This is a genomic window from Leclercia pneumoniae, from assembly GCF_017348915.1.
Lineage (GTDB): Bacteria > Pseudomonadota > Gammaproteobacteria > Enterobacterales > Enterobacteriaceae > Enterobacter > Enterobacter pneumoniae.
Genome location: NZ_CP071383.1, coordinates 1,379,553 through 1,494,895 on the forward strand (window position 1 = coordinate 1,379,553; position 115,343 = coordinate 1,494,895).

General features: G+C 56.3%; 103 protein-coding genes and 2 pseudogenes (2 of these 105 cut by a window edge). 64 read left to right on the top strand and 41 right to left on the bottom strand.

What is annotated here, in order from left to right:
* Positions 1 to 594, bottom strand: the 5' portion of a protein-coding gene (gene moeB / locus JZ655_RS06455; RefSeq protein ID WP_207293304.1) for a molybdopterin-synthase adenylyltransferase MoeB. The gene continues 159 nt to the left of window position 1, outside the view; only the first 594 of its 753 coding nucleotides appear in the window; it begins with the start codon at positions 592 to 594; its stop codon lies off the left edge, out of view.
* 1 nt (position 595) lies between these two features.
* The gene (gene moeA, locus JZ655_RS06460; protein WP_207293305.1) at positions 596 to 1,828 is read right to left on the bottom strand and encodes a molybdopterin molybdotransferase MoeA; all 1,233 of its coding nucleotides are present in this window, start codon (positions 1,826 to 1,828) and stop codon (positions 596 to 598) included.
* Between the two features lie 180 nt (positions 1,829 to 2,008).
* On the opposite strand from moeA, the gene iaaA reads away from it, so the two are divergent.
* The 5 genes from iaaA to gsiD are packed head-to-tail and all read left to right on the top strand — an operon-like array spanning position 2,009 to position 8,290.
* Positions 2,009 to 2,950: a beta-aspartyl-peptidase gene (gene iaaA / locus JZ655_RS06465; RefSeq protein ID WP_046886902.1), complete on the top strand. Its 942-nt coding sequence runs from the start codon at positions 2,009 to 2,011 to the stop codon at positions 2,948 to 2,950.
* 11 nt (positions 2,951 to 2,961) lie between these two features.
* Positions 2,962 to 4,833: a glutathione ABC transporter ATP-binding protein GsiA gene (gene gsiA, locus JZ655_RS06470; RefSeq protein WP_207293306.1), complete on the top strand. Its 1,872-nt coding sequence runs from the start codon at positions 2,962 to 2,964 to the stop codon at positions 4,831 to 4,833.
* A 36-nt stretch (positions 4,834 to 4,869) separates the two neighbouring features.
* Complete coding sequence (gene gsiB / locus JZ655_RS06475) at positions 4,870 to 6,408, top strand: glutathione ABC transporter substrate-binding protein GsiB (protein ID WP_207293307.1); 1,539 nt, start codon at positions 4,870 to 4,872, stop codon at positions 6,406 to 6,408.
* Positions 6,409 to 6,456: 48 nt separating this feature from the next.
* The gene (gene gsiC / locus JZ655_RS06480) at positions 6,457 to 7,377 is read left to right on the top strand and encodes a glutathione ABC transporter permease GsiC (RefSeq protein ID WP_207293308.1); all 921 of its coding nucleotides are present in this window, start codon (positions 6,457 to 6,459) and stop codon (positions 7,375 to 7,377) included.
* Position 7,378: 1 nt separating this feature from the next.
* A complete protein-coding gene (gsiD, locus tag JZ655_RS06485; protein ID WP_040076423.1) occupies positions 7,379 to 8,290 on the top strand; it encodes a glutathione ABC transporter permease GsiD in 912 nt (303 codons plus the stop codon).
* A gap of 243 nt (positions 8,291 to 8,533) precedes the next feature.
* Here the strand turns inward: gsiD and JZ655_RS06490 are convergent, their stop codons facing one another.
* Together JZ655_RS06490 and JZ655_RS06495 are read right to left on the bottom strand one after the other, a co-directional pair.
* Complete coding sequence (locus JZ655_RS06490; protein WP_207293309.1) at positions 8,534 to 9,274, bottom strand: nitroreductase family protein; 741 nt, start codon at positions 9,272 to 9,274, stop codon at positions 8,534 to 8,536.
* A gap of 112 nt (positions 9,275 to 9,386) precedes the next feature.
* Positions 9,387 to 11,815, bottom strand: a pseudogene (locus JZ655_RS06495) (membrane-bound PQQ-dependent dehydrogenase, glucose/quinate/shikimate family).
* A gap of 241 nt (positions 11,816 to 12,056) precedes the next feature.
* Between JZ655_RS06495 and JZ655_RS06500 the strand changes: the two are divergent.
* On the top strand, positions 12,057 to 12,494 hold the full coding sequence (locus JZ655_RS06500; RefSeq protein ID WP_207293820.1) for a GNAT family N-acetyltransferase: 438 nt from the start codon (positions 12,057 to 12,059) through the stop codon (positions 12,492 to 12,494).
* 46 nt (positions 12,495 to 12,540) lie between these two features.
* On the opposite strand, the gene rimO is transcribed toward JZ655_RS06500, so the two are convergent.
* Positions 12,541 to 13,866: a 30S ribosomal protein S12 methylthiotransferase RimO gene (gene rimO, locus JZ655_RS06505; protein ID WP_207293310.1), complete on the bottom strand. Its 1,326-nt coding sequence runs from the start codon at positions 13,864 to 13,866 to the stop codon at positions 12,541 to 12,543.
* Positions 13,867 to 14,079: 213 nt separating this feature from the next.
* On the opposite strand from rimO, the gene bssR reads away from it, so the two are divergent.
* Positions 14,080 to 14,463, top strand: coding sequence for a biofilm formation regulator BssR (bssR, locus tag JZ655_RS06510; protein ID WP_207293311.1), 384 nt, complete (start codon positions 14,080 to 14,082; stop codon positions 14,461 to 14,463).
* Positions 14,464 to 14,569: 106 nt separating this feature from the next.
* The gene (locus JZ655_RS06515) at positions 14,570 to 15,688 is read left to right on the top strand and encodes a PQQ-dependent sugar dehydrogenase (protein WP_207293312.1); all 1,119 of its coding nucleotides are present in this window, start codon (positions 14,570 to 14,572) and stop codon (positions 15,686 to 15,688) included.
* Here the strand turns inward: JZ655_RS06515 and JZ655_RS06520 are convergent, their stop codons facing one another.
* Complete coding sequence (locus JZ655_RS06520) at positions 15,689 to 16,315, bottom strand: glutathione S-transferase family protein (protein ID WP_207293313.1); 627 nt, start codon at positions 16,313 to 16,315, stop codon at positions 15,689 to 15,691.
* Positions 16,316 to 16,570: 255 nt separating this feature from the next.
* Between JZ655_RS06520 and dacC the strand changes: the two genes are divergently transcribed.
* Entirely contained in the window at positions 16,571 to 17,776 is a 1,206-nt protein-coding gene (dacC, locus tag JZ655_RS06525; protein WP_046886894.1) for a serine-type D-Ala-D-Ala carboxypeptidase, read from the top strand.
* 65 nt (positions 17,777 to 17,841) lie between these two features.
* Here dacC and deoR read toward each other — a convergent pair whose 3' ends face one another.
* The 3 genes from deoR to JZ655_RS06540 all read right to left on the bottom strand — a co-directional run bounded on the left by deoR (position 17,842) and on the right by JZ655_RS06540 (position 20,010).
* A complete protein-coding gene (gene deoR, locus JZ655_RS06530; protein ID WP_040076415.1) occupies positions 17,842 to 18,600 on the bottom strand; it encodes a DNA-binding transcriptional repressor DeoR in 759 nt (252 codons plus the stop codon).
* A 65-nt stretch (positions 18,601 to 18,665) separates the two neighbouring features.
* Positions 18,666 to 19,274: an undecaprenyl-diphosphate phosphatase gene (gene ybjG / locus JZ655_RS06535; protein WP_207293314.1), complete on the bottom strand. Its 609-nt coding sequence runs from the start codon at positions 19,272 to 19,274 to the stop codon at positions 18,666 to 18,668.
* Positions 19,275 to 19,281: 7 nt separating this feature from the next.
* Positions 19,282 to 20,010, bottom strand: a complete 729-nt coding sequence (locus tag JZ655_RS06540) for a phosphatase PAP2 family protein (protein WP_207293315.1) — start codon at positions 20,008 to 20,010, stop codon at positions 19,282 to 19,284.
* A 166-nt stretch (positions 20,011 to 20,176) separates the two neighbouring features.
* On the opposite strand from JZ655_RS06540, the gene JZ655_RS06545 reads away from it, so the two are divergent.
* A complete protein-coding gene (locus JZ655_RS06545) occupies positions 20,177 to 21,412 on the top strand; it encodes an MFS transporter (protein WP_046886892.1) in 1,236 nt (411 codons plus the stop codon).
* Positions 21,413 to 21,447: 35 nt separating this feature from the next.
* Here the strand turns inward: JZ655_RS06545 and JZ655_RS06550 are convergent, their stop codons facing one another.
* Positions 21,448 to 22,260: a Cof-type HAD-IIB family hydrolase gene (locus JZ655_RS06550; protein ID WP_207293316.1), complete on the bottom strand. Its 813-nt coding sequence runs from the start codon at positions 22,258 to 22,260 to the stop codon at positions 21,448 to 21,450.
* Positions 22,260 to 23,468: an MFS transporter gene (locus JZ655_RS06555; protein WP_040076411.1), complete on the bottom strand. Its 1,209-nt coding sequence runs from the start codon at positions 23,466 to 23,468 to the stop codon at positions 22,260 to 22,262. The genes JZ655_RS06550 and JZ655_RS06555 overlap by 1 nt, the downstream gene beginning before the upstream one ends.
* A gap of 81 nt (positions 23,469 to 23,549) precedes the next feature.
* Here JZ655_RS06555 and JZ655_RS06560 point away from each other — a divergent pair, with 81 nt between their 5' ends.
* From JZ655_RS06560 to crtB, 8 genes are all read left to right on the top strand, one after another.
* On the top strand, positions 23,550 to 24,101 hold the full coding sequence (locus JZ655_RS06560; RefSeq protein ID WP_207293317.1) for a TetR/AcrR family transcriptional regulator: 552 nt from the start codon (positions 23,550 to 23,552) through the stop codon (positions 24,099 to 24,101).
* Between the two features lie 167 nt (positions 24,102 to 24,268).
* A protein-coding gene (locus JZ655_RS06565) for an IS1-like element IS1A family transposase (protein ID WP_242637262.1) occupies positions 24,269 to 24,966 on the top strand; the annotation gives its coding sequence in 2 pieces (ribosomal slippage) (positions 24,269 to 24,518 and positions 24,518 to 24,966; 699 coding nt in all).
* A 135-nt stretch (positions 24,967 to 25,101) separates the two neighbouring features.
* Entirely contained in the window at positions 25,102 to 25,680 is a 579-nt protein-coding gene (locus JZ655_RS06570; protein ID WP_046886889.1) for a YrbL family protein, read from the top strand.
* Positions 25,681 to 25,940: 260 nt separating this feature from the next.
* Positions 25,941 to 26,855 (top strand): polyprenyl synthetase family protein, encoded by a 915-nt coding sequence (locus tag JZ655_RS06575; RefSeq protein ID WP_207293318.1) that lies wholly within the window; start codon positions 25,941 to 25,943, stop codon positions 26,853 to 26,855.
* Entirely contained in the window at positions 26,852 to 27,883 is a 1,032-nt protein-coding gene (gene fni, locus JZ655_RS06580; RefSeq protein WP_207293319.1) for a type 2 isopentenyl-diphosphate Delta-isomerase, read from the top strand. Before JZ655_RS06575 ends, fni begins: the two co-directional genes overlap by 4 nt.
* Entirely contained in the window at positions 27,880 to 29,058 is a 1,179-nt protein-coding gene (gene crtY / locus JZ655_RS06585) for a lycopene beta-cyclase CrtY (protein ID WP_207293320.1), read from the top strand. The genes fni and crtY overlap by 4 nt, the downstream gene beginning before the upstream one ends.
* Positions 29,051 to 30,529, top strand: a complete 1,479-nt coding sequence (locus JZ655_RS06590) for a phytoene desaturase (RefSeq protein ID WP_207293321.1) — start codon at positions 29,051 to 29,053, stop codon at positions 30,527 to 30,529. The genes crtY and JZ655_RS06590 overlap by 8 nt, the downstream gene beginning before the upstream one ends.
* The gene (gene crtB, locus JZ655_RS06595) at positions 30,526 to 31,464 is read left to right on the top strand and encodes a 15-cis-phytoene synthase CrtB (protein WP_040076405.1); all 939 of its coding nucleotides are present in this window, start codon (positions 30,526 to 30,528) and stop codon (positions 31,462 to 31,464) included. The genes JZ655_RS06590 and crtB overlap by 4 nt, the downstream gene beginning before the upstream one ends.
* On the opposite strand, the gene JZ655_RS06600 is transcribed toward crtB, so the two are convergent.
* Both JZ655_RS06600 and JZ655_RS06605 read right to left on the bottom strand, forming a co-directional pair.
* Positions 31,391 to 31,939 (bottom strand): sterol desaturase family protein, encoded by a 549-nt coding sequence (locus JZ655_RS06600; protein WP_207293322.1) that lies wholly within the window; start codon positions 31,937 to 31,939, stop codon positions 31,391 to 31,393. The genes crtB and JZ655_RS06600 overlap by 74 nt on opposite strands.
* A 250-nt stretch (positions 31,940 to 32,189) precedes the next feature.
* A complete protein-coding gene (locus JZ655_RS06605) occupies positions 32,190 to 33,875 on the bottom strand; it encodes an aspartate:alanine antiporter (protein WP_040076401.1) in 1,686 nt (561 codons plus the stop codon).
* 278 nt (positions 33,876 to 34,153) lie between these two features.
* Between JZ655_RS06605 and JZ655_RS06610 the strand changes: the two genes are divergently transcribed.
* Positions 34,154 to 34,543, top strand: coding sequence for an inner membrane protein YbjM (locus tag JZ655_RS06610; RefSeq protein ID WP_207293323.1), 390 nt, complete (start codon positions 34,154 to 34,156; stop codon positions 34,541 to 34,543).
* 13 nt (positions 34,544 to 34,556) lie between these two features.
* Here the strand turns inward: JZ655_RS06610 and JZ655_RS06615 are convergent, their stop codons facing one another.
* Positions 34,557 to 34,826: a GrxA family glutaredoxin gene (locus JZ655_RS06615; RefSeq protein WP_207293324.1), complete on the bottom strand. Its 270-nt coding sequence runs from the start codon at positions 34,824 to 34,826 to the stop codon at positions 34,557 to 34,559.
* Positions 34,827 to 35,009: 183 nt separating this feature from the next.
* Between JZ655_RS06615 and nfsA the strand changes: the two genes are divergently transcribed.
* From nfsA to JZ655_RS06670, 11 genes are all read left to right on the top strand, one after another.
* Entirely contained in the window at positions 35,010 to 35,732 is a 723-nt protein-coding gene (gene nfsA, locus JZ655_RS06620) for an oxygen-insensitive NADPH nitroreductase (protein WP_046886879.1), read from the top strand.
* Between the two features lie 72 nt (positions 35,733 to 35,804).
* The gene (gene rimK, locus JZ655_RS06625) at positions 35,805 to 36,707 is read left to right on the top strand and encodes a 30S ribosomal protein S6--L-glutamate ligase (RefSeq protein ID WP_207293325.1); all 903 of its coding nucleotides are present in this window, start codon (positions 35,805 to 35,807) and stop codon (positions 36,705 to 36,707) included.
* 61 nt (positions 36,708 to 36,768) lie between these two features.
* Positions 36,769 to 37,245: a YbjN domain-containing protein gene (locus JZ655_RS06630; protein WP_040076396.1), complete on the top strand. Its 477-nt coding sequence runs from the start codon at positions 36,769 to 36,771 to the stop codon at positions 37,243 to 37,245.
* 345 nt (positions 37,246 to 37,590) lie between these two features.
* Entirely contained in the window at positions 37,591 to 38,703 is a 1,113-nt protein-coding gene (gene potF / locus JZ655_RS06635; protein ID WP_040076395.1) for a spermidine/putrescine ABC transporter substrate-binding protein PotF, read from the top strand.
* 94 nt (positions 38,704 to 38,797) lie between these two features.
* Positions 38,798 to 39,931: a putrescine ABC transporter ATP-binding subunit PotG gene (potG, locus tag JZ655_RS06640; protein WP_207293326.1), complete on the top strand. Its 1,134-nt coding sequence runs from the start codon at positions 38,798 to 38,800 to the stop codon at positions 39,929 to 39,931.
* Between the two features lie 9 nt (positions 39,932 to 39,940).
* Entirely contained in the window at positions 39,941 to 40,891 is a 951-nt protein-coding gene (gene potH, locus JZ655_RS06645) for a putrescine ABC transporter permease PotH (protein WP_040076393.1), read from the top strand.
* Positions 40,888 to 41,733, top strand: a complete 846-nt coding sequence (gene potI / locus JZ655_RS06650) for a putrescine ABC transporter permease PotI (protein ID WP_040076392.1) — start codon at positions 40,888 to 40,890, stop codon at positions 41,731 to 41,733. The genes potH and potI overlap by 4 nt, the downstream gene beginning before the upstream one ends.
* Before the next feature lie 57 nt (positions 41,734 to 41,790).
* The gene (locus tag JZ655_RS06655) at positions 41,791 to 42,279 is read left to right on the top strand and encodes a YbjO family protein (protein WP_046886875.1); all 489 of its coding nucleotides are present in this window, start codon (positions 41,791 to 41,793) and stop codon (positions 42,277 to 42,279) included.
* A 40-nt stretch (positions 42,280 to 42,319) separates the two neighbouring features.
* Positions 42,320 to 43,450, top strand: a complete 1,131-nt coding sequence (rlmC, locus tag JZ655_RS06660; RefSeq protein WP_207293327.1) for a 23S rRNA (uracil(747)-C(5))-methyltransferase RlmC — start codon at positions 42,320 to 42,322, stop codon at positions 43,448 to 43,450.
* A 70-nt stretch (positions 43,451 to 43,520) separates the two neighbouring features.
* Entirely contained in the window at positions 43,521 to 44,213 is a 693-nt protein-coding gene (locus JZ655_RS06665; protein ID WP_207293328.1) for a response regulator transcription factor, read from the top strand.
* Entirely contained in the window at positions 44,210 to 45,667 is a 1,458-nt protein-coding gene (locus tag JZ655_RS06670; protein WP_046886873.1) for a sensor histidine kinase, read from the top strand. Before JZ655_RS06665 ends, JZ655_RS06670 begins: the two co-directional genes overlap by 4 nt.
* A gap of 32 nt (positions 45,668 to 45,699) precedes the next feature.
* Here the strand turns inward: JZ655_RS06670 and artJ are convergent, their stop codons facing one another.
* From artJ to JZ655_RS06700, 6 genes are all read right to left on the bottom strand, one after another.
* Positions 45,700 to 46,431: an arginine ABC transporter substrate-binding protein ArtJ gene (artJ, locus tag JZ655_RS06675; RefSeq protein ID WP_040076387.1), complete on the bottom strand. Its 732-nt coding sequence runs from the start codon at positions 46,429 to 46,431 to the stop codon at positions 45,700 to 45,702.
* Positions 46,432 to 46,602: 171 nt separating this feature from the next.
* Positions 46,603 to 47,271, bottom strand: a complete 669-nt coding sequence (gene artM, locus JZ655_RS06680) for an arginine ABC transporter permease ArtM (RefSeq protein WP_207293329.1) — start codon at positions 47,269 to 47,271, stop codon at positions 46,603 to 46,605.
* Complete coding sequence (gene artQ / locus JZ655_RS06685; protein WP_040076385.1) at positions 47,271 to 47,987, bottom strand: arginine ABC transporter permease ArtQ; 717 nt, start codon at positions 47,985 to 47,987, stop codon at positions 47,271 to 47,273. Before artQ ends, artM begins: the two co-directional genes overlap by 1 nt.
* A gap of 6 nt (positions 47,988 to 47,993) precedes the next feature.
* Positions 47,994 to 48,725: an arginine ABC transporter substrate-binding protein ArtI gene (gene artI, locus JZ655_RS06690; RefSeq protein WP_040076384.1), complete on the bottom strand. Its 732-nt coding sequence runs from the start codon at positions 48,723 to 48,725 to the stop codon at positions 47,994 to 47,996.
* A 16-nt stretch (positions 48,726 to 48,741) separates the two neighbouring features.
* Positions 48,742 to 49,470, bottom strand: coding sequence for an arginine ABC transporter ATP-binding protein ArtP (artP, locus tag JZ655_RS06695; protein WP_040076383.1), 729 nt, complete (start codon positions 49,468 to 49,470; stop codon positions 48,742 to 48,744).
* 239 nt (positions 49,471 to 49,709) lie between these two features.
* Positions 49,710 to 50,228, bottom strand: coding sequence for a lipoprotein (locus JZ655_RS06700; protein ID WP_207293330.1), 519 nt, complete (start codon positions 50,226 to 50,228; stop codon positions 49,710 to 49,712).
* 111 nt (positions 50,229 to 50,339) lie between these two features.
* Here JZ655_RS06700 and JZ655_RS06705 point away from each other — a divergent pair, with 111 nt between their 5' ends.
* From JZ655_RS06705 to JZ655_RS06715, 3 genes are all read left to right on the top strand, one after another.
* Positions 50,340 to 50,660, top strand: coding sequence for a heavy metal-binding domain-containing protein (locus JZ655_RS06705; protein ID WP_040078541.1), 321 nt, complete (start codon positions 50,340 to 50,342; stop codon positions 50,658 to 50,660).
* Positions 50,660 to 51,508: an N-acetylmuramoyl-L-alanine amidase gene (locus JZ655_RS06710; RefSeq protein ID WP_207293331.1), complete on the top strand. Its 849-nt coding sequence runs from the start codon at positions 50,660 to 50,662 to the stop codon at positions 51,506 to 51,508. The genes JZ655_RS06705 and JZ655_RS06710 overlap by 1 nt, the downstream gene beginning before the upstream one ends.
* Positions 51,509 to 51,967: 459 nt before the next feature.
* The gene (locus tag JZ655_RS06715; RefSeq protein ID WP_342592081.1) at positions 51,968 to 52,405 is read left to right on the top strand and encodes a helix-turn-helix domain-containing protein; all 438 of its coding nucleotides are present in this window, start codon (positions 51,968 to 51,970) and stop codon (positions 52,403 to 52,405) included.
* Here JZ655_RS06715 and JZ655_RS06720 read toward each other — a convergent pair.
* A complete protein-coding gene (locus JZ655_RS06720; RefSeq protein ID WP_207293332.1) occupies positions 52,399 to 52,920 on the bottom strand; it encodes a hypothetical protein in 522 nt (173 codons plus the stop codon). The genes JZ655_RS06715 and JZ655_RS06720 overlap by 7 nt on opposite strands.
* A gap of 1 nt (position 52,921) precedes the next feature.
* Positions 52,922 to 54,484, bottom strand: a complete 1,563-nt coding sequence (locus tag JZ655_RS06725; protein WP_207293333.1) for a peptidoglycan-binding protein — start codon at positions 54,482 to 54,484, stop codon at positions 52,922 to 52,924.
* Between the two features lie 255 nt (positions 54,485 to 54,739).
* Here JZ655_RS06725 and gspC point away from each other — a divergent pair, with 255 nt between their 5' ends.
* The 14 genes and pseudogenes from gspC (at position 54,740) to iagB (ending at position 69,075) form a co-directional block, all read left to right on the top strand.
* Positions 54,740 to 55,513: a type II secretion system protein GspC gene (gene gspC, locus JZ655_RS06730; protein WP_233801372.1), complete on the top strand. Its 774-nt coding sequence runs from the start codon at positions 54,740 to 54,742 to the stop codon at positions 55,511 to 55,513.
* 13 nt (positions 55,514 to 55,526) lie between these two features.
* Positions 55,527 to 57,458 (top strand): type II secretion system secretin GspD, encoded by a 1,932-nt coding sequence (gene gspD / locus JZ655_RS06735; RefSeq protein WP_207293334.1) that lies wholly within the window; start codon positions 55,527 to 55,529, stop codon positions 57,456 to 57,458.
* An 8-nt stretch (positions 57,459 to 57,466) separates the two neighbouring features.
* Positions 57,467 to 58,945 (top strand): type II secretion system ATPase GspE, encoded by a 1,479-nt coding sequence (gspE, locus tag JZ655_RS06740; protein ID WP_207293335.1) that lies wholly within the window; start codon positions 57,467 to 57,469, stop codon positions 58,943 to 58,945.
* Positions 58,945 to 60,153: a type II secretion system inner membrane protein GspF gene (gene gspF, locus JZ655_RS06745; protein WP_207293336.1), complete on the top strand. Its 1,209-nt coding sequence runs from the start codon at positions 58,945 to 58,947 to the stop codon at positions 60,151 to 60,153. Before gspE ends, gspF begins: the two co-directional genes overlap by 1 nt.
* A gap of 3 nt (positions 60,154 to 60,156) precedes the next feature.
* Positions 60,157 to 60,606 carry a type II secretion system major pseudopilin GspG gene (gspG, locus tag JZ655_RS06750; protein ID WP_046886865.1) on the top strand — a complete coding sequence of 150 codons (450 nt, stop codon included), beginning with the start codon at positions 60,157 to 60,159 and terminating at the stop codon, positions 60,604 to 60,606.
* Positions 60,606 to 61,091: a type II secretion system minor pseudopilin GspH gene (gene gspH, locus JZ655_RS06755; RefSeq protein WP_207293337.1), complete on the top strand. Its 486-nt coding sequence runs from the start codon at positions 60,606 to 60,608 to the stop codon at positions 61,089 to 61,091. The genes gspG and gspH overlap by 1 nt, the downstream gene beginning before the upstream one ends.
* Entirely contained in the window at positions 61,084 to 61,464 is a 381-nt protein-coding gene (gene gspI / locus JZ655_RS06760; RefSeq protein WP_207293338.1) for a type II secretion system minor pseudopilin GspI, read from the top strand. Before gspH ends, gspI begins: the two co-directional genes overlap by 8 nt.
* Positions 61,461 to 62,123, top strand: coding sequence for a type II secretion system minor pseudopilin GspJ (gene gspJ / locus JZ655_RS06765; RefSeq protein ID WP_207293339.1), 663 nt, complete (start codon positions 61,461 to 61,463; stop codon positions 62,121 to 62,123). The genes gspI and gspJ overlap by 4 nt, the downstream gene beginning before the upstream one ends.
* On the top strand, positions 62,120 to 63,127 hold the full coding sequence (gene gspK, locus JZ655_RS06770) for a type II secretion system minor pseudopilin GspK (protein ID WP_207293340.1): 1,008 nt from the start codon (positions 62,120 to 62,122) through the stop codon (positions 63,125 to 63,127). The genes gspJ and gspK overlap by 4 nt, the downstream gene beginning before the upstream one ends.
* A gap of 15 nt (positions 63,128 to 63,142) precedes the next feature.
* Positions 63,143 to 64,288: a type II secretion system protein GspL gene (gspL, locus tag JZ655_RS06775; RefSeq protein ID WP_207293341.1), complete on the top strand. Its 1,146-nt coding sequence runs from the start codon at positions 63,143 to 63,145 to the stop codon at positions 64,286 to 64,288.
* Positions 64,285 to 64,770, top strand: coding sequence for a type II secretion system protein GspM (gene gspM, locus JZ655_RS06780; protein ID WP_046886859.1), 486 nt, complete (start codon positions 64,285 to 64,287; stop codon positions 64,768 to 64,770). Before gspL ends, gspM begins: the two co-directional genes overlap by 4 nt.
* Positions 64,767 to 65,549 (top strand): annotated as a pseudogene (locus JZ655_RS21490) (prepilin peptidase). The gene gspM and the pseudogene JZ655_RS21490 overlap by 4 nt, the downstream one beginning before the upstream one ends.
* A gap of 249 nt (positions 65,550 to 65,798) precedes the next feature.
* Positions 65,799 to 68,498, top strand: coding sequence for a glycosyl hydrolase family 18 protein (locus tag JZ655_RS06795; protein WP_207293343.1), 2,700 nt, complete (start codon positions 65,799 to 65,801; stop codon positions 68,496 to 68,498).
* Positions 68,499 to 68,586: 88 nt separating this feature from the next.
* Positions 68,587 to 69,075 carry a type III secretion system invasion protein IagB gene (gene iagB / locus JZ655_RS06800; RefSeq protein ID WP_207293344.1) on the top strand — a complete coding sequence of 163 codons (489 nt, stop codon included), beginning with the start codon at positions 68,587 to 68,589 and terminating at the stop codon, positions 69,073 to 69,075.
* Here the strand turns inward: iagB and JZ655_RS06805 are convergent.
* From JZ655_RS06805 to poxB, 4 genes are all read right to left on the bottom strand, one after another.
* Entirely contained in the window at positions 69,054 to 70,067 is a 1,014-nt protein-coding gene (locus tag JZ655_RS06805) for an NAD-dependent epimerase/dehydratase family protein (RefSeq protein ID WP_046886977.1), read from the bottom strand. The genes iagB and JZ655_RS06805 overlap by 22 nt on opposite strands.
* A 179-nt stretch (positions 70,068 to 70,246) precedes the next feature.
* Positions 70,247 to 71,677: an SDR family oxidoreductase gene (locus tag JZ655_RS06810; protein WP_207293345.1), complete on the bottom strand. Its 1,431-nt coding sequence runs from the start codon at positions 71,675 to 71,677 to the stop codon at positions 70,247 to 70,249.
* 10 nt (positions 71,678 to 71,687) lie between these two features.
* A complete protein-coding gene (gene ltaE / locus JZ655_RS06815; protein ID WP_207293346.1) occupies positions 71,688 to 72,689 on the bottom strand; it encodes a low-specificity L-threonine aldolase in 1,002 nt (333 codons plus the stop codon).
* Positions 72,690 to 72,728: 39 nt separating this feature from the next.
* On the bottom strand, positions 72,729 to 74,447 hold the full coding sequence (poxB, locus tag JZ655_RS06820; protein WP_040076362.1) for a ubiquinone-dependent pyruvate dehydrogenase: 1,719 nt from the start codon (positions 74,445 to 74,447) through the stop codon (positions 72,729 to 72,731).
* Positions 74,448 to 74,588: 141 nt separating this feature from the next.
* Here poxB and JZ655_RS06825 point away from each other — a divergent pair, with 141 nt between their 5' ends.
* Positions 74,589 to 75,023 (top strand): DoxX family protein, encoded by a 435-nt coding sequence (locus JZ655_RS06825; protein ID WP_040076361.1) that lies wholly within the window; start codon positions 74,589 to 74,591, stop codon positions 75,021 to 75,023.
* A gap of 37 nt (positions 75,024 to 75,060) precedes the next feature.
* Here JZ655_RS06825 and hcr read toward each other — a convergent pair whose 3' ends face one another.
* The 4 genes from hcr to aqpZ form a co-directional block, all read right to left on the bottom strand.
* The gene (hcr, locus tag JZ655_RS06830) at positions 75,061 to 76,029 is read right to left on the bottom strand and encodes an NADH oxidoreductase (RefSeq protein ID WP_207293347.1); all 969 of its coding nucleotides are present in this window, start codon (positions 76,027 to 76,029) and stop codon (positions 75,061 to 75,063) included.
* Between the two features lie 10 nt (positions 76,030 to 76,039).
* The gene (gene hcp, locus JZ655_RS06835; RefSeq protein WP_207293348.1) at positions 76,040 to 77,692 is read right to left on the bottom strand and encodes a hydroxylamine reductase; all 1,653 of its coding nucleotides are present in this window, start codon (positions 77,690 to 77,692) and stop codon (positions 76,040 to 76,042) included.
* A gap of 143 nt (positions 77,693 to 77,835) precedes the next feature.
* Positions 77,836 to 78,735, bottom strand: coding sequence for a LysO family transporter (locus tag JZ655_RS06840; protein ID WP_040076358.1), 900 nt, complete (start codon positions 78,733 to 78,735; stop codon positions 77,836 to 77,838).
* A 116-nt stretch (positions 78,736 to 78,851) separates the two neighbouring features.
* Positions 78,852 to 79,547, bottom strand: coding sequence for an aquaporin Z (gene aqpZ, locus JZ655_RS06845; protein WP_207293349.1), 696 nt, complete (start codon positions 79,545 to 79,547; stop codon positions 78,852 to 78,854).
* A 356-nt stretch (positions 79,548 to 79,903) separates the two neighbouring features.
* Between aqpZ and JZ655_RS06850 the strand changes: the two genes are divergently transcribed.
* On the top strand, positions 79,904 to 81,562 hold the full coding sequence (locus tag JZ655_RS06850; RefSeq protein WP_207293350.1) for an ATP-dependent endonuclease: 1,659 nt from the start codon (positions 79,904 to 79,906) through the stop codon (positions 81,560 to 81,562).
* Here the strand turns inward: JZ655_RS06850 and JZ655_RS06855 are convergent.
* On the bottom strand, positions 81,559 to 82,506 hold the full coding sequence (locus JZ655_RS06855; protein ID WP_207293351.1) for a VirK/YbjX family protein: 948 nt from the start codon (positions 82,504 to 82,506) through the stop codon (positions 81,559 to 81,561). The genes JZ655_RS06850 and JZ655_RS06855 overlap by 4 nt on opposite strands.
* Positions 82,507 to 82,667: 161 nt before the next feature.
* Here JZ655_RS06855 and macA point away from each other — a divergent pair, with 161 nt between their 5' ends.
* Together macA and macB are read left to right on the top strand one after the other, a co-directional pair.
* The gene (macA, locus tag JZ655_RS06860) at positions 82,668 to 83,783 is read left to right on the top strand and encodes a macrolide transporter subunit MacA (protein ID WP_207293352.1); all 1,116 of its coding nucleotides are present in this window, start codon (positions 82,668 to 82,670) and stop codon (positions 83,781 to 83,783) included.
* Positions 83,780 to 85,720: a macrolide ABC transporter ATP-binding protein/permease MacB gene (gene macB, locus JZ655_RS06865; protein ID WP_207293353.1), complete on the top strand. Its 1,941-nt coding sequence runs from the start codon at positions 83,780 to 83,782 to the stop codon at positions 85,718 to 85,720. Before macA ends, macB begins: the two co-directional genes overlap by 4 nt.
* 68 nt (positions 85,721 to 85,788) lie before the next feature.
* Here the strand turns inward: macB and cspD are convergent, their stop codons facing one another.
* Complete coding sequence (cspD, locus tag JZ655_RS06870) at positions 85,789 to 86,010, bottom strand: cold shock-like protein CspD (RefSeq protein WP_040076353.1); 222 nt, start codon at positions 86,008 to 86,010, stop codon at positions 85,789 to 85,791.
* A gap of 305 nt (positions 86,011 to 86,315) precedes the next feature.
* Between cspD and clpS the strand changes: the two genes are divergently transcribed.
* From clpS to JZ655_RS06885, 3 genes are all read left to right on the top strand, one after another.
* Complete coding sequence (gene clpS, locus JZ655_RS06875; RefSeq protein WP_046886849.1) at positions 86,316 to 86,636, top strand: ATP-dependent Clp protease adapter ClpS; 321 nt, start codon at positions 86,316 to 86,318, stop codon at positions 86,634 to 86,636.
* A 29-nt stretch (positions 86,637 to 86,665) separates the two neighbouring features.
* Positions 86,666 to 88,942, top strand: coding sequence for an ATP-dependent Clp protease ATP-binding subunit ClpA (gene clpA / locus JZ655_RS06880; protein ID WP_040076351.1), 2,277 nt, complete (start codon positions 86,666 to 86,668; stop codon positions 88,940 to 88,942).
* Positions 88,943 to 89,138: 196 nt separating this feature from the next.
* Complete coding sequence (locus JZ655_RS06885; RefSeq protein WP_207293354.1) at positions 89,139 to 89,579, top strand: hypothetical protein; 441 nt, start codon at positions 89,139 to 89,141, stop codon at positions 89,577 to 89,579.
* Between the two features lie 252 nt (positions 89,580 to 89,831).
* Here JZ655_RS06885 and infA read toward each other — a convergent pair whose 3' ends face one another.
* From infA to trxB, 5 genes are all read right to left on the bottom strand, one after another.
* Positions 89,832 to 90,050 carry a translation initiation factor IF-1 gene (gene infA, locus JZ655_RS06890; protein ID WP_002211347.1) on the bottom strand — a complete coding sequence of 73 codons (219 nt, stop codon included), beginning with the start codon at positions 90,048 to 90,050 and terminating at the stop codon, positions 89,832 to 89,834.
* Positions 90,051 to 90,337: 287 nt separating this feature from the next.
* Positions 90,338 to 91,042, bottom strand: coding sequence for a leucyl/phenylalanyl-tRNA--protein transferase (gene aat, locus JZ655_RS06895; protein WP_040076349.1), 705 nt, complete (start codon positions 91,040 to 91,042; stop codon positions 90,338 to 90,340).
* 243 nt (positions 91,043 to 91,285) lie between these two features.
* Positions 91,286 to 93,007, bottom strand: a complete 1,722-nt coding sequence (cydC, locus tag JZ655_RS06900; RefSeq protein ID WP_207293355.1) for a heme ABC transporter ATP-binding protein/permease CydC — start codon at positions 93,005 to 93,007, stop codon at positions 91,286 to 91,288.
* A complete protein-coding gene (gene cydD, locus JZ655_RS06905; protein WP_207293356.1) occupies positions 93,007 to 94,773 on the bottom strand; it encodes a heme ABC transporter permease/ATP-binding protein CydD in 1,767 nt (588 codons plus the stop codon). The genes cydC and cydD overlap by 1 nt, the downstream gene beginning before the upstream one ends.
* 114 nt (positions 94,774 to 94,887) lie before the next feature.
* Positions 94,888 to 95,856, bottom strand: a complete 969-nt coding sequence (gene trxB / locus JZ655_RS06910; RefSeq protein WP_072039526.1) for a thioredoxin-disulfide reductase — start codon at positions 95,854 to 95,856, stop codon at positions 94,888 to 94,890.
* Positions 95,857 to 96,406: 550 nt separating this feature from the next.
* Here trxB and lrp point away from each other — a divergent pair.
* The 10 genes from lrp (at position 96,407) to JZ655_RS06960 (ending at position 110,562) form a co-directional block, all read left to right on the top strand.
* Positions 96,407 to 96,901 carry a leucine-responsive transcriptional regulator Lrp gene (lrp, locus tag JZ655_RS06915; RefSeq protein ID WP_000228469.1) on the top strand — a complete coding sequence of 165 codons (495 nt, stop codon included), beginning with the start codon at positions 96,407 to 96,409 and terminating at the stop codon, positions 96,899 to 96,901.
* A 133-nt stretch (positions 96,902 to 97,034) separates the two neighbouring features.
* Positions 97,035 to 100,796 carry a DNA translocase FtsK 4TM domain-containing protein gene (locus JZ655_RS06920; RefSeq protein WP_207293357.1) on the top strand — a complete coding sequence of 1,254 codons (3,762 nt, stop codon included), beginning with the start codon at positions 97,035 to 97,037 and terminating at the stop codon, positions 100,794 to 100,796.
* Between the two features lie 132 nt (positions 100,797 to 100,928).
* Positions 100,929 to 101,543, top strand: a complete 615-nt coding sequence (gene lolA / locus JZ655_RS06925) for an outer membrane lipoprotein periplasmic chaperone LolA (RefSeq protein ID WP_207293358.1) — start codon at positions 100,929 to 100,931, stop codon at positions 101,541 to 101,543.
* 9 nt (positions 101,544 to 101,552) lie between these two features.
* The gene (gene rarA, locus JZ655_RS06930) at positions 101,553 to 102,896 is read left to right on the top strand and encodes a replication-associated recombination protein A (protein ID WP_207293359.1); all 1,344 of its coding nucleotides are present in this window, start codon (positions 101,553 to 101,555) and stop codon (positions 102,894 to 102,896) included.
* A 172-nt stretch (positions 102,897 to 103,068) separates the two neighbouring features.
* Positions 103,069 to 104,361 carry a serine--tRNA ligase gene (gene serS / locus JZ655_RS06935; RefSeq protein ID WP_046886841.1) on the top strand — a complete coding sequence of 431 codons (1,293 nt, stop codon included), beginning with the start codon at positions 103,069 to 103,071 and terminating at the stop codon, positions 104,359 to 104,361.
* A gap of 210 nt (positions 104,362 to 104,571) precedes the next feature.
* Positions 104,572 to 107,016 (top strand): dimethylsulfoxide reductase subunit A, encoded by a 2,445-nt coding sequence (dmsA, locus tag JZ655_RS06940; protein ID WP_207293360.1) that lies wholly within the window; start codon positions 104,572 to 104,574, stop codon positions 107,014 to 107,016.
* Positions 107,017 to 107,026: 10 nt separating this feature from the next.
* Positions 107,027 to 107,644 carry a DMSO/selenate family reductase complex B subunit gene (locus JZ655_RS06945; protein WP_040075798.1) on the top strand — a complete coding sequence of 206 codons (618 nt, stop codon included), beginning with the start codon at positions 107,027 to 107,029 and terminating at the stop codon, positions 107,642 to 107,644.
* A 1-nt stretch (position 107,645) separates the two neighbouring features.
* Positions 107,646 to 108,509, top strand: coding sequence for a dimethyl sulfoxide reductase anchor subunit family protein (locus tag JZ655_RS06950; protein WP_207293361.1), 864 nt, complete (start codon positions 107,646 to 107,648; stop codon positions 108,507 to 108,509).
* Between the two features lie 274 nt (positions 108,510 to 108,783).
* Positions 108,784 to 109,932 carry an MFS transporter gene (locus JZ655_RS06955; RefSeq protein ID WP_046887192.1) on the top strand — a complete coding sequence of 383 codons (1,149 nt, stop codon included), beginning with the start codon at positions 108,784 to 108,786 and terminating at the stop codon, positions 109,930 to 109,932.
* Between the two features lie 123 nt (positions 109,933 to 110,055).
* Positions 110,056 to 110,562 (top strand): anti-virulence regulator CigR family protein, encoded by a 507-nt coding sequence (locus JZ655_RS06960; protein ID WP_207293362.1) that lies wholly within the window; start codon positions 110,056 to 110,058, stop codon positions 110,560 to 110,562.
* Between the two features lie 35 nt (positions 110,563 to 110,597).
* Here the strand turns inward: JZ655_RS06960 and pflA are convergent, their stop codons facing one another.
* The 4 genes from pflA to ycaO form a co-directional block, all read right to left on the bottom strand.
* Entirely contained in the window at positions 110,598 to 111,338 is a 741-nt protein-coding gene (pflA, locus tag JZ655_RS06965) for a pyruvate formate lyase 1-activating protein (RefSeq protein WP_040076337.1), read from the bottom strand.
* Between the two features lie 202 nt (positions 111,339 to 111,540).
* The gene (pflB, locus tag JZ655_RS06970; protein WP_046887190.1) at positions 111,541 to 113,823 is read right to left on the bottom strand and encodes a formate C-acetyltransferase; all 2,283 of its coding nucleotides are present in this window, start codon (positions 113,821 to 113,823) and stop codon (positions 111,541 to 111,543) included.
* A gap of 50 nt (positions 113,824 to 113,873) precedes the next feature.
* On the bottom strand, positions 113,874 to 114,731 hold the full coding sequence (gene focA, locus JZ655_RS06975) for a formate transporter FocA (protein WP_046887189.1): 858 nt from the start codon (positions 114,729 to 114,731) through the stop codon (positions 113,874 to 113,876).
* Between the two features lie 405 nt (positions 114,732 to 115,136).
* On the bottom strand, positions 115,137 to 115,343 hold the 3' portion of the coding sequence (gene ycaO, locus JZ655_RS06980) for a 30S ribosomal protein S12 methylthiotransferase accessory factor YcaO (RefSeq protein ID WP_046887188.1). It continues 1,554 nt past the right edge of the window; only the last 207 of its 1,761 coding nucleotides appear in the window; the start codon falls outside the window, past its right edge; it ends in the stop codon at positions 115,137 to 115,139.

The window sequence follows — 115,343 nt, forward strand, 5'->3', positions numbered from 1 at the left end:
GACCAGGGGGGCCATCACCCCCGCCTCCACGCAGGTGAGCGCGTTTTCACCGAACAGACGGCTCAGGCAGCGATAGCAGGGCTCACCCTCGGCCCAGGTGAAAACGCTGATTTGCCCTTCCATGCGAATGGCCGCCCCGGAGACCAGCGGCGTTTTGTGGGCGAAGCAGCCGGCGTTTAGCTGGTGGCGAATGGCGACGTTATCGGTGCAGTCGAGCACCAGATCGTGCCGGGCAATCAGGGCAGAGAGCGCTTCGTCATCCAGCATCGCGTCAAGGAGGGTGAACTGAACGTTGGGATTAATACGTGCCAGCGCCGCGTGGGCAGAGGCCACTTTGGGCTTGCCGAGCGTGGCGTCGCTGTGCAGCGTCTGGCGCTGCAGGTTTGAAACCGAGACAGTATCGAAGTCCAGCAGCGTCATCTGGCCAACCCCCGCCGCGGCCAGGTATTGCGCCGCCGCGCAGCCCAGGCCACCGAGTCCGACCACCAGCACGCTGGCCGCTTTCAGCGCTTCCTGACCCTCAAAGTCAAAACCGCGCAGCACAATCTGGCGGTTATAACGCATCATCTCCTGGTCGCTCAGCTCAGCCGTCATATCAGCCTCCGAACAGGTGGTTAAAGCGTTCGACCTCAACCCATTCGCCCGCCTCTACGTTGCCGCGCTCACGCTCAAGCACGATAAAGCAGTTGCCCTGGCTGAAGGAGCTAAAGATATGCGACCCCTGATGCCCGGTGGAACTCACTTCCAGCTCGCCGTTGGCGTTGTGCGCCAGGATGCCGCGCTGGAAATCGAGGCGACCAGGGGATTTCTTGAGCCGCGTTGCGGTGCGTACCCGCTGGCGAACCGGCAGAGGACTGGCATTGCTGCCGGAGAGTTTCGCCAACAGCGGGATCACCAGCTGATAGAAGGTGAGGGCGGCCGAAACCGGGTTGCCCGGCAGCCCGCAGAACCAGCTCTGTTGCAGTTTGCCGAAGGCGAAAGGTTTGCCCGGCTTGATCGCCAGCTTCCAGAAGGCAATCTCCCCCAGCTCGTCGAGTATGGTTTTGGTGTAATCCGCTTCGCCTACCGATACGCCGCCGGAGCTGATCACCACGTCTGCAACGCGGTCTGCTTCCATAAAGGTGGCGCGCAGTTTTTCCGGATCGTCCGGAATAATGCCGAGATTTATGACGTCACACCCGAGCTGCTCCAGCATCAGATGGACCGCCAGCCGGTTGGTGTCATAGATTTGACCCTCCTGCAGCGGCTGGCCCGGAAGCTGTAATTCATCGCCGGTGGAGAAGAGCGCCACGCGCACTTTGCGTACTACCGCCACCTCGACGATACCGAGAGAGGCCAGCACCGGCAGCTCAGCCACCGTCAGCGTCGTCCCGGCGGCAAACACCGTTGCCCCGAGGGCGATATCTTCTCCGCTGCGGCGAATGTTCTGACCCGCTTTTACCGGCGCGGTAAAACGTACGCCGCTCTCCGTCTGCTCGGTCTCTTCCTGCATGACCACCGCGTCGCAGCCTTCCGGTACCGGCGCGCCGGTCATGATGCGAATACAGCTTCCCACTGGCCACTCGCCATGGAAAGGCTGCCCGGCAAAGGCTTTCCCGGCAACCGGAAGAGCGGTGCCAGCGGCCAGATCCGCCAGACGAACGGCGTAACCGTCCATCGCCGAGTTGTCAAAACCCGGTACGTTCAGCGGCGAGACGATATCGGCTGCCGTTACGCGACCAAAACACTGCAACAGAGGCAGGGTTTCGGACGCCGTTAGCGGCGTCAAACGTTCAAGCATCTGCGTAAGTGCCGTCTCAAGCGGCATCAGTCCGGCGGTAAAATCCATAGGTAACTCCAGCGGGATGACAACGAAAGCGCCCATTATGGCAGAAAAGTGCCGCTAACTGTATGACACCATGGGCTTAGGCTTTACATCACTGTATCGTCTTTCTATATTCAAAAATTATCTGAAGCTCCATCAACGATAATGATATTTATAAAAAAAGCCGCGAACAGGTGATGTGAAATGAGCAAGGCAGTCATCGCAATTCATGGAGGCGCCGGGGCAATTACCCGATCGCAGCTAAGTATGGAGCAGGAGAGGTGCTATATCGAGGCGCTCTCCTCTATTGTGGAAACCGGCCAGCGGATGCTGGAAGCGGGAGAAAGCGCACTGGACGTGGTAACCGAAGCCGTGCGCCTGCTGGAGGAGTGCCCACTGTTCAACGCCGGGATCGGGTCGGTTTTTACCCGCGATGAAACCCATGAGCTGGACGCCTGCGTGATGGATGGCGTCACCCTGAAAGCGGGGGCAGTGGCCGGCGTGAGCCGTCTGCGTAATCCGGTGCTGGCCGCACGGCTGGTAATGGAGCAAAGCCCGCATGTCTTACTGGTGGGGGAAGGGGCGGAGAATTTTGCCTTTGCGCAGGGGATGGCGCCGGTTTCGCCCGAGCTCTTTTCAACGCCGGCGCGTTTCGAGCAGCTGCTGGCCGCGCGTGCCGAAGGTGAAACCCGTCTCGATCACCACGGCGCCCCGCTGGATGAGTCCACCAAAATGGGTACCGTCGGCGCCGTAGCGCTGGATAAAGCCGGCAACCTGGCGGCGGCCACCTCCACCGGGGGCATGACCAATAAACTGCCCGGTCGGGTGGGCGACAGCCCGCTGCCTGGCGCAGGGTGCTATGCCAATAACGCCAGCGTCGCCGTCTCCTGCACCGGTACGGGCGAAGTATTTATCCGCACGCTGGCGGCCTATGACATCGCGGCCTTAATGGATTACGGCGGCTTAAGCCTCGCAGAAGCCTGCGAACGGGTAGTGATGGAAAAACTGCCGGCGCTGGAGGGCAGCGGCGGGCTGATTGCGGTCGATCGTGAAGGTAACGTGGCGTTGCCGTTTAACAGCGAAGGCATGTACCGCGCCTGGGGCTACGCTGGCGATGCGCCATCGACCGGTATTTATCGTGAATAAGGGGGTATCAGGTGCCGCACAGTGATGAACTGGATCAGCAGCAGGTGCTGTCCGTTCGCAACCTGAATGTCGCGTTTCCTGAAGAGCGGCAGCTGATCCCGGCAGTTAAAAACCTCTCGTTAACGCTGAAACGCGGCGAGACGCTGGCCATTGTAGGGGAGTCGGGCTCGGGAAAATCGGTTTCCGCCCTCTCGTTAATGCGCCTGATTGAGCAGGCCGGCGGCGTGCTGACCTGCGACCAACTGCTGCTTCGCCGCCGTAATGGCCTGGTGAGCGATCTCGCCGGGCTGAGCCAGTCGCAGATGCGCGACGTGCGCGGTGCGGATATGGCCATGATTTTTCAGGAACCAATGACCTCTCTCAATCCGGTGTTCCCGGTCGGGGAACAGATTGCCGAGTCCATTCGCCTGCACCAGGGGCTGAATGGCGAGCAGGCGCTGGAAGAGGCCAGACGGATGTTAGAACAGGTGCGTATTCCGCAGGCGCAGACTATTCTCTCCCGCTATCCGCATCAGCTCTCTGGCGGTATGCGCCAGCGCGTGATGATCGCGATGGCCCTCTCGTGTCGCCCGGCGGTGCTCATTGCCGACGAGCCGACCACGGCGCTGGATGTCACCATTCAGGCACAAATTCTGCAGCTGATTAAAGTGTTGCAGCAAGAGATGGCGATGGGGGTGATCTTCATCACCCACGATATGGGCGTGGTGGCCGATATTGCCGATCGCGTGCTGGTGATGTATCAGGGCGAGGCGGTGGAGACCGGCAGCGTAGAGCAAATTTTTCATGATCCTCAGCACCCTTATACCCGTGCCCTGCTGACAGCGGTACCGCGCCTTGGGGCGATGAACGGCAGCAATCTGCCACGCCGTTTTCCGCTGATTTCCCTGAAAAACGGAGGCCAGCAGGAGGCTGAAACCGAGCAGGACACCGTGATGCCCGGGGATCCCATTCTGCAGGTGCGCGATCTGATAACCCGCTTCCCCCTGCGCGGGGGGCTCTTCAACCGCGTCAAACGCGAAGTGCACGCGGTCGAAAACGTGAGCTTCGATCTCTGGCCTGGCGAAACCTTATCGCTGGTGGGAGAGTCCGGCAGCGGCAAATCAACCACTGGCCGGGCATTGCTGCGGCTGGTGGAGGCGCAGGAGGGGACCATCACCTTCAACGGTGAGCGAATCGATACCCTGGAAGCGAGCAGGCTGCAGCCGCTGCGCCGGGATATTCAGTATATTTTTCAGGATCCCTACGCCTCGCTCGATCCCCGCCAGACGGTGGGCTATTCGATCATGGAGCCGCTGCGGGTGCATAAGATGCTTGAGGGGGAGGCCGCGCAGCGACGGGTGGCCTGGCTGCTGGAGCGGGTGGGTCTTAAGCCCGAACATGCCTGGCGGTACCCACATGAGTTTTCAGGCGGACAGCGACAGCGAATCTGCATCGCGCGTGCGCTGGCGCTCAACCCGAAGGTAGTGATTGCCGACGAGGCGGTTTCGGCGCTGGATGTCTCTATTCGGGCGCAGATTATTAACCTGCTGCTCGACCTGCAGCGAGAGATGGGCATCGCTTTTCTCTTTATTTCGCATGACATGGCGGTCGTAGAGCGCATCAGCCACCGGGTGGCGGTGATGTATCTCGGACAGATTGTGGAGATTGGGCCGCGTCGGGCAGTGTTTGAAAATCCGCAGCACCCCTATACCCGCAAACTGATGGCGGCGGTGCCGGTGGCCGATCCGGCCCATCGTCGCCCGCAGCGGGTACTGCTGCAAGATGAGCTACCCGGCAATATTCGCAAGCGGGGAGAGTTCACCGAGCGGGTGACATTGCGCGAGGTGAGCCCCGGCCATTTTGTGGCGTTACCGCCGCAGGGTAATGCGGTTTCACGGTTATAACAGACGACAGACAGCAGGGAACAACAGGAGAATACCATGACCAAATTTGTTGCTCGCACATGGCTGTTAGCCGCGAGCGTAACGGCAGCGCTGGCTGCCGCGCCAGCCTGGGCGGCTAAAGATGTAGTGGTGGCCGTGGCCTCCAATTTTACGACGCTTGATCCCTATGACGCCAACGACACCCTGTCGCAGGCGGTAGCGAAGTCGTTTTATCAGGGGTTGTTTGGCCTGGATAAAGAGATGAAGCTAAAAAACGTCCTGGCAGAGGGCTATACCGTCTCTGACGACGGGCTGGTCTACACCATCAAGCTGCGCAGCGGCGTGAAGTTTCAGGACGGCACTGATTTTAACGCTGAGGCGGTGAAGGCGAACCTCGATCGCGCCAGCGATCCGGCTAACAGCCTGAAGCGCTACAACCTGTACAAGAATATCGCCAGCACCGAGGCGGTGGATGCCACCACGGTGAAAATCACCCTTAAAGAGCCGTTCTCAGCCTTTATCAATATTCTGGCGCACCCGGCGACGGCAATGATCTCTCCGGCCGCGCTGAAGAAATATGGCAAAGAGATCGGTTTTCACCCGGTGGGTACCGGCCCGTATGAGCTGGACACCTGGAACCAGACCGATTTCGTGAAGGTGAAGAAATTCGCCGGGTACTGGCAGAAAGGGCTACCGAAGCTGGACACCATTACCTGGCGTCCGGTGGTGGATAACAACACCCGTGCGGCGATGCTGCAAACCGGTGAAGCGCAGTTTGCTTTCCCGATCCCTTATGAGCAGGCGGCGATCCTCGCAAAAAACAGCAAACTGGCGCTGGTGGCCAGCCCGTCAATCATGCAGCGCTATATCAGCATGAACGTGACGCAAAAGCCGTTCGACAACCCCAAAGTGCGTGAAGCCATCAACTATGCCATCAACCGTCAGGCGTTGGTGAAGGTCGCCTTTGCCGGTTATGCCACGCCGGCAACCGGCGTGCTGCCTCCGTCGATCGCCTTTTCCCAAAGCTATCAGCCCTGGCCATACGATCCGGCAAAAGCGCGGGAGCTGCTGAAAGAGGCCGGTTATCCGAACGGCTTTAGCACCACCCTCTGGTCCTCGCATAATCACAGTACCGCGCAGAAGGTGTTGCAGTTTACTCAGCAGCAGCTGGTGCAGGTGGGCATTAAAGTCCAGGTTACCGCCATGGACGCCGGACAGCGTGCGGCAGAAGTGGAAGGTAAAGGGCAGAAAGAGAGCGGCGTGAGAATGTTCTACACCGGCTGGTCTGCTTCTACCGGCGAAGCTGACTGGGCGTTATCACCGCTGTTTGCTTCGCAAAACTGGCCGCCAACCCTCTTCAATACGGCGTTTTACAGCAATCCGCAGGTGGATAAAGATCTGACCGATGCGCTGAAAACGACCAACGCAGAAGAGAAAGCCCGCCTCTACAAGGATGCGCAGGATACCATCTGGAAAGAGTCGCCGTGGGTACCGCTGGTGGTAGAGAAGCTGGTCTCGGCGCATAACAAGGCGCTGACCGGGTTCTACATCATGCCGGATACCGGGTTTAGCTTTGACGACGCCGATTTAAAATAAAGCACTCACTCCTGCGGGCGTTGCGCCCGCAGGATGAGAGGAATGTGCATGCTGAATTATGTGATTAAACGCTTGCTGGGTCTGCTGCCTACGCTACTGATCGTGGCGGTACTGGTCTTTTTATTCGTGCATATCCTGCCGGGCGATCCGGCGCGATTGATTGCCGGACCCGAGGCGGATGCCACGGTGATCGACCTGGTGCGTAAACAGCTGGGGCTGGATCAACCGCTGTATGTGCAGTTCTGGCACTACATGGTGAATGTACTGCAGGGGGATTTTGGCACCTCGATGGTGTCACGGCGTCCGGTTGTCGATGAGATTGCCAGCCGCTTTATGCCAACCTTCTGGCTGACTATCACCAGCATGCTGTGGGCGATGCTATTCGGGCTGGGCGCCGGTATTGTCGCTGCCGTCTGGCGTAACCGCTGGCCAGACAGGCTGGGAATGGCGCTGGCAGTCACCGGTATCTCGTTTCCGGCGTTTGCGCTGGGGATGCTGTTGATGCAGATTTTCTCCGTTGAGTTGGGCTGGTTGCCTACCGTGGGCGCCGATACCTGGAAACATTACGTTCTGCCTTCCGTTACGCTCGGGGCAGCGGTAGCGGCGGTGATGGCGCGCTTTACCCGCGCCTCGTTCGTCGATGTCCTTAACGAAGACTATATGCGTACAGCGCGGTCCAAAGGGGTAAGCGAAAAGTGGGTTATCCTCAAGCACGGACTGCGCAACGCCATGATCCCGGTGGTGACCATGATGGGGCTGCAGTTCGGCTTCCTGTTGGGCGGCTCGATTGTGGTTGAAAAAGTCTTCAACTGGCCAGGGTTAGGGCGCCTGCTGGTCGATTCGGTGGAGATGCGCGACTACCCGGTGATTCAGGCGGAAGTGCTGCTCTTTTCCCTGGAGTTTATCCTCATTAACTTAGTGGTGGACGTACTCTACGCCGCCATTAATCCGGCTATCAGGTACAAATAAGATGCGATTGTTAAACTGGCGCCGACAGGCCGTTCTGAATGCAATGCCTGGGCTGAAGCCAGACCGGATCCGCACCCCGTGGTTTGAATTCTGGCGTCGTTTTCGCCGCCAGCCGGTGGCGATGATCGCCGGGCTGTTTGTGCTGCTGCTGATTGCCGTGGCGGTGCTGGCGCCGTGGATTGCCCCTTTCGATGCGGAAAACTACTTCGATTACGATCGCCTTAACGATGGCCCGTCGATGATGCATTGGTTCGGTGTGGATTCGCTCGGGCGCGATATTTTTAGCCGCGTGCTGCTCGGGGCGCAGATCTCTCTGGCAGCGGGGGTCTTCGCGGTACTGATTGGCGCGGCGATCGGCACCGTACTGGGGCTGCTGGCAGGGTATTACGAAGGCTGGTGGGATCGGCTCATCATGCGCATTTGCGACGTGTTGTTTGCTTTCCCCGGCATTCTGCTGGCGATTGCGGTGGTGGCGGTGATGGGCAGCGGTATGGCTAATGTCATCATTGCCGTGGCGGTATTCTCCATACCGGCCTTTGCCCGACTGGTGCGCGGCAATACGCTGGTACTGAAGCAGCAGACATTTATCGAATCGGCGCGCAGCATGGGCGCCAGCGATGCCAATATCCTCTTCAATCACATCCTGCCGGGCACCGTCTCGTCGATCGTGGTCTACTTCACCATGCGTATCGGGGTGTCAATTATCTCGGCGGCCAGCTTGTCGTTCCTCGGACTGGGTGCGCAACCGCCTACTCCGGAGTGGGGGGCGATGCTGAATGAAGCGCGGGCAGATATGGTGATTGCGCCCCACGTTGCGCTCTTCCCCAGTATGGCTATTTTTCTCACCGTGCTGGCGTTCAACCTGCTGGGCGATGGGCTGCGCGATGCGCTGGATCCGAGGATTAAGGGCTAATCTGTAAGTAAAATGCGGGATTTGTGCCAGGCTAAATACTTTTCACTGTAATGAAAGGAGACCCGTTATGAAAATCTGGATCGTGCTTAGCCTCGCGGCAGCGGTAAGTTGCTCTGTTATGGCCTCGAAAGGGGGATTTGAATCCCAACCTCAGCCGCAGACGCAGGTTGTCGACACGCGCTAAGCCTTCAGTTAACGTCAGTCTCTGTACGAAAAAGCCATCCCGTCAGGATGGCTTTTTGTTTATTTATCGACGCCGAAGCCTTGCTTCACAATCGCCGGCAGCACATCCGGGAAGTAGATATGCTTGTAATAACCGCTCACGCTTTCGCTCCAGGTTTCACCGTCGGGGCGGTTGATGGCCTGCCAGTGCGCCGTCATCTGTTGGTTATACTGCGCAATCTTCTCTTCCAGCCCTGCGGTAACGTAAGCTTCATCGTGACGGAAGGTCTCGAGCGGAAGTCGTGGCTTGTGATGGGAGGGAACATCAACATGGCCAATCACCACGCCCGCCACCGGGAAGGTGTGTTCCGGCAGTTCGAGCAGATCAATCAACGCCTGCGGACGCAGACGGATACCGCCAATAGGGACAATACCCAGCCCTTCAGAGCGGGCCGCCGCCATGACTGAGCCCAGCGCGATGCCTACGTCGGTTGCGCCAGCAACGAGGCTCTCGATACTTTGATGTGCCACCTGCTCCTGGCCTGCCAGCTGCATGCCCACCTGCGTTTTATACATATCCAGCACGAAGGTGATAAACACCGGCGCTTTAGCTATCCACGGCTGGCCGCCCGCAATCTGGGCAATTTGCGCACGTTTTTGCGCATCGCGCGTCACGACAACGGAAACCTGCTGGGAATGTACGGAAGTGGGTGCACGGTATGCGGTGCTGATAATGCGCTCGAGCGTGGCGTCATCAACGGCCTGGTCGGTGAAGCTGCGTTCGCTTTTATGGTCGTTAAAGAGATCGATAATCGTATTCATAGTGTCTCCGGTGTGAAGAGCAAGAGACTACCAGCCCGCTGAGGTTTTCCCTTTAACACTCTTTGCGGTATGCAGGCCCAGCCCTCCCCGCAGGGAGGGCTGGGGTTACCGGTTACGGCAGTTTATAAGCAATCACATAGTCGCCGCGATCCGGCGAGTTACGTGCGCCGCCTGCGGTGATCAGCAGATACTGCTTACCGTCCACCGGCGATTTATAGCTGATAGGGGTGCTCTGGCTGCCAACCGGCAGACGGGCTTTCCACACCTCTTTACCGTTGGCGGTATCGAACGCACGCAGGTAGTAATCCTGCGTTGATGCGATAAATACCAGACCTCCCTGGGTCGCCAGGGTACCACCGATGGTTGGCATGCCGATAGGGATTGGCAGCCCCATCTTCACGCCAAACGGACCGGTGTCCTTCACGGTACCTACCGGCACCTGCCAGGCGATCTTCTGGGTTTTCAGGTCGACGGCGGTCAGGGTACCGAACGGCGGTTTCTGGCACGGGATCTCAATAGGCGACATAAAACGTACTTTGGCGTTAATGGCGTAAGGAGTGCCCGCCAGCGGCACCGGACGGCTGATGGCGGCCGCTTCGTTACCGTCGTTTTTCGCGCCCTGAATTTCAGGGGAGGCCGGGATCAGTTGCACTTCCAGCCCGACGCGCATGTCATTAATAAAGAGATACTGGTTCACCGGATCGAGAGACAATCCGCCCCAGTTCATTCCCCCCAGAGAGCCTGGCAAGTTCAGGGAGGGGTCATCACCCGGCGGCGTGAACAGGCCGTTGTAACGCTTCGATTTAAACTGAATACGGCACAGCAGCTGATCGAACGGCGTGGCGCCCCACATGTCAGACTCTTTCAGCACATCCGCGCCGATGGACGGCATGCCGACGGAGAAGGGCTGGGTTGGAGAGTAGTTCTCTTTCGGGATCTGGCCCTGGGTGACCTTACGCTCTTCAACTTTGGTCAGCGGCTTGCCGGTCGCGCGATCAAGCACAAACAGCTGCCCGGATTTGGTGCCGAAAATCAGCGCCGGGTGGTTTTACCCTCGCCGGTAGGGAAGTCAGAGAAGGTAGGCTGCATCGGGACATCAAAGTCCCACAGGTCGTTATGAACGGTCTGGTAAACCCATTTCACCTTGCCGGTGCTGGCGTCGACGGCCACCATCGAGGCACCAAACTTACGATCCAGCGCGTTATGTTTCACGCCCCACAGGTCAACCGCCGCGCTGCCGGTAGGCATAAATACGGTGTTGGACTGCGGATCGTAAGACATTGGCGCCCAGACGTTCGGGGTTGAGCGGGTGAACGTTTCGCCCGCAGCAAGCGCCTGCTGGTCATCCGGCTTACCGGGATCGAATGCCCAGCGCAGCTGGCCGGTGATCACGTCGAAGCCGCGCACCACACCACCTGGCATATCGGTCGCCACGTTATCGGCCACGCGGCCGCCCACCACGATGGTGGTACCCGCTAGCGTTGGGGCTGAGGTAGGGTAGTACTGACCGGTATCGGCACCTTTACCCATCTGCGCGCTTAAGCTCACGCGACCATGGTGACCAAAGTCTTCGCAGAACGCGCCGGTGTCGGCATCCAGCGCAATCAGCTCTGGCGTCACGCTGTTCATGATAATACGGCGTTGGCACTGGGCATCGGCATGCAGGGAGACGGCAGCAACCGGCGAAGAGTCTGGCAGCGTAGGCTGCTGCAGCGGGGCGTTGGCATCAAAGTAGGCCAGGCCGCGACAACGCATCCACTTCTTCTGCGTGGCGTTGATTTCGGTTTTCCATAACGCTTTGCCGGTGGTTGCGTCTACGGCAATCACGTTGTTGTGCGGCGTACAGAGGAAGAGTTTATTGCCAATCTGCAGCGGGGTTTGCTGATCTTCAGCGCCGCCGCCGTTCGGGCTCAGCGGAATGTCCCCCGTACGGTACGTCCAGGCCACCTGCAGATTTTTTACGTTATCACGGGTGATCTGGTCCAGGGCCACAAAGCGCGATGCGCCCGGCGTGTTGCCATAATTTGCCCAGTTAACCTGTTCTTCACCGGGTTTCACTTTCGTCAGCGGCAGTGTCGCGCCCGATGCGCTCACCGGATCGTGGGGAACAAACATGCCCGCAACGGTACCGGCGAAGGCCACCACCAGAACGGCGGTGATGGCGACCGTCCCTTTCCAGCACGGCTTTTTGCCTGCCCGGCGTAACAGCAACGGCAAAGAGAGCGCCACCAGGATGGCGATACCGGTCAGGGTCAACAGACGTGATACCAGCGGCCAGAAGTCGATGCCCACGTCCAATAATGCCCAGATGAGGGTTCCTGCCAGAACCACAAAATAGAGAAGGGCACCGCTGACCCGCTGGCGGACAATCTGGACAGCTGAGAGTATCAGGCCGCACCCGGCGATAAGGAAGTAAGGGCTCCCTTTTAAACTGACCAGTTCCCAGCCATACCAGGCGAAGAAGAGCCCCATCGCCAGAATGATGAGACCTAAAATCCCTAACCAGGCCGCAGCAGGTTTGGGAATATTTTGCACGGACATACTTTTACCCTGTTGGTTATAAAAAAGAGGGACCAAAAAAACGCGTGACACAAATGCTCATTTTGTGAGTGATTTTAATCAAAAGTGAAGTTTTATAATCGAAAGCGCAAAATTGTACAACAGCGAAGTAACAATGTGGTTACCAGAATTCGCTTTCATTCAAAAGTTTTGCCGCTGTTTACCTACCGTTTAAGCTGGCAGTATCATGGCTCTCTCTTGGGCACAGCAGGAACAGAAAACGATGGTGAAGGTACGCGAAGCGAAGGCGGAAGATTACGCAGCATGGTTAACGCTCTGGAAGGGCTATCTGGCGTTTTATGGCTCTGAACTGGATGACGCCGTGACGCTGGCGACCTGGCGTCGGGTACTTTCCGCAGAGTCGGGCATGATCTGCCGGATCGCCGAAAGCGAAGGTCAGGTGGTGGGGTTCGCTATTTGCGTGCTGCATGAAGGCACCTGGGTCACTACGCCGCTGTGCTATCTGGAAGATCTCTATGTTGATGCGTCGATGCGCGGTCGGGGTGCGGGCAGGGCATTGATCGAGGCGATCATTGACGAAGCGCGGGAAAAAGGGTGGTCGAAGGTCTACTGGGTCACGCGAGAGGGTAATCCGGCGAGGGCGCTGTACGACAAGCTGGCCACGGTAGATGACTACGTGCGCTACCGGATAACGATTTAAGAGTGATTAATGGCCCTCTCCCGGCTGGAGAGGGCAAGAGCAAAAGTTAAACCCGGCTACCCCACAGGTCATACTCGTCCGCGTTTTCAACTTTAACGCGAATAATATCACCCGGTTTCACCTTCGTTTCACCGTTCAGGTAGACCGCGCCGTCGATTTCCGGTGCATCGGCCATGCTGCGGCCAATGGCGCCTTCTTCGTCCACTTCGTCAATGATGACCATGATTTCGCGGCCCACTTTCTCCTGCAGGCGCTCGGCAGAGATCTGCTGTTGCAACTGCATAAAGCGATTCCAGCGCTCCTCTTTCATCTCTTCCGGCACCTGATCCGCCAGCTCGTTAGCCGTTGCACCTTCGACCGGGCTGTACTTGAAGCAGCCTACACGGTCCAGACGGGCCTCTTTCAGGAAGTCGAGCAGCATCTGGAAATCTTCTTCGGTTTCACCCGGGAAGCCCACGATAAAGGTCGAGCGCAGGGTCAGTTCCGGACAGATTTCGCGCCACTGTTTGATGCGCGCCAGCTGACGGTCAACGGAGCCAGGGCGTTTCATCAGCTTCAGGATACGCGGGCTGGCGTGCTGCAGCGGAATATCCAGATACGGCAGGATTTTGCCTTCGGCCATCAGCGGGATCACGTCATCGACGTGCGGGTAAGGATAGACATAGTGCAGACGCGTCCAGATACCCAGTTTTGCCAGCTGTTCGCACAGACCCACCATGCTGGTCTTCACCGGCTCGCCGTTATGGAAGCCCGAACGGTGCTTCACATCCACGCCGTAGGCGGAGGTATCCTGCGAGATCACCAGCAGCTCTTTCACGCCCGCATCGGCCAGACGCTTCGCTTCTGCCAGCACTTCGCCAATCGGGCGGCTCACCAGATCGCCACGCATGGACGGGATGATGCAGAACGTGCAGCGGTGGTTGCAGCCTTCAGAGATTTTCAGGTAGGCGTAGTGACGCGGGGTCAGCTTCACCCCCTGTTCCGGCACCAGGCTCAGGAACGGGTTGTGCTTCGGTTTCGGCACGTAGTGGTGAACGTGCTCCAGCACCTGCTCATAGCTGTGCGGCCCGGTGATCTCCAGAACCTTTGGATGCACTTCGCGGATCTGGTCCACTTTGGCGCCCAGGCAGCCGGTCACGATCACTTTGCCGTTTTCGGTCAGGGCTTCACCGATGGCTTCGAGGGATTCCTGCACGGCGCTGTCAATGAAGCCACAGGTATTCACGATAACCATATCGGCATTGTCATAGCTCGGCACCACATCATAGCCTTCGGTACGAAGCTCAGTGAGGATGCGTTCTGAATCCACCAGGTTTTTTGGGCAGCCCAGGGAGACGAAGCCGATTTTCGGCGGGTGGCTAACATTGCTCATAGATTAAAAAGTAGTCAGTTATAGGATTCTCAGGGCAGGGATTGTACAGCGTTCCACAGGCTATTTATAGCGATCTGTGCAGGCTGCTTATCGGCCAGGTTGTAACATTGTAAATAATGTTAATTCGTTAATATTTATTGACCTGAAACATTAATTTGTACAAAAAACAGCCATAATCTAACTGGGTACATAACTGACAAAGGGGGGAAAAGCATGTCCGTTGACAGACTCAAACGCGATCTTCTGAGCAAACTGATTAACGCCCGCATCGATCTGGACACCTATTTGACGCTAAGGAAAGCGAAAGGGTATATGTCAGTCAGCGAAAGCGACCATCTGCGAGATAACTTCTTCGAACTTTGTAATTACATGCGTGAGAAAGCGCCTCTTTTGCGTGAGCACTGCAGCGCTGAGGAGCAGGCGGTACTTTACCGCGCTGCGCAGTCGCTCTCTGCCGTAGGCGTTTGCATGATGACCGGGGGACACGACTGCCCCTCTTTTATCGCCGTTAACGCAGAGAAGCTGGAAGTCTGTTTGACAGATTTAACCCGCTGTATTCAGTCTCTGAAGACGCAGCAACCGCTCAATCAGAATTAAGCCCCGGGGGAGGCCGCTCCCCCTTATGTTTAAGTTTATGTAAAAGTGTTAACGCCCCTGCGCTATCTGGCTAATCTTTAAGCCATACGTCGAAAAGGAGTGCGTTATGCGTCGATCTTCGCTTATTTTCCTGCCATTCATGCTGGTCTCCACCGCTGTGCTTGCCGCGCCTGCTGAAGTGAAAGTGGATGTGCTGCAAAACAAACTCGATCACCCCTGGTCGCTCGCTTTCCTGCCCCAGAATCAGGGCATGTTAATCACCCTGAAGGACGGTCAGCTTAAACGCTGGCAGGCCGGAAAAGGCCTCTCCGACCCGATTGTTGGCGTGCCTGACGTCTGGGCTAAGGGGCAGGGCGGCCTGCTGGATGTGGTGCTGGCGCCGGACTTCGAAAGCTCGCGGCGGGTGTGGCTCAGCTATGCCGAGGCCGGGAGCGACGGTAAAGCCGGAACCGCCGTAGGCTACGGGCGCTTAAGCGACGATTTCTCTCGTCTGGAGGCCTTTAAGGTGGTCTTCCGCCAGCAGCCGAAGCTCTCGACGGGCAACCACTTTGGCGGCAGGCTGGTCTTTGATGGCAAAGGCTATCTCTTTATCGGTCTGGGGGAGAACAACCAGCGTCCCACGGCGCAAGAGCTGGATAAATTGCAGGGTAAGGTTGTGCGGCTCACCGACGAGGGCGAGATCCCCAATGACAACCCCTTCGTAAATACCTCGGGCGCACTTCCGGAGATCTGGTCTTACGGTATCCGCAACCCGCAGGGCATGGCGATGAACCCCTGGAGCGACACGCTATGGCTCAATGAGCATGGCCCGCGCGGCGGCGATGAGATCAACATTCCAGAGAGGGGTAAAAACTACGGCTGGCCGCTGGCGACCCACGGGATTAATTACAGCGGCCTGAAGATCCCCGAGGCGAAGGGTGAGCACGTCGAGGGTACTGAGCCGCCGCTGTTTGTCTGGAAAAAATCCCCGGCCCTGAGCGGGATGGCTTTTTACAACAGCGATGTTTTCCCGCAATGGAAGAACAAACTCTTTATTGGTGCGCTGAAAGAGAAAGACGTGATTGTCATGACGGTGAATGGCAACAAGGTCACGGAAGAGGGGAGGATTCTGGGGGAGAGGGATCAACGCATTCGTGATGTGCGGGTCGGCCCGGACGGCTACCTATATGTGCTGACGGATGAAACGGACGGGCAACTGCTGAAAGTCAGCCCGTCCGGTACCTGATTAGCTCACCGGGATCATGACCACTTTGCGGTAGGCAGGTCGCTCACTCAGGGCGGCCATCCAGCGTTCGAGGTGGGGGCGCGGCGTCCAGCTAAGGCCGATGTTGGTCAGGTTCCAGACAAAAGGCGCGACGGCAATATCCCCCAGACCGAAGGCGTCACCGGAGAGCCATGGCCCGGCGGCCAGCGCCTCATCCAGCATGGCAAACAGTCCTTCGAGGGTCTGCTTTGCCGCCTCAATGGCAGCGTGGTCGTGCTCAGCTTCTGGCGTTCTCACCAGCCCCATCAGCACCACCCGGTGCGCAGGGGAGAGGGTCTGATTGGCCCAGTCCATCCACTTCTCGCCGGTCGCGCGGGCGGCTGGCGCATCAATCCATAGCCGGTTAAGCCCATACTGTGCGGCCAGGTAGCGGACGATGGTGTTTGACTCCCACAGCGTGACGTGGGTTTCGTCGTCTCGCAGCAGCGGCACCAGCCCGTTTGGGTTCATCGCCAGGTACTCCGCCTCCTGATTCACGCCATACTGCAAACCGGCCATGATCTGGTTGAACGGTAAATCGAGCTCCTCCAGCGTCCAGAGCACTTTTTTGACGTTGGTTGAGTTATTTCTGCCCCACAGCGTAATCATAATCACCCCTTTAAATGACAAACAACCGGCGGTTGCGATTCAATGTCCAGGGGGCATAGAGTGAGATAATCCAAACAATTACGCAACAAAAGAGAAAAAAATCGACAGCGTCAAAGCGTATCGGGGGGTTATTGCATAAACTTTAAAAACTTTACCAGGATTTGGTTTTATTGAACGCATTAGTACGTTATTACTCATCGTTTCTTGCGACGCGGTGACGTGGCGTGATTTTTGAATGGAAACTCGGGTGGCATTATGACGCGAAAAACAACTTCTCTGCGCAGTCTGGCGGCAGGCTCAGCGCTTCTTTTTCTTTTTGCACCTACGCTCTATGCAGCAGAACAGGCGGCACCGGAAGCCCCGCCGGTGGATGCTCGCGCGTGGATCCTGATGGATTACGCCAGCGGCAAAGTGCTGGCAGAAGGGAATGCAGATGAAAAACTCGACCCGGCCAGCCTGACAAAAATCATGACCAGCTATGTCGTTGGTCAGGCGTTGAAAGCAGGAAAGATCAAGCTCACCGATATGGTCACCATTGGTAAAGACGCCTGGGCCACCGGTAACCCGGCGCTTCGCGGCTCGTCGGTCATGTTCCTGAAGCCGGGCGACCAGGTGGCGGTCTCGGACCTGAATAAAGGCGTCATTATCCAGTCGGGCAACGATGCCTGCATCGCGCTGGCGGATTACGTGGCGGGCAGCCAGGATTCGTTTATTGGTCTGATGAACGGCTATGCGCAAAAGCTCGGCTTAACCAATACCACCTTTAAAACCGTGCACGGCCTTGATGCCCCAGGGCAGTTCAGTACCGCCCGCGATATGGCGCTGCTGGGTAAGGCGCTGATTCACGACGTGCCGGAAGAGTATGCCATCCATAAAGAGAAAGAGTTTACCTTCAACAAGATCCGCCAGCCGAACCGCAACCGCCTGCTCTGGAGCAGCAATGTCAATGTCGACGGAATGAAAACCGGTACGACCGCCGGTGCCGGGTATAACCTGGTGGCCTCGGCAACGCAGGGGGATATGCGCCTGATCTCGGTGGTGCTGGGCACCAAAACCGACCGCATCCGCTTTAATGAATCGGAAAAACTGCTGACGTGGGGCTTCCGCTTCTTCGAAACGGTCACCCCGATTAAGCCGGATGCGACGTTCGTTAGCCAGCGCGTCTGGTTCGGCGACAAAAGCGAAGTGAACCTCGGTGCTGGTGACGCCGGTTCGGTGACCATCCCACGTGGTCAGCTTAAAAATCTGAAAGCCAGCTTCACCCTGACCGATCCTCAGTTGACCGCCCCGCTGAAAAAGGGCCAGGTGGTGGGCACTATCGACTTCCAGCTGAACGGGAAATCTATCGAGCAGCGCCCGCTTATCGTGATGGAAGCGGTGGAAGAGGGCGGTTTCTTTAGCCGGATGTGGGATTTCGTCATGATGAAATTCCACCAGTGGTTTGGCAGCTGGTTCTCTTAAGCAAACGCAAACGGCAACCCGAAGGTTGCCGTTTTCATATCTACTGTTCTGAGGTGGGCGAAAAATTAATACATCAGCTTAATCTGCTGCGCCTTCGCCAGCGCCACCATCTCATCGTCCGGACGGCAATTACTGACAATCACGTCAAATTGCCCTAAATCCCCCATCCGCGCCGGGCGTACTTTGCCAAATTTACTGTGGTCGGCCACCAGAACATGCTGTTGCGCCATACTCAGCGCCCAGTGTTTCACCGGTAACTCATCCAGATTGAAGCAGGTCGCCCCGTGACGGGGATGCAGGCCTGCCGCGGAGTAGAAGGCGATATCCGGACAGAGGTTGTTTAAGGTGTCATGCAGATTCAGCGGTTTGAAAATCGCATTACTGGCATGGAACTCGCCGCCGCAGAGAATCACCCGGCACGCCGGTTTTTCCTGAAGCGCGAGAAAAGTATTCAGCGAATAGCAGACCCCGGTAAAAGGCAGGGCGTTATCGATAGCGTCGATAATCCAGGGAGTGGTGGTACCGCAGTCAAAAAAGAGCGTCTGATGAGGCTGCACCAGGGTGGCGGCCAGCCGCGCCGCCTTGCGCTTCTCTTCTACCAGCCGGGTCTTCTGGTCACTCAGTAAGTAGTGGCTGGCGCTGCGTGGCTCCAGCACGATATAGCCACCGAGAAGCACAACCGGGCCGCTCTCACTATTAAGATCGCGCCGCACCGTCATCTCCGAGACGCCAAGCAGGGCGGCCGCCTCTTTCAGATGCAGTTTATCGCTGCGCTTGAGTGCGTTAATCAGTTGAGCCAGACGTTCTTCGCGACGTGTTTCCATAGGTCCTCGGCAGTTGGTAAGCCCCCGCTACGCTGGGGGCTCAAGTGTAACCTGCCGAACCAGGGTTAGTCACGTATCCAGCCTTTACGGATGGGGAGGGCGAAACAGATGCGGTACAGCTGAGAGAGGGCGCGATAAAGCCTCTCGCCAAAAAGGTTCCACAGGATCTGCGCGCTGAGGCAGCCCATCATCCCCACCATCAGTCCGCCGAGCATATCCAGCGGCCAGTGAACGCCGAGGTAGACACGAGACCAGGCGATAGCGAGGGCCACCGCCATCAAGATGATTCCGGACCAGAGGCGATGCCAGAGGACGAAGGCCAGGGCAAAGGTGAAGATCACTGTGCCATGGTCGCTCGGGAAAGAGTCATCGGCGGCATGGTGCAGGAAGTTATAGCCAATATGATCAACGAACGGACGATCGTGCGGGAAGGTGTGGCCCAGCCCCCAGGAGGCCAGCAAGCTCACGCCCAGCGCCATCGCAATCTTGATGACCAGTTGACGCTGGGCACCTACCTGTTTGCGGGGTCCCCACAGCCAGAGGATGACCACCAGCGCCGGGACGATATTAATTAAGTCTTTTGCCACAAAGGTGGCGAAGTCGATCATCCACGCCGGCGAAGCGGGGGTGGCATTGATCCAGTAAAACAGTCCATAGTTCAGATTTTCTAACATACCCTCGTCACTCTTTTGCAAACCAGCGGGTCATCAGCGCATAGGCTGCCAGCTGGGAAAACCAAACCCACCAACCCGCCCACAGGTTGTGTGAGAAAAAATGCGCGCCACGCATCACCTGGCCGTAACCCATCACCAGCCCGAGCACCACCCCGAGTGCCATCATTCCCCAGGCGAGGCGGGGGCGATTGTGCCAGAAGGCAAAAAACAGCCCCATCACCATAAAGCCGCTCGACGAATGACCGCCGGGGAAGCAGCGCCCGGGGCCGCTGTTCAACGGCGTGGTGCCAAATAGCGGAAACGAGACGGCATCACCGCCGTACTCCACCAGATCCCAGGGGCAGCTATGATGGCTAACCGCTTTCAGCGCGCCCACCACCAGCGTGCCCAGCCCCATCAGCAGCGCCCCGACGACCAGCTGCGGATTACGTCTCCAGACCCCGTAGAGCAGCGTGACTGCCGCCAGGGTGATGGTGAGATATTTCGCAAGCCGATGGTTAAGCACATCCAGCAAGACATTCTGCTTGAGCGGAAAGGTGTGCAACGCGGCGTCGTACCAGTAACCGGTCAGTAGCCTGTCCAGGGTCTCATCCCGGCCTAACCAGCTAAAAAGCGCGGCCAGAATCAGTAGCGCAATAAGCTGATAACCATAAAAACGGTTCGGCAAGGGGTAAAGTCTTTTTGTCTTAGTTGTCTTTAACTTAGACAATTCTGAAGCCGGGGTAATCTGTGTCATAATAAAGGTCAATGACGGAAAAACCTCAAGCATACGGATGCCAACTTAAGGAAACCTTAAACGACAGCGAAATGTGCGCAATTTCGGCTGAGTCTGGTTAATTTGCTACCGCTGGGGCGGCCATTTCATTACACTCAGCGCGATTTTTATCTAAGAAAGAGACTCCATGTTAAACCGTTCTTCTTCCGGCAACCGTCTGGGTCGTCAGGCGTTGCTGTTTCCTCTGTGTCTGGTGCTGTACGAATTTTCGACCTATATCGGCAACGATATGATCCAGCCGGGTATGCTGGCGGTCGTCGAGCAGTACAACGCGGGGATTGAGTGGGTACCCACGTCCATGACCGCCTATCTGGCCGGCGGGATGTTTTTGCAGTGGCTGCTGGGGCCGCTGTCGGATCGCATTGGCCGCCGCCCGGTGATGCTCACCGGGGTGGTCTGGTTTATTGTTACCTGTCTCGCCATCCTGCTGGCGCAGAACATTGAGCAGTTTACTTTCCTGCGTTTCTTGCAGGGGGTAAGCCTCTGCTTTATCGGTGCCGTGGGCTATGCCGCAATTCAGGAGTCGTTTGAGGAGGCGGTCTGTATCAAGATCACCGCGCTGATGGCGAACGTCGCGCTGATTGCGCCGCTGCTCGGTCCGCTGGTGGGCGCCGCCTGGGTCCACGTGGCGCCCTGGGAAGGGATGTTTATTCTGTTTGCGTTGCTGGCGGCCATCTCATTCTTTGGCCTCTGGAAAGCCATGCCCGAAACGGCGACCCGGCTGGGTGAGACGCTTTCCATGCGGGAGCTGGGGCGCGACTATAAAGCGGTGATGAAAAATGTGCGCTTCGTGGCGGGGGCGCTGGCGACCGGCTTTGTTAGCCTGCCGCTGCTGGCGTGGATTGCCCAATCGCCGGTGATTATCATCAGCGGCGAGCAGCTCAGCAGCTATGAGTATGGTCTGCTGCAGGTACCGATCTTTGGCGCGCTGATTATCGGCAACCTGGTGCTGGCGCGGCTCACCTCGCGTCGTACCGTGCGTTCTCTCATCATTATGGGGGGTTGGCCAATTACGCTGGGCCTGCTGCTGGCCGCAGTGGCAACGGTCGTTTCTTCGCACGCTTACCTGTGGATGACCGCCGGGCTAAGCCTCTATGCGTTCGGTATTGGCCTGGCCAACGCCGGGCTGGTACGTCTGACCCTCTTCGCCAGCGACATGAGCAAGGGTACCGTCTCGGCGGCGATGGGAATGTTACAGATGCTGATCTTTACGGTGGGAATCGAGGTGAGTAAGCACGCGTTCAGCTTCGGTGGCAATGGTCTGTTCAGCCTCTTCAATCTGGCAAACGGTTTGCTGTGGCTGGTCCTGATGGTGATATTCCTGAAAGATAAACGGGTTGGAAACGCGCTGCAGCCCGATTAACCAGCAGGCCGGGCGATGGCCCGGCCTGTCAGTAGTTAATTAAACGGCGCTTCGCGTTTTAACACTTTATCAATCACCTGCAGCACGCCCTCTTCGTTGTTGTGCGGCGCTTCAAAGCGGGCTACCGCTTTGATGTGATCCCCGGCGTTAGCCATCGCAAAACCAAAGCCTGCCTGTTTGAGCATCTCTACGTCATTCCCGCTATCGCCAAACGACACCACTTCATGATCTTCAATGCCCCACAGCGCCTGCAGCAGGCGCAGGCCATTGGCTTTATGCACGCCGGGAATAATCAGGTCGATGCTGCCGTTGCCGGTATGAACGGGCACCATGATGTCGCCCAGTTCGTCGTGGATCAGCGCCTGAATGCGCGGGATCTCTTCATCCGAGACATTGAGGCCAAACTTGAAGAAAATGTCGTTGAAGTTATCGAAATTCTTTACCTTTTCCAGGCGGTGATAATATTTTGCCGCAATCTCGTGAAAGGCATCGCCATAGTGTTTTAGGGTGTAGGCGCTGTTCTTACCGCAGGCGATCACCTCTATTCCCGGCAGGGTGCAGAGATAGCGTGAGACGGTGGCGAAGTGCGATTGCGTCAATTCGCCGTTAAACACATCCTCTCCGGCATTCACTACCCAGCCGCCGTTTTCGGCGACAAAAGCGATCTCATGGGCAATCTCCGGGAAGAAAGAGATGAGCTGGTAATACTGATTGCCGCTGGCAACCACAAAACGTATTCCCTGTTCCTTCATTTGCGCGTACTGCTGCAAAAAGCGCTCGCGATTGTACTGCTTGCTATCGCTTAAAAAGGTGCCATCCATATCCACTGCAATCAGTTTGATGCTCATTATCCATTCTCCGTGGCAGATTCTGCCTGAGGCGCCGGTTTTGCCACCGCTCGCGCCACCAGCGCAGCAATAATCACTAACCCTAACACGACCAGCATTGCACTACGTAACCCGTAATGCTCGCCCAGGAATCCTAACAGCGGCGGGCCTACCAGGAACGCAAGGTAGCCGGTTGTCGCCACTACGCTGACGCGGGTTGGCGCATCCGGACCGGTATCGCTGGCCGCCGAGATAGTGAGCGGGAATCCCAGCGAGGCGCCCAGTCCCCAGAGGATCACCGAGACGCCAGCTACCCAGTCCACATCTACAAAGATAATCAGCGCGATGCCCAGGCCACCCAGCAGGGCGCTGGCGCGCACTACGCTGACGCGGCTGTAACGGTCGATGAACCAGCCGCCGGTGAAGCGTCCTACGGTCATACCCAGCGTAAACCCGGCATAAATCAGCGAGCCGGAGGTAGGGCTAAAGCCGTGGCCGTCCACCATCAACAGCGGCAGCCAGTCGTTGGCAGACCCTTCGGCAAAGGCCATAGCCAGCACCACGACGCCAATCAACATCAGCTGAATATCGCGATAGAAGGGCAGACCTTTTTCGCCCCCGCTGGCCTCTTCGCCAGCGTTTTTTCCGGTGCCGTCAGGAATGGCGGTAATGCCAAGCAGAATCGGCGCGATACAGACCAGCGCTGCAAAAAGAATGTGCAGATTTGCGGCCACGCCAGAGGCGGTGAGTGCCATGCCCACCCCTGCGCCCGCCAGGGTACCGAGACTGTAAAAACCGTGCATCATGGGCAATACCGTTTTGCCCATCTCGCGCTCGACCGCCGCTCCTTCGACGTTGATGGCCACTTCCGCCGCCCCGAAGCTGCCGCCGAAGACGGTAAGTCCCAGGGCAAACATCAGCGGTGACGTGAACCAGAGCGCCGTGCTGAGGATCACCATTCCTACCACTGCGCAGCACATAGTCGTGCGAATCACTTGTCGCGTACCAAAACGCTTTACCAGCCAGGCAGAGCAGAGAATGCCGCTCATCGAACCGACGGAGAGGCCAAACAAGACGATCCCCATCTCTGCCGTCGATACCGATAAAATATCGCGGATAGCGGGGGTACGCGTGGCCCACGAAGCCATGAGCAGCCCGGGAATAAAGAAGAACATAAAGAGCGCCCACATACGGCGCTGCAGAACTCTGCGAGGCGAAATGGCAGTCATGTTTTGTTCACCAGAGGGAGATTACTGACGACAACAGTAGCAAGCTTGTGTACATTTGTACACAAACTGGCAGAGGGTAAAATGAGCAGACGACCAAACGATCCGCAGCGCAGGGAGCGTATTCTTCAGGCGACGCTGGACACCATCGCCGAACATGGTATTCATGCCGTTACCCATCGTAAAATTGCCAGCTGCGCAGGCGTGCCGCTGGGTTCGATGACCTACTATTTTGCGGGCAAAGATGCGCTGCTCGAAGAGGCATTTACCTGGTTTACTCAGCAACAGATGTCCGTGCAGTACCGTGACTTCTTCGCTGGCGTCACCGGGCCCGAGATGGCGTGCGAGGCGATCACCACCCTGATATACAGTTCCCAGGTCACCACACCGCACAATATGGAGCTGATGTACCAGCTCTATGCGTTTATGAATCGCAGCGCTCCGCTAAAAAGCGTCATGCAGGACTGGATGAAGACCAGCCAGACGACGCTTGAGCAGTGGTTCGACCCGGTCACTGCCCGGGGGCTGGATGCCTTTATCGAAGGGATGACGTTGCACTTCGTAACGGACAGAAAACCGCTCACGCGGGAGGAGTTGCGCGCCATGGTGGGGAGAATTGCGGGCGAGGGGGGCTAAACGGGGCCCGCCACGCTAATATTGAAATAACACCCTAAATAAAAATAAATAACGCAGTTTCCCCCCTCGTCCTCTATTTTGCGCGTCTGACGGATATATCCACGGACGCCCGGGTGATGCTGCCAACTTACTGATTTAGTGTATGATGGTGTTTTTGAGGTGCTCCAGTGGCTTCTGTTTCTATCAGCTGTCCCTCCTGTTCAGCTACTGACGGGGTGGTGCGTAACGGCAAAAGCACCGCCGGACATCAGCGCTATCTCTGCTCTCACTGCCGTAAAACATGGCAACTGCAGTTCACTTACACCGCTTCTCAACCCGGTACGCACCAGAAAATCATTGATATGGCCATGAATGGCGTTGGATGCCGGGCAACCGCCCGCATTATGGGCGTTGGCCTCAACACGATTTTACGTCACTTAAAAAACTCAGGCCGCAGTCGGTAACCTCGCGCATACAGCCGGGCAGTGACGTCATCGTCTGCGCGGAAATGGACGAACAGTGGGGCTATGTCGGGGCTAAATCGCTCCAGCGCTGGCTGTTTTACGCGTATGACAGGCTCCGGAAGACGGTTGTTGCGCACGTATTCGGTGAACGCACTATGGCGACGCTGGGGCGTCTTATGAGCCTGCTGTCACCCTTTGACGTGGTGATATGGATGACGGATGGCTGGCCGCTGTATGAATCCCGCCTGAAGGGAAAGCTGCACGTAATCAGCAAGCGATATACGCAGCGAATTGAGCGGCATAACCTGAATCTGAGGCAGCACCTGGCACGGCTGGGACGGAAGTCGCTGTCGTTCTCAAAATCGGTGGAGCTGCATGACAAAGTCATCGGGCATTATCTGAACATAAAACACTATCAATAAGTTGGAGTCATTACCGACGCCCGCCCTCTTAATTTGCATATTTGTGCGACTCTGGTGTCAGGATAATAATGACCCAGCCCTCGTTTAACATTTGTTTAGAAAGCAGAGGCGATCATTATTCATATAAGGAGAAATATGATGATGAACCTGCATAAAACAATTGGACGTGGCCGACACCGCATTTGCTATCAACATCCGCAGGATAGTAGTAAGTGCATTAAAATTCTCTACAATCCGGACGACGGCGGAGTAAAAGAGGTACGCCGCGAGGTTGGCTACTACCGCAAGCGCTTAACGCAAATTCAGCACAGCCGCGCGATCCCTGATTTTCACGGTAAAGTGGAAACGGCGCTTGGCGAAGGGTACGTTTTTGATCTGATAAGAGATTATGACGGCGAAATATCCAAAACGCTGGGGCACTACATTAAAAACGATTTACTGAGCGCCGAGGAAATTGACAACCTCCTCTATGAACTGCGCAATGATTTAATTGCCCATCGCATCGCGACCATGAACCTGAAGGATTATAATATCCTCTATCGCCGTACCTCAGAAAAAGACGGCTACCTGGTGGTCATCGATAATATTGGCGAATCTGAATTTATCCCGGTTGCTTCGTTATTTAGCAGCCTGCATCGCCGCAAAATTGACAGAATTTTCGCGCGTTTTATGGATACGCTCCCTCTGGCACCCGCCTGTGCTTCGCGATCCTGATCACTGATGCCGGCATGTCCCTCCTGCCGGCAGCGTTTTTTGTTCGCTCCAAATCTATACAAATGTAAATTCTTGTGTAATTTTAGGTTGTCCATTCCTGTTAAGCTATTGATTTAAAATATCTAATATCGCTCACCATAATTCTTTTTCGCTCGCTAAAAACAAAACGCAAAAGGATGCGCTACGCTTTCTACATCCTCCCCGGGATCCGTTTACCCATCTTCTGCGGAGCTCGCCATAACAATAACGGGAAAGCGACTATGACTCTCAGCCATGAAGATGATGCAAAGATACTTCTGTCTGCGTTTGAACAACGCCTTGAGCAGCTTCTCCCTGCCGGTGAACAGGTAGGGCAGGTCTATGCGGCAATGCGCGATGCAACGCTTATAGCCGGCAAGCGGATGCGTCCGTTATTGCTGGTGTTGGCCGCCACAGACATGGGGTGCAAGCGCGAGCAGCCGGGCCTACTGGATCTGGCCTGTGCCATCGAAATGGTCCATGTTGCCTCGCTTATCCTGGATGATATGCCCTGCATGGATAATGCGCAGATGCGCCGTGGGCGGCCGACCATTCACTGTCAGTATGGCGAAAACGTCGCCATACTTTCTGCGGTCGCGCTCCTGAGCCACGCCTTTAACGTTATCTCACGTGCGCCCGCGCTCACGCATGAGGCCAAAGCCCGCGCCATTGCCGAGCTCTCCATGTCCGTCGGGCATATGGGGCTGGTGCAGGGGCAATTTCGCGATCTCAACGAAGCCCGGCAGGCGCAAAATGTGGATGAGATCCTGCTGACCAACGAGCTGAAGACCAGCAGCCTGTTTAACGCAACGTTGCAGCTGGCGGCGATTGCGGCCCAGGCTCCGCCTGCGGTTAATGAGCGGCTACGTTTTTTTGCCCGCGATCTGGGGCAAGCATTTCAGCTGATTGACGATCTTACCGACGGCTCCAATACCACCGGTAAAGATCCCCATCAGGATGAGGATAAATCCACGCTTGTAGCGGTCCTTGGCGCCCAGACCGTTTTTCAGCGGCTGCTTGAGCATGTCAACAGCGCCGACCAACATCTGGCGACAGCCTGTCAGCACGGAAGTGCCGCCCGCCGCTATATTCGTGCATGGTTTGATAAACAGTTGTCGCACATCAGCCAGAGCCTTTCCCTTTCGGAGTGTCAATGACCAGTCTGTCGCAACGGAAAAGCGATCATCTCGATATCGTCCTCAGGAATACCGCAGGTGTCAGGAAATGCACCAGCGGCTTTGAACGCTGGCGGTTTGAACACTGCGCCCTGCCAGAGCTGCACCTTGATGAGGTTGATCTTTCTACCTCCCTGTTTGGCCGAACCCTGCAGGCACCGCTGCTCATCAGCTCCATGACCGGGGGCACGCAGCGGGCGACCCTGATTAATCAAAACCTGGCCAGGGCTGCCCAGACGCTGGGGCTGGCAATGGGGGTGGGATCGCAGCGCGTAGCGCTTGAAAGCCCCGCAACCCAGGGGTTGACCCGTTCCCTCCGGGACGCGGCACCGGATATTGTCCTGCTGGCGAATCTGGGCGCGGCGCAAATTGCTGGTCCTCAGGGACGCGATTTCGCGCAGCGCGCGGTAGAGACGCTGGCGGCTGACGCACTGATCATCCATCTCAACCCTCTGCAGGAGGCCTTGCAGCACGGCGGTGACCGCAACTGGTGCGGCGTGCTTAATGCCATTCAGCAGACGGTAGAAGCGCTGCCGGTACCGGTGGTGGTGAAAGAGGTGGGCAATGGTTTATCGGTGCCGGTTGCGCGCCAGCTGGCAGAGGCGGGTGTCGCTATGCTCGATGTGGCCGGTGCAGGCGGAACCAGCTGGGCCGCCGTAGAGGGCGAACGCGCCATCTCGGCGCACGACCGTGCGGTGGCTATGGCGTTCACCGACTGGGGGATTCCTACTGCGGTGGCCTTAAAAGATCTTCACCAGGCGCTGCCGGAGATGCCGCTCATCGCCTCGGGCGGTATTGCCAACGGCGTGGAGGCGGCGAAGGCGCTCTGCCTGGGGGCCAGCCTGGTCGGACAGGCGGCTGGCGTTCTGCAAAGCGCGCTGATCTCCAGCGATGCGGTCATCGCCCATTTTGAAACCATGATTGCCCAGCTTCGGGTTGCCTGCTTCTGTACGGGCAGCGACAGCCTGGCGGCGCTTCGCAAGGCCACCCTGGTAGCCGGGACCCCATGACAACACGCCGATGGGATCTGATTCTGGCGGGAGGCGGGCTGGCCAACGGGCTGATCGCCTGGCATCTATCGCACCGTCGTCCTGAACTTCGCGTCCTGATGCTTGAAGCGCAGACGCGCCCTGGCGGGAATCATACCTGGTCCTTCCACCAGGACGATCTGACCCCTGACCAGCACCGCTGGCTGGCTCCGCTCGTCAGTTACCGCTGGCCGGGTTACGACGTCCGTTTTCCGGCGCTGACGCGTACGCTGCCAAGCGACTATCTCACGCTCACCTCAGACCATTTTGCCGATGTGCTCAGCCAGGATTTGGGCGATAGCCTGCAAACCGGGGTGAGCATCGCCTCCCTCACGCCGACGAGCGTTACGCTGACGGACGGTACCTTACTGGAGGCCGCGGCGGTGATTGATGGCAGAGGCTATCAGCCAGAGGCCCATTTACGTACCGGCAGCCAGTCTTTTCTCGGCCAGCAGTGGCGGCTCAAGAAGCCGCACGGCCTGACGCGCCCGATCCTGATGGATGCGACGGTCGACCAGCAGGGCGGGTATCGCTTCGTCTATACCCTCCCTTTTTCAGCCACTGAGCTTTTGATCGAAGACACCCACTATATTGATGATGCCCGGCTTGAGAGCGTCGATGCGCGGCAACATATCGCTGACTATGCCCGCCAGCAGGGCTGGCAGTTAGAAACGCTGGTGCGCGAGGAGCAGGGGCATCTGCCGATTATGCTCTCAGGCGATGTTCACGCTTTTTGGCGGGCACGTGAGGGACAGCCCTGCAGCGGCCTGCGGGCGGGGCTTTTTCATGCCACCACCGGCTACTCCCTGCCGCACGCCGTTGCCCTTGCCGAAGCCATTGCCGACGCGAAGGATATCAACGCACAAGCCTTGTCCCGGCTGATTCACCGATATGCCCTGCGCCAGTGGCGCGCTCAACGTTTTTTCCGCGTCCTCAACCGCATGCTTTTTCTGGCGGGAGAGGCGGATAACCGCTGGCGGGTGATGCAGCGATTTTACGCCCTGAATGAAGGGCTGATAGGCCGTTTTTACGCCGGGCAGCTTACGCCCGGTGATAAAGCACGAATTCTGGCAGGCAAACCGCCTGTTCCGGTCGGCGAAGCGATGCTCGCCATTTTGCAACTTACTCCCCGGCTGCGAGCCTTTTATCATGACTAAAACCATTATTATCGGCGCCGGATTCGGCGGCTTAGCGCTCGCCATCCGGCTACAGGCGCAAGGGATTGACACGCTGCTGCTGGAGCAGCGCGATAAGCCTGGCGGGCGTGCTTACGTCTATCAGGAAGAGGGGTTTACGTTTGACGCAGGGCCGACGGTCATTACCGATCCCAGCGCCATTGAAGCGCTCTTTACCCTCGCCGGAAAGCGGATGGAAGATTACGTCGAGTTGCTGCCGGTGACCCCGTTCTACCGCCTGTGCTGGGAGACGGGGGAGGTATTTGATTATGACAACGTCCAGGACAAACTGGAGGCGCAAATCGCTCGCTTCAATCCGCGCGACGTTGAAGGTTACCGCAAATTTCACACCTACTCGCGGGAGGTCTTTAAAGAGGGGTATCTGAAGCTCGGCACCGTTCCTTTTTTATCATTCCGCGATATGCTGCGGGCCGGCCCCCAGTTAACCCGCCTGCAGGCCTGGCGCAGCGTTTACAGCATGGTCTCCCGCTTCATTGAGAACGAACAGCTTCGCCAGGCATTCTCCTTCCACTCGCTGCTGGTAGGGGGGAATCCCTTCGCCACCTCCTCAATTTATACCCTTATTCATGCCCTGGAGCGGGAGTGGGGAGTCTGGTTTGCCCGTGGCGGCACGGGAGCGTTGGTGCAGGGGCTGGTGAAGCTCTATCAGGATCTCGGGGGCGAGATAAGGCTAAATGCCGAGGTGACCCGGCTGATTGCCGACGACAACCGCATCCGCGCCGTTGAGCTAAAGAACGGGGAAACTATCCAGACCGCGGCGGTGGCGTCTAACGCCGACGTGGTGCACACCTACGAAAAGCTGCTCGGCCATCATCCTGCCGGCGCGGCGCGTGCGGCCTCTCTGAAGCGTAAGCGGATGAGCAACTCGCTGTTCGTGCTCTATTTTGGTCTCAATAAACAGCACGATCTGGCGCACCATACCGTCTGCTTTGGCCCGCGCTATAAAGCCCTGATCGATGATATTTTCAATAAAAACACTCTGGCAGAGGACTTTTCGCTCTATCTGCATGCCCCCTGCGTGACTGATCCCTCCCTGGCACCGCCCGGCTGCGGCAGCTATTACGTGCTGGCGCCGGTGCCCCATCTGGGTACGGCCGATCTCGACTGGAATACTGAGGGGCCGCGCCTGCGCGACAGGATCTTTGACTATCTTGAGCAGCACTACATGCCGGGCCTGCGTAGCCAACTGGTGACCCATCGCATCTTTACCCCCTTTGATTTTCGTGACCAGCTAGGCGCACACCTCGGTTCGGCCTTCTCCATTGAGCCCATACTGCGCCAGAGTGCGTGGTTCAGGCCGCACAATCGCGACAGCAAAATCGAGAACCTTTATCTGGTGGGCGCAGGTACCCACCCGGGCGCGGGAATTCCGGGAGTGATCGGTTCGGCAAAAGCGACCGCAGGACTGATGCTGGAGGCGCTTTCCGGATGAATAACACCCTGATGGAGCACGCTGACCAGACTATCGCCGTCGGCTCGAAAAGCTTTGCCACCGCAGCGAAACTGTTCGATGCCCCCACCCGACGCGGCGTGCTGATGCTCTACGCCTGGTGTCGTCATTGCGATGATGTGATAGACGGGCAGGCGCTGGGGTTCAATATTGAGACCCCGGAAGCGACGCCGGCGGAGCAGCGCCTGGAGACGCTCAAAAGCGAAACCCGCCGCGCCTGGGAAGGGGCCGTGATGACGGAGCCGGCCTTTGCCGCTTTTCAGGAGGTGGCGCTGGGCCACAATATCCCCTTGCCGCTGGCACTGGCCCACCTTGAGGGCTTTGCCATGGACGTGCGCGAAACCCGCTACGAAACCTTCGAGGATACGCTGCTCTATTGCTACCGGGTCGCGGGGGTGGTGGGGTTGATGATGGCAAGGATCATGGGGGTGCGCGACGAAGCGGTGCTCGATCGCGCCTGTGATTTGGGGCTGGCATTTCAGCTAACGAATATAGCCCGGGATATCGTTGAAGATGCCCGCGTGGGCCGCTGTTATCTTCCTGCCCGCTGGCTGGCGGAGGTAGGCCTTACACCGGAGCAGGTCGCCGACCCTGGAAAGCGTCAGCAGGTTGCCCGCCTGGCACAGCGGCTGGTGGCCGAGGCCGAGCCTTATTATGCGTCAGCCCGGGCGGGACTGGCCGGGCTGCCTTTGCGCTCGGCGTGGGCGATTGCCTCCGCGCACGGCGTTTACCGGGAGATTGGCGTGAAGGTCAGCGCAGCAGGAGAGCAGGCCTGGGATAAACGCCAGGGCACTAACGCCCTGGAGAAATCCGCATTGTTGATGAAGGGCGCCGCCCTGGCGCTCACTTCTCGTTTCGGCTCGCAGGCGCCGCGACCGGCTGGTCTGTGGCAGCGTCCGCTTTTGGCGAGCGCGTAGCCTGCGCATCGGCCTTACGCTGACGTAAGGTCGCCTGCAACTTCTCCACTGGCGGGGCATAGAGAAAGCCAAAGGAGACGCAGCCCTCTTTTCCCCGCACCGCATGGTGCAGACGATGGGCCAGGTAGAGTCGCTTCAGATAACCACGGCGTGGTATATAGCGGAACGGCCAGCGCTGGTGCACCAGCCCGTCATGGACCATAAAGTACAGCGCGCCGTAGAGCGTCATGCCTGCGCCAATCCATTGTAGCGGCCACATCCCCCAGGTTCCCCATGCAATCAAGCCAATCGCTAACAGCGCAAAGACGACGGCATAGAGGTCGTTCACTTCAAACCAGCCCGTGCGGGGTTCGTGGTGAGAGAGATGCCATCCCCATCCCCAGCCGTGCATGATGTACTTATGCGCAAGCGCCGCGATGAGCTCCATGGCGGCAACGGTAAGGAGTACGATCAAGGTGTTGTAAAGCGCGAGCATGCTTGCTCCTGTTTATAAGTCCTGGTGATTAAGCGTAACACCTAATTGCGGGAGTGGAGGGGGAGAGGAGAGATTTGTTGGGGGATTTTAGACAACAAAAAACCCATCAACCTTGAACCAAAACGGCGGGGTTGATGGGCTCCACAAATTGGGGACATCAAAGAAAAGCAGTGGCAATAGTTATGACTGACGTCTGGAGGAAAAGTTCTGTGCAGAGCGAAAATATTTTCATCTTTACGCAAATTTTCCGTTAGCCCAGTCCCGGCCAGATAATGATGATTAAGGTCCCCGCCAGCGTTAACAGGACGTTAGCGATAGCATAGGTGCCCGCGTAGCCCAGCGCTGGAATGTTGCTGCGGGCGGTATCGCTGATAATCTCCATTGCCGGGGCGCAGGTGCGTGCCCCCATCAGCGCGCCGAACAGCAGGGCGCGGTTCATGCGCAGCACCCACACGCCGAACAGGAAGCTTAAAACTACCGGCACCAGACTGACGATAAGGCCTGCGCCGAGCATCTGCCAGCCGACAGACCCCAGGCTGTGGCCAATGCCGCTGCCCGCGCTCAGGCCCACGCCGGCCATAAACACCATCAAACCAAACTCTTTCACCATATTCAGCGCACCCTGTGGGATATAGCCAAACGTCGGGTGGTTCGCACGTAAAAAGCCGAGCATGATCCCGGCAAACAGCAGGCCAGCGGCATTGCCGATGCCAAAACTAAAGTTGCTGAACTGGAAAGTGATCATCCCAATCATCAGGCCAACGATAAAGAAGGCGCAAAACGCCAGCAGGTCGGTCACCTGGCTGTGAATAGAGATAAAGCCCACGCGGTCAGCCACGGTCTTAACGCGGCGCGCGTCACCGCTCACCTGCAACACATCGCCTTTGTTCAGCACCACGTTGTCATCGATCGGCATCTCGATCTGGCTGCGGATCACCCGGTTCAGGAAACAGCCGTGATCGGTCAGCTTAAGCTGCGACAGACGGCGACCAACGGCGTTGTGGTTTTTCACTACGATCTCTTCGGTCACAATACGCATGTCCAGCAGATCGCGGTCAAACACCTCTTTACCGTTACGGAAGCTCGGATCAAGGCGGGCATGGGCATCCGGATAGCCGACCAGGGCGATATCGTCCCCCATCTGCAATACCGCATCCCCATCGGGGTTCGCCAGAATGCCGTTACGCCGAATACGCTCGATATAGCAGCCGGTCTGACGATAAATGCCCAGCTCGCGTAGGTTCTTACCGTCGGCCCAGGCGACCAGCTCTGGCCCCACGCGATAGGCGCGGATGACTGGCAGATAAACTTTTCGTTTGCTATCTGTATCCAGACCACGTTCGCGCGCAATCTGCTGCGCGCTGGTCTGTAAATCCTGATGCTGTAATTTAGGCAGGTAGCGGGCGCCGACGATTAAACTCACCAGGCCAATCAGGTAGGTGAGGGCATAGCCCAGGCTGAGATGATCCAGGGCGAGAGAGAGCTGGGCATTATCCAGGCCGAGATGACGTAGCGTATCCCCCGCGCCCACCAGTACTGGCGTGGAGGTCATCGAACCCGCAAGCATGCCCGCGGTTAACCCGATATCCCAGCCAAACAGCTTCCCTAAGCCCAGCGCGATCAGCAGGGCACTGCCGACCATAACCAGCGCGAGCATCAGATAATTCTTACCGTCGCGAAAGAAAATAGAAAAAAAGTTGGGTCCGGCTTCCACGCCAACACAAAAAATAAACAGCATAAAACCGAGATTCAGGGCGTCGGTGTTAATGCTGAAATGTTGTTGGCCTAATAATAAAGAGACCACTAAAACGCCAATGGAATTACCAAGTTGTACTGAACCGAGGCGTAATTTCCCGAGGCAAAGACCCAGCGCCAGTACGACAAATAATAACAGGATGTAATTCCCGTTTAACAAATCTGCGACGTTTATATTCACGGAGGATAACTTCTTGTTTACCAGTAAGTGGTTGAATAGATGGGGTATTTAGGCTACTGTTTCTGCTATCAGAAGAGAGGCTAACAACGCCTTTTTTCGCAACATAATATATCCCAAACAATAATATCAGACCATTAGTTTAATCGTTACGGTGCACTGCCTCCGACAACGGTTAGACAACCATGCAGCGTGTTTTGGCAAGGAATGCCGCATATCGTATCAAATTGGGCGTCCGGGGGACGATAAATTTATTTGAATGAAGAGAGGCAGGGGGTTGTTTGGATATTAAACGTCACTGGCCAGGAGTTGCTCGCTGTTTTTTACTGTACACGGCAGTCTGTCTCTGCCTGACATTAAATGTAAAAGGGGCATTTCTTGCTGGCAGGCATTCTGAGTTAGGGCTGCTGTTCTTTATCATACCCGGTGCCGTTGCCAGTGCGCTTACGCGCAGCGGAGAGGTGGTGAAGCCGTTGCTGGGGGCGACGCTGGCGGCGCCGTTCTGCCTGCTGGTGATGCGTCTGTTTACTGTCTCAGGGCGCTCCTTCTTTCAGGAGCTGGCGTGGTTGCTAAGCGGCGTCTTCTGGTTTGCTCTCGGCGCGCTGGTCGTTATGTTTGTGCGGCGGGCGCTCATCCATCCGCGCCGCAAAATAAAAACGCCCTCAAAGTGAGGGCGCTTTAACATTACTGAGCGGCAAACAGGCCCAGGTTCTCTTTGGCGTAGGCTTCAAAATCGGTAAAGCCGCCAATGTGGGTCTGGTCGAGGAAGATTTGCGGCACGGTTTCAACCGGTTTACCCACGGTCTTTTCCAGATCCACTTTGGTAATACCTTCCGCGTGGATATCAACATAACGGTAGTTGAAATCGTCACGCTCGGCGGTCAGTTTCTCTGCCAGCTCTTTAGCACGTACACAGTACGGGCAGCCCGGACGTCCAAAAATAACTGCAAACATGGTTCTCTCCTGAATTGAAAGCCTGACGGCGAATAACGCTATATTGCCGATAACTTACGGTAATAGAAAGCAGGTTTCGCCTGTTGCATTGATATCTTCAGGCTATGTTTCGCCAATTACAGCGCCAGATTCTTTGCCTATACTGGCTCCATTGCTGTTTTTAGCCAGGAGAAGAGAGACACTATGACCCCGACGATTGACCTGTTACGCGCTCACCGTTCCATTCGCCATTTTACCGACCAGCCCATTACTGACGCTCAGCGCGACGCAATCATTGCCGGGGCGCAGGGGGCCTCCAGCTCCAGTTTTCTGCAATGCACCTCAATAATCCGCGTTACCGATCCGGCGATGCGTGAACAGTTAGTCGGTCTGACGGGCGGGCAGAAGCATGTGGCCCAGGCGGCGGAGTTCTGGGTCTTTTGCGCCGATTTTAATCGCCATCTGCAGATCTGCCCGGACGCGCAGCTCGGTCTGGCGGAGCAACTGCTGTTAGGCGTGGTGGATACGGCGATGCTGGCGCAGAACGCGCTTACGGCGGCGGAGTCACTTGGGCTGGGTGGCGTCTACATCGGCGGCATTCGCAACAGTATCGAGGCGGTAACGGAGCTGTTAGCGCTGCCCAAACATGTGTTGCCGCTGTTTGGCCTGTGCCTGGGCTGGCCGGCAGACAACCCGGATGTGAAGCCGCGCCTGCCCGCCGCGCTGGTGGTACATGAGAATCACTACCAGCCGGTTGATAAAGCGATTCTGGCCCAGTACGACGACGAGCTGGCCCACTACTATATGACGCGCGGCAGTAATAACCGTCGCGACACTTGGAGTGACCATATCCAGCGCACCATCATTAAAGAGAATCGTCCGTTCATCCTCGATTATTTGCACAAACAGGGCTGGGCAACGCGATAACCCCATTTTTCCTGCGCCTGCCTGCGTGTATGATACGCAGGCTTTTACCAGATCATGTCTGAGAGGTGCAGGGTGAAAATTGCCATATTGTCCCGGGATGGAACGCTCTATTCGTGTAAACGCCTGCGTGAAGCGGCGGCAAAACGCGGCCATCTGGTGGAAGTTCTCGATCCGCTGTCCTGTTATATGAATATCAGCCCGGCGGCATCCTCCATTCACTACAAAGGGCGCCAACTGCCGCACTTTGACGCGGTGATCCCCCGCATTGGCTCGGCCATCACCTTTTACGGTACCGCCGCGCTGCGTCAGTTTGAGCTACTGGGTAGCTATCCGCTCAATGAGTCTGTCGCCATTACCCGCGCCCGGGATAAACTTCGGTCCCTGCAGCTGCTTGCCCGTCAGGGAATCGATCTGCCCGTGACGGGCATTGCCCACTCCCCGGATGATACCAGCGACCTGATCGACATGGTCGGCGGCGCGCCGCTGGTGGTGAAGCTGGTTGAAGGCACGCAGGGCATCGGCGTGGTGCTGGCCGAGACCCGCCAGGCCGCAGAGAGCGTTATCGACGCCTTTCGCGGCCTGAATGCCCACATCCTGGTGCAGGAGTATATCGAAGAGGCCAAAGGCCGCGATATCCGCTGCCTGGTGGTGGGTGATGAAGTGGTGGCCGCCATTGAACGCCAGGCCAAAGAGGGCGATTTTCGCTCTAATCTGCACCGGGGTGGCGTCGCCAGGGTAGCCAATATCACCCTGCGTGAGCGGGAGATCGCGCTGAAAGCCGCCCATACGCTGGGGCTTGATGTTGCGGGGGTAGATATTCTCCGCGCCAACCGCGGTCCGCTGGTGATGGAAGTGAACGCATCGCCAGGACTTGAGGGGATCGAAAAAACCACCGGCGTGGATATTGCCGGTAAAATGATCGCCTGGATCGAACGTCAGGCAACGCCTGGCTTCTGCCTGAAAACGGGCGGATAAATAGATTGCCGCGCACATATTGCGTAAGCTATGCGAATTACAGTTAAGAGGCTCAACCTTTATGGAAACTCTCGTCGTACCCACGTTGGATACGCTACGTCAATGGCTCGACGATATGGGCATCAGCTTTTTTGAATGCGATACCTGTCAGGCATTACACATTCCCCACATGCAGAATTTTGATGGCGTGTTTGATGCCAAGCTCGATCTGATTAACGATGTGGTGCTGTTTTCTGCCCTCGCCGAGGTCAAACCCTCGGCGCTGCTGGCGCTGGCATCCGATCTCTCGGCCATTAACGCCAGCTCGTTGACGGTGAAAGCCTTCCTCGATATTCAGGACGATAACCTGCCGAAGCTGGTCGTGTGCCAGTCTTTATGCGTGGGGGCCGGTGTGACCTATCAGCAGTTCGCCGGGTTCTTACGCCAGAGCGAAGAGCAAATTTCGATGGTGATGATGGAAGCCAGCGCACACCACCTGCTCTATAACGCGGAAGAAGATCCAGAGAATAACGATTCATCCTCCCATTTTCTGCACTAACCTCGCCTGAGTAATACGCAGCCGCCACCAGCGTGGCTGCGTAACGCCATTTTTTCTGCTGCTTTTTCCCCTCAGTGATAGCGTTAATCACTTCGTAATGACCTTTTTGGCTTACCACATAGACATTTACCGCGCGAAAAATTGATAAAAGGCGTTTTTTAATCTGGGCTATAGCCGCAGGAACGAACTACATTTATTCTTGCGAAGCTTTTTTACTGTGAGCAAACCTGCCACCAGAGTTTTTTCTTCTGATCCCGGCAGAGCGACAAAATATGCATGATTCTTGCATAAGTGAGAATGCACATTTTAAGTTCGTTTTAATGAACTCCTGGAAGGAATAAAGCTATGACCGCCTTAAATAAAAAATGGTTATCGGGTCTGGTTGCGGGGGCCTTGATGGCGATCTCCGCCGGTACGCTCGCCGCGGAACAGAAAACGCTGCATGTTTATAACTGGTCTGACTATATCGCGCCGGACACCGTCGCGAATTTTGAGAAAGAGACCGGTATCAAAGTGGTTTACGACGTTTTCGACTCCAACGAAGTGCTGGAAGGCAAACTGATGGCGGGCAGCACCGGCTTCGACCTGGTGGTACCGTCTGCCAGCTTCCTGGAGCGTCAGCTTAGCGCGGGTGTCTTCCAGCCGCTGGATAAAAGCAAACTGCCGAACTGGAAAAACCTCGATCCTGAAGTGCTGAAACTGGTCGCAAAACACGATCCGGAGAATAAATACGCCTTCCCGTATCTCTGGGCTACCACCGGTATTGGCTACAACGTGGATAAAGTAAAAGCGGTGCTTGGCAAAGATGTGCCTCTCAACAGCTGGGATCTGGTCCTGAAGCCAGAGAACCTCGAAAAGCTGAAAAGTTGTGGCGTCTCATTCCTGGATGCACCAGAAGAGATTTTTGCCACCGTGCTTAACTACCTGGGCAAAGATCCAAACAGTAGCAAAGCGGATGACTACACCGGCGCGGCGACCGACCTGCTGCTGAAGCTGCGTCCAAATATTCGCTACTTCCACTCCTCACAGTACATTAACGACCTGGCGAACGGCGATATCTGCGTGGCAGTCGGCTGGGCGGGCGACGTCTGGCAGGCGGCTAACCGCGCGAAAGAGGCGAAAAACGGCGTGAATGTCTCTTACTTCATTCCGAAAGAGGGGGCGCTGGCCTTCTTTGACGTCTTTGCGATGCCTGCCGACGCGAAAAATAAAGACGAAGCCTATCAGTTCCTCAATTATCTGATGAGGCCAGAGGTGATTGCCCACATTAGCGATCATGTCTTCTATGCCAACGGCAACAAGGCCTCGGTACCGATGATCAGCGCGGAAGTGCGTGACAATCCGGCTATCTATCCGCCAGCAGATGTCTTTGCCAAGCTCTTCACCCTGAAAGTGCAGGAACCGAAAATCGACCGCGTACGTACCCGTGCGTGGACGAAAGTGAAAAGCGGTAAATAACGTCTGACGTCCTTGCCGGGCAGCCCGTAGCTGCCCGGCCACTGCACGTTGTTAGTGCAGTGGTACTGTTTTAGTTTATGCCGGAGAGCACCCCGTGAACGACGCGACCCCCCGCCCACAGGCGAAAACCCGTAAAGCGCTGACCCCGCTGCTGGAAATCCGTAATCTGACCAAATCTTTCGACGGCCAGCACGCCGTGGATGACGTCAGCCTCACTATCTATAAAGGCGAAATTTTTGCGCTGCTTGGCGCGTCGGGCTGCGGCAAGTCGACGCTGTTGCGAATGCTGGCGGGCTTTGAGCAACCCACCGCCGGGCAGATTATGCTCGACGGGGTAGACCTCTCTCAGGTGCCGCCTTATCAGCGTCCAATCAATATGATGTTCCAGTCTTACGCGCTGTTCCCGCATATGACCGTGGAGCAGAACATCGCCTTCGGTCTGAAGCAGGACAAGCTGCCGAAAGCGGAAATCGCCAGCCGCGTGGCGGAGATGCTCAGCCTGGTACACATGCAGGAGTTCGCGAAACGTAAGCCGCATCAGCTTTCGGGTGGGCAACGCCAGCGTGTCGCGCTCGCCCGTAGCCTGGCAAAACGCCCCAAGCTGCTGCTGCTGGATGAACCCATGGGCGCGCTGGATAAAAAGCTGCGTGATCGCATGCAGCTGGAAGTGGTGGATATCCTCGAACGCGTGGGAGCCACCTGCGTCATGGTGACCCACGACCAGGAAGAGGCGATGACCATGGCAGGGCGTATCGCCATCATGAATCGCGGCAAATTCGTGCAGATTGGCGAGCCGGAAGAGATTTACGAACACCCGACAACCCGCTACAGCGCCGAATTTATTGGCTCGGTTAACGTCTTCGAGGGGCTACTGAAAACCCGCGAAGAAGACGGGCTGGTGATTGACTCGCCCGGGCTGGTCCACCCGCTGAAGGTCGACCCGGATGCCTCGGTCGTGGATAACGTGCCGGTTTACGTGGCCCTGCGCCCGGAAAAAATCATGCTCTGCGACGACGTCCCCGCCGATGGCTATAACTTTGCCGTGGGTGAGGTGGTACATATTGCCTATCTCGGCGATCTGTCGATCTATCACGTGCGTCTGAAGAGCGGACAGATGATCAGCGCCCAGCTGCAAAACGAACACCGTTACCGGAAAGGCCTCCCGACCTGGGGCGACGAAGTTCGCCTCTGCTGGGATGCCGACAGCTGCGTTGTGCTGACGGTATAAGGAGTGGCCATGAGTAAAATTGACTCACCGATGCCCGCGCGCGCTGCAGGCGGGACCCGCTGGCTGACGCGCCTGCAGATGGCGCACGGGCGCAAGCTGGTGATCGCGCTGCCTTATCTGTGGCTGGTTCTGCTGTTTTTACTCCCTTTCCTGATCGTCTTTAAGATCAGCCTCGCCGAGATGGCGCGGGCGATCCCGCCCTATACCGATCTGATGGAGTGGGCAGACGATCAGCTCTCGATCACCCTGAATATCGCCAACTACCTGCAGCTGACGGACGATCCCCTCTATTTCGAGGCTTATCTGCAATCGCTGCAGATTGCCGGGGTATCCACCCTCTGCTGTTTACTGCTGGGGTATCCGCTGGCCTGGGCAGTGGCGCACAGCAAGCCCTCGACGCGCAATATCCTGCTGCTGCTGGTCATCTTGCCCTCGTGGACCTCTTTCTTGATCCGCGTGTACGCCTGGATGGGGATCCTGAAGAACAACGGGGTACTGAATAACTTCCTGATGTGGCTTGGGGTAATCGATCAGCCGCTGGTGATCCTGCATACCAATCTCGCGGTCTATATCGGGGTGGTGTATGCCTATCTGCCGTTTATGGTGCTGCCTATCTATACCGCCCTGACGCGCATTGATTACTCGCTGGTGGAAGCCTCGCTGGACCTCGGGGCCCGTCCGCTGAAGACCTTCTTCAGCATCATCGTGCCGCTCACCAAAGGGGGGATCATTGCCGGCTCGATGCTGGTCTTTATCCCGGCAGTAGGAGAGTTCGTGATCCCGGAACTGCTCGGCGGGCCGGACAGCATCATGATTGGCCGCGTGCTGTGGCAGGAGTTCTTCAATAACCGCGACTGGCCGGTGGCCTCTGCGGTAGCGATTGTGATGTTACTGCTGCTGATCGTGCCGATCATGTGGTTCCACAAACATCAGCAGAAACAGATGGGAGACCACGGATGAACAACTTACCGGTCGTGCGCTCGCCGTGGCGCATCCTGATCCTCATCATCGGCTTTACCTTTTTATATGCGCCGATGCTGATGCTGGTCATCTACTCTTTCAACAGCTCGAAGCTGGTGACGGTGTGGGCGGGCTGGTCGACGCGCTGGTACAGCGAACTCTTCCATGATGACGCTATGATGAGCGCGGTGGGGTTGAGCCTGACGATTGCCGCCTGTGCGGCGACGATGGCGGCCATTCTCGGCACCATTGCGGCGGTGGTGATGGTGCGCTTTGGCCGTTTCCGCGGGGCCAACGGCTTTGCCTTTATGATCACCGCCCCGCTGGTAATGCCTGACGTGATTACCGGCCTGTCGCTGCTGCTGCTGTTTGTGGCCATGGGGCATGCCATTGGCTGGCCTTCGGATCGCGGTATGCTCACCATCTGGCTGGCGCATGTCACCTTCTGCACCGCCTACGTGGCGGTGGTGATTTCATCGCGCCTGCGCGAACTGGATCACTCCATCGAGGAGGCGGCGATGGATCTCGGCGCGACCCCGCTGAAGGTCTTTTTTGTGATTACCTTGCCGATGATCATGCCCGCCGTCGTCTCGGGCTGGCTGCTGGCCTTCACTCTGTCGCTGGATGACCTGGTCATCGCCAGCTTCGTATCGGGCCCGGGCGCCACGACCTTGCCGATGCTGGTCTTCTCCAGCGTGCGTATGGGGGTGAACCCGGAGATCAACGCCCTGGCGACGCTGATTCTGGGCGTGGTAGGTATTGTTGGCCTGATCGCCTGGCTGTTGATGGCAAGGTCTGAAAAACAGCGTGTACGTGATATCCAGCGTGCAAGACGCGGCTGAAGCTCCTAAAATCAGCCAACAAGCTTAACGGGTGCCGCGACAACGCGGCGCCGTTTCATGGAAGACACCACGTTGGGACTGATAAGCAAATCAAGCCATTCACACGCCCGCCTTAACGTTCCTGCCCTGGTGCAGGTGGCGGCGCTCGCCATTATTATGATCCGCTGCCTCGATTTACTGATGATTTTTAATACCCTGGGTCTACGGGGACTGGGCGATTTTATCCATCGCAGCGTTCAGACCTGGAACTTAACGCTCATCTTCCTCGGCAGCCTGATGCTGGTCTTTATCGAAATCTTCTGCGCTTTTTCGCTGGTTAAGGGGCGAAACTGGGCACGGCTGATCTATCTCAGTACCCAGGTGATTGCCACGCTTTACCTGTGGGCGGCCTCGCTGGGCTATGGTTACCCTGAGCTGTTCAGCATTCCGGGGGAGTCCAGGCAGGAGATCTTTAAAACGCTGGTGATGCAGAAACTGCCGGACATGCTGGTGCTGCTTCTGCTGTTTGTGCCCGCCGCCAGCCGACGGTTTTTCCGTCTGCAATAACGTGTATAATCGCTGCCCCCAGACGTATTAAGGTTTCTGTATGCAGTGCGCACTCTATGACGCCGGCCGCTGTCGCTCCTGTCAGTGGATTGAACAGCCGGTCTCGCAACAACTTTCCGCTAAAATGGCCGATCTGCAGACCTTGCTGACATGGTTGCCCGTCGAAGCGTGGTGCGCACCCGTCAGCGGTCCTGAGCAGGGTTTCCGTAATAAAGCCAAAATGGTGGTCAGCGGCAGCGTAGAGAAACCGCTGCTGGGGATGCTGCATCGCGATGGTACCCCGGAAGATCTGACCGACTGCCCGCTTTATCCTGCCTCCTTTGCGCCGGTGTTCGCCGCATTGAAGCCTTTTATCGCCCGCGCCGGGCTCACCCCCTACAACGTGGCGCGCAAACGGGGTGAGTTAAAATACCTGTTGTTGACCGAAAGCCAGCAAGACGGCGGCATGATGCTGCGCTTTGTTCTGCGCTCCGTCAGCAAGCTGGAGCAACTGCGTGCGGCTCTGCCGTGGCTGCAGGCACAGTTACCGCAGTTGAAGGTCATTACCGCCAACATTCAGCCGGTGCATATGGCGATTCTGGAAGGGGAGGAGGAGATCTTCCTCACCGAGTCCCAGGCGCTGGCCGAAACCTTCAACGGCGTGCCGCTCTGGATCCGCCCGCAGAGTTTCTTCCAGACCAACCCCACCGTAGCGGCCAGCCTCTATGCTACCGCCCGCGACTGGGTGCGGGCTTTACCGGTAAATCACATGTGGGATCTCTTCTGCGGGGTTGGCGGCTTTGGCCTGCACTGCGCCACGCCCGACATGACCCTGACCGGCATTGAGATCTCCCCTGAAGCCATCGCCTGCGCGAAGCAGTCCGCCGCCGAACTGGGGCTGAAGAATCTGCACTTTCAGGCGCTGGACTCTACCCAGTTCGCCACCGGGCAGGGTAGCGTGCCGGAGCTGGTGCTGGTCAACCCGCCGCGTCGCGGCATCGGCAAGGCGCTGTGCGACTACCTCAGCCAGATGGCGCCGGCGTATATCATCTATTCCAGCTGCAACGCCCAGAGCATGGCGAAAGATCTGCACCATCTGCCAGGCTATGCCATTGCCCGCGTGCAGCTTTTCGACATGTTCCCCCATACCGCCCACTACGAAGTGCTGACCCTGCTGGTACGTAAAGTTTAAACAAAATGTGAACTCTTCCGCCGCCGGAAACGGGTAAGCTTGAGTGGTACCAGGAATGAAAGGCTAACCGATGAAACAGATCTTATTGGTGGAAGACGACGGCGATATCGCCGCTTTGCTACGTCTCAATTTAGAAGATGAAGGCTACCAGATTACCCACGAAGCAGACGGTAGCCGCGCGCTGCTGGCTATCGAAGATACGCGCTGGGACGCGGTGATCCTCGACCTGATGCTGCCGGGGGTGGATAGCCTGCAAATCTGCCGTCGCATTCGTCAGATGAGCCATTACCTGCCGGTGATCATTATCAGTGCCCGCAGCAGCGAAACGGAGCGCATTCTGGGTCTGGAGACCGGGGCCGATGATTATCTGGCCAAGCCCTTCTCGGTGCAGGAGCTGGTCGCTCGCGTTCGGGCGCTGTTTCGCAGGCATCAGGCCATGGGACAGCAGCCGGCCGGGCGTATTGAGGCGCACGGCATGACCATTGATCCGCTGGCCCGTAGCGTGACCCTGCATGGCCAGGCGCTGGATCTCACCCCGCGTGAATTCGATCTGCTTTACTTCTTTGCCCGTCATCCGGGTGAGGTCTTCTCCCGGCTGGCCCTCCTGGAACAGGTGTGGGGCTATCAGCACGAAGGCTACGAACATACGGTTAACACCCATATCAACCGCCTGCGCATCAAAATCGAGAAGGATCCCGCCGAGCCGGAGGTGATACGCACCGTCTGGGGCAAGGGCTATAAGTTTATGGGGAGTACATCATGACGCTCACCCGCCGCCTGACGCTGCTGTTTGTGTTACTGCTGGTGCTGTGCGCCGCGGTGGCTTGCTCGGTGCAGCTCTGGACCAGCAAGCAGTACGGCAACGCCATGATTCAGCGTCTCTCCGGCGGGCTGGCGCAGCATATTATCCAGCGTGAGCCACTGCTGGATAACCAGGGAAGGGTGGATCGCACCGCCCTGAAACCGCTCTTTGACCGCCTGATGACCTTCAACCCCAGCGTTGAGCTGTATGTCCTCTCGGTGGATGGTGAGATTCTGGCCGATGCTGCTCCGCCTGGGCATATCAAGCGCCAGCGGATAGATATCAACCCGGTGCTGCGCTTTATGGGCGGTGAGATGATGCCGGTTTACGGCGACGACCCGCGCAGCCCGGATCGGCAGAAGGTCTTCAGCGCCGCGCCGCTGCGTCAGGATGGGGAGCTGCGTGGCTATCTCTATATCATTTTACAGGGCGAAGAGCTGAATGCGCTGGCTGAGATGGCCTGGGAAAAAACGCTCTGGCATACGCTTCTCTGGACGCTGTTGCTGGTGGTGCTCTTTGGCTCTCTGGCGGGTGGGCTGGTCTGGTACTGGGTTACTCGCCCGGTGCGGGTCTTAACGCAGGAGGTCAGCTTTCTTGACCAGGACAGTATCCGCGCCATTAAACAGCTGGCCGCCCAGCCGCAGGAGGAAAACCCCGCCAGCGAGGTTGCCTTACTGCGCAACACCTTTATTGAACTGGCTCAGCAGATAGCGTCTCAGTGGGATCGTCTGGCCGACAGCGACCGGCAGCGCCGGGAGTTCACCGCCAATATCTCCCATGATTTACGCACGCCGCTCACCTCGCTGCTGGGTTATCTTGAGACTCTATCGCTGAAAGCCGATTCATTGACGCCAGAAGAGACGAAGCACTACCTGACCATTGCGCTGCGCCAGGGGCAGAAGGTTCGCCACCTTTCGCAGCAGCTGTTTGAACTGGCACGGCTGGAACACGGCAGTATTCGGCCTCAGCGCGAGCGCTTTGCCCCCGGGGAGCTGATCTCTGATGTGGCGCAGAAGTTCGATCTGATCGTGCAGACGCGGCAGCTACGTTTAAAAATTGAGGTGCCGCAGCAGTTACCGATGGTCAACGCCGACCTCTCGATGATTGAACGCGTGGTGACGAATCTGCTCGATAACGCGGTTCGCCATACGCCACCGGGTGGCGAAATCTGGCTGAAGGTGTGGCAGGAGGGCGAGGCGCTGCAAATGGAGGTGAGCGACAGCGGGCCGGGTATTGATGCCGCGATGCGTGAAGAGCTCTTCCAGCGACCCTCAGCGTTAAAGCCGGAGGCGCGCGAGCATCGCGGCGGGCTGGGATTGTTGATTGTTCGCAGAATGCTGGAGCTACACGGCGGCGGGATCAGACTGATGGAGGCGGAGCAGGGGGCGCGTTTTCGCTTCTACGTGCCCCTGTAAATAAGGCCGGGGCATGTCCGGCCTGCGAGTCTTTACTGCGGGAACCACTGGTCGCTGATTTTCTGATAGGTGCCGTCAGCTTTGATCGCTTTCAGCGCGCCGTTCAGTTTCTCGAGCAGGGCTTTGTTATCCGGGCGAACCGCAATGCCCAGGCCAGTACCGAAGTACTGCGGATCGGTAACTTTCTCGGTGGCTGTACCCAACTGCGGGTTGGTTTTCAGCCACTCATTCACCACGGCGGTATCGCCGAATACCCCATCGATACGGCCATTTTTCAGGTCGATAATCGCGTTCTGGTAGCTGTCATAAGCCACCGTTTTCACTTCCGGGTGCTTGTCCTGCAGGTACTTCTGGTGCGTCGTACCGTTTTCCATGCCGATGCGTTTGCCTTTCAGCTGCTCGAAGGATTTATAGGTATCTTTCTTCGCAATCACCACCGCCGAGTTGGCATAGTACGGATCAGTGAAGGAGACCTGCTTGCTACGCTCCGGGGTGATGTCCATACCGGAGATCACGGCGTCATATTTTTTGAATTTCAGTGACGGGATCAGGCTGTCAAAGGCGTGGTTAGTAAAAGTGCAGTCGGCCTGCATTTGCTTACACAGCGCTTTAGCCAGGTCGATATCAAAACCGACGATCTGGTTGCTGGCATCCAGCGATTCGAACGGTGGGTAAGTGGCTGAAACGCCAAAGCTGATTTTATCGGCAGCCGTTGCGCCAGCGGCGAAGGTTGCCAGTAATGCGGCCAGAACTAACTTTTTCATTTTGAAGCTCCCGTCTGTCTATCTTGTCGTTATATGCCGTGTCTGCGGCTGGGAGTAACAATGTCAGAAAATGAATTTATATTCAATAAAAATGATTAAATATTTCTTAGGGAATAAAAAAAGACGGGCGGCGATGAGACTTGCCCGTCTTTGTTACTTTGCGTTATGCACTCAGTTGCGGTGTTCGAACGCCAGCGCTTTACGTTCAATCAGGCGCATCATCAGCGTCAGCAGGCCGTTCACAACCAGGTAGATGAGTCCGGCTGCGCCAAACACCATCACGTCATAAGTACGGCCATAGAGCAGCTGCCCGTGGCCCATCACTTCCATCAGAGTAATGGTGTAGGCCAGAGAGGTACTCTTAAAGACCAGCACCACTTCGTTGGAATAGGAGGAGAGGGCGCGCTTAAAGGCGTACGGCAGCAAGATTGCCAGGGTGTCTTTCTTGCTCATCCCCAGCGCACCGCAAGATTGCCACTGGCCTTCCGGAATGGCGCGAATCGCCCCGTAAAACAGCTGGGTGGTATAGGCGGCGCTATTCAGCGACAGCGCAATCAGCGCACAGAGCCACGGCTCAGAGAGCAGATGCCAGATAACCGGATACTCCTGCAGCGTCGGGAACTGGCCCGGGCCGTAGTAAATCAGGAAGATCTGTACCAGCAGCGGCGTACCGGTAAATAACGTAATATAGCCGCGCACAATCCACACCAGCATCGGCGTTTTTAACGTCAGGACGATGGTGAAGATCAGCGCCAGGATCAGCGCCACAATAATGGAAGCGATCGTTAAGGTCAGGCTGGTGTGCAGCCCTTTCATCAGCTCGGGTAAGTAATCCAGCATCAGCCTGGTCTCCGTTCAAAACGCGTTGCACGCAGGTCAATACGCTTCAGGATGTACTGACTCAGCAACGTGATCACCAGGTAGATAGCCGCCGCCACGATATACCAGGTAAAAGGCTCCTGGGTGCGGGTGGCGATGCTTTTGGTTTGCAACATCAGGTCGTTAACGCTGATCAGGCTGACCAGCGCGGTGTCCTTTAACAGCACCAGCCACTGGTTACCCAGCCCAGGGAGCGCATGGCGCCACATCTGCGGCATAACCAGACGGAAGAAGATGGCGGTTTTCGACATCCCCAGCGCCTGGCCGGATTCCCACTGCCCCTGAGGCACCGCTTTAAGCGCTCCGCGCAGGGTCTGCGAAGCGTAGGCGGAGTAGAGCAGGGAGAGGGCAATCACACCGCAGAGGAACGGGCTGACGTCGAAGTTCTCAATCTGCATCTGAATTGGGATCTCGACGATCCCCAGATTGAGGGTAAAGCCGTCAGACAGCGTTAACAGCAGCTGCGACGAGCCAAAGTAGATAAACAGCACCACCAGAATCTCTGGCAGACCGCGCAGTACGGTCACCAGCCCGGAGCCAATCCATGCGACGGGGCGCCATTTCGCTGACTCCCATACCGCAAAGATCATCGCCAGCACCAGGCCGATGAGCAGCGCACAAACGGCAAGGCCGACGGTCATCCCGGCGGCGCTTGCTAATGGAAACATTTCGTTCATCAGATCTTACTTCTGGAACCATTTTTTGTAGATGGTATCGTACGTGCCATCTTTCTTCACTTTTTCCAGCGCAGTATTAAATTTCTGCTGCAGCTCGGTGTTGCCCTGACGTACCGCGATACCCAGACCGGTACCGAAGTAGGCTTTGTCGGTCACGTTCTCGCCAACCGCCGCCAGCTTATCGTTCGTTTTCAGCCACTCGGTCACGACCGCGTTATCACCGAAGACGGCATCAATACGCCCATTCTGCAGATCCAGTTTGGCGTTCTGGTAGCTGTCGTACGCCACGGTGGTGATTTCCGGGTGTTTGTCAGTGATATATTTCTGGTGCGTAGTGCCGTTCTGTACGCCCACTTTCTTGCCTTTCAGCTGATCAACAGAGGTGTATTTTCCCTTCTGACCAATAAACAGCGCGGCGTTGTCATAATATGGGGTAGAGAACAGAACCTGTTTTTCGCGCTCAGGGGTAATATCCATCCCCGCCATGACCGCATCAATGCGGCGGAATTTCAGGCTCGGGATCAGGCTGTCGAACGCCTGGTTCGTGAAAGTACAGGTCGCGTCCATCTCTTTACACAGCGCATTGGCCAGGTCTACGTCAAAGCCAACAATCTTGTTGTTCGCATCTACCGCTTCAAACGGAGGGTAAGAGGCTTCTGTCGCAAAACGAATGGTCTGAGCCGCGGCAGCGGAGAGGCTTACGCTTGCAAGCAGGGCGGCAATCACTAGTTTTTTCATTATCGTTCTCTCGATGTTAGTGAGACAGGTAGTTTCTGAAGGCGTCGGTCTGCGGCTCGGCAAAGCAGCGCGCATCCCCTTGCTCGACGATGTGACCGTTTTCCATATAGACCACGCGGCTGGCGGTTTTACGCGCCACTTCCACTTCGTGCGTCACGATCACCTGAGTAATATTGGTTTCCGCCAGTTCACGGATGATGCTCACAATCTGGGCGGTGATTTCCGGATCCAGCGCGGCGGTCGGCTCATCAAACAGCAGCACCTGAGGCTCCATCATCAGCGCGCGGGCAATGGCCACACGCTGCTGCTGGCCACCCGAGAGGTGCAGCGGATAGCGATCGCTGTAAGGTTTCAGGCGCAGGCGCTCAAGGAGTTTTTCCGCACGGGCTAACGCCTGCTCTTTGGTCAGGCCCAGCACACGGCAGGGGGCTTCAATCAGGTTTTGCTGTACGGTGAGGTGCGGCCAAAGATTATATTGCTGGAAGACCATGCCGACGTTTTGACGTAAATCGCGGATCGCTTTGTCCGACGGTGCCTTCGCGAAATCAAAGTGATTGCCGGCAATATCCAGGGTGCCAGAACGTGGCATTTCAAGCAGATTCAGCACGCGAAGCAGCGAGCTTTTACCCGCGCCGCTTGGGCCAAGCAGAACCAGCGTTTCGCCTTCTGGACAGTTCAGCGTGATATCGAACAGCGCCTGGTGTGCGCCGTAAAAGCAGTTAATGCCATTTAGTTGAATACTCATCGGGGCAGTCTTTACTCATCCAGGCAATCTATAGCAATTGAGGCCGCAGATAGTACCGTTGACAGAATAGTTATGCAATATTTATGCGTTAAAAGTTAAATATAAACCGTATTCAGTAGTAAACATAGCACAAAATAGCGAGAGGTCAGGGGGGTGAGAATAAATGTCGGCATTCCAGATGAAATGCCAGACATTTTACGGGGGTTAACGCTTTCCCGGGGCGCGGATAACCTGCTTTATTAGCGGTTCTCGATGGACTGGCGTAGCGTACCGGCAGAGGCGTGGACGCTGCCGCCCAGATAGCGCACATCATCAACGGCCCAGCACTGACCCTCGCGGATCATCAGCACTTCATCCTGCCAGGTCTGGCTACCCTGCGTCAGTTTCACCCGCAGCGGAATATTGCGCGCGTCAGTATTCGGAATGGTCGACGCGCTTTCCACCACGGCGCTATCCGGCAGGGTGCTCTGGCTGGAGAACGGATCGGATTTCAGCAGCGCGCTGTGCTGCGGGTCACGGCTGGCCTCGTTCAGCTGTTGCGCCAGCCGATCGCTCAGATATGGGCGCAGGGCGGTAACATCATTACGGCGGGTCGAGATGCGGGTGTCATAAAATTGTTGAGCGACGGCATCCGGGCCGCCTTCAATGCAGGGGCCGCTGCGGGTGCCAATATCCTTGAAAGCCGGTGTCACCGGCGTGGTGCAGGCGCTGAGCAGCAGCGCGCACGGCACTAAAAGCGTCATAGCGGAGTAGCGCATGTTCATTTCCTTTTGGCTAATAATTAACTCACCTTTCAATGATAGCGTAACGATCCGATAATGGTTTTGATCTTATACGCTTAGGCACAGAATGCGACGAGGATGAAACTGATGAAATATTCAACGACCCCAACCCTGGAAGGACAGCCGATCACCGAGTACTGCGGCGTGGTAACCGGCGAAGCTATTCTTGGCGCGAATATATTTCGCGACTTTTTTGCCGGCATTCGCGATATCGTCGGCGGTCGCTCGGGCGCTTATGAGTCAGAGCTCCGCAAAGCGCGGGAAATTGCGTTTAAAGAGCTGGGCGAGCAGGCGAAGGCGCTGGGGGCCGATGCGGTGGTGGGCATCGACATCGATTACGAAACCGTCGGTAAAGACAGCAGCATGCTGATGGTGAGCGTGAGCGGCACCGCGGTGAAAACCCGCTGATGCGGCGCGCAATTGCACTCGGCGTGCTGGCTTTACTGCTGGCAGGATGTAGCAGTAAAGAGAAGAAGGACGCCGGGCAGGTTATCGTCGATAAAGGCGCCTATGAGCTGGACGTCAGCCGCCAGGCCCAGGCGGCTTATCCCCGTATCAAGGTGCTGGTGATCCACTATACCGCCGACGATTTTGACCGCTCGCTCACCACGCTTACCGGCAAAGACGTCAGCTCGCACTACTTAATTCCGGCTATCCCCACCCTGCATAACGGCAAACCGCGTATATCCCAGCTGGTACCCGAGCGCGATCTCGCCTGGCATGCGGGGGTCAGTTTCTGGCGCGGGGCCACGCGCATTAACGACACCTCTATTGGCATCGAGCTAGAAAACCGCGGCTGGCAGAAAAGCGGCGGCGAAAAGTTCTTCACTCCGTTTGAGCCCACGCAAATCGCCGCCCTGGTTCCGCTGGCGAAAGCCATTATCGCCCGCTATGACATCAAACCGCAGAACGTGGTGGCGCATTCGGATATCGCCCCGCAGCGAAAGGACGATCCGGGGCCGCTCTTTCCCTGGCAGGCGTTGGCAGCACAGGGAATTGGTGCCTGGCCGGATGCTCACCGGGTAGCGTTTTATCTGAACGGGCATTCTCCTCATGAGCCCGTGCAGGCAAGGCAGCTTCTCGATCTGCTGGCCCGCTACGGCTACGAAAATGCTGTTAACGCCACGCCGGCGCAGCAGAAGCGGGTGATTATGGCCTTTCAGATGCACTTCCGCCCCCGGCTGTGGAACGGCTTCGCCGACCGCGAAACCATGGCTATTGCCGAAGCATTGCTGGAGAAATACGGACAGGGGTAATACTTTGGTATTACCCCAAACAGCATGATTCGTTTATTTTATTTGAGATTCATCTTAAGTGAATTGTGGATTCATTTTTAGTTAATTGACTTAAAAATCACCAGGTTTAATATGACTGCATAGCTTGCTAAGCAATGCCAGAAGAAAATCAATTATTTTCATTTTCCGTCAGGATGACACTTATCATTTAATTCAGGTTAAATTTATCTGAACCCACAATGATTTTATTTTTGTGGGCTATTGAAAACTTCAAATACCTTAGAGACAAAAAAATGTTAAGTATCTATGCAAGTAATTTGCGTCCTCAGCCTGAGGTCGATGCTATTGTGTCTGCAACAGCGTCTTTTCCTGAGCGTAATATAAAAAAGTGGCAGAAAAATTCCTCTCTACGGCTCAGACTACGTCCATGTGCTGCACAGCGGTGAAATTGAATTACGCCGCACCTCGGACGATCTGAGCATGTTTACCATCAGGAAACAGCTTATTCTGGGCATTAGCGCTATGTTTTATAATAGTGAACATACCTATGCCATCGCACGAACCAATGCCGTGATTTGTTCAATTAAAAAAGAGGACTTTATTCAGCTTATCACCGAAAAGAATCTCTGGCCGCAATTAACCAAAGTACTTTCCTGGTATATTTGTGCCATGGGTAAACGTGACGATATTCTGATCGCCCGCAGCGCTTATTCTGTTGTGCGTGAATTTTTACTCGAGATCCATGAACTGATGGTTAACCATAATCGTGATATTAATATCTACGATTATATTCAGGAATATACCAACCTCGCCCGCAGTACCATCATTAAAATTCTCTCCGACCTGAAAAAAGGTCACTATATCGTGGTTGAAAAAGGCAAATTAGTCTCTTTAAACTCTTTGCCGGAGCGCTATTGAGTCTCCTTCGTGACCTCATCACCGGTTTCATCGGGTGGTGAGGGAACCTTTCCTTGTGCATAGTCCTGTTCTTGCTCTTTCAAAGCCATCATAAAGCGTTCTTTTAACGACGTATCATTACTCTCTTCTTCTGCTCCCGGTAACGGTTGGGTTGAAAGATCGCCGTCGGGCGCCTGCTGCCAGTTGGCCTCGTTATCGACAACGGGCGACGCCATCTGCAGCGGCGGCAAGGTTACGAGTTTCGGTTCCGGGAAGGGCTTCGAAATGTATACATAGTGCATCTCCGAAGGGCGGGCTTCGGGCTGAACCACCTTCGCCGGTTTTGGCGCCGGGGCCGGATGGCGAGCCTGCCAGAACATATGCGCATAAAGCCCGGCGATGACCAGCGCGCAGAGCCAGAATGCGCCGCCCATCAGGCGGGTGAAGACCTGCCGGGGAGAAGGCAGCCGCCAGGAGAAGTAAACCGGCTCCTGGGTGTAATAGCTGCGCTGGGCAGCCAGACAAATCGTGGACATCTTACCGTTTTCCTTGTACTGACGCGGTGCTGACCGGCGTCAGGATCGCCGGGGTACTGTTATTCACGCGCATTAACGCCATCAACGTTTGTTCGCCGGCGAGGCCATCCACACGCAGCGCCGTCTGGCTCTGGAATGCGCGAGTACGCGCTGCCAGCGCAGCGGTCCAGGTTGTGGCATGGGTTTTCGGCTCATGCAGCGCTTCGCTGAGCTGGTCATCAAGCCAGCGCATCTCCTGCGAATCGCTGCTGGCGCCGATACGCTCTTTGCCCTCCGGCGTCAGGCGATGCAGCAGGGTATAGTTCCCGGTGGCATGCTGGGTATACCAGTTGCGGCTGACTTGCCAGGTGCGGTTATTCATCAGCAGATCGAGGGAATCTTTCCCGGCCCGGACCACGACCGCATAGTTCATATGGTTGCCGCTGTTCAACTCGCCGATCCAGGGATAGCCCTCTCTTTCAAGGTCGGCGAGCGTGGCGTGGCCCTGTTTACAGGCCAGATTGACGCGGCCAGCGCTTTCGCAGCGATTCTCATCCGTGGATGCGTCATACCCCCAGACGGTATAGAGCTGGTGCAGGGCATCCGGCTGATTCACCACTTCATTATTAATATCAGGCAGCGCCGGCGCGACCGGGGCAGGGGTATGCAGAGTCCAGCGTGCAGGCACCGACAGCTGAAGCGGGAGCTTCGCGTGAATGGCGGCGGTAAAATGCCAGCCGCAGGCGGCGAACAGCACGGAGGCAAACAGCCCCACCATTGCGTTACGCCGGGTATTGCGCTGGCGCGGCAGCAATTCCCCCGCGGCCAGGCGCAGGTGGCGTGCACCCACCTGCGGCGCGCGCTCTGTCCAGCTGGCGAGCAACGCCAACTGCGCCAGGGCGTTCAGTTTGCCAACGGATCCTTTGGTCAGGGCGTGCATACGGCGGATCCGGGCGGGAACAAAAGGCGAGGTCTCAGCCCCATGATGCGTCACTTGGGCCTGCACATAGCCAATGAATTCGCGGCAGGTGAGAGGACGCAGCGTATGACAGGTATGCAGACGCGATCCCTGAGCTGACGACTGGCGCGCCCGCATCTCTTGCTCGGGCATACCGGTAATGACAATGCTCAGTGGGAAGGCTCTCTCCTGGGCACGGGTCAGCAACATGCCCAGAACCTCCCAGCCGCCTTCACGCAGGGCCTGTACGGCGCTGATGGCCAGCACCATGCCTTTTTTGCCGCAGGCGGGGAAGGTGTCGAGCCAGAGGCTCAGAATGGCATCGATAGCCTGCAGGCGATTTTTGTCCTCTTTTGCCTTCGGGTTTAGCTTATAGAGAAGCGCACTGGCGTTCAGCTTTGGAAACGCGTCGAGGGTCACCATCGCTATCTTCTGCACCTGCAGCTCGGCAATAAAGGCGCCGAGCAGCGCATCGTCGTCAGAAAAGAGTCCCACCACGCCGGGCGCGCAGCTTTTCTCATCCAGCAAACCAAACACATCCTGGTGATAGGGCACCAGGAACTCACCTGGCGCGCGGGTCACCGTCCGGAATGGCTGGCCCGTGAATTTGAAATGACTCAGATACATAACGACTCACCGAATAATGGCATTAATAAGGAATAGCGGCTGAAAATAAGGCAGGGGGCGGACGTAAGCAAAATATTCAGCGGAGAAAAATAACCACGCTTTGTCGCTAACATCTGGCTATTTTCGGGTCAACAGATTTCTCAATTAAAGTTAATAGCGAACCCGGTGGAGGTACGCGCAAGCGATATTTACTATTGCCGCCATTGGTACAGCGGCATGCTGTTATTTTTCTGCATATTAAAAGGCCCGTTAAAAATGAGGATGCAGCGTTTTTCCGGACTATTCACCCCCGTCATCATGTTTATGGTGCTGCTATTTAGCGGGCATCAGGGTTATGTCGTGCTTAAAAACTACAAAAAGGCCAGCGATAACATGAGTGAAGCGGAACAAACGCCCGTCTCTTCTCCGGTCCAGCGTAGCGTATTTACCCTCTTTCAGCCGGCCGTGCAGCAACGGGCTGAGCAGGCGATCGTCAAACAACCCTTGAACGTGGAAGTGGAAGGCATCATCAGTAGCGATGAGTCCTGGCTGTCGTTTGCCATGGTGAAAACCCCTTCCGGCGTCCAGAGTTATCGGGAGGGGGAGAGCCTGGTGGGGGTTAACGACGCGTGGATTGAAGAGATCAATACCGACAACATAGTCGTGAGTTATCAGGGGGTTGAGCAGAAGCTGGCTCTCAAGCGCCCCGACTACTTTAAAGGGGAGACAGGCACGAAGCCGCTGCCTCGTCCGGCTACCGATGCCGGGCTGGAGAATATCCATCTGAACGATGTTCTGGTTCTGAAACCCTATATCGACCACGGCCAACTCGAAGGCTATCAAATAAAGCCCAGAAATGCCTCCAGCTGGTTCCACGACGTGGGGCTGCAAAAAGGGGATGTGGTCGTAAAAATCAATTCCGTTGATATGACGAAAGAAGAACAGGCGAAAAATATGCTCGCCAGCTGGTCGAAATTAAGAGAGGCCAACGTGGTGGTTAAACGTCACGCTCACCTCGAAAATATTCGGGTTAATGTTGTAAACAATTAACAAGTGTAAAGAGATGAAGAAATTTCCCTGGGCGTGTATTGCATTGACCGTCGCGTCACTCTATTCCGGTTCGTTGCTGGCTGCTAATTTTAGTGCCAGTTTTAAAAATACCGATATTCGCGAATTTATCGATACGGTCAGCCGTAATCTGAATAAAACGATTCTGGTCGATCCGTCCGTGCAGGGTACGGTGTCAGTTCGCACCTATAACGTGCTGACGGAAGACGAATATTACCAGTTCTTCCTGAGCGTGCTGGATCTCTACGGTCTGTCGGTGATTCCCATGGATAACGGGATGGTGAAAGTGGTGCGTTCAAACGTTGCCCGTACCGCAGGTGCGCCGCTGGCGGACAGCAAAAACCCCGGCAAGGGGGATGAGATCATCACCCGCGTTGTGCGCATGGAGAATGTCCCGGTTCGCGAACTGGCGCCGCTGTTGCGCCAGCTGAACGATGCCACCGGCGTCGGCAACGTGGTGCATTTCGAACCCTCTAACGTGCTGCTGCTGACCGGAAGAGCCTCGGTGGTCAATCGGCTGGTGGACCTGGTGCAGCGCGTGGATAAAGAGGGCGTGCAGCGCCGCGAAATTGTGCCGCTGCGGTATGCCTCTGCCAGGGAGCTATCGGATATGTTGAACAACCTCAATAACGAAGAGCAAAAAGGGCAGAACGCGCCGCAGCTCGCCACCAAAGTGGTGGCCGATGATGAGACCAACAGTCTGGTGATCAGCGGGTCGGAAGATGCGCGAGCGCGTACCCGTGCGCTGGTGGGGCAGCTGGATCGTGAGCAGAATAACGAGGGCAACACCCGCGTCTTCTATCTGAAATATGCCAACGCCGCGAAGGTGGTGCCAGTGTTGACCGGCATTGGCGAGCAGCTGAAAGACAAAGCCAGTACGGCGAAAGTGAAAACCACCAGCAACGCTAACGAGCTGAATATCACCGCTGACGAAGCGACGAATTCGCTGGTGATCACCGCCCAGCCTAACGTTATGAATTCTCTTGAGAAGGTCATCGATAAGCTCGATATCCGCCGACCGCAGGTGCTGGTGGAGGCCATAATTGCCGAAGTTCAGGACGGAAACGGTCTGGATCTCGGCGTGCAATGGACCGGCAAGCATGGTGGCGTACAGTTTGGTTCGACCGGGCTGCCTATCAGCCAGATCAAGAACGGCACGATGAAGGGGGCCTCCTTCACCGGGCTGGCGACCGGCTTCTTTAACGGTGATTTCGGCGCCCTGATGACGGCTCTCTCCACCGGCTCCAAAAACGACATCCTCTCCACGCCGAGCGTGGTGACGCTGGATAACAAAGAGGCCTCATTCAATGTGGGTCAGGATGTGCCGGTACTGGCCGGTTCCCAGACCACCAGCGGCGATAACGTCTTTAACTCCGTCGAGCGTAAAACGGTGGGCACCAAGCTGAAAATCGTGCCGCAGATTAACGATGGCGACATGATCCATCTGAAGATTGAGCAGGAAGTCTCCAGCGTAGATGCCAACTCCACCGAAGACGCCAGCCTTGGCCCCACCTTCAACACCCGAACCATCAATAACGAAGTGATGGTGCACAGTGGGCAGACGGTGGTACTCGGCGGCCTGATGGAGAACGTCACCAAAGAGACCGTCTCAAAGGTGCCGCTGCTGGGGGATATTCCGCTGGTGGGCCAGCTGTTCCGCTACACCTCGGAAGATACGTCGAAGCGCAATCTGATGGTGTTTATCCATACCACCGTGCTGCGCGACGACGATAACTACAGCGCCGCATCGAAGGAGAAATACGACCAGATCCGCGCGCGTCAGCAGCAGCGGATGGAAGAGAAAAAGCTGGGGATCGTCTCTAACGTGGATAATCCGGTGATGCCAGCGTACCCGTCTGCGTCTGCCGCAAGCGCCGCCCCAGGCAGCACGCACGCCGCCACGTCACATAACCCCTTTAAAGAGTGAGGGGCAACGTGAACGAATTGACCCAATTTCTCTGCAGCAGCAGCTACGCAAAAGAGAACGGCGTGCTCTATTACCAGGATGAGGTGTATATCCGTGACGATGCCCCAGCCTTTGCGCTGCTGGAGATGCGCCGGGTACTCGGGCGCGCTTACGATCCCGCCATCCTGACGGCTGAGGCCTTTGAAGAGCTGCTGGCCAAAATCTGGCAGCAGAGCAGCGGCGTCTCGCAACAGTTGGTTGACGATATGGACGCTGACATCGATCTGATGGCCTTAACCGAGGAGATCCCCGACAACGAGGATCTGCTGGATAACGACGAAAACTCGCCGGTGATCCGCCTGATCAACGCCATTCTCGGCGAGGCGGTGAAAGAGGGCGCCTCGGATATTCATATCGAAACTTTTGAACGTACGCTGAGCATCCGCTTTCGCGTGGACGGCGCGCTGCGACCGGTGTTGCAACCGGCGCGCAAGCTTGCGCCCCTGCTGGTGTCGCGTATTAAAGTCATGTCTAAACTGGATATTGCGGAGAAACGCCTGCCGCAGGATGGCCGTATCTCCCTGCGTATTGGCCGTAAGGCGATTGACGTGCGTGTCTCGACCATTCCGTCACAGTACGGCGAGCGCGTGGTGATGCGCTTGCTGGATAAAAGCAACCTGAAGCCGGATATCAACAAGCTCGGGCTGATTGATGAGGAGCTGGAAAAGTTAAAGGGGCTGATTGACCGCCCGCACGGCATTATCCTGGTCACCGGGCCGACAGGCTCCGGGAAAAGCACCACCCTGTACGCCATCCTGTCGGCGCTGAACGGCCATGAACGCAATATTCTGACCGTCGAAGATCCGATCGAATATGAGCTGGAAGGGGTAGGGCAGACGCAGGTGAACCCGCGCGTGGAGATGACCTTTGCCCGCGGCCTGCGAGCGATCCTGCGTCAGGACCCGGACGTGGTGATGATCGGGGAAATTCGCGACGGCGAAACCGCGCAAATTGCGGTACAGGCCTCCCTCACCGGTCACCTGGTAATGTCGACGCTGCATACCAACAGCGCGGCAGGCGCCATTACGCGTCTGCGTGATATGGGGCTGGAATCCTTTTTGATTGGCTCATCGTTGCTCGGGGTCATTGCCCAGCGTCTGGTGCGGCGGCTCTGTACCCACTGCCGAATCACCAGCCCGCTGGATGCCAATGAAAAGGCGCTGTTCAGCTTTATGGCGACGCCGCCCAGGGAAATTTATCGCGCGGTAGGCTGTGAACATTGCCGCCAGAGCGGCTATCAGGGGCGGGCAGGGATCCATGAATTCCTGGTGGTGGACACCGCCATGCGCCGGGCTATCCACGAAGATAAAGATGAAATGTCCCTCGAAACCCAGCTGTTTAAGGAGGCGTATAGCCTGCGTGAAAACGGCTTGCTGAAAGTGATAAGCGGCATTACCTCACTGGAAGAGGTCATGCGCGTCACCGCCGAACGCGGAGGGGACGAATAATGGCTTTCTACGCCTGGACGGCGACCAACGCGGCGGGCAAAACCCAGCGCGGCACGATGCAGGCCGAGGGGCAAAAGCAGGTTCGCCAGTGCCTGCGGGAACAAAAGTTGCTGCCCGTGAGCATCAGCGAAACGCATCAGACCGCCGCCAGTGGGAAAGCAAAGACCGGGGCAAAACTCTCTACGCCGGTGCTGTCGATGTTTACCCGCCAGCTCTCTACGCTGGTCAACGCCGCGCTGCCGCTGGAGAGTGCGCTGAAGGCCATTTCGAAACAGACGGAAGATAAAAAGCTGGCGTCGATGGTGGTAGAGATCCGCGAGAAGGTGGTGGAGGGGCATACCCTCTTCGACGCCTTTAGCCAGTTTCCGCGCACCTTCGACAAGCTCTACTGCACCCTGGTGATGGCCGGTGAAAAGACGGGCCACCTGGGGGATGTGCTGGAAAAACTGGCGGAGTATAACGAGCAGCGCCAGAAGATGAAGAGCAAGCTGACGCAGGCGATGGTCTACCCCATCACCCTGACGGTGGTGGCTGTCGCGGTAATCAGCATTCTGCTGGTAGCGGTGGTGCCGCAGGTGATTGAACAGTTTACCCATATGAAGCAGCAACTGCCGCTTACGACCCGTACGTTGATTGCCGTCAGCGATTTTCTGCAGGCCTGGGGAATCTACATAGCAGGCGCGCTCGGCGGGGGGATAATCGGCTTTAAGAGCTGGGTTCGCAACAGTAAAAATCGCTTTCGCTACCACAGCTGGCTGGTAAACCGCTCGCCGATTAAAAAGCTGGTGTGCGCCATCAACAGCGCCCGCTATATCCGCACGCTGAGTATCCTGCAGGCCAGTAGCGTGCCGCTGCTGGAGGGGATGTACATTGCGATGGACGGTATCGAAAACCTCTACGCGCGCCGGGTGCTTGAGCAGGCGGCCGATACCGTACGGCAGGGGGCAACCCTCTATGCCGCCCTGGAACAGGCGAAATTATTTCCGCCCACCATGCTTTATATGATCGCCTCCGGCGAAGAGAGCGGGGAATTAGGCAACTTAATGGATCGCGCAGCAGAAAATCAGGAGTCGGCCTTACAGCACCGAATTACCTTAACGCTGTCGGTATTTGAACCGGCGCTGGTGGTGAGTATGGCGACCATTGTTTTATTCATTGTGCTGTCAATATTACAACCGCTTCTGCAACTTAATAACATGGTAGGTTAATAAATGGCTATGAAACGTAAAAACCTGGCTCGCCAGGCGGGCTTCACGTTGCTCGAATTAATGGTGGTAATTGTTATTCTCGGCGTACTGGCGAGTATGGTGGTGCCCAATTTAATGGGGAATAAAGAAAAAGCCGACGCGCAAAAGGCAACCAGTGATATTGTCGCCCTCGAAGGCTCGCTGGATATGTATAAGCTGGATAACCACCGCTACCCCACCACAGAACAGGGGTTGCAGGCGCTGGTTACCAAACCTGAAATTGCGCCAATTCCAAACGGTTACCGCGCGGGGGGCTATATCCGCCGCCTGCCGCAGGATCCCTGGGGCAGTGATTATCTGATGGTAAGCCCAGGGGAACACGGCGCGATCGATCTCTTTTCGGCAGGACCGGATGGCGAAGCGAATACCGCCGATGACATCACCAATTGGTCTCTCGATAAAAAAGAGAAATAATGAAAAACCAACGCGGCTTTACGTTGCTGGAAATTATTCTGGCGCTGGTGATATTCGCCAGCTGCGCCATGATGGTGGTATCAACAATACCGTCACGCAGCGGCGCGGATATATTTGGCCAGCAATTAAAAGCCGTTGTTGATTATGGATCGGATCGCGCAGTGATGGACGGAAATATCGTTGGGTTAGTTATTACCGCCGAGAAATATCAGCTGGTCACGCTCGAAGATAAAAATGGCGAACGCCTGTGGGCGCCCTTATCCGCGGGCCGTATTACGACTCAGGGCGAGTTTCCGCCAGCGATGCACGTCTCGCTCTCCCCCCAGCGGCTGGCCGCCACCACGGACGCCGAGCCGCAGATTGTTTTTCTGCCGGACGGTGAAATCAGCCGCTTCACGCTGGCGCTGCAAAGCGAAGATAAAACGCACGCGTTCCGGGTGGTATCGCAGGGCGCTGCCCCGGTATCGGTTGAAAACGATGAGTAACGGTACAGCAAAGCAGCAGGGGATGACGCTGCTGGAGGTGATGGTCGCGCTGGTGATCTTCTCCACGGCCGCGCTGGCGCTGATGAACTCTGTCACCCTGAACGTGCGCTTTACCCATGGCCTGGCCGATACGCTGCAGGCCAGTTGGGTGGCGGAAAACCAGCTGGCGGAAGCGCAGCTGGAGAAAACCGCGTTTCCTGACGCCGAAGCGCAGGGCAGCGAGATCATGGGGGGCCGCAGCTGGACCTGGCGCAAACAGCGGGTCAAAACGGCGAAAGAGGGCTGGGCCAGTGACATTCGCGTATATGCGGAGGGCGACGAAAGCCAGCCGGTGATTGCCCTGCACATCATTCCTCCAGGAGAGCTGAAGTGAAACCTATGCAGCGCCAGCGCGGCTTTACGCTGCTGGAGATCATGATTGCGCTAACGATCTTTGCGGTGATCAGCACGCTCGTCTGGCAGATTCTGGACGGGGCGATGCGTACCAGCTCGGCCACCGATGCCAGCGCGGCAAAACTGAACCAGCTACAGCGTGCCTGGAGCCTGCTGGAGCGCGACTTCTTTCAGCTGCAGGCGCGCGCGCCGCGTAATGAACCGGGGCGCTTTCGGGAAGAAGAAAATGCCCTTGAGCTGACCACCCTGAGCGGCGTGAGCGGCTCGGTACAGCTGGAGCGCGTGCGCTGGCGGCTGGAAGAGGGGCGGCTGTATCGCGATGTCTGGCCGGCGATCGACAGCCCGGCCGGCGTCGAACCGGACGAGGTGCCCATTGTCAGCGACGTGAAATCCCTGCAGTGGCGCTTTTATCGCGACGGATGGTTAAAAAGCTGGAGCGACAGCGATCATCAGCCCGACGGCGTGGAGTTGACGCTGACCATGAACAATGGCGAAAGCTGGCGCTGGGTTTTCACTACCCCGAGCGACCGGCCGGAAGTGGCAGAGGCGCCGAAACAGCAAGAGCAGCCAGCGCCAGGATCGTTAACCCCGCCGCCTCCGGAGGCGACGCCCTCTCCTGACAAGGGAGCACAGCCATGAGGCAATTAGCGAAGCAGCGAGGCGTGGCCCTGTTGGTGGTCTTGATCCTGCTGGTGATGATGTCGGCGCTGGCGGCAAAAATGAGCCAGCAGTTTTGCCGCAACCTGCAAAAAACGCACTATCAGGTGAGTCAGCAGCAGCTGCGCTGGGCGATGCAGGCCCAGGAGAAAGAGGTGAAAACACGCCTGCAGGTGGATGCGAGCGGCGAAAGTAAACCGCTTGATCCCGGGGGGGAGTGGCACCAGCCGCTCCAGACGCGGGGGGAAGATTACACGGTCACCGGGCAGGTTGAGGACGCGCAGGACTGCTTTAACGTCAACAACCTGCTCGCAGACGCGCCGACGGCGGGGCAACCGGCGGGGGCACTGCCAGAAAAATCCCGGGCTGAGCAGAGCATGGAACAACTGCTAACTGACGGCGGCATCGGCCAGCACCAGGCGGAAGAGATTTACACCCAACTGATGGATTATCTCGATGGGGACAGCACCACCGTCAAAGGGGGGGCGGAGATCGATGCCTGGGCGGGCCTACAACCGGCCCGCCAGCCAGCGAACCAGATGATGACCAACATTGCAGAGATCAAACTTTTACCGGCATTCCCTGCCGCCGCCTGGCCAAAGGTGAGCAAGCTGCTTTGCGCATTGCCGGACAGCGCCAGCAAGGTGGATGTGAATACGCTTCGGCCCGATCGGGCCGCGGTTCTGGCCGCACTGTTTCCCGGCAAGTTAACCGCCGATGACGCCGCGCGGGTGATCGCTGCCCGTCCCGAGGCGGGGTGGGAAAGTGGTGAAGCCTTCAGCCAGGCGCTGGAGCAACTTTTCCCGCAGTTAAAAGACGATCTGCCGCAGGTTGCCCAGCAGATCGCCGTAAATAGCCGCTATTTTCGCGTGAATTATACCGGCAATACCGACGCCCTGACGCTCAGAGTGGTGAGCCAGCTTCAGGTTAACCCTGAAGCGGGCGAGATTGTGACATGGCAGCGTCGTTACCGAATGATTGAATAACCAAAGTTGAACGTTATGAAACAGGTGCTTTTTATTCGTCCCGACCGGGATGAGGGCGGAAAAACAGGGTGGTGCGAATCCGGAAGCCAGCAGGTGGAGATGCTGGATGGTCCGGAGGCGCTGAACACGCTGGCGGATCATCCTCTCGCCGGGCGCGTTTGCGTGTTGTTGTCTGCCAGCGAGTTTATTTTCCGCCACTTTACACTGCCGAAAAAAATCGGTGCCAACGCCTCCGCCCCTTTCTCCTGGATGGCCGAGGAGACCTTGATCGGCGACGTGGACAACCTTCACTGGACGGTGCTCGGGAAAAAGGGGCGCGAGGTGGATGCAGTGGCCATCGATGCGTCGCGGCTACGCCAGTGGCTGGCGCCGTTGTACGCGGCGGGGCTTACCCCCGTTCAGGTCTTGCCGGATGCCTGGCTGCTGCCGGCCACGCCGGGAGGCAGTACGGTGGCGGTACTGGAGGGCGAATACTGGGTCCGTTTCCTCTCAGGCGAGGCGTCGGTACTGGACGCAGCCTTGCTACCGCTGGTCTTACAGCGCGCGGGAGAGAGCGTGCTGCACAGTTATGGCGCGCTGCCTGCAGGGCTGACGGCGCAAGGATCCCTGCCCTGGCAACACCCTCTGGTGCTAATCCAGCCCCAGTGGCAACGCTGTCGGGTTAATTTGCTCCACGGAGCGTTTAGTCCGAAACCGCGTCACCTGGCCGCCAAAAAAGGGATGAGAACAGCGATGATCGCGGCGGGGTTGTTGTCCCTGACGCTTCTGTTAGGGCCGCGTGCCGCGCTGGCGTGGAAGCTGGTACAGCAGGAGAACCAGGTGCAGGAAGATATTGTGCAGCTCTATCAGCACTACTTCCCCAGCCTGCGCCATCAGACCAACATTAAATACCATTTTGGTCAGAATCTTAAAAAGCAGAGCCGGGGCTTCTTCCTCCAGCTCGACGACCTTGAAGCCGTTAAAAAGGCGGTGCCTGCGATGGGCATTGATGTGCTGGAGTACGACGCCACTCACGACACCCTGACCCTGAGCGGCAGTGCGCAATCGCCCGAGGCGCTGCAGGCCTTTGTGAACCAGGCAAGTACGAAATTTGATTTTACGCTGCAGCCTGTTTCAAGGGAGGCGCCCTATACCGCCATGTTCACCGGAAAATATAAATGAAAGAACGCATCGCGCAACTGACATGCAAATATCAAAATTATAGCGCCAGAGAGAAAGCGATAATAAAACTGTGTGGCGCGGCGCTGTGCTGTGCCGCTGTTTATTATATGGCAATGGTTCCCCTGGATAATATTATTCAAACCGCGCAGTTAAAACTCGACAGACAAAAGGAGACATTAAACTGGATGCGTAACGAAATCGATATTAATCATCTTCAGGTCCAGCAAATTAAAACGGACAATCCCCGCAGCGTGGTTGAAAACAGCGCCCACGAAATCGAGTTACCCCTCAGTAATATACGTCAGGAGGGGCAGACCCTCTCTTTTGTGGTCGAGCGGGTCAACATTTATGTGCTGAAAAACTGGCTGCGGGAGATCAATATCACCTCTGGCGTGCGGCTGGAGAAAATGAACCTTACTCCGGTCGATCACCTGAGCGATGTGAAGGCTGAAATTCAGTTAACCTGGCGAAAAGCCGCGTGAATGGGCTCGCGCTTATACGCCAGAGTTATCCTCTGGCGTTCTGCGGGATGAGCGCGGTGCTGGGGGCGATTGTAGGCAGTTTTCTCGGGGTGGTTGCAGAGCGTGTTCCGCCGATGGTGATGGAGGAAGGACACGATAAAAATTTGCTCTTTCCGGCATCGCACTGCCCGGTATGTCAGCATTCACTTCGTCCGTGGGAGAACGTTCCGCTTATTAGCTGGCTGGCGCTGCGCGGGCGCTGTAGCCAGTGCTAGGCCGCCATCCCCCTGCGCTTGTTTCTGCTGGAACTGCTTTGCGCCCTCTTTTATGGCTTCACCGCCGGGTGGGGGGCCGATCTCCTCTCCCTGGCATCTCTCTGGCTGCTGATGGCGTTTCTGCTGCCGTTAGCATTGATAGACGCTGAGCATCAGCTGCTGCCCGACTGCCTGACGCAGCCGCTACTGTGGGCCGGGTTAGTATGCCACGCTCTCGATCATCAGTTGCCCCTGTCGGACGCGCTCTATGGCGCGGTGGCGGGTTATCTGTCGCTCTGGCTGCTGTACTGGGCATTTCGCCTGGCGACCGGGCGTGAAGGGCTGGGCTACGGCGATTTTAAATTACTGGCGGCCCTGGGCGCCTGGTGTGGCTGGCAAGCCTTGCCCGCTATTGTGCTGGTGGCGGCGTTGTTGGGTATCAGCGGATATTTCATTTTTAACCGCCAAACGCATTCCGCCATTGCGTTTGGCCCGGCGTTAGCTTTGGCCGGGATCGCGATCTATCTCGCGCAATTCTTTCTTTAAAAGAAGCAAGTTTTTTTGGTGATTTTTTCGATGAAGGAAAGAAAGGAGATAATTTACCTTCGGCGTATGATCAAAAGATATCAATCTAACAGGAGCTTGGGTTGTCTCTTTTATTTGGAGGACGTGCAACACAGTTAATTTCGCGTAACGGGTTTTCTGTTTTATTACACACATTGCAATGAATGCTTTCAGCCCGATGGAAAGTATGGGCTGTCCCTATCTGAAAAATAAGTTGATCAGGAAATAACAATGAAGTTTATTAAGCCAAAATATCTGGCCCTTTTTGTTGCGGCAGCAACCAGTTCGGCATTTGCCGCGCTGCCGGGTACGCCTTCAATTACCACCGGCAATGACAAATTTGCCCTGGTGCAAGTAGACCAGACGGCCCAGGATTACAATAACCTTATTAAAGTTCACAAAGATGGCGTTGACGTTAAAGTCGAATGGACCGTCTGGAGCGGCGATGCCCCTACCTCGGCCAAAGTGCTGCTCGATGGCCAGACGGTCTGGACAGGCGCGGGTAGCACCGCAGGTAACGCGACCTTCAAGGTCAAAAAAGGCGGACGCTATCAGGAGCAGGTGCAACTCTGTAGCGATAGCGGGTGTTCAACCAGCGCCAGCAAGCTGATTATCGTGGCCGATACCGACGGAAGTCATCTCCTGCCAATGAACACGCCGCTGCTGGAAAATAATAAAACGTTCACGCAGCACACCGACAAGGTGGTGGGCGCCTATTTCCCGGAATGGGGCGTGTATGACCGTAACTTTACCGCCGATAAAATCCCGGTGGCTAACATCAACCATCTCCTGTACGGCTTTATTCCTATCTGTGGCGGTGACGGCATCAACGACAGCGCCAAAGCGTCAGGGGCGCTGGAAGCGCTGAAACGCGCCTGTCAGGGACGCCCGGATTATACCGTGGCTATCCATGACCCCTGGGCGGCGCTGCAGAAGCCGCAGCAGGGCGTAACCGGCTGGGACGAGCCTTACAAAGGTAACTACAGTCAGCTGATGGCGATGAAAAAGGCGCATCCGGATCTGAAGATCCTGCCTTCCGTAGGCGGCTGGACGCTGTCCGATCCGTTCTTCCAGATGAACAACCCGGAACTGCGCGCCCGCTTCGTCTCCTCGGTTAAAGAGTTCCTGCAAACCTGGAAAGTGTTCGACGGCGTCGATATCGACTGGGAATTCCCGGGCGGCGGCGGCGAGAACCCAGGGCTGGGTAACCCACAGACTGATAAAGCCACCTACACCGCGCTGATGCACGATCTGCGTCAGATGCTGAACGAGCTGTCCGCTGAAACGGGCCGGACTTACGAGCTGACCACCGCGATCGGTGCGGGCGGCGATAAGATTGAAGACGTGGACTACAACACTGCGCAGCAGTATATCGACCACATCTTCCTGATGAGCTACGACTACTACGGCGGCTGGAGCAATACTGAACTGGGCCATCAGACGGCACTGTATGGTGCCTCCTGGAAGCCAGACACCAACTACACCACCGATAACGCGGTCAATGCGATGTTGGCTCAGGGCGTACAGCCAGGCAAAATCGTGGTCGGCGCGGCGATGTACGGTCGCGGCTGGAAAGGGGTGCACGGTTACACCGGCGATAACCCGTTCACCGGCACGGCAACAGGCCCTATTGCAGGCTCCTGGGAAGCGGGGATTATCGATTACCGCGACATCGTCAAGAATATGCTGGGCAAACCCGGCTGGGAATATAAGTACGACGCCGCGGCCGAGGCACCGTATCTGTTTAACCGCTCCACCGGCGAGCTGGTGAGCTACGACGATGCGCGCTCCGTCAAAGCGAAAGGCAACTACGTGCTGAATAAAAACCTCGGCGGGCTGTTCGCATGGTCCATCGAGTCTGATAACGGCGATATCCTGAATGCCATGAACGAAAGCCTGGTAAGCGGCGGCTCTGCGCCGGTGGATCCGGTGGTGACTAACCATGCGCCGGTAGCGTCAGCGACAGATATGAACGTGACGGGCCCGGCCTCCGTAACCCTGGACGGTTCTGCCTCTTCCGATCCGGATGGCGATGCGCTGACCTGGAAATGGACCCAGGTGTCCGGTACGGCGGTGACTCTGGCCAACAGCACTCAGGCGATTGCTAACTTCAATCTTCCGGCTGTCGCCAGCGATCAGACTTTCGTCTTCCGCCTGACCGTGACCGACGCCAAAGGGCTGAGCAACGCGATTGATGTGCAGGTGGTGAATAAAGCGCCTAAAGCCAACCAGGCGCCGATCGTCAATGCGATGGATCCGGTAACGGTTGAGGCGGGTGAAGCTGTCTCCCTGCATGCTCAGGCGACGGACCCGGATGGCGATGCGCTGACTTACAGCTGGAGCGTACCGGCAGATATGAATGCGACCGGAACAGATACCGCTAACGTGCGTATCACCGCCCCGGAAGTGAGCAATGCCTCGACCTATACCCTGAGCGTGATCGTTTCTGACGGGAAAACCAGCGTGCAGTCTAACGTCCCGGTGACGGTCAACCCGAAAGCGGCGCCAGCGCCAGCGGACGAAGAGACCACGCCATCTGACGAAGGAACCACACCGGCAGACGAAGGAACGACGCCAGCAGACGAAGGGACAGCGACCGGTAACTGCGACGCCCCCGTTGATGCTAACGCCAGCCAATATGCGGCCTGGGCAGCGAATAAAGTCTATAACGCCGGCGATACCGTCAGCTTCGACAACCTGGTGCGGAAAGCGAAGTACTGGACGCAGGGCAATCAGCCTGGATTCGGCGCACAGGCCTGGGAGCTGGTCAGCCAGGTGAAATTCAACTGGCGCTCTGATGTGGTCTATAACGGCGGCGACACCACCACGTACGAAGGTAATCAATACCGTGCGAAGTGGTGGACCCGCGGTGATAAACCGGGCAACAGCGATGTCTGGGTGAAAACCGGCCCGGCGTCAGATTGCAATTAATCTCTCTGTAGCACGCAACACCCCCCGGATGGGGGGTGTTTTTTTCTATGTCACCCGGCGCACTGCTCTCACCCCAAAGCAGGTACTGATGAAAACGTTACTGCTCATTATGCTCCTCGTCAGCCAGGGCGCTTACGCCAACTGCTGGGACAAAGCCGCACAGGCCTATCACGTCGATCCCTATCTCCTGTACGCCATTGCGCACGTCGAATCCGGGATGAATCCCTGGGCAATTGGCAAAAATGCCGACGGTACCCGGGATGTCGGCCTGATGCAGATCAACAGCATCCACTTTCCGGCGCTGGAGAGTCGGGGAATTAGCGAATACCAACTGATATTAGAGCCCTGCACCTCGATTATGGTCGGGGCCTCTATTTTGTCCGGCATGATTAAGGTGTATGGCAATAATTGGGAGGCGGTCGGGGCCTACAACGCCGGGTTAAAAAAAGAGAATTACCCGCAGCGGATGCTGTATGCCCGGAAAGTCTGGCAAAAATACCAGCAGTTAAAAATGCCTGCCCGCCATAGCTGGGCGCCGCGACCCTTGTTGACGCATCAGCGATGCAGTTTACCGTGATCCCGCAGCCATGCGGCCGTGCGCACAATACCCTCATCCAGCGTCACCACGGGCGCATACCCCAGCTCGCGTTCGGCGCGGCTAATATCCAGCGTAAAATCAAAGTTCAGCTTAGAGACGCCGTAGTGGGTGAGGGCGGGCTCTTTCGACGCTTTATTGCCAAGCCGCTCCATGCTGCGGGCAATGATATCCAGCATCGGGTAGGGCACGGAGCGGATCCGACAGTGAATATTTAGCTCGTCTATCAGCCGCTGTACGATGCTGCGTAAGGAGCGAGGCTCGCCGTTGGTGATGTTATAGGCCCGTCCGGAGGGGAGAGCGTCGGCGCTGCTCTGACTCGCCAGCCACATGGCATGGACGGCATTTTCGTAATAGGTCATATCCACCAGCGCATCGCCGCCACGTGGCAGCAGCACGCTGCCGTAGTGGTGCATCATCTGCGCCAGGCGCGGGATAAAGACCTTATCGTGCGGCCCAAAGAGACTTTGCGGACGCAGTACCGTAAAGCGGGTATGGGGATTTGACTGCGCCAACAGATCGATCACCTCTTCGCTGGCCGCTTTACTGCGGGCAAACTCGCAGGCGTAGCGCTGAGGACGAAAGTCCTCTTTAACATCCCGGTGATGGTGATAATCGAAATAGAGCGACGGCGAAGAGATATGAATGAAGTTACGCACGCCCCAGGCCACGGCCCACTCGCCCAGACGACGCGTGGCGCGCACGTTAGCAAGATCGAAGGCTTCCTGCGTGCCCCACGGAGAGGTAAAGCTGGAGCAGTGCCACAGGGTGTCAATTCCGGCCAGCATCACTTTGGCCTGCGAGGAGACCAGCTCCGTCAGGTCGGCATGGACAAACTCAGCCCCCATCTTCTGCAGCAGTTTACCCATCGCTTCGTTGCGACCGGTGGCCCTGACGCTAATGCCTTTGTTGCGCAGAAACTCGACCGCATTTCGACCTAAGCCGCTGGTGGCGCCGGTAACCAGTACCTTCATATCAATCCACTGTGTTGAAAAGAATTTCGTGCGCATTCTTCCGTGAAATACGCCACGATGCAATGGTAAAGGCGAAAGATTAAGAGTTTTATTTATACCCTTATCCGTCAGGCTGCCTGTGCCCTGGCTTTGTTATTCGGCCCGGTTCCGGGTTTGACCAGGGGCCTGACGCGATGGCATCAGGGCTGAGGTTTTTCCGCCAGGCGGGCAATACGTTTTGCCATGCCGCGAAAAATGAACAGATGCGCCGGAATCATCAACAGCCAGTAGAACAGACCCGGCATGCCGTGCGGGTGCCACCAGGCGCGGACGTCAAGCTCGCGGTGTTCGCCTTTGTCCTTCAGGGTAAAGCACAGCCGCCCCAGCCCGGGGGCCTTCATACCAAAGAGTAAGGCCAGCTGCTTTTCCGGCTCAACGATAATCACTTTCCAATTATCTACCGCGTCGCCCACCTCCAGCATCGCCCGTGCCGGACGGCCCTTCGCCAGCCGGTGGCCCACCAGCAGATCCAGCGCGCCGCGGGTCTGCCAGAGCAGGTTGCCAAAGAAATAGCGCTCTTTGCCGCCAATCTGATTCACAACCGCCCACAGATCGCTAAGGCTGGCGTCAGTTTTCACGGTACAGCCCGCCTGTTTAGGGAAGTAGCCATACTCCGGCCGCCAGCGGGCAAAGGCCTGCGCATCAAAGCCCCAGTCGCTGGAGTTGACCAGTTTCTCTTCTTCTTTCAACGTATTGCGAACCGCATCGTCAAACGGGATTAACGGCTGGGGGATCAACGCCCGCAGCGCAGCGTCGTCGGCCAGCAGATCGTGCTTCAGCCCCTGAATCAAGGCTTTGGCGGTTGTCGGGGGCACGGAGGTGATGACGTTTAAAAACCACACCGAAATCCAGCGGGTCGGGAAGGGGATAGGGATCAGCGGCCGGTGGCGACCGCTCACCCGCATAAAATGTTCAAACTGCTGTTGATAGCTGAGCACCTCTGGCCCGGCGGCCTCCAGAACCCGGTGGCGCTGCGCAGGATGGTTAAGCAGTTCCACCAGATAGTGCAGCAGATTTTCCAGCGCGATGGGCGTGGTACGCGAGCGCACCCAGCGCGGCGGCGTGAGCACCGGCAGGTTATAGACCATATCGCGCATCACTTCGAAGGCGGCAGAGCCCGCCCCAACGATAATCCCCGCCCGCAGTTCGGTAAGGGGAATATTCGCCCCGCGCAGGGTCTCGGCGGTGAGCTGGCGTGCGCGCAGGTGGTCTGACTGCTCCTGCTCCGGCGCCTGTAATGAACTGAGGAAAATAATCTGCCTGACCGGCGTCGCCAGCAGGGCATCGCGCACGTTCATCGCTACCTGACGCTCGTGGGCAATAAAATCGCCCCCTTCGCCCATGCTGTGCACCAGATAATAGAGCGTATCCACTCCTTCCAGCAGCACGGACAACTCTTTCGGCCAGTTGAGATCGACGCTATGGCAGGAGACACCCGGCAGGTTCTGTTTTTGCAGCCGTTCAATGCTGCGTGCCACCGCCAGCACCCGATGCCCCTGCGTACTGAGGGCCGTGACCAGGTGTTGGCCGATATAGCCGCTGGCGCCCAGCACCAGAATTCGTTGTGGCACGCGGGGCTCCTTAGCGCTGTAGGAAGGCCTGCCAGTGGCTTACCACCTCGGCGAGCTGAGCGCGACTGACGTCAAGGTGCATCACCAGACGTACCACGCCGGAGGCGTTGATCAGCACCCCCCGGGCTTTCAGATACTCGCCCAGCGCGGCGGCACGCTCATCACCCACCCGCACAAACAGCATGTTGGTGTCATGACGCATCACATCGGCCCCGATCTCGCGCAGTTGCGCGGCCATCCAGGCGGCGTTATCGTGATCCTCTTTCAGGCGCTGGACGTTATTTTTCAGAGCGTACAAGCCCGCTGCCGCCAGGATCCCTGCCTGACGCATCCCGCCGCCGGTCATCTTGCGCCAGCGGTTGGCCCGTTTGATGTACTGGACATCGCCTACCAGCAGCGAGCCAACGGGGGTGCCGAGACCTTTCGAGAGACAGATGGTGAAGGAGTCGCAGTACTGGGTGATGGCTTTCAGTTCGCAGCCATATTCCACCACCGCGTTGAAGATACGCGCCCCATCCACATGCAGGCCCAGCCCGCGCTCGCGGCTAAATTCCCACGCCGCTTTGAGATACTCGCGCGGCAGCACTTTACCGTTATGGGTATTTTCCAGGCTTAGCAGTTTTGTGCGGGCGAAATGGATGTCGTCGGCTTTGATTTTGGCCGCCACTTTATCCAGCGGCAGGGAGCCGTCGGCGGCAGCGTCGATGGGCTGCGGCTGGATACTGCCCAGTACCGCTGCACCACCGGCTTCGTACAGGTAGTTATGCGCCCCCTGGCCGACAATGTACTCTTCGCCGCGTTCGCAGTGGCTAAGCAGGGCCACCAGGTTGGCCTGGGTGCCCGTAGGCAGGAACAGTGCAGCCTCTTTACCGCTCAGTTCAGCGGCGTAGCGCTGGAGTTCGTTAACGGTGGGGTCATCGCCGTAGACGTCGTCCCCGACCGGGGCGGCCATCATCTCTTCGAGCATGGCGCGCGACGGGCGGGTAACGGTATCACTACGTAAATCAATCATCTCACATCCCTATAGTTAGACAGGCAATGTGAGACATTTTTACCTGAGCCAGTTGGTTTTGGCTAGCTCCATCACCTCGTCGCCGCGACCACTAATAATCGCCCTCAGCATATACAGGCTGAAACCTTTCGCCTGCTCCAGCTTGATTTGCGGCGGGATCGCCAACTCCTCTTTGGCGACGACCACATCCACCAGCACCGGGCCGTCGATAGCGAACGCGCGCGTAAGCGCCTCGTTGACGTCGGAGGCCTTTTCGACGCGGATCCCGGGGATACCGCAGGCTTCGGCGATACGGGCAAAGTTGGTGTCATGCAGTTCGGTGCCGTCGGTCAGATATCCCCCGGCCTTCATCTCCATCGCCACAAAACCCAGCACGCTGTTGTTAAAGACCACAATTTTGACCGGCAGCTTCATCTGTACCACCGACAGGAAATCGCCCATCAGCATGCTAAACCCACCGTCGCCGCACATCGCCACGACCTGACGCTGCGGTTCGGTCGCCTGGGCGCCCAGCGCCTGCGGCATGGCATTTGCCATCGAGCCGTGGTTAAACGAGCCGAGCAGACGACGCTTGCCGTTCATTTTCAGGTAGCGTGCGGCCCAGACGGTGGGCGTGCCCACATCACAGGTGAAAATCGCGTCCTCGGCGGCGAGATCGCTGATCTGCTGCGCCAGATATTGCGGGTGAATGGCTTTGTCGCTCGGCTTCGCCAGATCGTCCAGCCCTTTACGGGCGTCGCGATAGTCGCTTAACGCTTTATCGAGGAACTTACGCTCGGTTTTCTCTTCCAGATGGGGCAGCAGCGCGGCGAGCGTCGCTTTAATATCCCCCACCAGGGCCATATCCACCTTACTGTGGGCACCGATGCTGCCGGGGTTAATATCAATCTGAATGATTTTTGCGTCGGTGGGGTAAAAGGCACGATAAGGGAACTGGGTACCCAGCAGGATCAGCGTGTCGGCATTCATCATCGTGTGGAAGCCGGATGAGAAGCCGATAAGGCCGGTCATCCCCACGTCATAGGGGTTGTCATACTCAACATGCTCTTTCCCGCGCAGGGCATGGACGATGGGCGCTTTTAGCTTTTCCGCAAAGGCCAGCAGTTCATCATGCGCCCCCGCGCAGCCGCTGCCGCACATCAGCGCGATATTGCTGGAGTATCGCAACACCTGCGCCAGCTTTTTCAGCTCTTCTTCTGCCGGGGTGACCACCGGTAACGGGGCAGGATACCAGTGGCTGCTGGCCGTTTCTGGGGCGGGCTTCAGGGCCACGTCGCCCGGCAGCACCACTACCGAAACGCCACGGTTCAGAATCGCTTTGCGCATGGCGATGGCCAGTACCTGCGGGATCTGCTCTGGGGAGGAGACCAGTTCGCAGTAGTGGCTACATTCCCGGAACAGCTCCTGAGGATGAGTCTCCTGGAAATAACCGCTGCCGATTTCGCTTGAGGGGATGTGAGCGGCGATGGCCAGCACCGGTACGTGGTTACGGTGGCAGTCAAACAGACCGTTAATCAGGTGCAGGTTGCCCGGTCCGCAGGAGCCAGCGCACACGGCGAGCTCTCCCGTCAGCTGTGCTTCTGCCCCGGCGGCAAAGGCGGCCACCTCTTCATGGCGGGTGGGCATCCAGTCAATGGTCCCCATGCGGTTAAGGCTATCACTCAAGCCATTGAGGGAGTCGCCGGTGACCCCCCAGATGCGTTTTACCCCTGCCTGTTCCAGCGTTTTTGCAACATATGCCGCCACGGTCTGTTTCATGGTGATCCAACTCCTTTTTGTGATATCGCTTACAAGCTTAGAAGAAAATTACCGCTCTGCCCCCTTGGTATCAGCTGCTATCCATTCGAAACAATTAGACATATTCTGGCTGCAGTTCAGATAAAACAGGAGTAATTTCAAATGGTTAAATCATTGTTAATTGCTGTTAATAAAACGCTAACACACGACGATATGGGCAAGCTGTTGTTACGCCTTGCCGTGGGCGGGTTAATGCTCTTTCACGGCCTGCATAAGCTTTTCGGTGGCGTGGAGGGTATTAGCGGCATGTTGGTCGCTAAAGGTTTACCGGGATTTATCGCTTACGGGGTGTTGGTGGGGGAGGTGGTGGCACCGATCCTGATTATTCTGGGGATCCTGACTCGACCGGCGGCGCTGGTTCTGGCATTTACTATGGTCGTCGCGTGGCTAATGGTGGGAACAGGCAAAACCTTAGCGCTGGATGCGGTAGGGGCCTGGGCCATTGAAAGCCTGGTCTACTTCTTCGTGGGGGCACTGGCGGTAGCGCTGTTGGGAGCGGGTCGTTACGCCCTGGCAAGCCATCCGGCGTGGAAATGAAAGTAAAAACGCCCGGCGATGTCACCGGGCGTTTTTATCAGGCGAGGACTAAATCCCCCTGCGGATGGCAGGAGCAGGCTAGCACGTAGCCGTCGGCGATTTCGGCGTCCGTCAGCGTCATGGTGCTGCTCACCGTATACTCGCCGGACACGACCTTCGTCTTACAGCAGCCGCACACGCCAGCGCGACAGGCCGCGGCCACTGGCACCTTGTTGCTCTCCAGCGCCTCCAGCAGCGTGGTGCCCACGCGGCCAAAGAAGGTTTGCGCAGGTTGCAGCTTAGTGAACTTAAGCCCGCTGGTTGCCGCTTCGGCGACAGGGGTGAAGAACTGCTCTTTAAAGAAGCGGGTCACACCCAGCGCTTTAACCTCTTTTTCCACGATATCCATGTACGGCGCAGGGCCGCAGGTCATCACGGTGCGGGAGGCAATATCCGGCACGCTTTGCAACAATTCCCGGCTCAATCGACCCGAGACAAAACCGTGGGTAGCGTTATTTTCTGCCACCAGCGTGACCGGGTAGTTACGCCACTCCTCGGCAAAAATCACATCCTCTGGCGAGCGGACGCTGAAGATCACCTGCACGTCGGCCTGCGGGCGGTTTTTCGCCAGCCAGCGGCGCATTGACATTACGGGCGTCACGCCGCAGCCGGCGGCCAGCAGCAGGAATTTATCATCGGCCTTATCGTCACAGGTAAACTCGCCCTGCGCGTCTGAAAGCCAGATGTAATCTCCACGTTTTACGTCGCGGGTCAGCCATTCGGAACCTGCCCCTTCATCAATGCGACGGATGGTAAGCGTAATGTACTCGCTCACGCCCGGCGTGGAGGAGAGGGTGTAGGCGCGCAGGGTGTCCGCAGAGTTGCGGACACTGACCAGCGCATACTGACCTGCACGGTACGGATAGTAGTCATGGCACAGCAGTGACAGCGTCCACACATCCGGCGTCTCCTGATGGATGTGATGGACCTGCATCCGCCACGGACATTGTGAGGTTGGCATGGTCATGAATCTCTCCTTACGCGCTCAGCAGCTCTTTCATATCTTCTTCAACGGTGGTCACGGAACGCAGACCAAATTTCTCGTTCAGCACGGCCAGCAGGTCCGGCGTCAGGAAGCCTGGCGCGGTCGGGCCGGTGACGATGTTGGTCACGCCCAGTGAGAGCAGGGTTAGCAGGATAACGATCGCTTTTTGCTCGAACCAGGAGAGCACCAGCGACAGCGGCAGGTCGTTCACGCCGCAGCCCAGTTTCTCCGCGAGGGTGACGGCCAGAATGATGGCTGAGTAGGCGTCGTTACACTGACCGGCATCGACCAGACGCGGCAGGCCTTCGATGTTGCCGAAGTCCAGCTTGTTGAAACGGTATTTCCCGCACGCCAGCGTCAGGATCAGGCAATCATCCGGTACGCTGGTGGCGAAATCGGTGAAGTAGTTTCGCTCGCCGCGCGCGCCGTCGCAGCCGCCAATCAGGAAGATGTGACGCAGTTTTTCACGGCTCACCAGATCGATGAGGGAATCCGCCGCACCCAGCAGGGTTTCGCGGCCAAAGCCTACGGTGATCAGATGTTCGATTTCGCTGTAAGGGAAGCCAGCCATCTGCTGCGCCTGGGCGATAACCGGGCCGAAATCGTCGCCTTCGAGGTGGCTCACGCCCGGCCAGCCGACGATGCTGCGGGTCCAGATGCGGTCATCATACGCGCCCACGGTAGGGTCGATGATGCAGTTAGAGGTCATCACGATGGGGCCAGGGAAGCGGGCAAATTCAACCTGCTGGTTCTGCCAGCCGCTGCCGTAGTTCCCGACCAGGTGTTTGAATTTACGCAGCTCCGGGTAGCCGTGTGCAGGCAGCATTTCGCCGTGGGTATAGACGTTAACGCCGGTGCCTTCGGTTTGCTTCAGCAGGTTGTAGAGGTCTTTCAGGTCATGCCCGGAGATCAGGATACATTTGCCTTCGGTCGCTTTCACGTTGACCTGGGTTGGCGTTGGGTGGCCGTAGGTGCTGGTTTCACCGGCATCCAGAATGCTCATTACCTTGAAGTTCATCTGGCCGATTTCCATTGAGCACTCCAGCAGCGCGTTCATGTCGGAAGGCCAGGTGCCGAGCCATGCCATGATTTTGTGGTACTGGGCATAGATGTCGTTGTCGTACTGGCCGAGAACGTGCGCGTGTTCCATATAGGCCGCCGCACCTTTCAGACCGTACAGGCACAGCAGACGCAGGCCGAGAATGTTCTCGCCAATCGCCGCTTTGTCTTTGTTCGGGGTAAATTCCGCGGCCTGACGCTGCAGGTCGCCCAGGTCGTCGCTCACCAGCTGCAGCTCGGCCATTGGGTTATCCACGCGCGCGCTGGCGTCGGCGTTCAGGCACTGCGCCTTCAGCGCTTCACGCAAGGCAATGGCTTCGCGGGCATAGCCGACGATGCGAGGAGAATCAAAGTTAACGTTGGTCAGCGTGGAGAAAAAGGCGCGTGGCGCGAAGCTGTCGACGTAGTGGTCGATAATACCGTATTCGCGGGCTTTGAATGCCCATGCGGAAAGCCCTTGCAGGGAAGCGATCAGCAGATCCTGCAGGTCTGACGTCTCGGCGGTTTTGCCGCACATGCCCTGCGCGTAAGAGCAGCCATTGCCTGCCGGGGTACGGATGGTTTGTTCACATTGCACACAAAACATAATCACACCTGTTAAAGTTATATTTGATATACATGTTTAAGATTATGCTGGTGCCAGATCAGAGAAAAGCGCTTTCTGATACAAAATGGAGGGAGATTGATTTAGCGCAATTTTGGCGGCAGAGACCTACCGCCAGAGGGGTATCAGGCTGAGAAGAAGGCCATCAGAATGGGCACCAGCAGGCTTAGAACAAAGCCGTGAACAATGGCCGCCGGCACCAGCTCCAGGCCTCCAGAGCGTTGCAGGACGGGCAGGGTAAAGTCCATCGACGTGGCGCCGCACAGCCCCAGCGCCGTAGAGCGGCTGCGTCGTACCAGACCCGGAATCAACATAATGGCAATCAGCTCGCGGGCCAGATCGTTAAAGAAGGCGGCGCTGCCGATGACCGGGCCGAAAGATTCGGTCAACAGAATGCCGGAGAGGGAGTACCAGCCGAAGCCGGACGCCATCGCCAGTGCGGTGTTGAGCGGCAGGTCGAGGATAAAGGCATTAATGACCCCCGCCAGTAACGAGCTGCCGACCACCACGACCGCCACGATCATGCCACGACGGTTCAGGACAATCTGTTTCAGGGTCATGCCGCTATTTCTCAGCTGAATACCGACCAGGAATAGCAGGAAGATAAGGGTATATTCACTGGCTTCGGTCGCGTGATGTAATACCGCCCATCCGGTGAGCCCAAGCAGAAAGCCGAGCACCACCACTCCGCATAATTTTAATGACTCCAGCGCCATCGCTATACGCGAGGGTAATTTTTCCTGCTGATGATGGTTTTTCCACGGAATAGTGCGCTCCAGCCATAACAGGGCGGCAATATTGCACAGCAAAATAACCACAACGGTGATGGAGGAGTAATAGAGTATCGCCAGTAAATTGGTCGCCAGGTTATCCAGAAAGGCGAGGCTGATGCCCATAAAAAAAAGAATGACGTAAACTATCCAGCTCAACAGGCGATTAATTAGCTTTAATGCAGCTGCGTGTCGGAGGGGGATAAAGTAGCCTGCTATCAGTGGTAGCAGAATGATTAATAATCCTGAAAACATGAACAACACAATCCTTATTGAGTAGCTGAATAGCGCCGATGACACTACCGAAATAGAGCTGCTCAGTAAAGGTGCAAATGGAAAACCGGGCAGCGCAGAGCCACCCGGTATTATTTTTAATCGCGTTTTTCCAGCACTGTGCGGTACAGCACGCCACCCAGGATACCACCCACGATCGGCATCACCCAGAACAGCCACAGCTGCTCTAACGCCCAGCCACCCTGGAAGATCGCCACCGCAGTGCTGCGCGCCGGGTTAACGGAGGTGTTGGTCACCGGAATGCTGATCAGGTGAATAAGCGTCAGTGCCAGACCGATGGCAATCGGCGCGAAACCGGCCGGTGCGTGTTTGTCGGTAGCGCCATGAATGACCAACAGGAAGCCGGCGGTGAGCACGATTTCAATCACGATGGCTGACAGCATTGAGAAGCCGCCCGGTGAATGTTCGCCAAAACCGTTCGAGGCAAAACCGCTGGCCGCCGCATCAAAGCCTGCCTTACCGCTGGCAATCACATACAGAATAGCGGCGGCAATAATCCCGCCCACCACCTGGGCCACCACGTAGCCAATAATGTCTTTCGCCGGGAAACGTCCGCCCGCCCACAGGCCCAGCGTCACGGCCGGATTGAAATGGCCGCCGGAAATATGCCCCACGGCGTAGGCCATGGTTAATACCGTCAAGCCGAAGGCCAGCGCAACGCCAGTGAAACCAATCCCTAATTCCGGAAATGCAGCTGCCAGAACAGCACTGCCGCAGCCACCCAATACCAGCCAGAATGTACCAAAACATTCCGCCGCTAATTTTCTGAACATAACCACCTCAATGTAAAAACGAGCTTTTTCCATCGCTCATAATTTATCGTCATAAAATATGACGATGTTTAACGGCGTTATTTTAAAAATGAACCGCATGGTTCACCAGTGAAATAAAACCCACAAATTTGATTCAGGGCAATGCGAGGTTATTCCTTTTTTAATTTTCGGGAGATAACGGGCGACGAATATTAATATCTGGCCTCTTTAAATTTCAAATGAAAGTGCCTTGTCATATTCTTATTTTTATATTTGCTGGCATAACTTTCCTGACAATCTTCGACTGTCGGGCCGGGGTTCCTGGCGCTATACTGCTGATAATTTAAAGGAAAGAGTGTCATTGTCCCGGAGGATCTATGCTGCTTGAACGGGTGGAAATCGTAGGGTTTCGCGGCATTAATCGCCTGTCGCTGATGCTGGAACAAAATAACGTCCTGATCGGGGAAAATGCCTGGGGTAAATCTAGCCTGCTGGACGCGCTCACGCTGCTGTTATCATCGGATGCCGAACTCTATCACTTCGTTCGCGATGACTTCTGGTTCCCACCGGGCGATATTCAGGGGCGGGAACACCATCTGCACATTGTTTTGACCTTCCGGGAAACCGATCCTGGCCGCCACAGGGTACGTCGCTACCAGCCTCTTGCCGGGTGCTGGGTGCCTTGTCAGGATGGTTATCAGCGTATCTTCTACCGTCTGGAGGGCGAACTCGCGGACGATGAGAGCGTACTGACCCTGCGCAGTTTTATCGATGCGGAGGGTAATCCCCTGGAGAGGGACAATATCGACGAGCTGGCGCGTCATCTTATCCGTCTGGTGCCGGTGCTGCGCTTACGGGATGCCCGCTTTATGCGCCGCATCCGCACGGGGTCGGTGCCTGCTATGCCGGAGGTGGAAGTTACCGCCCGTGAGCTGGATTACCTGGCGCGCGAGCTGGTGGCGCGTCCGCAAAATCTTAGCGATGGCCAGATCCGTCAGGGTCTCTCTGCTATGGTGCAGTTGCTTGAACACTACTTCTCCGAGCAGGGCTCCTCGCCCGTGCGCAACCGGTTGATGCGCCGACGGTCCCACGATGAGCAGCGAAGCTGGCGTTATCTCGATATCATTAACCGGATGATCGACAAACCCGGCGGACGATCGCATCGGGTGATTCTGTTGGGACTCTTCTCTACCTTGCTGCAGGCAAAAGGGACCGTGCGACTGGACAGGGATGCCCGACCGCTGTTGTTGGTTGAGGATCCGGAAACGCGCCTGCACCCCATCATGCTATCGGTGGCCTGGCACCTGCTGAATTTGCTGCCGTTACAGCGCATCACCACCACCAACTCGGGTGAACTACTGTCACTTACGCCGGTGGAGCAGGTCTGTCGGCTAGTGCGTGAGTCGGGACGCGTCTCGGCATTTCGCCTTGGACCGGGTGGAATGAACGCTGAAGAGAGTCGCCGCATCGCTTTTCATATCCGTTTTAACCGCGCCTCTTCGCTCTTTGCCCGCTGCTGGCTGCTGGTAGAGGGCGAAACCGAAACCTGGGTTATTAACGAGCTGGCCCGTCAGTGCGGGCACCATTTTGATGCTGAGGGCATTAAGGTCATTGAGTTCGCCCAGTCCGGCCTCAAGCCGCTGATTAAATTCGCCCGCCGGATGGGCATTGAGTGGCACGTCCTGGTGGATGGTGACGAGGCGGGGAGAAAATATGCCGCTACCGTCCGTGGGTTACTCAATCACGATCGGGATGAGGAACGCGATCATCTGACCGAACTGCCCGCGATGGATATGGAGCATTTCATGTACCGACAGGGTTTTGCCGATGTCTTCCACCGGGTGGCGATGATCCCCGCCGATGTCCCCATGAACATGCGGCGGGTTATTACTAAGGCGATTCACCGCTCATCCAAACCTGACCTGGCCATTGAGGTCGCGATGGAAGCAGGGCGCCGAGGGGTCGATTCGGTTCCCACGTTACTGCGAAAAATGTTTTCCCGTGTGCTCTGGCTGGCGCGCGGTCGGGCGGATTAACGAAACAGACCGCTCATTTGCGCCGGCACCGCATCCAGTAACTGATATCGGCGGCGATACTCAGCCCGTTTTTTACTGGCGATGTCAGCCTCGCTTTTACGGGGGATGACGCAGGGAATGTGATAATAGCCGCTGGCATCACACTCGCCAGCCACAGAGGCCCAGAAGGCGCTGTAGTCGGCGTGAATTTTATCTTTCTTATCGCGGTAGCGCAGGCTGCGATAGATATGGGTTTCGTTGCTGACTGCCAGGATCTGGTTGACGTTAAACGCCTGGGCAAACTGACAGACGGCTTCCATTACCAGACGTTTCGGGAAGAGACCATGACAAGCCTTGGTCGCCTTCTGAATCTCTTCGTGTGGCAATTCGCGTTTGCCCCCCTGTAACCCGCCGATGAACAGCGTGGGTTGATTCTGGTATTCACAGAGCGTAAAGGTCATCTCTGCCAGCGTCTCTCCGCTGCTGTTACGCATTAAAATCGTGCTGTCGCCCTCTTTATCCAGCGAGATCATCATCGTGAACTCCAGGGTGTAAGTGTCGCCATCTTTGCCCTGCAGCTGCGCCAGTACCAGGCCGTTGCCGCGCAGATAGTTGCGCAGCTCTTCAGGGGAGAGGGTGGCATAGAGGCGGCTGTAGTGATAACGAACGGCGTCCAGCTTCTGCTTACGGGTTAAGTTGGCCGCCAGATAGGGGCGATGCAGGCGTACGGGCAGGCGGGGCTGGCGGATCAACAGCTGATTGAGCTCCGGCAACTGGGCCAGAACGTTCATCCACTCCAGACTTAAACGTGGCATCATTAACGAGCGCAGCAGAAATTTACGGCGGAAGCTGCGATGGTGCCAGAATTTACCCGGCCGCCATTTACCGCTGAGCAGATCAAAAAACAGTCCCAGGCGAGTGAGGGGGCGAGAAGGCGTGAGCGCGTTATCAGTAAGCTGCGACATAGTGAAACCATCCATTATTATTGATGGGGTGATTTCATCATTTGTTAACTTAACGAATTATCAATAACTCTGGTACTCTCATCACTATTCAAACCTTGTTTAACCCCAGTTGATATTAGCCTTCTCATTTTGATGGAACATTCGAAGGAACCAGGATCGTTATGAAGATCAGAAGTAAGCTCAAAAAGCGGTATATCCTTGCTGCGATTATTATTTTCGTTGCGCTGATTGCTGTCTGGAAGACGCTAAATAAACCCACTCCTCTCTACCAGACGCTTATTGTCCGCCCGGGCGAGCTGCAACAAAGCGTATTAGCTACCGGTAAACTTGATGCACTGCGTAAAGTCGACGTGGGCGCACAGGTGAGCGGGCAGCTGAAAACGCTGTCGGTTGAAATTGGGGATAAAGTGAAAAAAGGGGAACTGCTGGGGGTGATCGATCCTGAGCAGGCTGAGAACCAGATCAAAGAGGTGGAAGCGACCCTGATGGAGCTGCGCGCCCAGCGCGGGCAAGCCGAAGCAGAGCGTAAACTGGCCCAGGTGACGCTGGCGCGCCAGCAGCAACTGGCCAAAACCCAGGTCATCTCTCGTCAGGATCTGGATACAGCGGCCACAGAACTGGCGGTGAAGCAGGCGCAGATTGGCACCATTGACGCGCAAATCAAACGCAATCAGGCCAGCCTCGACAGCGCCAAAACGAACCTCGAGTATACCCGTATCGTCGCGCCGATGGCCGGTGAGGTGACGCAAATCACTACCCTGCAAGGGCAGACGGTGATTGCCGCTCAGCAGGCTCCAAACATTCTGACCCTCGCAGACATGAGCACCATGCTGGTGAAAGCCCAGGTCTCCGAGGCAGACGTTATCCACCTTAAACCCGGTCAAAAAGCCTGGTTTACCGTACTGGGTGACCCGCAAACCCGCTATGAAGGGGTGCTGAAAGATATCCTGCCAACGCCGGAAAAGGTCAACGACGCCATTTTCTACCATGCCCGCTTTGAGGTCCCGAACCCAAAAGGGGTGTTGCGTCTGGAGATGACCGCGCAGGTGCATATCCAGCTCACCGGCGAAAAAAATGTGCTGACCGTACCGCTGGCGGCGCTGGGCGAATCGACCGGAGATAATCGCTATAAAGTCAAAGTGCTGCGTAACGGCGAGACCCGTGAGCGTGAAGTCAGCCTCGGCTCGCGCAATGACACGGATGTGGTGGTTGTGAAAGGGCTGGAAGAGGGGGATGAGGTCGTCGTCAGTGAGACCCTGCCGGGAGCGGGTAAATGACCGCTTTGCTTGAACTGAATGCAATTCGCCGGAGTTACCCTTCGGGGGATGGCGAGGTGGAGGTGCTGAAAGGCATCTCTCTGCAGGTTGAAGCGGGGGAGATGGTCGCCATCGTCGGTGCCTCGGGCTCCGGTAAATCCACCCTGATGAACATTCTCGGCTGTCTGGATAAACCCACCAGCGGCACCTACCGCGTGGCGGGCACCGACGTGTCGACCCTCAGTGGGGATGCCCTGGCCAAACTGCGCCGCGAGCACTTCGGGTTTATCTTTCAGCGTTATCACCTGCTCTCGCATCTGAGCGCCGTACAGAACGTCGAAGTGCCAGCCGTTTACGCGGGCGTAGAGCGCCGCAAACGGCTGGAGCGGGCGCAGGCGCTCTTAACCCGGCTGGGACTGGGCGAGCGCGTCGATTATCAACCCTCGCAGCTTTCCGGCGGTCAACAGCAGCGCGTCAGTATCGCGCGTGCTCTGATGAACGGCGGGCAGGTGATCCTCGCTGACGAACCCACCGGGGCGCTCGACAGCCACTCTGGCGAAGAGGTGATGGCAATCCTGCACCAACTCCGCGATCAGGGGCATACGGTGATCATTGTCACCCACGATCCCCAGGTTGCCGCCCAGGCAGAGCGCATCGTGGAGATCCGGGATGGCGAGCTGGTCAGCAATCCTCCGGCAAAGCAGGGCCAAACACGCAGTCAGCAGGTGGCGCTACCGCCCCCCTCCGGCTGGCGCCAGTTTGCCAGCAGTTTTCGTGAGGCACTGACCATGGCCTGGCTGGCGATGGCGGCCAATAAAATGCGAACCCTGCTGACGATGCTCGGCATCATTATCGGTATCGCTTCGGTGGTCTCGATTGTCGTAGTCGGTGATGCGGCCAAGCAGCTGGTGCTGGCCGACATTCGCGCTATCGGGACCAACACCATTGATGTCTATCCCGGTAAGGATTTTGGCGATGACGAGCCGCAGTTCCAGCAGGCGTTGAAGTATGACGATCTGGCCGCGATCCAGAAGCAGCCGTGGGTCAACTCGGCCACGCCGGCGGTGTCGCAAAACTTACGCCTGCGCTACGGCAATATCGATGTGGCGGCCAGCGCTAACGGGGTGAGCGGCGACTATTTCAACGTTTACGGCATGACCTTTAGCGAGGGGGCGACCTTCAACGCTGAGCAGCTTGCCGGGCGCGCGCAGGTGGTGATTCTGGATGCCAATTCACGTCGTCAGCTCTTCCCGAATAAGGCGAAGGTGGTGGGCGAGGTGATTCTGGTGGGCAACATGCCCGCAACGGTCATTGGCGTCGCCGAAGAGAAGCAGTCAATGTTTGGCAGCAGTAAGATCCTGCGCGTCTGGTTGCCCTATACCACTATCTCCGGGCGAATTATGGGGCAGTCGTGGCTGAACTCCATCACCGTGCGTGTGAAAGAGGGATACGATAGCACCCAGGCCGAGCAGCAGCTTGCACGCCTGTTAATGCTGCGGCATGGCAAGAAAGATTTCTTTACCTGGAACATGGACGGCCTCTTGAAAACGGCGGAAAAGACCACACGTACTCTTCAGCTGTTCCTGACGCTGGTGGCGGTCATTTCACTGGTGGTGGGCGGCATCGGGGTGATGAATATCATGCTGGTGTCGGTCACGGAGCGAACCCGGGAGATTGGCATCCGCATGGCGGTGGGCGCCCGGGCCAGCGATGTGCTTCAGCAGTTTTTAATCGAGGCGGTGCTGGTCTGTCTTGTGGGCGGTGCGCTGGGCATCTCCCTCTCGCTATTAATTGCGTTTACGTTGCAGCTCTTTTTACCGGGCTGGGAAATTGGCTTTTCGCCGATGGCGCTGATGACCGCTTTCTTGTGCTCAACCTTTACCGGAATTTTGTTCGGCTGGTTGCCTGCACGCAATGCGGCAAGGCTGGATCCGGTGGATGCGCTAGCGCGAGAATAAGCGAAATAAAAATGCCAGCCGATCGGGCTGGCATTTTGACTGCATGATGTACACAATGAAGCAGAGAGCTAGGCGGTCGCCTCGACTTCGTAGGGCACAATCACACTTGCGTGATTGCCTTTTGGCCCTTGATGTACATCGAACCGGACCGACTGCCCGGCTTTTAACGTTCTGTAACCATCCATTTGAATGGTGGAATAGTGAGCGAAAATATCTTCGCCGCCGCCTTCAGGGCAGATGAAACCAAACCCTTTGGCGTTGTTGAACCACTTAACAGTACCCGTTTCCATGCTTCGACATCCTTCGTAAGTCTTATTAATTAAGATGGAATGAACCGGTGGCGGAGCGGGGGCTGTTCAAAACCTCGCCAACTCTCGCCAGTCTAATTTAGATAAACCAAACAGATCGTCAAGCGTTTGCCGGCGGGGGAAGGGGAAAAATGAACCAAAATTTGAAGCAGTTAACGCTATTGCCGGGTATTGTGACAGACATCGCGGATGGCAATAATAGATGAGAGTTATCTGACAACTGGGGTAGATTGAAGTTATGTATGATCCTCAGTCAGGGCAGCGTACAACGATGATGATGACTGACAATGGGTAAGACGAACGACTGGCTAGATTTCGACAAGCTGGCGGAAGATGAAGTGCGCGACGCGCTAAAACCGCCATCTATGTATAAAGTTATGTTAATGAACGATGACTACACGCCAATGGAATTTGTTATTGACGTGCTACAAAAGTTCTTTTCTTATGATGTAGAACGTGCAACGCAACTGATGCTTGCCGTTCACTATCACGGCAAAGCCATCTGCGGAGTATTTACCGCAGAAGTCGCAGAGACGAAGGTGGCGATGGTGAACAAGTATGCGAGGGAGAACGAGCATCCGTTGCTGTGTACGCTGGAAAAAGCCTGATTCAGGCATGAAAATTGGGGGAGGTGCCTATGCTCAATCAAGAACTGGAACTCAGTTTAAATATGGCTTTCGCCAGAGCGCGTGAGCACCGACATGAGTTTATGACCGTCGAGCACTTGCTGCTCGCACTGCTTAGCAACCCATCCGCCCGCGAGGCGCTCGAAGCCTGCTCGGTGGACCTGGTGGCGCTACGTCAGGAACTCGAAGCCTTCATCGAACAAACCACACCGGTCCTGCCCGTGAGTGAAGAGGAGCGCGACACGCAGCCGACGCTCAGCTTCCAGCGCGTCTTGCAGCGTGCGGTGTTCCATGTCCAGTCCTCCGGACGTAGCGAAGTGACGGGCGCTAACGTACTGGTCGCTATCTTCAGCGAGCAGGAGTCGCAGGCTGCGTATCTGCTGCGCAAACATGAAGTCAGCCGCCTCGATGTGGTGAACTTTATCTCTCACGGAACGCGTAAAGACGAGCCGAATCAGCCATCGGATCCCAGCAACCAGGTCAATAACGAAGAGCAAGCAGGCGGGGAGGAACGTATGGAAAACTTCACCACCAATCTTAATCAGCTTGCTCGCGTTGGCGGTATCGATCCGCTGATTGGCCGCGATAAAGAGCTGGAGCGCGCTATCCAGGTATTGTGCCGTCGCCGTAAAAATAACCCGCTGCTGGTGGGGGAGTCGGGCGTGGGTAAAACTGCAATTGCCGAAGGGCTCGCCTGGCGTATTGTTCAGGGCGACGTTCCGGAAATCATGGCCGATTGCACCATCTATTCGCTGGATATCGGCTCTCTGCTTGCGGGTACCAAATACCGCGGTGATTTCGAAAAACGCTTTAAAGCCTTGCTGAAACAGCTGGAGCAGGACACCAGCAGTATCCTGTTTATCGATGAGATCCACACTATCATCGGTGCAGGTGCGGCCTCCGGCGGCCAGGTGGATGCAGCCAACCTGATTAAACCGCTGCTCTCCAGCGGTAAAATCCGCGTGATGGGCTCTACCACCTATCAGGAGTTCAGCAACATTTTCGAGAAAGACCGTGCGCTGGCACGTCGTTTCCAGAAAATCGACATTACCGAGCCGTCGGTTGAAGAGACCGTGCAGATCATCAATGGTCTGAAAACGAAATACGAAGCGCACCACGATGTGCGTTATACCGCGAAGGCGGTGCGTGCGGCGGTAGAGCTGGCGGTGAAATACATTAACGATCGTCATCTGCCGGATAAAGCGATTGACGTGATCGACGAAGCGGGCGCTCGTGCTCGCCTGATGCCGGTCAGCAAGCGTAAGAAAACCGTCAACGTGGCAGATATCGAGTCCGTGGTGGCACGTATTGCGCGTATCCCTGAGAAGAGCGTTTCTCAGAGCGACCGTGACACGCTGCGTAACCTGGGCGATCGTCTGAAAATGTTGGTCTTCGGACAGGATAAAGCCATTGAGGCCTTAACCGAAGCCATCAAGATGGCGCGCGCCGGGCTGGGGCATGACCACAAACCTGTCGGTTCCTTCCTCTTCGCCGGCCCAACCGGGGTAGGGAAAACCGAGGTGACGGTACAGCTCTCCAAAGCGCTGGGTATCGAGCTGCTGCGCTTTGATATGTCCGAGTATATGGAGCGTCACACCGTGAGCCGTTTGATCGGTGCGCCTCCGGGCTATGTAGGCTTTGACCAGGGCGGTCTGCTCACTGACGCGGTGATCAAGCATCCGCACGCGGTACTGCTGCTTGATGAGATCGAAAAAGCGCACCCGGACGTGTTCAACATCCTGCTGCAGGTGATGGATAACGGGACGCTGACAGATAACAACGGGCGCAAGGCGGACTTCCGCAACGTGGTGCTGGTAATGACCACCAACGCCGGGGTACGCGAAACTGAGCGTAAGTCTATCGGCCTGATCCACCAGGATAACAGCACCGATGCGATGGAAGAGATCAAGAAGATCTTTACGCCGGAGTTCCGTAACCGCCTGGACAACATTATCTGGTTCGATCACCTCTCTACCGATGTGATCCATCAGGTGGTGGATAAGTTCATCGTCGAGCTGCAGGTTCAGCTGGATCAGAAAGGCGTGTCGCTGGAAGTGAGTCAGGAGGCCCGCAACTGGCTGGCCGAGAAAGGCTATGACCGTGCGATGGGTGCCCGTCCGATGGCGCGTGTGATTCAGGATAACCTGAAGAAACCGCTGGCCAACGAACTGCTGTTTGGTTCGCTGGTGGATGGCGGTCAGGTGACCGTTGCGTTGGATCAGGCGAAAAATGAGCTGACGTACGATTTCCAAAGTGCGCAGAAGCATAAGCCGGAAGCGGCACACTAACGTCACTGAAAAGTAACAAGCCGGGTTAACAACCCGGCTTTTTTTTGCCCTCAACCGCTCAAGGCTGGAATTTTGCGAGGCGCTTTCCAGAATAATGAACAGAATATGGCTGGATATAATTACAGTGGTAAAGTGTTTTTATACCGGTATAAGTGGCGTCCTGAGAGTGCGGATAGACATGCGTTAAGGAGGATGAATGGACAGTAACACCCCTTTGGTTTATCCCTACAGCGAGCTAGCGCGTTATCCGGATCTGGTGACCCTTACGGAACGATGCACTTTGCTGACCGAAATTCTGCTCGACAGCTCGTCGCTGCCGCAAATTCAGCCGGTTTGTCGTTGTCTGGGGGCTTATCTTGCAAGGGTACAAGAGACGCTGGAAGGCGCAATGCGCGATTATCAGACTGTAGCGTTCGATGAAGAGTCGGTTCAGTATCTGCCAGAGGGGTGGCGACTGAAAGAGACCGAGGGCCGGTGTGATTACTGCCGGGCACTAAACCATGTGCTACTGGTTTCCCATTTCGACCGCGATATGCTGCCGTATCTGACCCGCTTGCTGCACGATATGACGCTGTCTATGCGTGATGGCCTCGCGCTGCGCGAGCACTGCCTTGTGTTCAAGGTTACTCACTATTAAAACAGTATGACTGTTCTCCTCACCAGTCCTCTCAATCTCATCGTGTGGGATCCCGATGCCGGGAAGTGAGTAGTGGCTGAGAAGCCTCTTTTTTGACCCTCTTCCCACCGCATCAGCGAGGGCGTCGGAAATGTCTTTTATAGTACCCCTTTTAAGGTTCCTCTGAGGAAAGGGGGAAGCGCAGGCAATAAAAAAGGCCGGGAATAATCCCGGCCTTTTTCAATATTCATCTGCCTTAGCAGGCAATAACAATTAGCGACTACGGAAGACAATGCGACCTTTGCTCAGGTCGTACGGGGTCAACTCAACAGTCACTTTGTCGCCCGTCAGAATGCGGATGTAGTTTTTGCGCATTTTACCGGAGATGTGTGCAGTCACCACGTGACCGTTTTCCAGTTCTACGCGAAACATGGTGTTAGGCAACGTATCAAGTACGGTACCCTGCATTTCAATATTGTCTTCTTTGGCCATCTAATCCTCTGGGGTATCACTACCAAGTTTTGAACCGGCAAGATAATGCCGAAATTCATCAATTAAGTAAAGAATTGTGCGGTTAAAACGCAACAAAGCAGCTTCGGCGCATTGCCCGACGTGACGGTACGACCGTACGAAAAGCGCATACGTAAAGGGGAGAAGACAGGATAAACGCCAGGACGTTATCTGATACAAGCTATTCCCAAACGGCGGCGGGGCAACAGGCAGAACCTACTCTGCGGCACCAATTATAGCACCATGATAAAAAAATATGCGCAAAACATTTATCCCCGAGGCATAAATAACGTAGTGGGCACCCAAAAGTTTTGCGGTAATTTTTGCGGACGCATTGTTTCAAGATGCTGTAAATATTCGCGGCGGGTAATCTCCACGGCGCCCAATGACGCGGTGTGGTCATTCAGCACCTGGCAATCCAGCAGCTGACCGCCGTTTTGCACAAAATGTTCGCAAAATACCAGCAGGGCCGTTTTTGACGCATTCACCGCGCGACTGAACATCGACTCGCCACAGAACAGGGACCCCTGAGCGACGCCGTACATCCCCCCGACCAGCGAATCTCCCTGCCATACCTCGATAGAGTGGGCATAACCCAGCTCATGCAGACGATGATAGGCATCAATCACTTCACGGGTGATCCAGGTGCCTTCATGCCGATCGTTAGCACAGCCCTCGATCACCTTGCCAAACGCGTGATTAAGCGTGACGCGATAGGGGGAGCGGCTATGGAAGCGCTTCATGCTGCGGCTGAGATGAAACTCCGTGGGCCAGAGTACCGCCCGGGGATCGGGTGACCACCACAATATAGGATCGCCTGGAGAGAACCAGGGAAAGATCCCCCGCTGGTAAGCCATTAACAGACGCGACGGGCCTAAATCGCCGCCGAGAGCCAACAGGCCGTTAGGTTCACGCAATGCTCCCTCCGGAGAAGGGAACGCAAGAGAGTGGCGAGAAAGCTGGACCAGGCGCATGACAGCAAAACTCCAGTACGCGAGTAAGGATCGGTTCAAATATAAACCCAAATACTTCGCGTTGCAGGAGAGCGACATAGGCGCAATTCTCCAGTGGCTTGCTCAGCAAGTCACTGGAGTGAGCGACGAATCTGCCGGGAGCAGATTTGAACGCTGCTCACAGCGCCACCGCAGAACCAGACCCAGCGATGGGCCCGGTCACAAAGCCAACGTACCTGCAGCTCGAAGTATGACGGGTGTAGACTACAGACGTTGTTTAAACTGGTAGTAGCGACCCTGTTTCGCCAACAGCTCTGCGTGACTACCTTGCTCAATAATATGTCCGTTGTCCATCACAATTATTTGAGCCAGTGCAGCCAGTCCACGCAGGCGATGGGTCACCATCACGAGGGTTTTTCCGCGCATCTCTTTGGCCAGCAAATCGAGAATTTGGCTCTCTGTCGTCGCGTCCAGCCCTTCGGTAGGTTCATCCAGTAGCATAAGCGGTGCGTCATGCAGCAACGCGCGGGCAATAGCCAGACGACGCAGTTCGCCGCCGGAAAGTTGACGTCCCCCTTCACCCAGCCAGCTGTTCAGCCCTTCATCTTCCAGCAGCTTATGCAGGCCCACTTTTTCCAGCATGACACAGAGCCTTTCATCGCTGGCGGCAGGGGCCGCAAGCAGCAGGTTATCGCGCAGCGTGGCGCTAAACAGATGAACACGCTGGGGCACAACGCTCACGGCGTTACGCAGCGCAGCTTCGCTGAACTGAGGCAGGGGGGTGTCATTAAAGCGAATAACCCCCTCCTGCGGATCCCAGGCGCGAGTGAGCAACTGCAGCAACGTCGATTTTCCGCAGCCGGTTCGCCCCAGCACCGCAATGTGTGCACCCGCGGGAATGTTCAGATTCAGACTATCCAGCGCTTTTTGCGCTTTATCGTCGTAGCTAAAACTGACATTTTCGAGCGTGAGCGATAGCCGGGCAGGACACTCACAGGATGTTTCGCTAAAGCGCACTTCCGGCGTCTGTCCGGTGATTTCGGTGATGCGCAGCGCAGAGGCGATAACCTGGCCCAGATGCGGGAACGCACCCGTGACCGGGGCCAGCGCTTCAAAAGCGGCCAGCGCACAGAAGACAAAGAGCGCAATCAGTGCGCCGGGCTGAGTGTTATCACCCACGCCGCCTGCGGCCAGCCACAGCATCGCAACCACGGCAACGCCACCAATCAACAGCATCAGCGCTTGTGAAAGGGCCGTCAGTTCGGACTGCTTGCGCTGAGCTTCGTGCCAGTTAAGCTCGGTATTCTCCATCTGATGACGATAACGCTGGCTGGCGCCAAATACGGTCAGTTCTGCCTGCCCCTGCAGCCACGCTGTCAGTTGCTGGCGATACTCGCCACGCAGATGGGTCAGGTTTTGACCGGTTGTTTTCCCGGCACGATAAAACAGCGGGGGCAATAAAAACAGCGTCAGCAGCATGATCCCGCCCAGCACCAGCGCAAGGTGTACATCAAGCAAGCTCAGCCCCAGCGTCACGACCACAATCACCACAAACGCGCCCACTAATGGCGAAATCACCCGAAGATAGAGGTGATCGAGCGTGTCCACATCCGCCACCACGCGATTAAGCAATTCGCCCTGGCGATAACGCGCCAGCCCGGCGGGGGAGAGGGGAAGGAGTTTGCTGAAGGTATCGACGCGCAGGTGTTGCAACACGCGGAAGGTGGCATCGTGGCTCACCAGACGTTCGAAATATCGGCCGGCGGTACGGGTGATGGCGGTGCCGCGGACCCCGGCAGCGGGCAGCATATAGTTAAAGCTGTAAAGCCCCGCAAAGCCAGCCACGGCGGACGCTGAGAGGAACCAGCCGGAAAGGGTAAGCAGGCCAATACTGGCTAACAGGGTAAGAATCGCCAGAGCGACGCCCAGGGTTAGCATCCATTTATGACGCTTATAAAGCGCAAGATAAGGCAATAACGCGCGCATCAAATATCCTCCTGACGATTGGCCAGCAGGGCGGCAAAGGGCCCCTGCGCCGTAGCGAGCGTGGCGTAATCTCCCTGCTCGACAAGACGGCCATTTTCCATCACCCAGATCTGGTCCCATCCGGCAATGCCTTCCAGCTGGTGCGTCACCATTAACGTGGTTTGCTGCAACGAGGCCGTATCCAGCGCGGACATCACCCGCTGTTCGCTATGCGCATCCAGGCTGGCGCCCGGTTCATCAAGCAGTAAAAGCTGACAGGGGTTGAGCAGGGCGCGGGCGACGGCGATACGTTGCGCCTGGCCTACCGAGAGCCCGGCAGACTGGTCACCCACCCGGGTATCCACCCCGTTGGGTAACAGCGGCAAGAATTCGCTGACCCAGGCGCGATCGAGCACCGATTTCAGCTCCTCTTCGCTGGCATCCGGGCGCGCCAGAAGGACATTTTCGCGCAGCGTGGCGGCAGGCAGCTGCGGGTTTTGCCCAACCCAACTCAGATGGGCACGCCACTCGTCGGGATCCAGTGCCGAAAGTTCGGTCTGGTTAACGCGCAGTGATCCGCTGTAGGCCATAAAACCGGAGAGCGCATTTAACAGCGAGCTCTTGCCAGAACCACTGGTACCCACAAGCACTACGCGTTGACCCGCGTGCAGGGTGAAATTCAGCGGTCCTGCCAGCACTTTACCTTCAGGTGATAATACGCAGAGATCCTCAGCCTGAATGGCTACCGGCTGTGTTGTATTTAGCGTGACATCGCCGCGCTGCGGATGCGCAAGCGGCGTCTCCAGGAAGGTTTTCAGGCTGTCGGCGGCACCCACGGCCTGCGCTTTGGCGTGATAGAAGGTTCCCAGATCGCGAAGCGGCTGGAAAAATTCCGGTGCCAGAATCAGGGCCAGGAAACCTGCAGAGAGCGTAACGGCCGTGCCGTAGTGACCAAAATCAAGGGCGCCGAGATAAGAGAAGCCAAAATAGACCGCTACCAGAGCAATGGAGAGGGAGGTAAAGAACTCCAGCACGCCGGAAGAGAGGAAGGCGAGACGTAAAACTTCCATGGTGCGCTGACGGAAATCCTGTGAGGCCAGGCGAATATTTTCGATTTCCGCATCGCCCCGGCCGAACACCCGCAGCGTCTCCATACCGCGTAGACGATCGAGGAAATGCCCGCTCAGACGGCCCAGCGCCAGAAAATTTCGGCGGTTTGCATCGGCCGCACCCATGCCTACCATCGCCATAAATAGCGGAATAAGTGGGGCAGTGCAGAGCAGAATCAGGGCCGCGACCCAGTTATAGGGGAAGATAGCGATAACAATGAGCAGCGGTACGCAGGCAGCGAGGGCCATCTGTGGAAGATAGCGGGCATAGTAGTCGTGCATATCGTCAATTTGCTCAAGGATGAGGGTTGCCCAGCTCCCGGCCGGCTTGCCCTGAATCCAGGCGGGTCCCGCCTGCTGGAGTCTGTCCAGCACCTGGCGGCGAATCTCATAGCGTATATGCTGCCCCGCATGAAACCCCACCCGCTCACGCAGCCAGACGACCCATGCACGCAGAATAAAGACCAGCATCAGCACGACAAAGGGCAATAACAGCGCCTCGCGCGGAATGTTCTCCATTATCATCATGTTAAGAATGCGGGCCAGCAGCCAGGCCTGACCGACAATCAACAGGCCGCTGATAAAACCCAGAAGTCGGGAAATATTCAGCCAGCGGCGGGAAATAACGCTTTGCTGTTTAAGCCAGCGAGTTAACTCTTGTTGACGGGTTTTTTCCATTGCGTGCTTTGCAGGTGAAGTTATCAGAAATTAGGCACGGCAATGTTACACGCCAGGAAAAATAAAGGCGACCTATGGCCGCCTTTATTTACGTTTGTTACTGACTTGTAAAGATTATTTGCTCTGTTCAGCCAGCCCATCAAGGTAACGTTCTGCATCCAGCGCAGCCATACAGCCGGTGCCCGCAGAAGTGATTGCCTGACGATAAATGTGGTCCATCACGTCACCTGCGGCGAACACGCCCGGGATGCTGGTCTGGGTCGCATTACCGTGAATACCGGACTGCACTTTGATGTAGCCGTTTTCCAGCTCAAGCTGTCCTTCGAAGATGCCGGTGTTTGGGCTGTGGCCGATGGCAACAAACAGGCCCGCCACTTCCAGCGACTCTACGTTATCGGTGTTCTGAGTATCGCGGATACGCAGGCCAGCAACGCCCATCTGGTCGCCGGTCACCTCTTCCAGCGTACGGTTAGTGTGCAGCACGATGTTGCCGCTGGCCACTTTATCCATCAGACGCTTGATCAGGATTTTTTCCGCGCGGAAGGTTTCACGACGGTGGATCAGATGCACTTCCGAAGCGATATTCGCCAGATAAAGCGCCTCTTCCACGGCAGTATTGCCGCCGCCGATGACCGCCACTTTCTGATTGCGGTAGAAGAATCCGTCGCAGGTGGCGCAGGCGGATACGCCGCGTCCTTTAAAGGCCTCTTCTGAAGGCAGGCCCAGATAGCGAGCAGAAGCCCCTGTAGCGATGATCAGCGCATCACAAGTGTAAACACCACTATCACCGGTCAGCGTGAACGGACGGTTTTGCAGATCGACCTTGTTGATGTGGTCGAACAGAATTTCGGTTTCGAACTTGGTCGCGTGCTCGTGCATACGTTCCATCAGCAGCGGCCCGGTCAGGTCATTCGGATCGCCTGGCCAGTTTTCCACTTCGGTTGTGGTGGTCAACTGACCGCCTTTTTCCATGCCCGTGATCAGTACCGGTTGCAGGTTAGCGCGTGCAGCATAGACCGCTGCGGTGTATCCCGCAGGTCCAGAACCAAGGATTAGCAGCTTACTGTGTTTGGCCGTGCCCATGAGATCCCCATTGTTGTTGGCAGACATTTCCCGCGATTGTAGGGAATTTGTCGCTTTAAAAAAAGGGCACAGCGATTTTGTTAACGATATGTGCAATAGCAACCAGCAATCAATCGGCCCGGCAATTACCTTTTTGAGCGAACAACGCATGAACAATCGGTCGAAAGTAAGGCGATAAAATGAGGATTAATGCCCGGTCGTAATGAATATCCGGCATGTTGTACTAAAAATCGATGTTTTGCTTTGACAATCCCCTGCGCTTTTGCGAAAACATTCAAGGAAGAAAAAAATGCGGTCTTTGTGTAGCGCATAGTCATGCACATAATCGCCATTTTTATCCGGTCAGCGAAATCTACGCATGGTGTGGACAGACGCCATACGTGATGTTGATGACAGCCCACGGGCAACGGTCTTCTTACCACATAACCCCAATTGCTATCGCGCAAACTACAAAACAGGCGATGCGATTAACGACGGGTATAGACTCTGAACAGTGAAGTGCACAGGGTCCTGGCAGGAGTTAGGGAAGGAATACAGAGAGACAATAATAATGGTAGATAGCAAGAAGCGCCCTGGCAAAGATCTCGACCGTATCGATCGTAACATTCTTAATGAATTGCAAAAGGATGGGCGTATTTCCAACGTCGAGCTTTCAAAACGTGTGGGACTTTCCCCGACGCCGTGCCTCGAGCGTGTGCGCCGACTGGAAAGACAGGGTTTCATTCAGGGCTATACGGCTCTGCTTAACCCGCATTATCTGGATGCCTCACTTCTGGTATTTGTTGAGATTACTCTGAATCGTGGCGCGCCGGATGTGTTTGAACAGTTCAACGCCGCTGTGCAAAAACTGGAAGAAATTCAAGAGTGTCACCTGGTTTCCGGTGATTTCGACTACTTGTTGAAAACCCGTGTACCTGACATGTCTGCTTACCGTAAGCTGCTGGGTGAAACCCTGCTGCGTCTGCCTGGCGTGAACGACACCCGTACTTACGTGGTGATGGAAGAAGTCAAGCAGAGCAATCGTCTGGTTATCAAGACGCGCTAACACGGAACAGGTGCAAAATCAGCGTACTTTGGTTACACTCCTGTTAATCCATACAGCAACAGTGTCGGTTTACCGGCACTGTTGTCCGTTTTAGCAAACAGGCAGGAAATGCCTGGTACCTGGAGAGCCTTTCTTGAGCCAGGAATATACTGAAGACAAAGAAGTCAATTTATCTAAGCTAAGCAGTGGGCGCCGACTCCTTGAAGCGTTACTGATTGTTACTGCCCTTTTTGCCATCTGGCTAATGGCAGCCTTACTCAGCTTCAACCCTTCCGATCCCAGCTGGTCACAAACCGCGTGGCATGAGCCTATTCATAATCTGGGCGGTATACCCGGTGCCTGGCTTGCGGATACCCTGTTCTTCATTTTTGGCGTAATGGCCTACACCATCCCGGTGATTATCATCGGTGGATGCTGGTTCGCCTGGCGTCATCGTCAGAACGATGAGTACATCGACTATTTTGCGGTCTCGCTGCGCCTGATTGGGGCGCTGGCGCTGATCCTCACCTCCTGTGGACTGGCGGCGATTAACGCCGACGATATCTGGTATTTTGCCTCTGGCGGGGTGATCGGCAGTCTGCTAAGCACCGCGCTGCAGCCAATGCTGCACAGCAGCGGCGGTACGCTGGCGTTGCTCTGTATCTGGGCCGCAGGCCTGACGCTGTTTACAGGCTGGTCATGGGTGAGCATTGCCGAGAAGATTGGCAGCCTGATTCTGAACATTCTCACCTTCGCCAGTAATCGTACGCGTCGTGACGATACGTGGGTCGATGAAGATGAGTACGAAGACGATTACGAAGAGGCCGAAGAGCACGCCGAGCAGCGTGAATCGCGTCGCGCACGCATCATGCGTGGGGCATTGGCCCGTCGTAAACGTGTCGCCGAGAAATTCAGCAACCCGTTAGCCCGCAAGACCGACGCGGCGCTCTTCTCCGGTAAACGAATGGATGACGACGAGCAGGTTGCATACAGCGCGGGCGGCGCAGCCGTTGACCCTGACGATGTGCTCTTTTCAGGCCATCGTGCGACGCCGGGCGATTACGATGAATACGATCCACTGCTCAATGGCCATTCCGTCACTGAACCTGTAGCGGCCGCCGCGGTTGCGACCACTGCAGCGCAAGCCTGGGCCGCGCCAGTGGAGGCGGTTACACCTTCTGCGCCCGTACCGGCACCCGAATCAGCAGTGCAGCAGCCGCTGGTTGACTGGCAAACTGCCCCTGGCGTTCATACCCCTGAGCCGACAATTGCCCCTGAGCCGCAGAGCTATGTGCCGGTTCAACAGGAGCCGTGGCAGCAACCTTATCAGCCAGAGCCGGTTTACGAGCCGCAACCTTATCAAGACTATGAACAACCCGTTGCTCAGCCGTATCAAGAGCCGGTCGCGCCGCAGCAACCGTTAGCGACTGAACAACCGTACGTTGCGCCGCAACCCGAGCCTGAAGTGGAAGAGACCAAGCCGGCTCGTCCGCCTATGTACTATTTCGAAGAGGTCGAAGAGCGTCGTGCTCGCGAACGCGAACAGCTTGCAGCCTGGTATCAACCGGTGCCGGAGCCGAATTCTGCGCCAGTCTCTTCGCAACCCGTTTCTGCACCGGCTATGCCAGAGGTTGATCCGACGGCCTCCGTTTCTCCGGCGGCAGCCGGCGTGAAGCAGGCTACGGTTTCAGCAACCGCAGCCGCAGCGGCCGCTGCACCTGTCTTTAGCCTCGCCACAGGCGGATCCGGTGCACCGCGCGCCCAGGTGAAAGAGGGCATTGGCCCGCAACTGCCTCGCCCGAACCGCGTCCGCGTCCCAACCCGGCGTGAGCTGGCTTCCGCCTCTTTCGGGATTAAGATCCCCTCTCAGCAGCGTCAGCCAGAAGAGAAAAGGGTGGGTGCGGAATACGATGAGGCTGATGAGTTGCACCAGGATGAGCTGGCTCGCCAGTTTGCTGCGCAACAACAGCAGCGCTATGGCGAAGAGTACCAGACTGAGGTGCAGCCTTACGCGTCTCAGAACGAAGAAGATGACGCTGCCGAAGCAGAACTGGCTCGCCAGTTTGCTGCCTCTCAAGAGCAGCGCTATTCAGGCGAGCAGCCGTCAGGCGCGAATCCCTTCTCGTTGTCGGACTTTGAATTTTCACCAATGAAAGATCTGGTGAATGACACCCCGAGCGAGCCGCTGTTTACGCCGAGCGTTATGCCGGAGGCGGAACCGCCTCGTCAACAGTATGCGCCGGCGCCTCAGCAGCAGCCTGTGGCACCGCAACAGTATGCGCCGGCGCCTCAGCAGCAGTATGCGCCAGCGTCTCAGCAGCAGTATGCGCCAGCGCCTCAGCAGCCTGTGGCACCGCAACAACAGCCGCAAGACAGTCTGATCCATCCTTTATTAATGCGTAATGGTGACAGCCGTCCAGTTCAGCGTCCAACCACGCCGCTGCCGTCGCTCGATCTGTTAACGCCGCCACCGTCTGAAGTGGAGCCGGTTGATACCTTCGCTCTCGAGCAGATGGCTCGCCTGGTTGAAGCGCGTCTGGCCGATTTCCGCATCAAAGCCGATGTCGTGAACTACTCGCCAGGCCCGGTCATTACCCGTTTTGAACTCAACCTGGCACCAGGCGTGAAAGCGGCCCGAATTTCTAACCTGTCCCGTGACCTGGCTCGCTCGCTGTCGACCGTTGCGGTGCGTGTGGTGGAAGTTATTCCCGGCAAGCCGTATGTCGGCCTGGAACTGCCGAACAAGAAGCGTCAGACCGTTTACCTGCGCGAAGTGCTGGATAACACCAAGTTCCGTGACAATCCCTCTCCACTGACGGTGGTACTGGGTAAAGATATCGCAGGCGATCCGGTGGTTGCCGATCTGGCGAAAATGCCTCACCTGCTGGTTGCGGGGACCACCGGTTCCGGTAAATCGGTGGGTGTCAACGCCATGATCCTGAGCATGCTCTACAAGGCACAGCCGGAAGATGTCCGCTTCATCATGATTGACCCTAAAATGCTTGAATTGTCAGTTTATGAAGGCATTCCGCATTTGCTGACCGAAGTGGTCACCGACATGAAAGATGCGGCCAACGCCCTGCGCTGGAGCGTCAATGAGATGGAGCGTCGCTACAAGCTGATGTCTGCCCTCGGCGTGCGTAATCTGGCGGGTTATAACGAGAAGATTGCTGAGGCCGCGCGAATGGGCCGTCCGATTCCGGATCCTTACTGGAAGCCGGGCGATAGCATGGACGCGCAGCATCCGGTACTGGAAAAGCTGCCCTATATCGTCGTGCTGGTGGATGAATTCGCCGACCTGATGATGACCGTGGGTAAGAAAGTGGAAGAGCTGATTGCCCGTCTGGCGCAAAAAGCGCGTGCCGCCGGTATCCACCTCGTTCTGGCGACCCAGCGGCCTTCCGTAGATGTCATTACGGGTCTTATCAAAGCGAATATCCCGACCCGTATCGCCTTTACCGTGTCGAGTAAAATTGACTCCCGTACCATCCTCGATCAGGGGGGCGCGGAGTCGCTTCTGGGGATGGGCGATATGCTTTACTCCGGCCCGAACTCTACCTCGCCGGTCCGTGTTCATGGTGCCTTTGTCCGCGACCAGGAAGTGCATGCCGTAGTGCAGGACTGGAAGGCGCGTGGCCGTCCGCAGTATGTGGATGGCATTACCTCCGATAGCGAGAGCGAAGGCGGTGGTGCAGGTGGTTTCGATGGTGGAGAAGAGCTGGATCAGCTGTTTGACCAGGCTGTTAACTTCGTTACCGAAAAGCGTAAAGCCTCTATTTCGGGCGTGCAGCGTCAGTTCCGTATCGGCTACAACCGGGCAGCCCGTATTATCGAGCAGATGGAAGCGCAGGGCATTGTGAGTGAAGCCGGGCATAACGGTAACCGCGAAGTGCTGGCGCCGCCTCCCTTTGAGTAATGCGGCTGCTTATTGCAAAGATGCGTAAAACAGCTAAATTTAAGCATTTTCTTCTGTCACCTGCCTGCGGGCAGGTCCAGAATAGTGGACAAAGAGCGCCCATTCCGGGACGACGTTTTTGAAGGACTAACAATGAAAAAAATCGCAATCGCCTGTGCATTACTGAGTAGCCTTGTCACCAGCAGCGTCTGGGCTGATGCCGCCAGCGACCTGAAAAGCCGTCTGGATAAAGTGAGCAGCTTCCATGCCAGCTTTACGCAGAAAGTCACCGACGGTAGCGGGAACGCGGTACAGGAAGGTCAAGGTGACCTGTGGGTTAAACGTCCTAACCTGTTTAACTGGCATATGACCCAGCCGGATGAAAGCATCCTTGTCTCCGACGGTAAAACCTTGTGGTTCTTTAACCCGTTTGTCGAGCAGGCCACGGCGACCTGGCTGAAAGATGCCACCAGCAATACGCCATTCATGCTGATTGCGCGTAACCAGTCCAGCGACTGGCAGCAGTACAACATTAAGCAGAATGGTGATGAATTTGTCCTGACGCCAAAAGGGAACAATGGCAATCTGAAGCAGTTCACCATCAACGTGAGCAGCAACGGCACCATCAATCAATTTGGTGCGGTTGAGCAAGACGACCAGCGCAGCAGCTATCAGCTCAAATCCCAGCAAAATGGCGCTGTAGACACATCAAAATTCACCTTTACCCCGCCGCAGGGCGTAACGGTGGATGACCAACGTAATAAGTAAGAGGCGTGAGTGGGCAATCTGTCGCTCGATTTTTCAGATAATGCGTTTCAACCTCTGGCCGCCCGTATGCGGCCAGAAAATTTAGCGCAGTACATCGGCCAGCAACATCTGCTGGCTGCGGGTAAACCGCTGCCACGAGCGATTGAGGCCGGGCATCTGCATTCAATGATCCTTTGGGGGCCGCCGGGTACGGGTAAAACGACCCTCGCTGAAGTCATTGCCCGCTATGCCAATGCAGATGTCGAGCGTATCTCTGCAGTGACCTCCGGCGTTAAGGAGATCCGCGAAGCGATAGAACGCGCGCGGCAGAACCGTAACGCCGGGCGTCGCACCATTCTTTTTGTTGATGAAGTTCATCGCTTCAACAAAAGCCAGCAAGATGCTTTTCTGCCGCATATCGAAGATGGCACCATCACCTTTATTGGTGCGACCACCGAAAACCCCTCTTTTGAACTGAACTCGGCGCTGCTGTCCCGCGCGCGCGTCTATCTGCTTAAATCCCTTACAACCGAGGATATTGAGCAGGTACTGACGCAGGCGATGGAGGACAAAGCGCGGGGCTATGGTGGTCAGGATATCGTTTTGCCCGATGAGACGCGTCGTGCCATTGCCGAGCTGGTGAACGGCGATGCGCGTCGGGCGCTGAACACCCTGGAAATGATGGCCGATATGGCCGAGCTGGACGGGGCCAGCAAGCGGGTGTTGAAGCCCGAATTATTGACGGAGATTGCCGGAGAGCGCAGCGCCCGCTTCGATAACAAAGGCGATCGGTTTTATGATCTTATCTCCGCTCTGCACAAATCGGTGCGCGGTAGCGCGCCGGATGCGGCGCTTTACTGGTATGCCCGTATCATCAGCGCAGGCGGCGACCCACTGTATGTAGCGCGGCGCTGCCTGGCGATTGCCTCGGAAGATGTAGGCAACGCCGATCCGCGTGCGATGCAGGTGGCCCTCTCAGCCTGGGATTGCTTCACGCGGGTGGGGCCAGCAGAGGGCGAGCGCGCCATTGCGCAGGCCATTGTCTATCTGGCTTGCGCCCCCAAAAGTAACGCTGTTTATACGGCCTTCAAAGCCGCGATGGCGGATGCTCGCGAACGGCCAGACTACGACGTGCCGGTGCATTTACGCAACGCCCCAACCAAGTTGATGAAGGAGATGGGCTACGGGCAGGCGTATCGCTATGCCCATGATGAGCCCAACGCATACGCTGCCGGTGAGGAGTACTTCCCGCAGGAAATGGCACAAACGCGCTATTATCACCCCACAAACAGAGGTCTTGAAGGCAAGATTGGCGAAAAGCTCGCCTGGCTGGCCGGACAGGATCAAAATAGCCCTATAAAACGCTACCGTTAGGTCCATCGTTGCGGTAATGTTGGCACTGTACACCCGCTCTACTTCAAGCTGCATGTGCATTGGCTGCGCTTGCTTGCCGCCTTCGCGCAGCTTGAATTATCCAGGGTCTATTACTGTGACCGCAGGCTGTGGTTACTTTTTCCTCTTTTAATTCGATAAGCACAGGATAAGCATGCTCGATCCCAATCTGCTGCGTAATGAGCCAGACGCAGTCGCTGAAAAACTGGCACGCCGGGGCTTTAAGCTGGATGTAGATAAGCTGCGCGCTCTTGAAGAGCGTCGTAAAGTTCTGCAGGTACAAACTGAAAATCTGCAGGCTGAACGCAACTCTCGATCGAAATCCATCGGCCAGGCGAAAGCGCGCGGGGAAGACATTGAGCCATTACGCCTGGAAGTGAACAAACTGGGTGAAGAGCTGGATAAGGCGAAAGCTGAACTGGACGTTCTTCAGACCGAAATCCGTGATATTGCCCTGGCTATCCCGAACATTCCTGACGACAGCGTCCCTGTCGGCAAAGACGAAAATGACAACGTTGAAGTGAAACGCTGGGGTACGCCTCGCGAGTTCGACTTTGAGGTTCGCGATCATGTGACCTTAGGCGAGATGCACGCGGGGCTGGATTTTGCCGCTGCGGTTAAGCTGACCGGTTCTCGTTTTGTGGTGATGAAAGGTCAAATCGCACATCTGCACCGCGCGCTGGCGCAGTTCATGCTGGATCTGCACACAGAACAGCACGGCTATAGCGAAACCTACGTTCCGTATCTGGTAAACCACGATACGCTGTACGGTACAGGTCAGCTGCCGAAGTTTGCGGGCGATCTGTTCCATACCCGTCCGCTGGACGAAGAGGCTGATAGCAGCAACTACGCGCTGATCCCAACCGCAGAAGTGCCGCTGACTAACCTGGTGCGCGACGAAATCATCGATGAGGACGATCTGCCGATTAAGCTGACCGCTCACTCACCGTGCTTCCGTTCTGAAGCGGGCTCCTACGGTCGTGATACTCGCGGTCTGATCCGTATGCACCAGTTCGACAAAGTTGAGATGGTGCAGATTGTGCGTCCTGAAAACTCCATGGATGCGCTGGAAGAGATGACCGGCCACGCTGAAAAAGTGCTGGAGCTGCTGGGCCTGCCGTACCGTCGTATGGCGCTCTGTACCGGTGATATGGGCTTTGGTGCGTGTAAAACCTTCGACCTCGAAGTGTGGGTGCCGGCGCAAAATACCTATCGCGAAATCTCATCCTGCTCCAACGTCTGGGATTTCCAGGCGCGCCGCATGCAGGCACGCTGCCGCAGCAAGTCTGACAAGAAAACCCGTCTGGTACACACCCTGAACGGTTCTGGTCTGGCTGTGGGACGTACGCTGGTTGCAGTGCTGGAAAACTACCAGCAGGCCGATGGCCGCATCGAAATCCCTGAAGTGCTGCGTCCTTATATGAAAGGTCAGCAGTTCATCGGTTGATTTGCTTTCAAGCATAAAAAGCGCCTACGGGCGCTTTTTTTATCCCTTTGTTTTGACTCGACGCAATAACCCCTCCCTCTAAAGTAGTAATACTTCCCTGCAGATTTGCCAGCACAAAATACTGCTAAAGGGCTAATCTCGTTATTTATATAAGTATATAGCGGTAACTACCGCACTCTCTTTCTTTGTGAGCAACCAGAGCGAATAGCTATGAAAATCAAAGCGCCAGAGGCTTTGCTGACAGCGGAAGTCAGTCGTCGTGGGTTAATGAAAACTACGGCGGTTGGCGGTCTGGCTGTGGCAAGTAGCGCGATCACACTCCCTTTTACCCGTCTGGCATCAGCCGCGAATGCGCTGGCGCCCGCAGGTGTAAATGAAAAGGTAGTCTGGAGCGCATGTACTGTTAACTGCGGCAGTCGCTGTCCACTGCGCATGCACGTTGTTGATGGCGAGATCAAATACGTCGAGACCGATAATACGGGCGATGATAACTACGAAGGGCTGCATCAGGTACGCGCCTGTCTGCGCGGCCGCTCAATGCGTCGTCGGGTCTATAACCCGGATCGACTCAGGTATCCGATGAAGCGTGTGGGGAAACGTGGCGAAGGCAAATTTGAGCGTATCAGCTGGGAAGAGGCGTTCGATACCATCGCTGGCAATATGCAGCGCTTAATCAAAGAGTACGGTAACGAATCGATCTATCTGAATTACGGTACAGGTACGTTAGGCGGTACCTTAACGCGCTCCTGGCCGCCGGGTAAGACGCTTATTGCCCGTCTGATGAACTGCTGCGGCGGATACCTGAACCACTATGGTGACTACTCCACCGCCCAGATTGCCGCCGGTCTGAACTATACCTATGGCGGCTGGGCCGATGGCAATAGCCCGTCCGATATCGAAAATAGCCAGTTGGTCGTGCTGTTCGGTAATAACCCCGGTGAAACACGCATGAGCGGCGGCGGGGTCACTTACTATGTAGAGCAGGCCCGCGAAAAATCCAGTGCGCGGATGATCATCATTGACCCGCGCTATACCGATACTGGCGCAGGGCGTGAGGATGAGTGGATCCCTATCCGTCCAGGCACCGATGCCGCGCTGATCTCGGCGCTGGCATGGGTAATGATCACGGAAAACCTCGTTGATCAGCCTTTCCTCGACAAATATTGCGTGGGATACGATGAAACCACGCTGCCTGCAGGCGCACCGGCTAATGGTCATTACAAAGCCTGGATTCTGGGCCAGGGCAATGACGGTATCGCCAAAACGCCGGCCTGGGCCTCTGCGATTACCGGCATTCCACAAGAACGGATCGTCAAGCTGGCGCGTGAAATCGCCGGGGCGAAACCGGCCTTTATTTCACAGGGGTGGGGGCCGCAGCGCCATGCCAACGGCGAGCTGGTCTCCCGTGCCATTGCCATGCTGGCGATCCTGACCGGTAACGTAGGGATCCACGGCGGCAACAGCGGGGCGCGAGAAGGCTCTTACTCTCTCCCGTTTGAGCGGATGCCAACCCTTGAAAACCCGGTGCAGACCAGTATCTCCATGTTTATGTGGACCGATGCCATCGAGCGCGGTCCGGAAATGACCGCTACCCGCGACGGTGTACGCGGTAAAGATAAGCTGGACGTGCCGATTAAAATGATCTGGAACTATGCCGGTAACTGCCTCATTAACCAGCACTCGCAGATCAACCGCACCCACGAAATCCTCCAGGATGACAAAAAATGCGAGCTGATTGTGGTCATTGACTGCCACATGACCTCATCTGCGAAGTATGCCGATATCCTGCTGCCGGACTGCACCGCATCTGAGCAGATGGATTTCGCACTGGATGCCTCATGCGGCAACATGGCCTACGTCATTTTTGCCGATCAGGCCATCAAGCCGCGCTTCGAATGCAAAACCATCTATGAGATGACCACCGAGCTGGCGAAGCGCATGGGCGTGGCGCAACAGTTCACCGAGGGGCGTACTCAGGAAGGGTGGATGCGACATCTTTATGAGCAATCCCGCGAGGCGATCCCGGATCTGCTTCCTTTTGACGAATTTCGTAAGCAAGGCATCTACAAACAACGCGATCCGGAAGGACACCACGTGGCTTATAAAGCCTTCCGCGCCGACCCCGTAGCCAATCCGCTGACCACACCGTCAGGCAAAATTGAGATCTACTCCGCGCAGCTGGCTGAGATAGCGGCCACCTGGGAGCTGGAAAAAGGCGACGTGATTGATCCGCTTCCGGTTTATAGCCCGGGCTTTGAAAACTATGACGACCCGCAGAGCAAGGATTATCCGCTGCAATTAACCGGGTTCCACTATAAAGCGCGTACTCACTCAACCTATGGCAATGTCGATGTATTGAAGGCGGCCTGCCGCCAGGAGATATGGATCAATCCGCTCGATGCGCAAAAGCGAGGCATTAAAAATGGCGATCGCGTGCGTATCTACAACGGTCGCGGTGAAGTACATATTGAGGCCAAAGTGACGCCCCGCATCTTGCCTGGCGTGGTCGCGTTAGGGGAGGGGGCCTGGTACAACCCGGATGCTAACCGCGTCGATCAGGCGGGCTGCATCAATGTGCTTACGACGCAGCGGCCTTCACCGTTGGCAAAGGGCAACCCATCACACAGTAACCTGGTCCAGGTTGAGAAGGCATAAGGAGTAGCCGATGACCACTCAGTATGGATTTTATATTGACTCCAGCCGCTGCACCGGGTGCAAAACCTGCGAGCTGGCCTGTAAAGATTACAAAGATCTGACCCCGGATGTGAGCTTCCGTCGCATTTATGAATACGCAGGGGGCGACTGGCAGGAGGATAACGGTGTCTGGCAGCAAAACGTCTTTGCCTACTATCTGTCGATTGCCTGTAACCACTGCGAAGACCCGGCCTGCACCAAAGTCTGCCCGAGCGGCGCCATGCACAAGCGGGAAGACGGCTTTGTGGTGGTTAACGAAGAAGTTTGCATTGGCTGCCGCTATTGCCATATGGCCTGCCCGTACGGCGCGCCACAGTACAACGCCGCCAAAGGCCACATGACCAAATGCGATGGCTGTTACGATCGCGTGGCAGAGGGCAAAAAGCCGGTCTGCGTGGAGTCCTGCCCGCTGCGTGCACTGGACTTCGGCCCGATCGACGAGCTGCGGCAGAAACACGGCAAGCTGGCAGCCGTTGCGCCGCTGCCGTCGGCGCACTTTACGAAACCAAGTATTGTCATTAAACCCAATGCCAACAGCCGACCGACAGGTGATACCACCGGCTATCTGGCCAATCCGAAGGAGGTGTGAGATGGGAAGCGGATGGCATGAATGGCCGTTAATGATCTTCACGGTGTTTGGGCAGTGCGTGGTGGGAGGCTTTATTGTCCTCTCATTGGCGCTGTTAAAAGGGTCGTTGCGGGCAGATAAACAGCAACGGCTGATAGGCACCATGTTTGGGCTATGGGTGCTAATGGGAATCGGTTTTATCGCCTCTACCCTGCACCTGGGTTCGCCGATGCGGGCATTCAATTCCCTGAATCGTATTGGTGATTCGGCACTCAGCAACGAAATTGCCAGCGGCGCACTCTTCTTTGCAGTTGGTGGGCTTGGCTGGCTGCTGGCGATAGTGAAAAAACTGCCTGCGGGTCTGCGTACGCTGTGGTTGATCGTCACCATGGTGCTCGGCGTGATCTTCGTCTGGATGATGGTGCGGGTCTATAACACCATCGACACGGTACCGACGTGGTACAGCGTCTGGACGCCACTGAGCTTCTTCCTGACTCTGTTTATTGGCGGGCCGCTGCTGGGTTATCTGTTACTGCGTATAGCGGATGTTGACGGCTGGGCAATGCGTCTGCTGCCGGTCATCACGCTCATTGCGTTGACGGTAAGCGTGGTGGTGGCGCTGATGCAGGGGGCAGAGCTGGCGACTATCCATAGCGCTATCCAGCAGGCCTCGTCGCTGGTACCGGCATACGGTTCCCTGATGGCCTGGCGGGTGGTGATTCTGGTCGCCGCGCTGGTGTGTTGGATTGTGCCCCAACTGAAAGGGAATCAGCCTGCGCTGCCGCTTCTCTCACTGGCTTTTATACTGGTGTTGGTTGGTGAAATGATTGGCCGTGGCGTCTTTTATGGTCTGCATATGACGGTGGGTATGGCTGTCGCAAGTTAACGCGTTTTTTTGTTATATCAAGCCGGGCCGCCGTGCCCGGCTTTCTCTTTTTTCTTCATGAAATTTTTCAACTGAGCGTTTCGCTTGCAATAAACATTAAATCAATAAAAACAGTGGGATGAATTCTGCTGAGTGCGCCACATTGCTTAGCAGGATTAGTTTTATCAATCGACGTGGAACAAATCGTGCGAGGCCCTGAAACCGGTGGATTGACTTTGTTTTTACCAGTGGCATGATGCGCACGAAATCTATACTTCCTCACGGTTTTTAATCCATGTCCACCTATACCCGGCCAGTGCTGTTACTGCTCTGCGGCCTTCTTTTGTTGACGCTGGCGATTGCGGTGTTAAATACCCTCGTCCCGCTTTGGCTCGCCCATGAAAACTTACCGACCTGGCAGGTGGGTATGGTTAGCTCGTCTTTCTTTACGGGTAACCTGCTTGGCACCTTAATGACGGGAAGCCTGATCAAACGTTTTGGTTTTAACCGTAGCTATTATGTGGCGTCGCTGATATTTGCCGTGGGATGTGCCGGATTAGGGCTGATGGTGGGTTTCTGGAGCTGGATGGTCTGGCGTTTTATTGCGGGCGTGGGCTGCGCGATGATCTGGGTGGTCGTGGAAAGTGCGCTGATGTGCAGCGGAACCTCCCGCAACCGTGGGCGTCTGCTGGCTGCCTATATGATGGTTTACTACATCGGTACCGTGCTGGGACAGTTAATGGTCAGCAAATTCCCGACCGACTTGATGAGCGTGCTGCCGTGGGTCACCGGCATGGTGCTGGCGGCGATCCTGCCTCTGCTCTTTACGCGCATTGTGAACCAACATAGCGAACATCAGGAAGCCACGCACGTCTGGCCGATGCTGAGATTGCGCCAGGCGCGTCTGGGCGTTAATGGATGTATTATTTCCGGCATTGTACTGGGTTCACTCTATGGCCTGATGCCGCTCTATCTGAATCACCAGGGCGTCAGCGATTCCGGAATTGGCTTCTGGATGGCGGTGATGGTCAGTGCCGGCATCGTCGGGCAGTGGCCTGTCGGCCGCCTTGCCGACCGTTTTGGTCGCCTGCTGGTTTTGCGCGTACAGGTATTCGTGGTGATCATGGGTTGTCTGGCGATGCTTAGCAACGCGGCGATGGCGCCCGCGCTATTTATTTTAGGCGCAGCGGGCTTTACGCTCTATCCGGTAGCGATGGCCTGGGCCTGCGAGAAAGTAGAACATCATCAGCTGGTCGCAATGAACCAGGCGCTGCTGCTGAGCTACACGATTGGCAGTTTGTTGGGGCCCACCTTTACTGCCATGCTGATGCAGAACTATTCCGACAATTTGTTGTTCATCATGATTGCCAGCGTGTCGTTTATCTATCTGTTGATGTTGCTGCGCAAAGCGGGCAAGCATCCAACCCCGGTGGCACATGCCTGATTAAATAAAAGCCTGTCGATGACAGGCTTTTTTGTCCTCATTATATATCAGAGTTTTACGCATTGTTTGTTTATTACGCCAGGTAATAATTCACACGAGTACTACCACAATAAGGCAGCAATCATGTCTACTCGTCGTTTTACCACTACAGCGCTGGCGATAGTGTTGTCCTTAAGCTTTGCAACCGTACCTGCGATGGCTAATCCGGGAAATGGAAATGGCCACGGTAACGGGCAGGGTAATAGCGGCAATCATGGCAACGGCAATGCCAATAAAGGTAATGCTGGCAACCCGGACCATAAACAAAAAAACGGTCATCAGAACCAGGGCAAATCAAATAAAAGCGTCAGGGATGATGTCGATGCCCGCGTCAGCTACGATCATGCCCGGCATCTGGCGTTGAATTACGGCTTAACGGGGTATGATTCACTGCCGCCGGGGATTGCGAAAAACCTTGCGCGCGGCAAACCTCTGCCTCCGGGCATCGCGAAAAAAGCCGTTCCGGCGTCGATGCTGGGGCAATTACCCTCTTATCCGGGCTATGAATGGCGCGTGGTCGGGAAGGATCTGGTCTTAATTGCGCTGAGTACGGCGATTGTGACCACCATTATTAATGGCGTCTTTGACTAATAAATAATACGCCCGGTGAATACCGGGCGTATTTGTTAATACATGACCTTATGACCGTACTGCTCAAGAATGCCTTTTACGCGTTCCATGGTCTCTTTCTTCGGCGGCTTAACGCCGTCCAGCTTATACTCTTCGCCCATTGCCACCCATTTGTGTTTTCCCAATTCGTGGTATGGCAGCAGCTCAATTTTTTCGACATTACCCATATCGCGGGTAAATTCTCCCAGACGATGGGCAGAATCGTCATCGTCTGACCAGCCTGGCACCACGACGTAGCGGATCCAGGTTTTGATGCCTTTGCCGGAGATGTATTTCGCAAACTCCAGGGTACGATGGTTCGACACGCCAACCAGGTTCTGGTGTATCTCATCGTTCATCTGTTTGAGATCGAGCATGACCAGGTCGGTCACTTCCAGCAGTTCATCAATGACGGGATCGTAACGACGCACAAAGCCATTAGTATCGAGGCAGGTATGGATGCCTTCTTCGTGGCAGGCCCGGAACCAGTCGCGGACAAACTCTGCCTGCAGGATGGCTTCACCTCCTGATGCCGTCACGCCGCCGCCGGAAGCATTCATAAAGTGGCGGTAGGTTACCACCTCTTTCATCAGCTCTTCGACTGTAACTTCTTTACCACCGTGCGTATCCCAGGTATCACGATTATGGCAGTACAGGCAGCGCATCAGGCAGCCCTGGAAAAAGGTGATAAAACGGATGCCCGGGCCATCGACGGTGCCACAGGACTCAAAGGAGTGAATGCGACCAATAGTTGACATTGCGGTGATATCTCCAGCTTCGGCCCGTCCGGGGCCTGTTATGTGCACAGCTCGTGCTGACTGTGTCGAGTCTATTTTGGCTGTTATCCATCAAGTATAGATAGCGGGCAAAAGAGACTGTTGCGGGGAGGTGTTAAAAAGGCCCCACTTGCGTGGAGCCTTTATTGTACGCGCTTTACCGCGTGATTTCAGTCAATTCCCGTTACATGGATTGAGTGAAAGTACGGGTAATGACGTCTTTCTGCTGTTCTTTAGTCAGCGAGTTGAAACGTACTGCGTAGCCAGATACACGGATGGTCAACTGAGGATATTTCTCAGGATGTTCCATCGCATCGAGCAGCATTTCACGGTTCATGACGTTCACGTTCAGGTGCTGACCACCTTCGATGGACGCTTCGTGGTGGAAGTAACCATCCATCAGGCCTGCCAGGTTGGTCTTACGTACTTCGTCGTCTTTACCCAGCGCGTTTGGCACGATGGAGAAGGTGTAAGAGATACCATCTTTCGCGTAGGCAAACGGCAGTTTAGCAACGGAGGTCAGAGAGGCAACGGCACCTTTCTGGTCGCGACCGTGCATTGGGTTAGCACCTGGGCCGAATGGCGCGCCAGCACGACGACCATCTGGGGTGTTACCAGTTTTCTTACCATACACAACGTTAGAAGTGATGGTCAGAACAGACTGGGTCGGGATAGCGTTACGGTAAGTAGTGAGTTTCTGAATTTTCTTCATGAAACGTTCTACCAGGTCAACCGCCATGTCATCAACGCGTGCGTCGTTGTTACCAAACTGCGGGTATTCGCCTTCGATTTCGAAGTCGATAGCCAGACCGTCTTCGTCACGAATTGGTTTAACTTTCGCATATTTGATAGCAGACAGGGAGTCAGCCGCAACGGACAGACCTGCGATACCACATGCCATGGTGCGAACAACGTCACGGTCGTGCAGCGCCATCAGAGAGGCTTCGTAGCTGTACTTGTCGTGCATGTAGTGGATAACGTTCAGTGCAGTCACATACTGCTTAGCCAGCCAGTCCATGAAGTGATCCATGCGGTCCATGACTTCGTCATAGTTCAGCACGTCGCCTTTGATTGGCTCAGACTTAGGACCTACCTGCATTTTCAGTTTTTCATCAACGCCGCCGTTGATTGCGTACAGCATGGTTTTCGCCAGGTTTGCACGCGCACCGAAGAACTGCATTTGCTTACCAACAACCATTGGGCTTACGCAGCAAGCGATAGCGTAGTCATCGTTGTTGAAGTCAGGGCGCATCAGGTCATCGTTCTCGTACTGCAGAGAAGAGGTATCGATGGACACTTTAGCGGCGAATTTCTTGAAGTTCAGTGGCAGTTTTTCAGACCACAGAACGGTGATGTTTGGCTCCGGAGAAGGACCCATGGTGTACAGAGTGTTCAGGAAGCGGAAGCTGTTTTTGGTTACCAGCGTACGACCGTCAACGCCCATACCGCCGATAGATTCGGTTGCCCAGATTGGGTCACCAGAGAACAGTTCGTCGTACTCAGGGGTACGCAGGAAGCGAACCATACGCAGTTTCATGACCAGGTGGTCAATCATTTCCTGAGCGTCTTGTTCGGTGATTTTGCCCGCTTTCAGGTCACGTTCAATGTACGCATCCAGGAAGGTGGATACGCGACCGAAGGACATGGCAGCACCGTTCTGAGACTTAACGGCGGCCAGGTAGCCGAAGTAGGTCCACTGGATAGCTTCCTGAGCGTTAGTTGCAGGACCAGAGATATCGCAGCCGTATTTCGCTGCCATCTCTTTAATCTGACCCAGCGCACGGTGCTGTTCAGCAATCTCTTCACGCAGACGGATAGTCGCTTCCAGGTTTACGCCGTTTTCCAGGTCAGACTGCAGGGACAGGAACTGGGAGTATTTGTCTTTCAGCAGGAAGTCGATACCGTACAGCGCAACGCGACGGTAATCACCGATGATACGGCCACGGCCATACGCATCTGGCAGACCAGTCAGAACGCCAGATTTACGGCAGTTCAGAATATCTTTGGTGTAAACATCGAATACACCCTGGTTGTGGGTTTTGCGGTATTCGGTGAAGATTTTTTTCAACATTGGGTCCAGCTCGCGGTTATACGCTTTGCAGGAACCTTCAACCATTTTGATACCACCGAACGGGATAATCGCACGTTTCAGTGGGGCTTCAGTTTGCAGACCAACGATTTTCTCAAGGGCTTTGTTGATGTAGCCAGCATCGTGAGAAGTGATGGTGGAAGCAACGGAGGTGTCAAAATCAACTGGCGCGTGAGTGCGGTTTTCCAGTTTAACGCCTTCCATTACGCTGTCCCACAGCTTGGTGGTCGCATCAGTTGCGCCAGCCAGGAAGGATTCGTCACCTTCATACGGGGTGTAGTTTTTCTGAATAAAGTCACGGACGTTGACTTCATTCTGCCAGTCACCTTTCGCAAAACCTTCCCAGGCTGTGGCTAACTTTTCATTAAGCTCGGACATGTAACACCTACCTTCTTAAGTGGATTTTTTATTTACTGCCTGAGACATCATCAATGATGATTATCGCCACGCAGGTAAATGACCCAGTATGTCAACCCGACCAGCAGACCCCCACCGATAATGTTCCCGATAGTGACAGGGATCAGGTTATCTGTGATGAAATTCATAATAGTCAGGTGAGAGAAACTTTCCGGGGAAGAACCGATAGCGGTCCAGAACTCCGGGCTTGCAAAATTACGGATGACGATGCCCATCGGGATCATAAACATGTTTGCAATACTGTGCTCAAAGCCGCTGGCGACAAACATGGCGACAGGCAGAACCATAATCATGGCTTTGTCCATCAGGCTACGGCCGGAGTAGCTCATCCAGACCGCCAGGCAGACCATCAGGTTTGCAAGGATACCCAGCGCCACGGCTTCAATAAATGTATGGTGCATTTTGTGGTCAGCGGTCTGCAGGACATTTAGCCCCCATCCGCCGTTGGCTGTCATATATTCACCCGACAACCACATCAACAGTACAAACAGCAGGCAGCCAATCAGGTTGCCGATGTAAACGTTGACCCAGTTTTTCGCTAACTGCCCCCAGGTAATCTTACCGCTCGCTTTGGCGACAACGATCAACACCGTGGAGGTAAAGAGGTCGGCGCCGCAAATGACGCAAAGAATCAGACCCAGCGAGAAGCAAATGCCGCCAATCAGTTTCGCGATACCAAAGGGCATAGCGGCGGTGCCGGTGGTAGCAGTGATGTAGAAAACGAAGGCTATGGAGATGAACACACCGGCAGTAATCGCCAGGAAAAACGTGGTCATCGGCTGTTTCGTTGCTTTATAGACACCCGCTTCTTCGGCAACTTTCGCCATGGCAGCTGGGAGTAAAAGATCAAAAGGGTTGTCAGCTTTCACACTAACTCTCTCTTTATTAAGTCGGCGACGAGATACTAACAAAGCATTATAGAAGAGAAATTGATATAGATCATATCTCGCCTGGCTTATAGGCCCGCACTCTGCATGGTTTTACAGCAAAAGCGGCGTAAGTTTTTGATTATCAGTATAAAAATAAATTTTAAAAGTTATAAAATGATTTGATTTTTTTCTTTGGCCGTCCTCCATAACAGTTAATTATAATGGAGTATTTACTATAAAAAGTTACAACAATATCCAGGTCGCTATTATTATAGTTACCGTTATTTAACTTTATTATTACAATTAAACTTGATTGCCTTATAAATAAAAAACGGGGCAATTAAATTGCCCCGTAATATAACGTAGGCGACGGAATACGCCTACTCTCTATAATGCTATTTGCGGTTATTTTGCCCAATAAGCGCTTTTGGCTTTCTGCAGTTTCTCGTAGGCTTTTAACAGCGACTGATGCGCCGGGAAGGCTTTCAAATCGCTGTCCACAGCCTGCAGGCCGTAGAACGGTGCTTCACCACTCAGGGCTGCACTGGCAGCCTCAACGGCGTCTGCGCCATACATACGAACGAAGGCGTGCAGATACTGCAGCGGCTCACG

What these genes read in the sequence shown, in the direction of transcription:
- JZ655_RS06590 (WP_207293321.1), top strand. Translation starts at nt 29,051, where the DNA reads ATGACTAAAACCATTATTATCGGCGCCGGATTCGGCGGCTTAGCGCTC.
- iagB (WP_207293344.1), top strand. Translation starts at nt 68,587, where the DNA reads ATGAAAACGTTACTGCTCATTATGCTCCTCGTCAGCCAGGGCGCTTAC.
- artQ (WP_040076385.1), bottom strand. Translation starts at nt 47,987, where the DNA reads ATGAACGAAATGTTTCCATTAGCAAGCGCCGCCGGGATGACCGTCGGC.
- artP (WP_040076383.1), bottom strand. Translation starts at nt 49,470, where the DNA reads ATGAGTATTCAACTAAATGGCATTAACTGCTTTTACGGCGCACACCAG.
- potF (WP_040076395.1), top strand. Translation starts at nt 37,591, where the DNA reads ATGACCGCCTTAAATAAAAAATGGTTATCGGGTCTGGTTGCGGGGGCC.
- JZ655_RS06545 (WP_046886892.1), top strand. Translation starts at nt 20,177, where the DNA reads ATGTTAAACCGTTCTTCTTCCGGCAACCGTCTGGGTCGTCAGGCGTTG.
- gspF (WP_207293336.1), top strand. Translation starts at nt 58,945, where the DNA reads ATGGCTTTCTACGCCTGGACGGCGACCAACGCGGCGGGCAAAACCCAG.
- gspM (WP_046886859.1), top strand. Translation starts at nt 64,285, where the DNA reads ATGAAAGAACGCATCGCGCAACTGACATGCAAATATCAAAATTATAGC.
- moeA (WP_207293305.1), bottom strand. Translation starts at nt 1,828, where the DNA reads ATGGATTTTACCGCCGGACTGATGCCGCTTGAGACGGCACTTACGCAG.
- JZ655_RS06655 (WP_046886875.1), top strand. Translation starts at nt 41,791, where the DNA reads ATGGAAGACACCACGTTGGGACTGATAAGCAAATCAAGCCATTCACAC.
- JZ655_RS06850 (WP_207293350.1), top strand. Translation starts at nt 79,904, where the DNA reads ATGCTGCTTGAACGGGTGGAAATCGTAGGGTTTCGCGGCATTAATCGC.
- lrp (WP_000228469.1), top strand. Translation starts at nt 96,407, where the DNA reads ATGGTAGATAGCAAGAAGCGCCCTGGCAAAGATCTCGACCGTATCGAT.
- JZ655_RS06560 (WP_207293317.1), top strand. Translation starts at nt 23,550, where the DNA reads ATGAGCAGACGACCAAACGATCCGCAGCGCAGGGAGCGTATTCTTCAG.
- gspD (WP_207293334.1), top strand. Translation starts at nt 55,527, where the DNA reads ATGAAGAAATTTCCCTGGGCGTGTATTGCATTGACCGTCGCGTCACTC.
- trxB (WP_072039526.1), bottom strand. Translation starts at nt 95,856, where the DNA reads ATGGGCACGGCCAAACACAGTAAGCTGCTAATCCTTGGTTCTGGACCT.
- infA (WP_002211347.1), bottom strand. Translation starts at nt 90,050, where the DNA reads ATGGCCAAAGAAGACAATATTGAAATGCAGGGTACCGTACTTGATACG.
- gspH (WP_207293337.1), top strand. Translation starts at nt 60,606, where the DNA reads ATGAAAAACCAACGCGGCTTTACGTTGCTGGAAATTATTCTGGCGCTG.
- JZ655_RS06515 (WP_207293312.1), top strand. Translation starts at nt 14,570, where the DNA reads ATGCGTCGATCTTCGCTTATTTTCCTGCCATTCATGCTGGTCTCCACC.
- aqpZ (WP_207293349.1), bottom strand. Translation starts at nt 79,547, where the DNA reads ATGTTCAGAAAATTAGCGGCGGAATGTTTTGGTACATTCTGGCTGGTA.
- serS (WP_046886841.1), top strand. Translation starts at nt 103,069, where the DNA reads ATGCTCGATCCCAATCTGCTGCGTAATGAGCCAGACGCAGTCGCTGAA.
- JZ655_RS06840 (WP_040076358.1), bottom strand. Translation starts at nt 78,735, where the DNA reads ATGTTTTCAGGATTATTAATCATTCTGCTACCACTGATAGCAGGCTAC.
- potI (WP_040076392.1), top strand. Translation starts at nt 40,888, where the DNA reads ATGAACAACTTACCGGTCGTGCGCTCGCCGTGGCGCATCCTGATCCTC.
- JZ655_RS06855 (WP_207293351.1), bottom strand. Translation starts at nt 82,506, where the DNA reads ATGTCGCAGCTTACTGATAACGCGCTCACGCCTTCTCGCCCCCTCACT.
- JZ655_RS06700 (WP_207293330.1), bottom strand. Translation starts at nt 50,228, where the DNA reads ATGCGCTACTCCGCTATGACGCTTTTAGTGCCGTGCGCGCTGCTGCTC.
- ltaE (WP_207293346.1), bottom strand. Translation starts at nt 72,689, where the DNA reads ATGATTGATTTACGTAGTGATACCGTTACCCGCCCGTCGCGCGCCATG.
- cspD (WP_040076353.1), bottom strand. Translation starts at nt 86,010, where the DNA reads ATGGAAACGGGTACTGTTAAGTGGTTCAACAACGCCAAAGGGTTTGGT.
- gspI (WP_207293338.1), top strand. Translation starts at nt 61,084, where the DNA reads ATGAGTAACGGTACAGCAAAGCAGCAGGGGATGACGCTGCTGGAGGTG.
- JZ655_RS06955 (WP_046887192.1), top strand. Translation starts at nt 108,784, where the DNA reads ATGTCCACCTATACCCGGCCAGTGCTGTTACTGCTCTGCGGCCTTCTT.
- ybjG (WP_207293314.1), bottom strand. Translation starts at nt 19,274, where the DNA reads ATGTTAGAAAATCTGAACTATGGACTGTTTTACTGGATCAATGCCACC.
- JZ655_RS06550 (WP_207293316.1), bottom strand. Translation starts at nt 22,260, where the DNA reads ATGAGCATCAAACTGATTGCAGTGGATATGGATGGCACCTTTTTAAGC.
- JZ655_RS06825 (WP_040076361.1), top strand. Translation starts at nt 74,589, where the DNA reads ATGGTTAAATCATTGTTAATTGCTGTTAATAAAACGCTAACACACGAC.
- dacC (WP_046886894.1), top strand. Translation starts at nt 16,571, where the DNA reads ATGACGCGAAAAACAACTTCTCTGCGCAGTCTGGCGGCAGGCTCAGCG.
- crtB (WP_040076405.1), top strand. Translation starts at nt 30,526, where the DNA reads ATGAATAACACCCTGATGGAGCACGCTGACCAGACTATCGCCGTCGGC.
- JZ655_RS06630 (WP_040076396.1), top strand. Translation starts at nt 36,769, where the DNA reads ATGGAAACTCTCGTCGTACCCACGTTGGATACGCTACGTCAATGGCTC.
- gsiD (WP_040076423.1), top strand. Translation starts at nt 7,379, where the DNA reads ATGCGATTGTTAAACTGGCGCCGACAGGCCGTTCTGAATGCAATGCCT.
- deoR (WP_040076415.1), bottom strand. Translation starts at nt 18,600, where the DNA reads ATGGAAACACGTCGCGAAGAACGTCTGGCTCAACTGATTAACGCACTC.
- JZ655_RS06520 (WP_207293313.1), bottom strand. Translation starts at nt 16,315, where the DNA reads ATGATTACGCTGTGGGGCAGAAATAACTCAACCAACGTCAAAAAAGTG.
- JZ655_RS06490 (WP_207293309.1), bottom strand. Translation starts at nt 9,274, where the DNA reads ATGAATACGATTATCGATCTCTTTAACGACCATAAAAGCGAACGCAGC.
- JZ655_RS06720 (WP_207293332.1), bottom strand. Translation starts at nt 52,920, where the DNA reads ATGTCCACGATTTGTCTGGCTGCCCAGCGCAGCTATTACACCCAGGAG.
- potH (WP_040076393.1), top strand. Translation starts at nt 39,941, where the DNA reads ATGAGTAAAATTGACTCACCGATGCCCGCGCGCGCTGCAGGCGGGACC.
- poxB (WP_040076362.1), bottom strand. Translation starts at nt 74,447, where the DNA reads ATGAAACAGACCGTGGCGGCATATGTTGCAAAAACGCTGGAACAGGCA.
- lolA (WP_207293358.1), top strand. Translation starts at nt 100,929, where the DNA reads ATGAAAAAAATCGCAATCGCCTGTGCATTACTGAGTAGCCTTGTCACC.
- artM (WP_207293329.1), bottom strand. Translation starts at nt 47,271, where the DNA reads ATGCTGGATTACTTACCCGAGCTGATGAAAGGGCTGCACACCAGCCTG.
- pflB (WP_046887190.1), bottom strand. Translation starts at nt 113,823, where the DNA reads ATGTCCGAGCTTAATGAAAAGTTAGCCACAGCCTGGGAAGGTTTTGCG.
- gspC (WP_233801372.1), top strand. Translation starts at nt 54,740, where the DNA reads ATGAGGATGCAGCGTTTTTCCGGACTATTCACCCCCGTCATCATGTTT.
- bssR (WP_207293311.1), top strand. Translation starts at nt 14,080, where the DNA reads ATGTCCGTTGACAGACTCAAACGCGATCTTCTGAGCAAACTGATTAAC.
- cydC (WP_207293355.1), bottom strand. Translation starts at nt 93,007, where the DNA reads ATGCGCGCGTTATTGCCTTATCTTGCGCTTTATAAGCGTCATAAATGG.
- hcr (WP_207293347.1), bottom strand. Translation starts at nt 76,029, where the DNA reads ATGACCATGCCAACCTCACAATGTCCGTGGCGGATGCAGGTCCATCAC.
- rimO (WP_207293310.1), bottom strand. Translation starts at nt 13,866, where the DNA reads ATGAGCAATGTTAGCCACCCGCCGAAAATCGGCTTCGTCTCCCTGGGC.
- iaaA (WP_046886902.1), top strand. Translation starts at nt 2,009, where the DNA reads ATGAGCAAGGCAGTCATCGCAATTCATGGAGGCGCCGGGGCAATTACC.
- JZ655_RS06715 (WP_342592081.1), top strand. Translation starts at nt 51,968, where the DNA reads ATGTTTACCATCAGGAAACAGCTTATTCTGGGCATTAGCGCTATGTTT.
- fni (WP_207293319.1), top strand. Translation starts at nt 26,852, where the DNA reads ATGACCAGTCTGTCGCAACGGAAAAGCGATCATCTCGATATCGTCCTC.
- JZ655_RS06710 (WP_207293331.1), top strand. Translation starts at nt 50,660, where the DNA reads ATGCGGCGCGCAATTGCACTCGGCGTGCTGGCTTTACTGCTGGCAGGA.
- JZ655_RS06960 (WP_207293362.1), top strand. Translation starts at nt 110,056, where the DNA reads ATGTCTACTCGTCGTTTTACCACTACAGCGCTGGCGATAGTGTTGTCC.
- pflA (WP_040076337.1), bottom strand. Translation starts at nt 111,338, where the DNA reads ATGTCAACTATTGGTCGCATTCACTCCTTTGAGTCCTGTGGCACCGTC.
- artI (WP_040076384.1), bottom strand. Translation starts at nt 48,725, where the DNA reads ATGAAAAAACTAGTGATTGCCGCCCTGCTTGCAAGCGTAAGCCTCTCC.
- JZ655_RS06805 (WP_046886977.1), bottom strand. Translation starts at nt 70,067, where the DNA reads ATGAAGGTACTGGTTACCGGCGCCACCAGCGGCTTAGGTCGAAATGCG.
- JZ655_RS06575 (WP_207293318.1), top strand. Translation starts at nt 25,941, where the DNA reads ATGACTCTCAGCCATGAAGATGATGCAAAGATACTTCTGTCTGCGTTT.
- JZ655_RS06705 (WP_040078541.1), top strand. Translation starts at nt 50,340, where the DNA reads ATGAAATATTCAACGACCCCAACCCTGGAAGGACAGCCGATCACCGAG.
- macB (WP_207293353.1), top strand. Translation starts at nt 83,780, where the DNA reads ATGACCGCTTTGCTTGAACTGAATGCAATTCGCCGGAGTTACCCTTCG.
- cydD (WP_207293356.1), bottom strand. Translation starts at nt 94,773, where the DNA reads ATGGAAAAAACCCGTCAACAAGAGTTAACTCGCTGGCTTAAACAGCAA.
- gspG (WP_046886865.1), top strand. Translation starts at nt 60,157, where the DNA reads ATGGCTATGAAACGTAAAAACCTGGCTCGCCAGGCGGGCTTCACGTTG.
- gspL (WP_207293341.1), top strand. Translation starts at nt 63,143, where the DNA reads ATGAAACAGGTGCTTTTTATTCGTCCCGACCGGGATGAGGGCGGAAAA.
- dmsA (WP_207293360.1), top strand. Translation starts at nt 104,572, where the DNA reads ATGAAAATCAAAGCGCCAGAGGCTTTGCTGACAGCGGAAGTCAGTCGT.
- aat (WP_040076349.1), bottom strand. Translation starts at nt 91,042, where the DNA reads ATGCGCCTGGTCCAGCTTTCTCGCCACTCTCTTGCGTTCCCTTCTCCG.
- gsiB (WP_207293307.1), top strand. Translation starts at nt 4,870, where the DNA reads ATGACCAAATTTGTTGCTCGCACATGGCTGTTAGCCGCGAGCGTAACG.
- JZ655_RS06950 (WP_207293361.1), top strand. Translation starts at nt 107,646, where the DNA reads ATGGGAAGCGGATGGCATGAATGGCCGTTAATGATCTTCACGGTGTTT.
- JZ655_RS06670 (WP_046886873.1), top strand. Translation starts at nt 44,210, where the DNA reads ATGACGCTCACCCGCCGCCTGACGCTGCTGTTTGTGTTACTGCTGGTG.
- hcp (WP_207293348.1), bottom strand. Translation starts at nt 77,692, where the DNA reads ATGTTTTGTGTGCAATGTGAACAAACCATCCGTACCCCGGCAGGCAAT.
- JZ655_RS06600 (WP_207293322.1), bottom strand. Translation starts at nt 31,939, where the DNA reads ATGCTCGCGCTTTACAACACCTTGATCGTACTCCTTACCGTTGCCGCC.
- artJ (WP_040076387.1), bottom strand. Translation starts at nt 46,431, where the DNA reads ATGAAAAAGTTAGTTCTGGCCGCATTACTGGCAACCTTCGCCGCTGGC.
- JZ655_RS06555 (WP_040076411.1), bottom strand. Translation starts at nt 23,468, where the DNA reads ATGACTGCCATTTCGCCTCGCAGAGTTCTGCAGCGCCGTATGTGGGCG.
- JZ655_RS06615 (WP_207293324.1), bottom strand. Translation starts at nt 34,826, where the DNA reads ATGTTTGCAGTTATTTTTGGACGTCCGGGCTGCCCGTACTGTGTACGT.
- JZ655_RS06570 (WP_046886889.1), top strand. Translation starts at nt 25,102, where the DNA reads ATGATGATGAACCTGCATAAAACAATTGGACGTGGCCGACACCGCATT.
- JZ655_RS06665 (WP_207293328.1), top strand. Translation starts at nt 43,521, where the DNA reads ATGAAACAGATCTTATTGGTGGAAGACGACGGCGATATCGCCGCTTTG.
- rlmC (WP_207293327.1), top strand. Translation starts at nt 42,320, where the DNA reads ATGCAGTGCGCACTCTATGACGCCGGCCGCTGTCGCTCCTGTCAGTGG.
- crtY (WP_207293320.1), top strand. Translation starts at nt 27,880, where the DNA reads ATGACAACACGCCGATGGGATCTGATTCTGGCGGGAGGCGGGCTGGCC.
- clpA (WP_040076351.1), top strand. Translation starts at nt 86,666, where the DNA reads ATGCTCAATCAAGAACTGGAACTCAGTTTAAATATGGCTTTCGCCAGA.
- macA (WP_207293352.1), top strand. Translation starts at nt 82,668, where the DNA reads ATGAAGATCAGAAGTAAGCTCAAAAAGCGGTATATCCTTGCTGCGATT.
- JZ655_RS06885 (WP_207293354.1), top strand. Translation starts at nt 89,139, where the DNA reads ATGGACAGTAACACCCCTTTGGTTTATCCCTACAGCGAGCTAGCGCGT.
- nfsA (WP_046886879.1), top strand. Translation starts at nt 35,010, where the DNA reads ATGACCCCGACGATTGACCTGTTACGCGCTCACCGTTCCATTCGCCAT.
- JZ655_RS06795 (WP_207293343.1), top strand. Translation starts at nt 65,799, where the DNA reads ATGAAGTTTATTAAGCCAAAATATCTGGCCCTTTTTGTTGCGGCAGCA.
- JZ655_RS06500 (WP_207293820.1), top strand. Translation starts at nt 12,057, where the DNA reads ATGGTGAAGGTACGCGAAGCGAAGGCGGAAGATTACGCAGCATGGTTA.
- JZ655_RS06725 (WP_207293333.1), bottom strand. Translation starts at nt 54,484, where the DNA reads ATGTATCTGAGTCATTTCAAATTCACGGGCCAGCCATTCCGGACGGTG.
- gsiC (WP_207293308.1), top strand. Translation starts at nt 6,457, where the DNA reads ATGCTGAATTATGTGATTAAACGCTTGCTGGGTCTGCTGCCTACGCTA.
- JZ655_RS06540 (WP_207293315.1), bottom strand. Translation starts at nt 20,010, where the DNA reads ATGACACAGATTACCCCGGCTTCAGAATTGTCTAAGTTAAAGACAACT.
- gspK (WP_207293340.1), top strand. Translation starts at nt 62,120, where the DNA reads ATGAGGCAATTAGCGAAGCAGCGAGGCGTGGCCCTGTTGGTGGTCTTG.
- JZ655_RS06945 (WP_040075798.1), top strand. Translation starts at nt 107,027, where the DNA reads ATGACCACTCAGTATGGATTTTATATTGACTCCAGCCGCTGCACCGGG.
- clpS (WP_046886849.1), top strand. Translation starts at nt 86,316, where the DNA reads ATGGGTAAGACGAACGACTGGCTAGATTTCGACAAGCTGGCGGAAGAT.